Below are 102,470 nucleotides of genomic sequence, written 5' to 3' on the forward strand. Positions count from 1 at the left end.
CGAGCAGCCGGGCGGCTGCGCCGACCAGCGCGTTCTCCATCGCCAGCAGCGACGGGAAGGCCGTCGGGTCGAGCCCGTTGACGTGCGCGCTGCCGGCGTACGCGGCGGCGGCCAGCTCGTCGAGCCCCGGCACCGCCGGGTCGTAGACGTACGCGAACAGCCGCCCCCCGTGCGTGGGCCGGTCGGCGTCCCGCAACGCCCGCACCTCCGCCAGCACCCGCTCGGCGGGCAACCCGTTCCCGGGCAGCGCCCGGCGGTCAGCTTCCTCGTCGATCATGGAGTCGTGGTGCCTTTCTCGTGGGGTTCAGCGGCCTTCGTCCCCCACCACGACCTCGTGACCGGCGGGGCGGGAAACAGGCTCGGCCCGGACGGCGGCCAGGCGGGCGGGGGTCAGGTCGTAGGGGCGGAGGAAGACGACCGCCAGGCCGACCAGCAGGGCGGGGAGGACGGTGAAGCCGAGCAGGATGCCGAGCCGCACGGTGTCGGACTGGGCCGCCGCCGTGCCGGTGTCGGAGGACACGTAGCCGCTGAGCTGGAGCACCAGGCCGAAGATGCCCGGCCCGAGGGCCAGCCCGAAGGTCTCGCCGGCCGTCCAGAGCCCGGTGAAGACGCCGGCCTGCCGTCGGCCGGTGCGCGCCGTGTCGTACGCGATGCAGTCCGGGAGCATGGCGAGGGCGAACACCTGCTGGCCGGCGTACCCGACGCCGATCAGCGCGACCAGGAGGTAGACCGCGAGCGGGGGCAGCACCGGGGCGGCGACCAGGGCCAGCGCGCCCACCGCGAAGATCAGCGACGCGGCCACCAGGGCGGCGAGCTTGCCGACCCGCGCCCCGACCCGGGTCCAGAGCGGCATCACCAGCAGCGCCGGCCCCACGAAGCAGACGAACAGGACGGTCGGCCCGCCCTGGGGGTCGCGCAGGATCTGGTCGGCGAAGTAGTTGACCCCGGCGAGGACGGTGGCCACCCCGGCGGACTGCACCACGAAGCAGACGAGCAGCGCCCGGAACGGCCGGTTGCGGGCGGCGACGGCGAGCTGGGCGCGCAGCGTCGGCTCGCTCTCCCCCACCGTGACGCCGGGCGCGGACCGGGTGCCGAGGAACGCGCCGAGCGCGCCGAGCACGATCAGCCCGGCGACGAAGAGGCCCATCCAGCGGTGCCCCCCGACGCCTCCACCACCGGCGTCGCGCACCAGCGGGGCCACCGCGCCGGAAACCAGGATGGCCAGCGCCAGCACCGCGATCCGCCAGCTCATCAGCCGGGTACGTTCGGCGTAGTCGCCGGTGAGTTCGGCCGGCATCGCCACGTACGGCACCTGGAAGAAGGCGAACGCGGTGGCGGTGGCGAGGAAGGCGACCGCCACGTACGCGGCGGCGGCCGGTCCGGCGCCGAACGGCGCGGCGAAGATGGCGGCGAAGAGCACGCCGAGGGCGAGCCCGGCGCCCAGCAGGTACGGGCGGCGGGCGCCCCAGCGCGACCGGGTGCGGTCGGAGATCCGGCCGGCGACCGGGTTGACCAGCACGTCCCACGCCTTCGGCAGGAGCACCAGCAGGGCCGCCACGCCCGCCGCGACGCCGAGGGTGTCGGTCAGGTAGGGCAGCAGGAGCAGGCCGGGCACGGTGCCGAACGCACCGGTGGCCAGCGATCCGAGCGCGTAACCGGCGTGCACCCGGCGCGGCAGCACCCCAGGGACCGGCTCAGCTCCACCCGACGGCGCGTCCATGCCGCCGAATGTTACTCACGTTATGGCGAGGGTCACATCCCCTCCTCAGGGGACCAGCTCGCCCGCATGTCCACCCCGTCGCCGCGCAGCGGCGTCCCCTCGGCGCGCAGCCGGGCCCGCGCCTCCCGCTCGTGACCGGGTGGCAGGCGTCCGGCCGCGTTCACCACCCGGTGCCAGGGCACTCCCCCGCCGTTGCGGGCCATGATCGCGCCGACGAGCCGGGCCGACGCCCGCCCCGAGCGTTCGGCCAGCGCGTCGGCGACCGCCCCGTACGACATCACCCGGCCGGGCGGGATCCGCTCGACGAGTTCCAGCACCGCCTCGACGTACTCGTCAGGTCTCACGACCGGCCACGATATGGGAAGGCGCCGAGGCGGGCCGGGACCGACCACGCAGAATAGGCGGGTGCGCGACGTAGTCACGGCGGCCCGGCGGGTCGTCGTCAAGATCGGATCCTCCTCGTTGACCACCGCCGCCGGCGGGTTGGACGACGAGCGGGTCGACGCGCTCGTCGACGCCCTGGGCGCCCTCGCCGCCGAGGGCCGGGAGGTCGTGCTGGTCAGCTCCGGCGCGATCGCCGCCGGCCTCGCGCCGCTGGGGTTGTCCCGGCGTCCGCGCGACCTGGCCACCCAGCAGGCCGCCGCCAGCGTCGGGCAGGGCCTGCTGATCGGCCGGTACGCGACCGCCTTCGCCCGGCACGGGCTGACCGTCGGGCAGGTCCTGCTCACCGTCGACGACGTGACCCGGCGGGCGCACTACCGCAACGCGTACCGCACCCTGCGTAAGCTGCTCGACCTGCGGGCGGTGCCGATCGTCAACGAGAACGACACGGTCGCCACCGAGGAGATCCGGTTCGGCGACAACGACCGGCTGGCCGCCCTCGTGGCCGCCCTGGTCCACGCCGACCTGCTGGTGCTCCTCTCGGACGTGGACGCCCTCTGGACCGGCGACCCCTCCCGCCCGGGCTCCAGCCGGATCAGCGAGGTGCACGACGAGCGGGACCTGAGCGGCGTCGACATCGGCGGTGCCGGCCGGGCCGGGGTGGGCACCGGTGGCATGGTCACCAAGGTGGAGGCGGCCCGGATCGCCACCGGCTTCGGCATCCCGGTGGTGCTGACCGCCGCGCCGCTGGCCGCCCCGGCGCTGGCCGGCGAGCCCGTCGGCACCCTGTTCCACCCGAGCCGCCGACGCCCGACGGCCCGGCTGTTCTGGCTGGCCCACGCCACCTCGCCCCGGGGCCGGCTGCACCTCGACCCGGGGGCGGTCGCGGCGGTGGTGGGCCGGCGCAAATCGCTGCTGCCCGCCGGGATCACGGCCGTGGACGGCACGTTCACCGCCGGTGACCCGGTCGACCTGGTGGACGCCGGGGGCGCACCCGTCGCCCGGGGGCTGGTCAACTACGACGCGGTGGAGCTGCCCGGGCTGCTCGGCCGGTCCACCACCGAACTCGCCGCGGCGCTCGGCCCGGCGTACGAACGGGAGGTCGTCCACCGCGACGACCTGGTACTGCTGTAAGGAAGGGCACCTTGTTGACGGATTCCGTATAGCAAGGGGCCCTTCCCAACTACTGAGGAGTGAGTGCGGCGATGAGCGTGAGCGAGCAGGCCCGGCGGGCGCGTACGGCGGCGGAGGCGCTGGCCGTCGCCACGCGTACGGCCAAGGACGCCGCGCTGGCGGCGATGGCCGACGCGCTGGTGGCCCGTACGCCGGAGATCCTGGCCGCGAACGAGGCGGACCTGGCGGCGGGGCGGGACGCCGGGCTGAGCGCGGCCGTGCTGGACCGGCTCGCCCTCGACGCGGGGCGGGTGGCCGGCATCGCCGACGCGCTGCGGGAGATGGCCGCGCTGCCGGACCCGGTGGGCGAGGTGGTCCGTGGCTCGACCCTGCCCAACGGGCTGGAGCTGCGGCAGATCCGGGTGCCGTTCGGTGTGGTGGGCATCATCTACGAGGCCCGGCCGAACGTGACGGTCGACGCCGCCGGCATCTGCCTGAAGTCCGGCAACGCGGCGCTGCTGCGCGGCTCGTCGTCGGCCGCGCACTCCAACGCCGCCCTGGTCGCCGTGCTGCGTGACGCGGTGGCCGACGCCGGTCTGCCGGCGGACGCGGTGCAGCTGCTCGACGCCAGCAGCCGCGACTCGGTCAAGGAGCTGATGCGCGCCCGGGGCCTGGTCGACGTGCTGATCCCGCGCGGCGGCGCGTCCCTGATCCGCACCGTGGTGGAGGAGTCCACCGTGCCGGTGATCGAGACGGGCGTGGGCAACTGCCACGTCTACGTCGATGCCGCCGCCGACCTGGCCAAGGCCGTCGCGATCGCGCTGAACGCGAAGACCCAGCGGCTGTCCACCTGCAACACCGCCGAGTCGCTGCTCGTGCACGCGGCGGTCGCCGACGCCTTCCTGCCGCCGGTGCTGGCCGCGTTCGCCGAGGCCGGCGTCACCGTGCACGGCGACGACCGGGTCGCCGCCCACTCCGCCGCGGTGCGGCCCGCCACCGCCGAGGACTTCGCCACCGAATACCTCTCCGCCGACATCTCGGTCGCCGTCGTCGACTCGCTGGACGCGGCGGTCGCGCACATCCGGCGGTACGGCACCGGGCACACCGAGGCGATCGTCACCGACTCGACGACTGCGGCCCGGGAGTTCGTGGCCCGGGTGGACGCGGCAGCCGTGATGGTCAACGCGTCGACCCGGTTCACCGACGGCGGCGAGTTCGGCTTCGGCGCCGAGATCGGCATCTCCACCCAGAAGCTGCACGCCCGAGGCCCGATGGGCCTGCCCGAGCTGACCTCCACCAAGTACGTGGTCACCGGGGACGGCCACCTGCGCGGCTGAGCCTCCGTAGTGGAGAGTTGCGCCGGATCGCTAGGCTGGTTCCGGTTGGCACGGCCGCCACGGGGAGGCGAGGCATGCTGGATGACAGTGCGCTGGAGCAGCAACTGACGCAGGCGCGGGCCGCGTTGCGGGAAGCCTCCCGCGACGTTGTCCCCCGGGAGCGGGCGGAGTCGGTGGGAGAGGCCGCCGACGGGCGGATCACTGTCACCCTCGGCACCGACGGGCGGGTCAGCACGATCGAGATCGACCCCCGGGTGCTCCGCGAAGGCTCGGAACACCTCGCCGAGGAGCTGCGCCGGGCGGTGAACGCCGCCCTCGACGGGCAGGAGCCGACGGTCGACGCCGAGCCGATGCCCGACCTGGCCGCGATGACTGCCACCCTGGAGCGCATCCAGGACCAGGGCCTGCGGCAGATGCGCGAGATGAGCCTCGCGATCAGCGAGAACATGCGCAAGCTCCAGCAGCGGAGCTGAGCCGTGGAACCCCTCGACGTCGACATCGACGCGCTGCGCCGGGGCGCCGAGCAGCTCGGCACGGCCAAGGAGAGCGTGCGCCAGACCTTCGAGTCGTTCCAGGCCGCGGTGGCCGGTTACGAGCAGGCCTTCGGCGGCGACGACATCGGCATGCTGCTCGGCGTCGCGCACCAGGCGTGCGTGGAGGCGGTGGCCGAGTGCCTGGGCACCAACATCACCGAACTGGAGTCGTACGCCGAGAGCCTGCACGGCATGGCGGACGGCTACCAGACCGTGGAGGACGGCGTCTCCGAGGCGTTCCGCTCGATCCTCGGCAAGCTGGGCTGAGCCCGGAAGAGAGGAGTCACCGTGGGTCTGACGCTCCCGGGTGAGCTGACGTCCCTGCTGTCGATGCTCGGATACGACTGGCCGGAGTCCGACGAGACGGCCATCTTCCAGCTCGCCGGCGAGTGGACCGGCATGGCGGACCGGGTCAACGGCTCGGTCGCCCAGTTGGAGTCGGCGGCGCGGACGGTGCTGGACACCAACCGTGGCGAGAGCTTCACCGCCTTCGCCAGCGAGTGGACCGACAAGGAGTCGGCGGCCCGTAACATCGCCGACGCCGCGAACCCGGCCACCGTCATCGGGATCGGACTGATGGCCGCCGCGGGCGTGGTGCTCGCCCTGAAGATCAACGTGATCATCCAGCTGATCGTGCTGGCGATCCAGATCGCCCAGGCGATCGCCACGGCGGCGGTCACCTTCGGCGCGTCGCTGCTCCAGATCCCGATCTTCAAGATGATCACCGGGCTGATCGTCGACCAGTTGATCGGCATGGCCGTGGACATGGTCCTCAATGGCTAAGAAACGGGACGCGCCGACCCGGCAGACGCAGCCGAAGGGCGCCAAGATCGTCTCGGCGTACCTGGAGAACGCCGACGTGTTCCGCACCGCCAAGGCGGCCGGCACCACGCCCCGCGGCCCGGCCGTGCTGGTGCTGCGCAACCGCCCGGACTTCGACAAGCGGGACTTCGACCGCAAGGCCAAGGACCTGGTCCGGCTCGGCCAGGAGGGCCGGCTGAGCAAGGCCAAGTCGGACCGTACCTCCAACAGCGTCTACCACCGCGGAGGCCGGGGGACCAAGCCCGGAAACCGGAGCCGCACCAAGGTCTTCCGGGACCGGGTGACCCGCCGGCTGACCAGGAACGAGCGGCTTACCCAGCAGCACGGCACCCCGGAGACCAACCAGTACCTGGCCAACAAGGACCTCGTCGACCGCCTCTACGGCGGCCGGGGGCCGGTCGGAGCCCGGGGCGAGGGACTCGACCCTGACCACGTCCAAGAGCTGCAACTCGACGGAAAGGACGAATACGCTAACCTCAGGCTGATGGACGCCTGGACCAACCGCGAGATCGGCCGTGAGATCTCCGTGGCGTTGCGCGACGTGCCCCCAGGCACCCCGGTCATCGTGAAGGTCGTGCCATGACCCAGCCGGATCCCGCCGTCCTCACCCGGATCGCCGAGAAGTTGGCGCTGCTCACCCGGGTGGAGGCCGAGCACGGCTTCGGCGTACGCATCGAGGGGCCGGCTCCGCTGGAGCCGATCGCCGACCTGCCCGGCGTCGCCGAGGTCTACAGCCTGTTCCGGCACATCGAGGGCGACGACTTCCGGTTCCACGCGCCGAAGGAGATCCTCACCCCGCAGGCGTGGGAGGAGGCCGAGGTAAACCCGAACGACCCGATGGGCAGCCCGCTGACCGTCGGCTACGAGATGGACAGCGTCCCCGCCGGCATCCGCGCCGAGATCCGCGGCGGCGACCCGATCTACCTCGACCGGGAAGACCTGGACGTGTATTACATGGAGTCCAGCGCCTACGTCCACCAGTACGAGCACCCCGACGAGGACGTCGAGTTCACCGTCATCGCCCCCGATGTCGCCACGTTCTTCGACGAGTACGTGCTCGGCCCCCGCTACCCGGAGCTGACGGCCACCGTCTTCGGTCCCGCCGCTGTCGAGCTGCGGCTGCGCAAGGGCCGGCACGCCGGCGAGTACGCCGACAACTGGCGGCGGCTGCTCATCGCCGCCGGCCTGTCCTCCTGACCCACCCGTCGACCCTGCGAAGGACCGTCATGGCAGCTGATCCGCGGTTCACCGCGTTGTGGAGCGAGGACGAACTCATCCCCTACCCGCGCGAGGCGTGGCTGGAGGGGGGTTTCACCCCCGAGATGCTCCCCGAGGGCGACGAGATCCCGCTCGACGTGGCGGTGGTCTTCACCGCCTTCCTCGAAGGCGACATCGAGCTGTACGACACCATTCAGCTGACCACCGAGGACGGCTCGCTGGACATCCGACTGATCGTGGTCGGCGCGGTGGCCGACAACCCCGACCTGCTCTACGTGCTCGACCCGCGCACCGGGGAGATCCTCCAGTGCGACCTGGAGCAGCCGGACGTGCAGCCGGTGAACAGCAACTTCCGCACCTTCGTCGAGTTCCTCTACCAGTTCGCGATCTTCGTCGAGGCGGACGAGGGCAAGCCGGGCCGCGCCGAACGGGCGGAGCAGCTGCGCATGGTGCTGGAGAGCATCGACCCGTCCGCCTTCACCCCCGACGGCTGGTGGCCGTTGGTGATCAGCCAGCTGAAGTGACCGCCGGGCGGCAGGCCCGGATCGCGGTCAGCGTGGTGTGCACGTCGAACTGGTGTCCGTCGTCGCTTTCCCAGCCGCCGTCGCTGCGCTGGGTCTCGGCGAGCCGCCTGCGGGCGGCGACGAGCAGCCACTGATCCTCGCCCGCCTCGACCCGGCGCAGCGTGGCGGCCAGCCACGCCACGTCGGCCGGGGACATCTTCGGCACCCGCTCGGCCAGCACCGCCTGGATACGCGCCGACTCGTCGTACATCTGCTGCCGGTGCAGCACCGCCGCGCTCAGCCACCCGGCCGGCAGGAAGGACGGCCAACTGCCGTCGGGGGCGAGCGCCGTGGCCAGCGCGTGCGCCGCCGCCTGCACCACCCCGGCGTACGCCCCACCGACCCGGTGGTCCAGCGGGCCGGCGGCCCGGGCGTCGAGCCCGGCGACGGTCAGCCAGTAGCCGGCGTTGGCGGTCAGGTAGAGCCGGGCCTCCGGATCGCCGGGGCGGGCCCACTCCGGAGCCAGGCTGGCCAGCCGCGGATCCTCCTCCCAGCCACCGTCGGGCAGTTGCCGGGCGGCGAGCCAGTCCAGCGCGTGCCGGGCGGCGGGACGGCCGAGCGCGCCGAGGTCGTCCAGCTCGGCGAGGCGGAAGCAGGTCGCGTCGACCGAGGCGACCTCGCCGCCGAGCACCGCCGGCCAGCCACCGCCGGGCGCCTGCCCGGCCTCGGCCTCGTCGAGCAGTTCCACCGGCACCGGCGCGCCGGTGCGCAACCGGGCGAGACGGGCGCGGTCCACCGCGTCCCCGTGCGCCACGACGAAGCCGATCGCGGCGTCCATGTCGACCACGGCAGAGACGCTACCTGCGAAAAGTCGGTCCCGCCTCCGGGAAACGGCTCGGCCGGGCCGACCGGGCAGCCACCGCCGACCGGCGCGACGTGCGACCCGGGGTCGGCTGCCGAGCGACGAAGAGGCCCTCCCGCGCGGGCGGAAGGGCCTCTGTGTGACCGGTCAGTACGCGGGCAGTGACGGGTCGATCTGCTTGATCCAGGAGAGCACGCCACCCTGCACGTGCACCGCGTCGCGGAAGCCGGCCGCCTTGAGCGCGGCGAGCGCCTCCGCCGAGCGGACCCCGGACTTGCAGTGCAGCACGACCTGCCGGTCCTGCGGCAGCTTGGCCAGCGCCTCACCCGAGATGATCTCGCCCTTGGGGATCAGCGTCGCGCCGGGGATCCGGACGATCTCGTACTCGGCCGGCTCGCGGACGTCGACGAGGAAGATGTCCTTGCCCGCGTCCTGCCACTCCTTGAGCTCCAGCGCGGTGATGGTGGCGTCGACCACCGCGTCCTGGGCCTCCACCGACACCGCGCCGCAGAAGTCCTCGTAGTCTTCCAGCAGGTCGGTGACCGTGGGGTTCTCGCCGCACAGCACGCAGTTCGGGTCCTTGCGCACCTTGATCTTGCGGTAGCTCATCTCCAGGGCGTCGTAGACCATCAGCCGGCCGACCAGCGGCTCCCCGATGCCGGCGAGCAGTTTGATCGCCTCGTTGACCTGGATGGAGCCGATCGACGCGCAGAGCACGCCGAGCACGCCACCCTCGGCGCAGGAGGGGACCATGCCGGGCGGCGGCGGCTCCGGGTAGAGGCAGCGGTAGCAGGGGCCGTGCTCGGCCCAGAACACCGACGCCTGGCCGTCGAAACGGTAGATCGACCCCCAGACGTACGGCTTGCCGAGCAGCACCGCCGCGTCGTTGACCATGTAGCGGGTGGCGAAGTTGTCGGTGCCGTCGACGATCAGGTCGTACCGGGCGAAGATCTCGCGGACGTTCTCGCGGTCCAGCGCGGTGTTGTGGATCTCCACGTCGACCAGCGGGTTGATCTCGCGGATCGAGGCCGCGGCCGACTCGGCCTTGGAGCGGCCCACGTCGGAGACCCCGTGGATGATCTGGCGCTGGAGGTTGGACTCGTCGACGGTGTCGAAGTCGATGATGCCCAGGGTGCCGACCCCGGCGGCGGCGAGGTACATCAGGGCCGGCGAGCCGAGGCCGCCGGCGCCGACACAGAGCACCCGGGCGTTCTTCAGCCGCTTCTGCCCCTCGACCCCGACGTCCGGGATGATCAGGTGGCGCGAGTAGCGGCGGATCTCGTCAACGGTCAGCTCGGCGGCGGGCTCGACGAGCGGGGGCAACGACACGGTGGACTCCCCGGAATCGGCTGAAGGCGAACCGGGCCATTGTCGCTCGCACCGGGGTCGATCGGCCATGAGGAGGGACACGTAGCCCGAACTGCGGGAACGGGAATAACTCAGATGCCGGGAACGGCCTCGCCGTCGTAGCGCGAGCCGTCGACGTACGGCCAGGCGTTGGCGGCGCAGCCGTCCAGGCCGTACGTCTGCTGCTGCATCACCGGCGCCGGTTCGCCGGGGCCCGGGCAGGCCTGGTGTCCCTCGCCGAACTCGTGGCCCACCTCGTGGTTGAGCACGTAGGCGCGGTAGATCTCCAGCGGCGCCCCGTAGTCGGGGACCGCCTCCAGCCAGCGCGCCAGGTTGATGATCACCTGGCCGGGGAGCTGGCAGGAGGTGTAGCCCTCGGTGCTCAGCCCGCCCTCGGCGCACATCCGCTGCGAGGTGTCCGGGGTGGCGAGGTAGACGGTGAAGTCGGCGTCGGCCGTCTCCGCCACCCGCTGCACCCGGAACTCCTCCGAGGCGATCCAACTGCGGGGATCCCCCAGCACCTCGTCGACGGTGGCGGCGAAGGCGGCGGCGTCCTGGCCGACGCCCTGTTCCACGGCCACCCGGTAGTGCCGGACCGGCCCCCAGCTGCCCCGCACCGGGGAGTCGCCGGGCGCGGCGGTGAAGTAGCCCGTACCCGTCCGGGGGTAGGAGGGGCGCCGTTCCCGCTCGGCTGCCTCCGCCCCGCGCGAGACGGAACCCCGGTCGTGCGGTGCCCGGCCGGTCGCCTGATCGGTCGCCGGGTCGATCGCCGGGTCGATCGCCGGGTCGGCGGCCCGGGCCAGTGTCACGGCGGTGGTCGCCGCGAGCAGCAGGAGGACGCCGAGCGACACGACGCGGCGGTCCCGTAGCCGGGCCGGCAGCCGCCACGACCGTGCCGAGTTGGGCGGCTGCCCCGGGGGTGGCGGGTCCGGCGGAGGCGGGGAGCGGTGCGACGACGGGCCAGGCGGGTCGCAAGGGGACGACGACGTCATGAATCGAGCGTACCCACGCCAATCGGGCATATGGGGCGCTTAACGTGATTCAGGCTCTCATCGGAGGGAGTGGCCTCGTCGAACGCCCGGCGGTCAGAGCCGAGGGCCCGCGTACCGGCGGCCGTCGCGGTACGGCCAGGGGTTGGCCACGCAGCCGTTGAGGAAGAGCGTCTGCTGCATCATCACCGGCGCCACCCGACCCTTGCCGGGGCAGCGCTCGTGCCGGTGCCCCAACTGGTGTCCGACCTCGTGGTTCACCACGTACGTCCGGTAGACCGAGAGCGGCACCTTCGCGCTGACGAAGTGCGGCACCGAGAGCCGCCAGCGTTCCAGGTTGATGATCACCTTGCCCGGCGCCCGGCACGACGTGTACGGCCGCCCGCCCACCCGGATGTTCACCCCTCCGGCGGCGCACATCCGGCCCGCCGTCTCTGCCGTGGCCAGGTAGACCGTGAAGTCGTGCCGGGAGGCGGGGCCTACCTGCTGCAACCGCAGCCCGCCGTCGACCCAGCTCCCCGGCCCGGTGAGCGCCAGCTCGACGGCGGCCGCGAACTCGCCCGTGTCCTCCCCGGCGCCCGACTCCACGGCGACCCGGTAGCGGCGCAGTGTGCCCGCGTCACCCAGCACCGGGCCCACCCGGTCGTCGTAGCCGAAGCTGCCCCGGCCCGCCGACGGCACCGGCCCGGGCAGCCGCAGCACGGCCGGCGGGGACGCCGTGGTGGACGGGGCCGTCGTGGCGGGCGACGACGGCAGCGGGGAGGCCACCGCCGGCGCGAGCACCGGCGCGGGGCCCAACTCCTTGGCGGTGAGCGCCTCCGCCTCGACCTCGGCGCCCCGCCGGTCGGCGACCACCGCCACCGCCGCACCGACCGCGAGGACGAGCACGAGCAGGTGCACGAGACGCCGCCGGCGCGCCGGACGGCGGTGCCGCGGGCGGGTCAGGTCCGGGCCGCCACCCGCTGCCGGTGAGCTGACCGGGGCACGACGACCGCCCTCGGCGGGGGCCGGAACGTGACGGGCGGAAACGGGGTGACGGGCGCGGGACATCCCGCTCAGCCTGCCATGTCGGACCGCTCGGCGGTGTCCCCCGTTTCGGCGAGCAGGCCCAGCACCGCCCGGGCCACCAGGCGCGGCACCTCCAGTTGCGCCACGTGGCCGACGCCGTCGAGCATCAGCAGCCGGCTGTCCGGGACGACGCGGGCCGTCTGCGGCGCCACCCGCACGTCCACCAGCCGGTCGGCCCGTCCGCCGACGACCAGGGTGGGCGCCCCGACCGTCCCGGCCAGCCGCCACAACGACCCCGACCCCGGCAGGTACGACCGCAGGAAGCTGGAGACCAGACCCCGGAACGTCCGGACGTACGCGGCGGCGTGGTGCGCGGCCTCGTGACGCACCCGGATCTCCTCCAGCGCCTCCTCCCGACGCTGGTCACAGATCCGGCTGAGGTCGGCGACACTCGCTTCCATCACCTGCTGGGCCATCACCTCCGGCGCGACCCGGGCCAGTTGCCAGGCGGCCAGCCGTTCGCCCCGGGGGATGGCCAGCAGCGGCAGCATCCGACCCTGCAACGAGCGCCGGAAATCCAGGAACGGCAGCGCCGGCGAGATCAGGGTCAGGCTCCGGACCAGGTCCGGCCGCACCCCCGCCACGTGCACCGAGATCGCCCCGCCCAGCGAGTTGCCGAACAGGTGCACCGGACCCCGGTCGGAGTGCTCGATCCAGCGGATCACCCGGTCGGCGAAGGCCGGCACCGTGTACCGGCGGCCCGGCTCGCTGCGGCCGAACCCGGGCAGGTCGATGGCCTGCCCGTCGAGGTGGTCGGTGAGCAGGTACGCCAGGTCGGTCCAGTTCTGCGACGAGCCGCCGAGCCCGTGCACGTAGAGCGCCGGCTCCGCGCCGGAGGCGGTGGCCGGCGTGTCCCGGACGTACGTCACCGTGCCGTCGAGGCGTACCTCCCGCCCCGGCCAGGGCGGTGGCACCGAGTGCACGGGCAGAAGGTCGTCCGGCCGGAGGGTGGCGCGCTTCATGACTCCAGTCTGCCCGGCCCGCGCCGGACGGACCGGCGCTCAGGCCAGCAGTGCCTCCAGCCGACGGTTGACCGCGGCCAGGGTGGCCCGGACGACCGCCTGCCGGGGGTCACCGGCGACCAGGGCGGAGCCGACGAGCTGCTCCACCCAGCCGTCGCAGACCAGCAGCACCACGACCGTCGCGACGTCGCAGTTGCCGAAGGGCACCACGGCGGCGTGTTCGACGAAGCAGCGCCCACGGTCGGGGCCGGCCTCCGCGCCGCGTAGCAGCTCGTCCACCGCCGCCGCGGCGGCCACCGCGCAGAGCCGCAGCACGTACCCGTCGACGGCGGGCCCGGTCGAGTAGCCGGCGGCGCTCTCCCCGCCGGCGAGCAGGCGTACCTCCACGGTGGCGTCGAGCCCGAAGGTGCTCACCTGGACGTGGTCGATCACCACCCGCGGACCCGTCGCCCCGCCGGTGTCCAGCGGCCGGGACGGCGCGGTCTCCGTCGTCGTCACCTGCCCACCGGAGTACGACGTGCCGACGGTCGTCGGCGGGGCACCGGCCGGAGCCCAGGCTGGTGCGGCCGAGAGCGAGCCCGGCTCCTCCACGGTGGCCCGGCCCCGGTGCGGGGCGGCGGGCTGCCGACGTCGGCGCGGGGCCTCGGGCGCCGCCTCGGGACGCTGTTCGGCACGGGTCGGCGCGCCCTCCGACGGGCTGCCGGCCGCCCTGCCCCCGGGCACCCGGGGCTCGGCGGAGGGCTGCTCGGCGGGGCGGGCCGCGGCGCCCCTGCTGTCGGTGCCGCGCGGCTCCGCCGACCGGCGGCGCACCGGCGGGGCGGGCGCGGCCGGCATGCCGGGCACGTTCTGCGGCGCTGCGGCCAGCCCCATCCGGTCCTGGAGCAGGCGGGCGACCTGCCGGCTCACCTCGGCCGGGTCGGCCCCGTCGGCGAGGTCGAGCCGCAGGCTGTGTGCGCCGGCCGGGGTCCGGCGCAGCGCCGCGTCGCGGACGCCGGCCACGCCGCGGACGGCGTCGAGGATGGCGTTGACGTCGAAACCCTCCGGGCGCTCCCGCAGCGGGGCGGGCTCGTCGTCGCGGCGCAGATGGGTGGCGATGCGGGCGAGTTCGGGGGTTTCCGCAGGTGGCTCCACGGCTGGCGGCTCCGGCACGACGGGCACGTCCGGCTCCGCGGGGACGCGCTGCGGCAACACCGCCGACGCGGGATCCGGTGCCCGGTCGGTGGCCGCCGGCGGGGGCGTCCGCCCGGGCTCGGGGGCGGATCGGCGGGCCGCATAGGGCGGTGCGCTCGTCGGGGCGGGCCCGGACGCGGCGCGGTCACGCCGCCCGAATCCGCTGGTGGCAGCCTCGGCGACGGGATCGGCGGCGGCCTGCGGGCCACCCGGAGCCCTCGGGGCCGGCTCCCCGCTCTCCGGCCGGAGCCGGAACGGCCGGGTGACCCGTTCCGGGGTGTCCTCGGCGCGGGGCGCCGCAGCGGCGGCCTCCGGGGCGTACGCGAGCGGGGGCGCACTCGCCGGCGCGGTCACCGGCCCGCCCGCCGCCCAGGCCGGCCGCTCGGTCGACGGTTCGACCCCGGGCCCCGTCGACGGGTCGACGGGGGCGGACGGCCGCTCGTACGCCGGTCGGGGCACCGACGCGGTCTGTGCGACGTCGTAGGGAGCGCCGGAGTCGCGGGGCGGATCGTAGGGCCGGGGAGATTCGGCGCGCAGCGGCTCGTACGGCCGGTGCGGCTCACCGGCCCAGGCCGGCGGCTGTTCCTCGCGGGCACGGCGGCCGACCGGCTCGGATTCCTCGCGGGCGCGACGGCCGACCGGCTCGGGCTCCTCCCGGGAACGGCGGCCGGCCGACTCGGGCTCCTCGCGGGACCAGGGCGGCGCCCACGCGGCACCCCAGCTCGGGCGGTTCCAGTTCGGGCCGGTCCAGTCCGGTTCGGCGGTCGGCGACCGCTCGGCGGCCGACTGCCGTGGTCCGCCCGGTGCCGGGTCGGACGACGGTTCCCGGTCGACGCCCGGGAAACGCTCCGCGCCGTCGGGGCCGGCGGTGACCGGATCGGGGCCGTGGTCGGCGCGGAAGGCGCGATCCGCGCCCAGCGCGTGGTCGGCGCCGGAGACCCGATCGCCGCTGCCCGCGCGGTCACCGGCGGCGGAGGCCGCGTCGGCCGGGCGCTCGGTGGCCGACGGGAACGGGTGCGGGTCGGTGGCCGGCGGCTCCGGCGGGAAGTGTTCGCCCCAGCCGTGCGCCGTGCCGGCGGTCGACGGGTCTTCCTCGGCGGCGGCGCGGTCGGCCGTCGGCGCGTGGAAGCCGGGCGGCACCTCGAAGCCGCTGGCGGCCGTGCCCACGGGCGGGACCTGGACGGCCGGGGGCGCCGATGTCGGCAGGCCGGGGTCGGACCAGCGACCCTGGCGGCCGGTCGACGGGTCGTCGGGGGAACGCCGGAGCGGACCGGTCTCGGGGTCGGCGAACCCGTGCTGCGGCCCGGGCGGCTGCTCGACCGGCGGCGCCGGGCGCTGCGCGGGCACCACCAGCCGGTCGTTGCCCGGGTCGCGGCGCTGCTCGCCGAGGATGCCGGGCGGGGCACTCACCGGGACCTGGCGGTTGACCGGCGCGTCGTCGGCGGCGTGGTCCACCCCGTTGGCGTGATAGCCGTTGACTCGGGCCGGTGGCTCGGTTGGCGGCCCGGGCAGCGGCGGCGGCAGGTCGCCGTGTCGCGGCGACGAGGCGGCCCAGCCGGGAGTCTGGTCGGGCGAACCCCACGGCGAGGCCGGCTCACGGGGGCCGGAGATGTCCCCGCCCCGGGCCCAACCAGCCGACGGGGGCGCCCACCCGCCGCCGGAACGGGCCAGGTCGTCCTGCGGACCCGTCCCGTCGCCGTGCTCTCCCGGGGTGGCGGCACCGGGTTGCCCTGTTTCACTCACCGCGCGCTCCTTGGTCGCCCCCGCTGAGGCTACCGTGTGGTGACAGTGGCGATAAGTTACAGCGGCGGGCCAATTCCGCGACGGGCCCTCGGGGCCCGGCCGGTTCGGGTGATATGCCGGCTCGTACGAAGAACTCGGAGGTTCCCATGACCACTGCGGGGAACGGTGCCCAGACCGCCGGCCGGCCCACCCGCCTGCCCCGTTCCGCGCGCCGCAAGCAGCTGCTCGCCGCTGCCCAGGAGGTGTTCGTCGCCCAGGGCTACCACGCAGCCGCGATGGACGACATCGCCGAACGGGCGGGAGTCTCCAAGCCGGTGCTGTACCAGCACTTCCCCGGCAAGATGGAGCTCTACCTCGCCCTGCTGGACACGCACTGTGACGCGATCCTCGCGAAGGTGGACGACGCCATGCGCGGCACCAACGACAACAAGGAGCGGGTCAGCGCGTCGGTGCGGGCGTACTTCGACTTCGTCGACCACGAGAGCGAGGCGTTCCGCCTCGTCTTCGAGTCCGACCTGCGCAACGACCCGGCGGTGCGGCAGCGCGTCGCGCGGGTGGAGCAGGGCTGCATAGCGGCGATCACCGACACCATCATCTCCGACACCGGGATCAGCCGGGCGCACGCCGAGTTGCTCGCCTCCGGCCTGGTCGGCGCGGCCGAGACCGCCGCGCAGTTCTGGCTGGCCCGTGGCCGGCAGCTGCCCAAGGCCGAGGCGGAGGCACTGGTCGCCGCCCTCTCCTGGCGGGGCATCGCCAGCTTCCCGCTGCAAGGTGAGTCAGCCTGAACATCCGGCCCCGAGATCGGATAGCCTTCCCATCGGCGGCTCTTTCGCCCGAATGAGGAGGCACAGTGGAGGTCAAGATCGGCGTGCAGTACGCGCCCCGTGAGCTGGTCCTGGAGAGCGCGCAGTCGCCGGCCGAGATCGAGCAGATCGTGACCGACGCCTTCGGCAAGGACGAGGGCACCCTCTCCCTGACCGACGAGAAGGGCCGGCGGGTGATCGTGCCGGTCAGCAAGGTCGCCTACGTCGAGATCGCCGAGGCGTCGCCGCGCGCGGTCGGGTTCACCGTCCGCTGAGTGGTCCGGTCGACCGCGACGGGTGACCGACGATCGCCCGTCGCGGACCGCCGGCCGCGGTCAGTTGTTCAGCCCGGCGGCGGCCATCCGCACGGAGTGCGCCTCGGTCATCCGCCGGAACAGCCCCTGCACGTCCATCTGTCCGCCCTGTGCGATGAGCGCGGTGAACGCCCCCCGCTCGGCGGCGGCCACCCGGCCGGCCTGTGACAGCGCCTCGCCGACCAGTCGCCGCGCCCACATCGAGAGCCGGCCGGCCACCCTCGGATCGGCCTCGACGGCCGCCCGGATCTCGGCGACGGCGAAGTCGGCGTACGACGAGTCGTGCAGCACGTCGAGGACGAGCTGACGGTCCGGCTCGGCCAGGGCGATGGCGACCTCCCGGAGGAAGTCGTCGGTGATGGCGTCGCCCACGTACGCCTTCGTCACCGCCTCCGCCCAGTCCCTCGGCTCGGTCGAGTCGTGGTATACCTGGAGTGCCCCGACGTACGGCACCATGGCGTCGTCGGGGAGTACGCCGAGCGCGGCGAGCCGGTCGGCCAGCCGGCGGTAGTTCCCGATCTCGGCGGCGGCCATCTCGCCGAGTGCCGCCCGCCTGCGCAGGTCGGGGGCGAGCCGGGCGTCGACGGCCATCCGTTCGAAGGCGAGCAGCTCGCCGAGGGCCACCAGGCCGAGCAGGTCGATGACGGCGTGGGCGGGCAGATCGGGCGCGGACACGAGCGCAGGCTACCGCCCGCAGGCAATCCGGCCAGAGGTGGCACAGATCACACGGGTTGCCCCCGGCGTGGCGCGTGCGCGCGGAATCAGGACGCCCTCGGACCGGTTCAGGTAGCATGGAACAGTTGCCGTGGGCGCCGACCTGGCCAGGGTGGTCCAACCGATCAGCCGGTCCGGTCGAAGTGTGAGGCCCGCGGCGCGCGTGCGGCCCGGTCCGGCAAGGCAGTCTGCCGCCGACCGTGTGGCCCGCGCCACACCGAACGCGCCCTGAGGACATGACGGGGCGCACCCACGAGAGGGCACCCCCAAATCCATATGAGCGAGCTGACTCAAGATCTGCTGGACGGCCAGGAACTGGCCGCCACCGCTCCGGTGCGCCCGGAGGCACCCACCTTCGCCGAGCTGGGCGCGCGTCAGGAGACCGTCGACGCGCTGGCCGACGCCGGCATCACCCGCGCCTTCGCCATCCAGGAGTACGCGCTCCCGATCGCGATGCGCGGCACCGACCTGATCGGCCAGGCGCCCACCGGCACCGGCAAGACCCTCGGCTTCGGCGTACCGCTGCTGGAGCGGGTCTTCGCGCCGGGCGAGGGCGGCAACGGCGTGCCGCAGGCGCTGGTCGTCGTACCCACCCGCGAGCTGGGCATCCAGGTGGCCAAGGACCTCGCCGCCGCGGGCCGCACCCGGGGCGTCCGGGTGCTGCCGATCTACGGCGGCGTGGCGTACGAGCCGCAGGTCGACGCGCTGCGCAAGGGCGTGGAGATCCTGGTCGGCACGCCCGGCCGGCTGCTGGACCTGGCGAAGCAGAAGCACCTGCGCCTGGACCGGGTGCACGCGCTGGTCCTCGACGAGGCCGACCGGATGCTCGACCTGGGCTTCCTCGACGACGTCGAGCGGATCCTCGCGATGCTGCCGGAGGACCGGCAGACCATGCTCTTCTCGGCGACGATGCCGGACCCGATCGTCACCCTCTCCCGGCGGTTCCTGCGCCACCCGGTGACGATCCACGCCGGGCACACCGCCGAGACCGGGCCGTCGCCGCAGACCGAGCAGCTGGTCTACCGCACCCACTCGATGAACAAGGTCGAGATCGTGGCCCGCATCCTCCAGGCCGAGGGGCGCGGGCTGACCATGATCTTCACCCGCACCAAGCGGGCCGCCGACCGGGTCGCCGAGGACCTCGACTTCCGGGGCTTCGCGGTCGCCGCCGTGCACGGCGACCTCGGGCAGGGCGCGCGGGAGCGGGCGCTGCGGGCGTTCCGGGCCGGCAAGATCGACATCCTGGTCGCCACCGACGTGGCGGCGCGCGGGCTCGACGTCAGCGGCGTCACGCACGTCATCAACTACGACTGCCCCGAGGACCAGGACACCTACACCCACCGGATCGGCCGTACCGGCCGGGCCGGGGCGACCGGCGTCGCGGTGACCTTCGTCGACTGGGACGACATGCCCCGCTGGCGGATCATCGACAAGACGCTGGGCCTGGAGATGCCGGAGCCCCCGGAGACGTACCACACCTCCCCGCACCTCTACACCGACCTGCGCATCTCCACCGAGGTCAGCGGCACCCTGCCGACCGCGGAGCGCACCCGCGCCGGGCTGTCGGCCGAGGTCGAGGAGGACCTCGGCGGCGGCCGGTCCCGCCGGGGCGAGGGCAGGGGCTCCCGGAGCGGCGAGGGCCGCGGTCGGGGCGAGGGCGGCGGTCGCGGCGAGCGCCGTCCACGCCGCGCCAGTAGTGCCGCCGACGTGCCGGAGGCGGAGGCGCCGGCCGACACCGCCGAGGAGGGCACCCGCATCCCGCGTCGCCGCCGGCGTCGCCGCGCCGGCGAGACCGTCTCGGGCGAGCCGACCACGGTGATCACCGCCGAGGCCACCGATGCTCCGGCCGCCGCCGAGGGCGAGGCCCCGAAGCCCCGCCGCCGCCGGCGCCGTCGTGGTGGCGGTGGCTCCGCCGCCGGTACGCCGGCCGAGGCGACCGCCGACTGACCCGTGCACGTCCGACGTCCCCGTACCGGTCTCCGGTGCGGGGACGTCCTTCTGGACCTGGTACGCCAGGCACCTGACCGACGCGTCCCGCGATCGGGGCGGGTCGGTCCTGGGCCTGGTGCGCCAGGCACCTGACCGACGCGTCCCGCGATCGGGGCGGGTCCGACCGAGCAGGAAGATGGAGCAATGCCCGAACCCCTGGACGCCGCCCTGACCGAGGTCCGGGCACTGCTGCTCGACCCTGCGCTCACCCGTGCGGTGGCCGCCGGACGCCGACGTGGACACCGGCCCTCGGTGCTCCGCGCCGAACTGCGGCCGGTCGGCCTCAAGGCCGGCCCCCGGTTGCAGATCTCCACCTCCGACGGTTCCCGCCCGTACACCCGCAACGTGGCCCCCGGCCCGGAAGCGGACGCGGCGGTGGACGCGCTGCTCGCCGAGCCGTTCGGCAACTGGCACGTGGAGACGGCCGACACGACGCTCCAACTGCGGGTCACCAAGTCCGGCGAGGCGCAGGTGCACCGGGCCGCCGCGGCCCGACCGGCCGCCGAGCCGGGCGGGCACGACCGGGCGAAGGAGTACCTGCTCGACCCCGGGGACCCGATCTTCGCCGAGATCGGCGGCTCGGCGGCGAAACGGCGCCAGGTCGACGCCTTCCTGCGGGCCCTGGCGGCGACCCTCCCGGACGACCTGACGGGGCCGCTGCGGGTGGTCGACCTGGGCTGCGGCAACGCGTACCTGACCTTCGCCGCGTACCGGTGGCTGGCGCGGCGGGGGGTCGACGTCGAACTGGTCGGCGTGGACGTCCGGGAGGACCAGCGGCGGCGCAACACCGAACTGGCCGAGCGACTGGGCTGGGCCGACCGGGTCAGCTTCGTGGCCGGCACGATCGCCGACGCCGTCGTGGAACCCGCCCCCGACCTGGTGCTGGCCCTGCACGCCTGCGACACCGCCACCGACGAGGCGCTGGCCCGGGCGGTGCGCTGGCAGGCCCGCTGGGTGCTCGCCGCCCCGTGCTGCCACCACGACGTAGCGGCCCAGCTGCGTACGCGGCCGACTCCGGCACCGTACGAGCTGCTGACCCGGCAGGGCATCCTCCGCGAGCGCTTCGCGGACGTCCTCACCGACGCGCTGCGGGCCGGGCTGCTCCGCCTGCACGGCTACCGGGCCGAGGTGGTGGAGTTCGTCGACTCCCGGCACACTCCGCGCAACCTGCTCATCCGGGCACGACGCACCGGCACCGCGCCGACCGCCGCCCAGCGGGCGGAGTACCGGGAACTCGTCGACCAGTGGGCGGTGAGCCCGGCACTGGAGGCGCTACTGCCGCCGTCCACGCCGGACGTCACCCCGACCGCCGACACCCCGGTGCCGGACGACGTCGCAGCGGCCCACTAATCGGAACGTCACCCGGACAACCTCCCGGCCAAGGCCGCCGCGCGGCGGAGACGCCCGGCTCGAAGTTGCTGCCCACCGGACGAGCACACCACCCACCAGCGCCCGCCCCGGTGATCAGGACGCCATGGACCCTAAAACAGCCGGGTAAGGTCCATGGTGTCCTGATCACCGGGGTGCTCGCGCGTTACCGGCCGCCATCAGTGGCGCCCGCCGATGGTGGTGGCACGCTCGGGCCTGACGGGGCTGGCGGTCCCGCCGACGTGCATCGGCGACCAGGTTCCACAGCTGCTGCGGGTCGTCACGCCACGCGGGTCGGGCACTGCTCGTCGTCGCCCGGAGCTTCGCTGGAGCCCCGGTCACCTGAGCGACGTCGGCCGTCGCCCATCCCGTCCGGATGTGATCCGCGCCATTCCGGACGGTGTGAGGTCCCGTACACGGGACGGTCTGGTCGATCAGTCAATTGTTTCCCAGCCTTTCCGTACTACCCTCGGAGGCGCACCGCCGGTGCCGGTCGGGAGGGAAGACCCGCAGGTATGGGTTCCGTAGAGGTTTCGCCGCAGATGGCCTTCGCACGTTTCGTGCGGCGCGCTATCGACGACGCTCGTGAGGAACGCGGCTGGACCGTCACCGACCTGGCGTCCCACACCAGCGTCGGCCGGTCGACCGTGTTCCGTTGGCTCGCCGGGGACTGGCAGGACTACCCCGAACTGGCCAAGGTGCGCGGCTTCTGCGCCGCGCTGGACCTGCCGGTCGCGGCCGCGTTCCGTGCGCTCGGCCTGCCTGATGCCGGCCCCGCACCCCGGCGGCGCGTCGACGACGGGCCCGTCGAGGCGGACGTGCGGGTGATCCTGCAACGACTCGCCGATCCGACCGTGCCGGCCGAGGAGAAGCACCACATCCGCGACCTGCTGCGTTACCTGGCCCGCCGCCCGATCCGTCGCGCCGGCTGAGCCCTCACCGCAGCCCCACCGGCCACCGATGCTTCGTGTAAGGAAGGGCCCCTTCCCTACACCTCGTCAGGGCACGGTGAGCGTGAACTCGGCGGTCCGCACCACGCCGGCGACCTGGAAGTCCAGGTAGAGCCGGTACCGGCCCGGGTCGGGCGTGGTCACCCAGAACGTCACCGCCCCGTCAACCGGCTGCGGCTCGGGGTGGACGTGCAGGTAGCCGAGATCCCCCTCGCGCAGGGCGACCAGGTGCCCGTACGCGCCGAGGTAGCGCTCCAGCGTGGCAGTCCCGTCGGGCGAGTCGACGCGGAAGACCAGTGGCACGGTCACGCCGGCCTGCGGGGTGCCCTGGTAGCCGACGGTGAACCCGTCGACCGTGGCCGAGGACGCCGGTGCCGGCAGCGGCCTCGGCTGGTAGCCGCCCGGCGCGGACAGGTCGACCCCGAGCGTCACCGCCGTCTGCCGGCCGTCGTCGGCGAGCGCGGTGAAGTCGGCGTACGCCCGCCAGACGCCCGGCTGCGGCAGCGCCAGCGGCACCGACCAGGTGCCGTCGGCCGCCATCGTCGGGTGCAGGTGCTGGTAGCCGGTCAGGTCGCGGCGCACCACGATCAGGTGCATCGGCTTGTCGTGCACGACCGCGAACCGGGTCACCGGGCGGCGTTGCGCGTCCCGTACCTGGAAGCGCAGTTCGCCCGGACGGCCGGCGGTGAACGTGGCCGACAGCGGGGTGAGCGTGTAGCCCGCCGAACTGACCGAGAGGCCGCCGGCCTGCGCCGCCTCGGCCTGGTCCGCACCGTGCTCGTGGGCACCGGTGCCGGGCTCGTGGGCGTGGCTGGTGAGGGCACTGTCCGGCTCCGCCGTCACGGACGGGCCGCCGTTGAGCCGACCGAGGCCGAAACCGAGCAGGACGGCGAGCACCAACCCGCCGACCACCAGCGCCAGCCGGACGGTGCTCTGCTCCGGCACGGCCGACACCTGCTCCGGCGCGGCCGACACCTGCTCCGGCGCGTCCGGCCTCTGCTCCGGGGCAGGCGAAACCTGATCCGGGATGTCCGGCGCCTGCTCCGGGGCGGGCGGTACCTGGTCGGGCTGGTCCGTCGACGCCTGGTCGGACATGGCCGACGCCTGGTCAGGCACCGCCGCCGTCCCGCTCGCGGCCGGGCTGGTCATCGGTCATGCCGCCCACGCTACCGCCCCTCGGCACCGCACCGGCCCGCCGGTGGTGCGGCGTGGCGGCGGTCGCAGTCCCGCCCCACCGGAACTTTCCCGACCGAACCGGCAACGCCGTCGGCGTAGCTCAGGCACCCTGCCGGGCGCGGCGAACGGCCGACGACGGCCGACGGGCGACGGCGGGCAGCCGACGGCGGGCAGCCGACGGCGAACGGCGAACAGCCGACGGCGGGCAGCGGGCAGCCTCGGAGGTGACCTGGCGGGCGACAGGCGGCGGGCAGCGGGCAGCCTCGGAGGTGACCTGGCGGGCGACAGGCGGCGGGCAGCGGGCGGCGGGCAGCGGGCGGCGGGCAGCGGGCGGCGGGCAGCGGGCGGCTCAGCCGGCCACGGCCAGCGCAAGGGGAAGCACGTCGGGGGCGCCGGCCCGACGCAGCTCGCGGGCGGCCATCGTCATCGTCCAGCCCGAGTCGACCAGGTCGTCGACGAGGAGCACCGGCCCGTCGAGCCCGGCGAGGACGCCGGCCAGTTCGTCCGGCACGGTGAAGGCGCCGTGCAGGGCGCGTACCCGCTGGGCGCTGTTGCCGCGCGGGCCGCCGACGGGCGCGCCGGTCGGTGTCACCTGGCCGAGCAACGGCAGCCGGCCGACGGCGGCGATCCGCTCGGCGAGCGAGCCGACCAGCCGGGGCCGACGTCGCGAGCCGACCGCGACCACACCGACCGGGCGGCGCGGCCACCGCTCGTCGCCGTGCGCCCACGCCTTCAGCACCTCGACCACGGCGGCGGCCACGTCGTCGGGAACGGCGACGTCCGCCGCCTCCGGCCCGACCAGGTCGCGCAGCCGGCCACCCCACCCCAGGTCGGACAGCCGCCCCACCGCGCGCCCCGCCAGCGCCTGTTCCGCCGGGGCGATCCGCCCCTTGAGTGGTACGCCCACCGCCTCCAGCCCGGTCGGCCAGAGCTTCTTCGGGGCGATCTCCACGCCGGGCCGGCCGAGGAAGGTCTGCGCGGCGGTCAGCGCCACGTCGGACACGTCGGGCGTGAACAGCGGGCCGGCGCAACGGTCGCACCGGCCGCAGTCGGCGGCCCCGGCGTCGTCCAGGCGCTCGCGCAGGTAGCGCAGCCGGCAGTCGGCGGTGGTCGCGTACTCCCGCATGGCCTGCTGCTCGGCGGTGCGCGCCTGGGCGACGCGGCGCAGCCGGGCCTCGTCGTAGACCCAGGGCTCGCCGGTGGCGAGCCAGCCGCCGCGCACCCGGCGGACCGCGCCGTCGACGTCGAGCACCTTGAGCATCAGTTCCAGCCGGGCCCGGCGCAGGTCGACGATCGGTTCGAGGGCCTGGGTGGAGAGCGGGCGGTCGGTGTGCAGGGCGGCCAGCACGGCGCGTACCTGCTCCTCCGGCGGGAAGGCGAGCGAGGCGAAGTAGCGCCAGATCGCGGCGTCCTCGACGCCGGGCAGCAGCAGCACCTCGGCGTGCGCGACGGCGCGGCCGGCGCGGCCGACCTGCTGGTAGTACGCGATCGGGGACGGTGGCGCGCCGAGGTGCACCACGAAGCCGAGGTCGGGCTTGTCGAAACCCATGCCCAGTGCGCTGGTGGCGACCAGCGCCTTGATCTTGTTGTCCAGCAGGTCCTGTTCGGCGGCCCGCCGGTCGGCGTCCTCGGCCTGGCCGGTGTAGGAGGCGACGGCGTAGCCCCGGGAGCGGAGGAACTCTGCGGTCTCCCCCGCCGCGGCGACGGTGAGCGTGTAGACGATGCCCGAGCCGGGGAGCCGGTCTAGGTGGTCGGCGAGCCAGGCCAGCCGGTGCGCCGGGTTGGGCAGCTCGACCACACCCAGCCGCAGTGACTCCCGGTCCAGGCTGCCCCGCAGCACGAGGGCGTCGCCCAACTGCTCGGCCACGTCGGCCGTGACCCGGGCGTTGGCGGTGGCCGTGGTGGCCAGCACCGGGGTGTGTTCGGGCAGGTTGCCCAGGAAGGTACGCAGCCGGCGGTAGTCCGGCCGGAAGTCGTGCCCCCAGTCGGAGACGCAGTGCGCCTCGTCGACCACCAGCAGGCCGGTGGTGGCCGCCAGCTTCGGCAGCACGGTGTCCCGGAAGTCCGGGTTGTTGAGCCGCTCGGGGCTGATCAGCAGCACGTCCACGGCGCCGGCCTGGATCTCGGTGGTGATCTCGTCCCACTCGTCGAGGTTGGCGGAGTTGATGGTGCGGGCCCGGATGCCGGCCCGGGCCGCCGACTCGACCTGGTTACGCATCAGCGCCAGCAGCGGCGAGACGATGACGGTCGGCCCGGCTGTCCCGCCCCGCTCGCCCGGGTCGCGCAGCAGGGCGGTCGCCACGAAGTAGACCGCCGACTTGCCCCACCCGGTGCGCTGCACGCAGAGCACCCGGCGGCGGTCGACCACCAACGCCTCGATCGCCCGCCACTGGTCCTCGCGGAGCCGGGCGTGCTCGCCGGCCAGCCGCCGCAGCACCGCCTCGGCCCGCTCCCGTACCGCCGTCCGATCCACACCCATCCGGCATTTCTACCAGCTACGACGGACACCCCCGCCCACCCGAACCCCCACCCTCGTCGATCATGAAGTTTTCGCCTCCGGCAGCGGCGTGTCGCGGCAACAACCTCTTGATCAACAGGGGGGTGGGGGTCGGGGCGTCAGGGGCGGCGGGTGGGGGTGCGGAGGGTGTGGCGTAGGAGTGTCAGGCGCGGGGCCAGGCTGGCCAGGCCGCCGGGGAAGAAGTAGACGGCCAGGATGAAGACGGTGCCCAGCACGAAGAGCGGCTGGGACAGCGGGTTGCTCAGGAACGCCGGCAGGGCCTCCACCGCGTCGGACGTGCCGAACGCGACCAGGCGGTGGTCCAGGTACATGTAGAGGATGCCGCCGATCACCGGACCCCACCGGGTGCCCGGCCCGCCGAGCACCACCATGACCAGCAGCCCCAGGGTCCACTCGGAGGAGGTGATGTGCGGCGAGGCGCCGCCGACGATCAGGACGTAGACCACGCCCCCGGCCGCCGCCAGCCCGCCGGCCAGGGTGAACGCCACCAGCTTGAACCGGTACGGGTCGAGCCCGAGCACCCCGATCCGCCGCTCGTCGTCGCGCAGCCCGGCGAGCACCCGCCCGGTCGGCGAGCCGGAGACCCGGTGCACCACGAAGACCACCACGACCAGGTACGCCAACGCCAGCCAGTAGAGGTTGACGGTGTTGGTAACCCCGACCAGCCCCTCCGGCAGCCCGGAGACGTCCAGCGGCAGCCCCTCCTCGCCGCCGGTGAGCCCGCCGAAGTCGCGGGCCACCAGGATCGCCCCGACCTGGGCGAAGGCGAGCGTCACCATGGCGAACGCGATGCCGACGGTACGCAGCGCCACCGCCCCGAGCAGCGCGGCGAGGATCGTCCCACCGGTGATCGCGAGCAACCCCGCCTGCCACAGCGGCAGTCCCGCCTTGGTGATCAGGATGTCGGTGCCGTAGACGCCGGCGGCGAAGTAGAGGGCATGCCCGAAGGAGAGCATCCCGGTCCGCCCGAACAGCAGGTCGTACCCGGCGGCCAGACCGCCGAAGACCAGGCAGACGGCGAGCAGTTGCAGGGTGCCCGGGGAGTTCAGCGCCCCTTCGAAGACGCCCGGCAGGTGCAGCGTGGAGTACGGCAGGATCAGCGCGACCACCAGCGGGACCAGCGGCAGGTAGGGGCGCAGCCCGTGCCACCGTCCCCGCTGCGGGGTCAACTCGTCGGGCACCGCCGCGGGCGGAGCCGGAACCTCGGGGCTCTTGACCTCGGTCATGCCGTTGCCACCTTTCCGGCGATGCCCTGCGGGCGCAGCAGCAGCACCACGGCCAGCAGCGCGACCACGCAGATGTCGCCCAGCCCGGAGGTGCCGTAGTAGTTGACGAACTGTTGGGTCAGGCCGACGGCGACCGCCGCGTACGCGGACCCGGTCACCGAGCCCATGCCGCCGATGACCACCACGATGAACGCAAAGATCAGCAGCGAGCCGCCCTGGCCGGGCGAGACGGTGCCGAAGTAGACGCCACCGAGCGCGCCGGCCAGCGCCGCCGCCGCCCCGCCGATGGCGAAGACCAGGGTGAACGCCTTGCGCACGTCGATGCCGAGCGCGGTGACCATCTCCCGGTTCTCGACCCCGGCCCGGATCACCAGGCCGTAGCGGGTCCAGCGGAGGAAGGCCAGGATCGCGCCGAGCACCAGCACCGCGGCGATGATCAGCAGCAGGCCGCCGTTGGGCACGTTCGCGCCGAGGATCGTGGTGACCTGCCGGGTCCACTCGGGGCGCGGGAACGGCCGGGCGTCCGCGCCCCAGGTGGCCTGGAGCAGCGCCACGCCGGCCAGCGAGAGACCGACGGTGACCAGCACCTGCTCGATGGTGCGGGAGTAGAGCGGCCGGATCAGCACCAGCTCGACCAGCACCGCCACCAGCGTGCCGGCGGCCACCCCGAAGGCGACCGAGACGACGAAGCCGAAGCCGTCCGACCCGGCGCCGGGCAGGTTGTGCGCCGCCCACCAGGTCCCGTACGCGCCGACGCCGAGGAACACGCCGTGCGCGAAGTTGAGCACGTCGGCAAGGCCGAAGACCAGGGACAGGCCGCTGGCGACCAGGAAGTAGAGCGCCGCCAGGCCGAGCCCGGTCAGCGTGAGCAGGATGACGGTGTCCATCAGTGCCGGTCCTTCCGCACTGCGGCCGGCGTACCGGCGGCGTGGTGTCCCTCCGCCGAGCCCACGCCCAGCAGCGACTTGGTCAGGGCGGTCTCCAGCAGCAGTTCCTGCGCGTCGCCGGTCCAGGCCACCTGGCCGGCGGCCAGCACGACCGCGTCCCGGGCGAGCCGCCGGACCACGGCCAGGTTCTGCTCGACCAGCAGCACCGGCACGGATTCGGCGACCCGTTCCAGCACCTCGGCCACCTCGGTCACCACCTTCGGCGCCAGCCCCTTGGTGGGCTCGTCGACCAGCAGCAGCCGGTTGTCGTTGAGCAGCACCCGGCCGATCGCCAGCATCTGCTGCTGCCCGCCGGAGAGCGAGCCGGCCCGTTGCCGTCCGCGCCGGTCCAGCTCCGGGAAGAGCGCGAAGACCTTGTCGTACGCCGGGATGCTGCCCCGCCGCTCGGCGAGCCGGAGGTTCTCCGCGACGGTGAGCCCGGCGAAGACGCACCGGTCCTCCGGCACGTAGCCCAGCCCGCCGCGGACCAGCCGGTGGGTCGGCCGGGCCAGCAGGCTCTGGGCGCCCATCCGGACGGCGCCGCGCACCTCGCCGGCGGGCGGGGTGAGGCCGACGATCGCGCGCAGCGTGGTCGTCTTGCCCACGCCGTTGCGCCCGAGCAGGACGGTGACGCCGGTCGGGGCGACCGTGAAGGACACCCCCTGGAGGATGTGCAGCCCGGCGATGCGGACCGACAGGTCCTCCACGCTGAGAATGGGTTCCACTAGAGCGACTCCCCCAGGTAGGCCTCTTGCACGGTGGGGTTGGCCATCACCGTCTCCGGGGTGTCGCAGGCCAGCAGCGCGCCGTGGTGCATCACGGCGATCCGGTCGGCCAGCTCCAGGATGACGTCCATGTGGTGCTCGACCATCAGCACCGACCGGCCGCTGTCGCCGGTGAGCGAGCGGATCACCGAGACCAGCTCGGGCACGTCCTCGGCGCTGACCCCGGCCATCGGCTCGTCGAGCAGCATGACCCGGGGCTCCCCGGCGAGCAGCAGGGCGATCTCCAGCTTCCGCTTCTCGCCGTGGGCGAGGGTGCCGGCCAGCGCCGTACCCCGGTGGGCGAGGCCGACCCGGTCGAGCGCCGCGTCGGCGACGGCGGCGACCTCCCGGTCGGCCGCCGCCCGCCGCCACAGCTTCATCGAGCCCCCGCGGTGCGCCTGCACGGCGAGCCGGACGTTCTCCCGCACGCTGAGCGAGCCGAAGACCGAGGATGCCTGGAAGGTACGGCCGAGCCCGAGGCGGGCCCGCCGGTGCGGCGGGAGGGAGCCGATGTCCTCCCCGTCGAGGGTGATCCGTCCTTCCGTGGCCCGGCGGATGCCGGTGATCAGGTTGAACAGTGAGGTCTTGCCGGCGCCGTTGGGCCCGATGACGCCGAGGAACTCCCCGGGCGCCAGGTCGAGGTAGACGCTGTCGACGATGGCGACCTCACCGATCCGCCAGGTCAGACCGCGGGTGGCGAGCATCTGGTGTCAGCCCTTCATCGCCACGGCCGGCGGCGCGGACTCGTCCCCGGTCAGCGCCTTCTGGGCCGTGGCCGTGAACGTGGTGCCGCTGCCGGTCAGCTTGGCCTGGAACATCGGCTGGAGCAGCGCGTGGTCCTCGGCGCGGATGGTCATCCTGCCCTTGACCCCGTCGAAGCTCCAGCCCTCCAGCCCCGTGATCATCTTTTCGACGTCGTCGCCGCCTTCGGAGATGGCGCGGACGACCATCTGCGCGGCGGCGAAGCCGTCGGGGTGGAACAGGTCGACGGTGCCGACCTTGGCCTTCAGCGCCTTCGCGGCCTCGTTGTCGGAGGCCCCGTCGAAGTAGTGCGACAGGAAGGAGATCTTGCTGCCGGCGGCGCCGAAGGTCGGCCACGAGGCGCGGATGTCCAGGCCGGTGACGACCGTGGTGGAGGAGAGCACACCCTGCTGGTCGAGCGTCTGCCACATCGCGGGGGCGGTGGTGCCGGCCCAGGCGACGAAGAGCAGGTCCGGCTTGGCGGACTTGATCTGGCTGGCGAACGGGGTGAACTCGGTGGCGCTGGCCGGCGCCCGGACGCTGCTGACGGTCGCGCCCGCACCGCCGATGACGGCCTTGACGGCGGCCTCGTTGGCATCGCCGAAGGCGCCGTCCTGGGCGAAGACCACGACCTTCTTGCCGGCCGGGTCGCCGATGAACGACTTGGCGGTGACCACGTCCTGGTACGACTGCCGCCCGGACCGGAACGTGTACTTGTTCGCGCCGGTCACCGCATCGGTGGCGGCCGGCCCGGAGATGAAGAGGACCTTGTTCTGCGCGGCGATCGGGGCGACCTGGAGGGCCACGCCCGAGGCCGTCGAGCCCGCGATGATCCTGCTGCCCTTGCCGATCAGGTCCTTGGCCGCGGAGACCGCCTTCGCCGGGTCACCCGCGTCGTCGACCTCGGTGACCTCGACGGCCCGGTCGCCCACCTTGTTGGTGCCCTTGGTGGCGAAGTCGAGACCGGCCTTGAAACCCTCGATGTACTGCTTGCCGTAGCTGGCGAGGGCTCCCGACTGGGAGTAGACCAGGCCAACCTTCACCGGGGCGGCACTGTCACCGCCACCGGAGGCGGTGTCCTGCGGGCTGCCACAGGCCGTGGCGGCGAGCGCCGCGGCCATCATCGTGGCGGCGGAGAGGAACACCCGCCGCGTCGTCCGGACCGTCATTGCGACTCCACGTGAGGACTCGGAGGTAGGGAACTCATATGACGGCTCACGCTAGGAGTGACGTCACCCACGGGCTATGTGGCCGAAACACACAAGTAACAGGGGTGGAATGGCCGGGCCTTACAGCGCCGGCCCCACGACTGTGACGCCGTACGTCCGCGATGGGCGCGGCGGCCATCGACGGAAGCGCCCCTGTGTCGCCGCGCGCCATCGCCCGGCCGGCCCCCGTCCGGGCCGCCCGCTTCACGGCGTGCGGGTCGGCGGCGAGCACGGGCAGGTGCGCCACGAACCGCGTGGACGGCAACCTTGCGCTGGTCGAGCCCTCCGTCATCGCCGCATCACGACTGGTTGCAGTTGCTCGAGCAAGTAGGGCAGGATCGTCGCCGACCCCACCACTGACGCCCCACCGCCTCCTGTCGAGCTGCCCTCATGTGTGGGGCATCCCCGAGAACCGACTGTCGAACGGGCCGACGGCGTGAGCTACGACGAGCTGCGAAGCAGGTACGGGCACTTGACGATCGATCGCACGACGGCCCTCCCCACCGACGAGCAGATCCGGGCACTGCACGAACGGTTCGCGCCGACCGAGGAAGCCTTCGATCTCGTCTACACCCACTGCCAGATCGTCTGCGCCGTGGCGGAGCAACTGCTCGACAGGCACCCCGCGGCCCTCGACGTCGCTCTCGTACGTGCGGGGAGTCTCCTGCACGACATCGGCGTCTACCGCCTGTACGGCGCGGCGGGGCAGCTCGATCGGGAGAACTACATCCGCCACGGGGTGCTGGGGCACGCGCTGGTACGTGATCTTGGCCTTTCTGAGCTGCTCGGCAGGTTCTGCTCCCACCACACCGGTGTCGGGCTCACCCGCGAGGACGTGCTGCGGCAGCGCCTGCCGCTGCCGGTGGACGACTACACGGCCGACACCGCGGAGGAGCAACTGGTGATGTACGCGGACAAGTTTCACAGCAAGACGACGCCGCCCACCTTCGTGACCCCGGCGTCCTATGCTGCCGGCGTACGACGGTTCGGCGAGGACAAGGTGGCCCGGTTCGCGGCCCTGGTGGAGAAGTTCGGTGAGCCGGACCTTCCGCTCCTGTCCCGCCGCTATCAGCAACCGCTGATCTGAGGCATCCGGCAACGGCCGCTGGCGCCCGCGTCGGCAGCAGGGTGCCCTCGGGATGCCGGTTTCCACACCCGACGCGGGGCGTAAAAGGAAGATTGTCTGGTGCGCCGGCTTCTTCGTCACCCCGTACGGCTCGTGCCGTTCGGTTTCCTGGTGACGATCCTGGTCGGCACCGGGCTGCTGATGCTGCCCTGGGCCACCAGCGAGTACCGGCACACCCCGTTCCTGACCGCCCTGTTCACCGCCACCTCGGCGGTCTCGGTGACCGGGATGACGGTGGTGGACACCCCGAACTACTGGAACGAGTTCGGGCTCGTGATGATCACCGTACTCACCCAGGTCGGTGGCCTCGGTATCGTGACCGGGGCGACCCTGGTGATCCTGGTGGTGGCCCGGCGGCTGGGGCTGCGCAGCCGGCTGCTGGTGCAGGCCGAGACCGCCGAGTTCGGCATCGGCGACGTACGCCGGCTGCTGCTGCGCATCGCCGGCCTCGCGCTGGCCTGCGAGGCGGTCATCACCGCGATCCTGACCGCCCGGCTCTGGATCGCGTACGACTACCCGTTCGACCGGGCCCTCGGGAACAGCGTCTTCCACGCCGTCCAGGCCTTCAACAACGGCGGATTCGCCCTCTACACCGACAACCTGGTCGCCTTCTCCACGGACGCCTGGGTCACCCTGCCGCTGGCGGCCGGCACCATCGTCGGCGGGCTCGGCTTTCCGGCACTGTTCGAGGCGGTCCGGGAGTGGCGGCAGCCGACCCGGTGGTCGATCGCCACCAAACTGACCGTCTGGGGCAGCCTGGTGCTGCTGGTGGTGGGCTTCCTCGGCCTGCTGAGCATCGAGTGGACCAACGCCCGCACCCTGGGCATCTACAGCTGGCCGGACAAGCTCCTCGTAGCGTTCGCCCAGAACGCGTTCATCCGCACCGGCGGCTTCAACGTCGTCGACGTCACCCGGCTGGAGGACGAGAGCTATCCCCTGGTCATCGCGCTGATGTTCATCGGCGGCGGCAGCGCCAGCACGGCCGGCGGGATCAAGGTGACCACGTTCTTCCTGCTCGCCTTCGTCATGTGGGCGGAGCTGCGGGGCGAGCCGGACGTGACAGTCGGGCAGCGCCGGGTGGCCACCGCCAGCCAGCGCCAGGCGATCACCGTCGCGTTGCTCAGCGTCGCGCTGGTGGTCTGCGGCACGGTGTTGTTGGTCTTCCTCACCGAGGGGGTCCGCTACTACGCGGCGCTGTTCGAGGTGACCTCGGCATTCACCACCACCGGCCTCAGCGTCGGCGTGGCCGCGTCCCTGCCGGAGAACGGCCAGCTCGCCCTGATCGTCCTCATGTTCGTCGGCCGGATCGGGCCGTTGACCCTCGGGTCGGCGATCGCCCTGAACACCCGTCGGCGGCTGTACCGCTACCCGGAGGAGCAACCCATTGTCGGCTAGGAAGACGGACGGCGGCAGCGTCGTGGTGATCGGGCTGGGCCGGTTCGGGTGCCACCTGTCCACCGCGCTGACCGCCCTGAAGCATGAGGTGCTGGCCATCGACCGCAACCCGGAACAGGTGCAGCGGTGGTCGGCGCAGCTGGAGCGCGTCGTGCAGGCCGACTCCACCGAGGAGGGCGCACTGCGTCAACTCGGCGTGGCGGACCTCGGCCGGGCGGTGGTCGCCATCGGCGCCTCGGTGGAGGCGAGCGTGCTGACGGTGCTGGCACTGGCCGAGCTGGGCGTACCGCAGATCTGGGCCCGGGCCACCTCGACGAAGCACGCCAAGATCCTGGACTCGGTCGGCGCACATCACGTGATCTTTCCCGAGGCGGAGACCGGCGAGCGGGTGGCCCACCTGATCGTCAGCAGGATGCTCGACTTCATCGAGTTCGGCGACGACTTCGCCATCGCCAAGGTGTGCACCCCGGAGGCGATGGTCGGCCGGCCGCTCGCGGAACTGACGCCCACGGACCGCTACGGGATACGGGTGGTGGGCGTGAAGCTTCCCGGCGAGCGCTTCCGGTACGCCACGGACGCCACGCTGATCGCCCCGGGCAGCATGTTGATCGTCGAGGGGGACATCGAGCAGGTGCAACGGTTCGCGGAACTCAGCTGACCCCGGCGGGCTCAGTCGTCGTCATCGTCCTCGTCCGCGTCCCTTTCCGGGCTTACTTTTTTTCCACCACCCGCCCCCTTGCCCTTGCCGGACTTCTCGGACTTGGCCTTCGCCCCGCCGCCCGAACTGCCGGCGGACGTCCCGGCCTTCTTCGTCGGGGGCTTGGCGGCCGGCGCCTTCGTGGCGGGCGCCTTGGCGGCGGGTGCCTTGGTGGGTACGACGCCGGGCGCCGAGCCGGCCACCCCGGAAACCTGCGCCCCGCACGTCTCCTCACCGACGCGGAACTCCAGCGGCAGCGGATTGACGCCGCTGTGCCGGCCGGTCAGGGTGAGCTTCTCCGACGCGCCGGGGGCCAGCACGGCACGTTCCGGGGCGGGCTCCACGAGCACCGTCTGCCCCTGCTGGCGCACCGGAACGGGCACCGCCTTCGTCACCGTCTGCTGGCCGGGAAAGGTGAAGCTCAGCCGCCAGTCGCGCAGCTCCCGCCCGCCGGTGTTGGTCAGGGTCAGCTCGGCGGCGAAATCCTTGCCGGAGTCCGTGCGCAGCGTGTACGCGACCCGGCAGGGCGTCGGCGCGTCCGCGCCCATCCGCGCCTGGGTCGGCTGGTCCATGCCGCCGCTGGCGGGGCTGTGCGAGGTCACCCCCCAGATCGCCGCGGTCACCGCCACCAACCCGGCGGCGGCCACCCCCGCCTCGATCCGTCGGCGCCGGGTCGCCGCGCGCCGGTTGCGCGTACGGGAGAACGGCAGCGCGTCGGTCGCGGCGGACCAGGGCAGGATCGTGGTGCCGGCGGCGGCCAGCGCGGCCTCGTCCACGGGCCCCGCCGCCGGGGAGACCGGCACCGCGGCGATCATGCCGGCGGCGTCGGCGAGCGTCCGCGCGACGTCGGTGGTGGCGGGCCGGTCCCCGGGGCGCTTGGCCAGGCAGCGGCCCACCAGGTCGCGCACCTCGTCGGGCAGACCCGGCACCGGCGGCATCGGCTCCGGCTCGTTGTACATGTGCGCGCGCAGCATCTGGGTGGTGGTGCTCGCCTGCCAGGGCAGCCGGCCGGTGAGCATCCGGTAGAGCAGCAGGCCCACCGCGTACACGTCGGTGGCCGGGGAGACCTGGCCGTTGTCGAGCCGTTCCGGGGCGAGGTAGGCAGGCGTGCCGAGCAGGGTGCCGTCCGGCCCCTTCTCCTTCTCCCCCACCAGCGCGGAGATACCGAAGTCGACCACCTTCACACCGGTGGCGGTCAGCATGACGTTGCCCGGGGTGACGTCGCGGTGCACCACGCCGCGGGCGTGCGCGGTGGCCAGCGCCGAGGTCACCTCCGCGCCGATCATCACCGCCTCCCGCCAGGGCAGGCTGCCCCGGCGCAGCCGACCGGTCAGCGACTCGCCGTCGACCAGCTCCATGACGACGTACGGCACCGTCAGGCCCACCTGGTCGGACTCGCCGTAGTCGTAGACGTTGGTGATGTTGGGGTGGCACAGTCGGGCGGCGGCCTGCGCCTCGATCCGGATGCGGTGCCGGAACGCGCGGTCGGCGGCCAGCCGGGACGCGAGCACCTTGACCGCCACCTGGCGGCCGAGCACCTCGTCGTAGCCACGCCAGACCACGGACATGCCGCCCGCACCGAGCTGCTCGATCAGCCGGTACCGCTCACCCAGCAGTTGTGCGCCGTCCCGGATCGCTCCACCCATGAGGGTCGTTGTTGCCCCGGCCCGCCCCGGCTACACCTCCAGGGTCGGAATCGGTCAGCGATTCACCCGTTCAGGCGGTGGCGAGGAGCTGGTCCACGGGCGCGTAGTCGTCGGTCAGCACCAGCGCCTCGCCGACGAACGCGGTGAGGTCGGCGCCGGCCAGCAGGTTGACGTCCTCGCGCAGCTCGGTCAGCCGGGCGCGGACCGCCTCCAGCGGCAGCGGGGCGTCGGAGGCGACGACGAGGAAGTTCGAGCCCTCCCGCCCGGCGAGCGCCGCCGCCGGGGCGATCACCGCGACGTGCCGGAACTCGGCGGCGACGGTGGCCAGTTCGCTGCGGATGAAGCGCAGCGGCGGGTAGTCGATGACGTTCTGCACGTAGACGCCGCCCGGCCGGGTCACCCGGCGGACCTCGGCGGCCATCTCCCGGGTGGCGAGGTGCCAGGGCACCACCAGGTGCCCGAACGCGTCGCCGACCACGAGGTCGCGGCTGTCGGTGGCCTCGCCCGCGACCAGCATCCGGGCGTCACCCACCACCGCCCGCAGGTCCGGACCCTGGCGTACGCCGAGCTGACGCTCGCCCAACTCCACCAGCCCGCCGTCGATCTCGAACACGACGTTGTCCGTGCCGGCGCGGGTGGCGGTCAGGTAGCGGGGCACGGTGAACCCGCCGCCGCCCAGGTGCAGCGCGTCGAGCCGCTGCCCCGGCGGGGCGACCACGTCGGCCACCGCCCCGATCCACCGGGTGTACGCGTACTCCAGGTGGGTGGGGTCGGCGAGGTCCACGTACGAGTGCTGGGCCGAGTTGAGCAGCAGGGTGCGGCCGGACTCCCGGTCGGGATCACCCTGGACGCTGGCGCAGTGGTAGGCGGTCTCGATGTCGCACGGGTTCGGCGCCACCGTGGTCAGCCCGGCGCCGACGAGGCCGAGCACCGCCAGGGCGGCCTTGGCCCGGGCGGGGCCGGGCAGCTCCGCGGAGTCCTGGCGGCGCAGCCACACCCCGAGGCCGAGCCCGGTGAGCCCGAGCGAGGCCGCCAGGGCGAACAGGATGACCGTGCTGGGCAGCGCGGCGACCAGCACGAACCCGGTGCCCAGGGTGGCCGTGATCCCGCCCAGCGTGCCGATGCCGGAGAGCCGGCCGACCACCTGGCCGGTGCGCCGCAGGTCGGCGAGCTGGAGTTTCACCACCAGCGGGGTGACCGCGGCGAGCAGGGCCGCCGGCACGAAGACGGCGAGCGCGACGAGCAGCAGGATGGCCGAGGCCGCCCCGCCGCGCAGCACCTCACCGGCGTACCGGACGACGGGCAGGGTGACCGCGGTGGCGATGCCGGCCAGCACCAGCGCCGGGGCCAGCAGGGCCCGGGGGTTGCGCCGGTCGGCCAGCCAGCCGCCCGTCCACGCGCCGTAGGCGATGGCGGCCAGGGCGATGCCGATGACCGAGCTGGTCACCTGGAGGGTCACCCCGACGTACGGTCCGACCAGCCGCAGGGCGACGGTCTCCAGCACCAGGACGGCGCCGCTGGAGAAGAAGACCAGGAACGCGGCGAGGCCGTTGGGCAGGGCCAGGGCGGTCGTCGCCGGTCGGGCCGGCGGGACCGTGACGTCGGAGGATGGGGAGCTCACCCGCGCGATGGTACGCAGCGAAACTGGACCGGCGGGTCAGTACATCGAGAGATGAACATGGTTCGTGTGGTCGGCGGCCGGGCTGCCGCTGCCGCCGTACGCCCGCCACCCGGTGCCGGGGTGCCAGATCTGCCGGTACCAGATCACGTAGAGCACGCCGAGCCGGCTGGCGTTGCGCACGTGCCAGGCGGCGAGGCTGTCCCCGTACGACTTGTCCCCGCCGGTGGCGGTCTCGTCCTTGAACCCGCTCGTGGCGGCCGAGAAGTCGCAGGCCCGGCCCTTGGGATGCTCGCCGGAGCCGCCGCTGCGGTAGCAGGAGACGTGCCGCTTGTAGTTGGCCGCCTGGGTCTGCTTCAGGGCGTTGAGGGTGCGCGGGGTGATGCAGCCCGAGGTGGTCGGGTCGTTCACCGAGCAGGACTCCGACGGCCAGGAGCCGTCCGAGTTGCGGGGGGCCGGCTTCGCCGAGGTGGAGTTGCCGCCGCTGAAGCCGCCGCTGCTGCCCGAACTGACCGCCGCGAGCGCCGCCTCGGCCTCCTTCTTCTTCTTCGCCATCACCGCGACCTGCTTCTGCTGCTCCCGGATCTCGGCGTCGACGGCGATCTTGGCCTGCCGCGCCTGCTCGCGCGTCTCGGTCAGGTCCCGCAGCCGCCTGCCGTCGCGCTGTGCCATCAGGTCGAGGCTGGCCGCCCGCTCCAGGAACGCCTCCGGCGAGGCGCTGTTGAGCAGCATCGACGTGGGCGTCAGCCGGCCCAGCCGGTAGGACTGGGCGGCCACCTCGCCGACCTGTGCGGTCAGCCCGACCAGCCGGACCTCCAGGGCGGCCACCTGCCCGTCCAGTTGCTTCTGCCGGGCCTTGGAGTTGTTGAGCTTCCCTGTCGCCTCGATGTGCGCCCTGGCGGTGGCCTCCAGGGCGTCCCGGAGCTTCTTGGTACCACCCTCGTTGGGCTCCGCGTACGCCGGCACGGCACCGCCGCCGAAGAGCAGCGTCACGGCGACGAGCACGGCGGTCAGTGGACGGCCGACACGCCGCCCGGCCGACCGGGCGACCAGCGGTAGGCGGGCAATCCGCCCGACCGCCCCGGCGATCAGCGGGCGGCGGCCGTGACGCCCGACGGGCATGGTCCTGCGCACGAAAGCATCCTTCCGTCGGCCACCGGCCCCGGATGACAACACGGCGCGGCGGCAGCCCCACCGGGCGCCGGTCGGCGGCCTGCTGGCGGAGACCGGCGGTCAGGATACCGGACGGAGCGCATCCGGCCGCGCCCACGAACACCCGAGCCATCGAACGTCGACACAGGGTCGCATCGACGTCACGCAGCGCCGAGCAGCGCCTCGCGTACGTCCGCCCAGATCTGCTCGCTCGCGGCGACCAGGAGGCCGTGTCCCTCGTCCGCCGGGTGGTAGTCGGCGCCGTCGAGGCGTCGGGCGACTCCGCCGGCCGCCCTGACCAGCAGGGCGCCCGGGGCGTGGTCCCAGGGCAGGGTGCGCCAGAAGAGCACGAAGTCCTGGTCGCCGGTGAGCACGTCCAGGTATTCCCGGCCGGCGCAGTGCTGGCCGGGGAGCAGTTCGCCGAGCCGCGCGCCGCCCGCCTCGACCAGCGCCCGCGACGTCGGCGGCAGGGCGTGTGACATCGCGGCGCCGCGCAGCGCGTCGAGCGCGGGCGCGCGGTCGCCGGTCCGCAGCGGCCGGCCGTTCAGCCAGGTCCCCTCGCCCGCTCGCGCGACGGCCAGCGTCCCGGCGAGCGGGTCGAGCACCCAGGCGGCGGCCGGCTCCCCGTCGGTCAGCAGCGCCACCATCAGCGCGAACGGCTGCCGGCCGGCGGCGAAGTTCGACGTGCCGTCGACCGGGTCGACCAGCCAGACGTCGCCGGCGCTGTGCAGGTGGTCCAGCACGGCCGGGTCGTCGGCGACCGCCTCCTCGCCGACCACCACCGAGCCGGGGCGCAGCCGGCGCAGCGCCGCCGAGATCATCTCCTCGGCGCGGCGGTCGGCGACCGTGACGAGTTCGCCCTCCGCCTTCTCGCTGATGTCGGCGTCGTCGAGCTTGCGGAACAGGGGAAGCACGACCTGGTCGGCGGTCTCGCGTAGCAGACCACCGACGTCGTCGAGCAGGGTGTCAGCCACGCGGCGGCAGCTTGACCACGCTGACGAAGAACTCGTCGATCTGCCGGACCACCGAGATGAAGCGCTCGAAGTCCACCGGCTTGGTCACGTACGCGTTGGCGTGCAGCTGGTAGCTGCGCAGGATGTCCTCGTCGGCCTGGGAGGTCGTCAGCACCACCACCGGGATCCGGCAGAGCTGCTCGTCGGACTTGATCTCCTCCAGTACCTCCCGTCCGTCGCGGCGGGGCAGGTTCAGGTCGAGCAGGATCAGGTCCGGCTGCACCACGTCGGCGTACTGGCCCTCGCGCCGCAGGTAGGCCAGCGCCTCGGCCCCGTCGGAGACGACGGTCAGCCGGTTGCGGAGCTTGTGCTCCTCGAACGCCTCCTGGGTCATCAACACGTCACCCGGATCGTCCTCGACCAGCAGGACCTCGATCGGGCTCTTGCCGTCCGCCGGCGCGGTCATCCCACCGTCTCCCTCATGTCACCCGTTCTACCGCCTTCCGGTGCCCGGTCGGGCCCATCCGTGGCGTCCGTCTCGTCGGCGGGTCCGCCGGCCTGCGCCGGGGTGCCCGTTCCGGCCTGCCCGGCGGGCTCACCGACGTCCCCGGTCCCGGCCTCGCCGTCGGTCGGCTCGTCGGCCGGCTCGTCCGGCGCCGCGGCTGCCGGCTCGACGTCCTCGGGGAGCGCCGGCAGGGTGAAGCGGATCGCCGTACCCTCCTCGGTGTCGGTGTCCACCCAGACCCGGCCGCCGTGGTATTCCACGATCTTCTTGACGATCGCCAGCCCGATCCCGGTGCCCGGGTACGCGTCCTTGGCGTGCAGCCGCTGGAAGATGACGAAGATCTTGTCGGCGAACTCCGGCTCGATCCCGATGCCGTTGTCCTGGCAGCTGATCTCCCACTCGTCGCCCACGAGGCGGGCCGAAATGTGCACCTTCGGAGGCACGTCGGGGCGGCGGAACTTGATCGAGTTGCTGACCAGGTTGGCCAGCAGGTTGGTCAGCAACGGCTCCTCGCCACGGATGACCGGCAGCTCGCCCCAGGTCAGCTCCGCGTCGGCGTACTGCCGGGCCGCCTCGGTCTGGCCGGCCACGTCGCCCATGACCTTGTTCATGTCGACCTCGGTGAAGCCGGTGGTGAGCCGGCCGATCCGGGAGAAGGCGAGCAGGTCGTTGATCAGGCGCTGCATCCGCTGCGCGCCGTCGACCGCGAACGCGATGTACTGGTCGGCCCGCTCGTCCAACTGCCCGGCGTACCGGCGCTGGAGGAGCTGGCAGAAGCTGGCCACCTTGCGCAGCGGCTCCTGGAGGTCGTGCGAGGCGACGTACGCGAACTGCTCCAGGTCACGGTTGGAGCGGGTGAGTTCCTCGGCCTGCTTCTGGAGCTGGCTGTTGACCCACTCGATCCGCTCCCGGGCCTCCCGCACCTCGGCCAGGTCCTTGGCGATCTTGCGCCGCATCGCGTCCACGTCTTCGGCGAGCCGGACGAACTCGGGCGGGCCGGAGCCGGCGATGCCGTGCTGGTAGTCGCCCTCGGCCACCTCCCGGACCTGGTCGGCGAGCCCGGTCAGCGGGCGGATCACCATCTTGTCCAGCGAGACCAGCATCAGGCTGCCGGCGACGATCACCACCCCGACGGCGACGATCAGCAGGACGACCAGCAGGCCGCTGGTCCGCTGGACGTCCTCGGCGCTGCGCTGCCGAGCCTCGAATATCACCTGCTGGAGGTGGTCGACGGCGCCCCGAACCTCGTCGAACTGCTCCCGGGCCTCGTCGGTGATGAGCGCCTGCCCGGCCGTGGTGCCGCTCTGCTCCGTCGTGGTGACCACCGGCACCGCCACCGTCCGGCGCCACGCCTCGGCCCGCTGCTCGACGATCCGGATCTCCTCCCGAAGCTCCGGGTAGTCGTCGACCAGCTGCCGCATCGAGGCGACCAGGCCCTGCTCGCGCTTGCGGCCGGCGTCGTACGGCGCCAGGTCGGCCGGGTTGCCGCTGACCGCGTAGCCCCGGACCGCCGTCTCCTGGTCCAGCAGCGCGTTCAGCAACTCCTGCGCCTGCACCCGCAGCGGGCCGGTCTTGTTCAGGATCGCGTCGATGTGCGTCCGGTTCTTCGCCGCCAGGGCCACCTCACCGGCGGCCAGGCCGACCAGCAGGACGGCGACGACGGTGAGCAGCGTGACGACCCGCCGGCGCAGGGTCCAGTCGCGGAGGCCCCTCACCGGCCACCGCCCCGGCTGACCAGCAGCATGGCGACGTCGTCGGCGAACGGGCCGCCGTTGAGCTGCTCGGCACGCCCGACCAGCCACGCCGGCAGTTCGGCCAGCGGCACCGCGAGGGTCGCCGGGTCGGCGAGCAGTCCGCTGAGACCGGGCACGTCGAGGCGCTCGTCGCCCTCGCCGATCCGACCCTCGATCAGGCCGTCGGTGTACATCAACAGAGACCAGTCATCGGTGTCGAACTCCAGGTCGTAGGCCACGGGCCGGCGGGGTCGTACGCCGAGCAGCAGGCCGCCGGGTGCCGGAACCGGCACCACCCTGCCTCCGGCGAGCAGCAGCGGCGGCGGGTGCCCGGCCAGCCGGACGGTGGCCCGGTTGGCGTCGAGGTCCAGCCGTACGGTGGCGACGGTCGCGAAGATCTCCTGGAGCCGGCGCTCGCTCATCAGCACCTGCTCCAGCGCCGGCAGCACCTCGTCGTCGGGCACGCCGGCGAGGATCAGCGCCCGCCAGGCGACCCGGAGCTCCACCCCGAGGGCCGCCTCGTCCACGCCGTGCCCGCAGACGTCGCCGACGATCAGGTCGAGCCGGTCGGGCCGGGTCTGCACCACGTCGTAGAAGTCACCGCCGATCAGGGCGGCGTGCCGGCCGGGCCGGTAGAAGGTGTGCACCGCGACCTGGTCCGTGGTCATCAGCGGTTGGGGCAGCAGGCCCCGTTCGAGGCGGGCCGACTCGGCCTGGCGCAGCTCCACCTCACGCAGCCGCCGGGCGTTCTCGTCGGCCCGCTTGCGCTCCACCGCGTAGCGCAGCGCCCGCGTCAGCAGCACCCCGTCGACCTGGCCTTTGACCAGGTAGTCCTGGGCGCCCTCGGCGACCGCGACGATGCCGAGGTGCTCGTCGGAGCGGCCGGTCAGCACGCAGACGGCGGCGCCGCTGGCCATCTCCAGCACCTGACGCAGCCCGTCGAGGCCCTGCGCGTCGGGCAGGCCCAGGTCGAGCAGGACGCAGTCGACGCCCGTCACGCGCTGCCGCGCCTCGCTGAGGCTGGTCGCCACCAGCAGGTCGATCATCGAGTTGGTCTCGGCGAGCAGCTCACCGACCAGGAAGGCGTCGCCCTCGTCGTCCTCGACCAGCAGCACCTGTAGCCGCTCACCGGGAGGCAGGTTCGGATGACGTCCCATGCCGCCGTGCGGATACGGCACGGCGGAGGAACCGGCCAGGCCGGCCCCCCGGTGCGGCCGGGTCACCGCCGCGAGACGCGGGAGATCGCTGGTGATGTCGGGCTCCTTCCGAGTGCCCTGCTGATCCTGTATTACACAACGTTCGTACACAACACGACGGGCGCCGTGCGCGCTGGCATGGGCCGGATCACTACCCGGCGACAGGCAAAGCGGACGGGTGTTCGCCCCGGGACACCGTCGGGAGTCCCGCTGACGGCCGCCGGGGTGCAGGATGGTGCCCACCCCGACCCGTTCCGAGGAGACCCCCGTGGGCGCACCCCCCAACCGCCCCGCCGACCGCGCGCTGACCCGGCCCCGTCGCCGGTCGGCCGCCGCCGCGGCGGCGCTCGCCGCGCTCGTCGCCGTCGGCGCCGGCACCCTGCTCGACCTGCGTACCCCCGCGCCGCGCCCGGCCGACGCACCGGCGGACGAGTTCAGCGCCGCCCGGGCGTACGAGCACGTCCAGGTCGTCGCCGCGCGGACGCACGTGGCGGGCAGCCCCGCCAACGAGCAGGTCCGCGCGCACGTCGAGGGGGTGCTGCGCGGCCTCGGCCTGGAGACCGAGGTGCAGGACACCGTCGCGCCCGAGGCCGGCCAGCTCAGCGGGGCGGCCGGCGGGGCCACTCTGGCGCGGGTCCGCAACGTGGTGGCCAGGCTGCCCGGCACCGACCCCACCGGCAAGGTCTTCCTCGTCGCGCACTACGACTCGGTGCAGTCCGGGCCGGGCGGCAACGACGACGCCGCCGGCACCTCGGCCGTCCTGGAGGTGGCCCGCGCGCTGGCCGCCGGCCCCCGCCCGCGCAACGACATCGTCTTCGTGCTCACCGATGCCGAGGAGGCGTGCCTGTGCGGGGCGGCGGCGTTCGCGTCCAGCCACCCACTGGCCGCCGACGGCGGCGTGGTGCTCAACCTCGAGGCGCGCGGCTCCACCGGCCCCGTGATCATGTTCGAGACCTCGCGGAACAACGCCGCCCTGGTGGACGCCTTCGGCCGGGCCGCGCCGCATCCCGTGGGTACCTCGTTCGCGGTGGAGATCTACCGGGCGTTGCCCAACGACACCGACTTCACCGCGTTCCTCGACGCCGACTTCGTCGGGCTCAACTCGGCGTACATCGACGGCGGGGCGATCTACCACACCCCGCTGGACACCCCGGCCTCCATGGACCGGGCCAGCCTCCAGCACCACGGCGACAACGCCCTCGGCCTCGCCCGCGAGTTCGGCCGGGTCGACCTGGGCGCGCTGGCCTCCGGGCACGACGCCACCTACTTCCCGGTCCCGGGCGGACTGGTCCGCTACCCCGGCTGGCTGGTCCTGCCGCTGGCGCTGCTCACGATCGCCGCCGTGGTGGCCCTCGGCTGGCTCGCCCGGCGGCGGGGCCGCGCCACCGGGGGCCAGCTCGCCGCCGGCTTCGGGCTGGCGCTGCTGCCGCTCGTGCTCGCCCCGCTCGCCGCGCAACTGCTCTGGGCGGCGGTCACCGCGCTCCGGCCCGGCTACGCCGAGCTGCTCGATCCGTACCGGCCGACCTGGTACCGGCTGGCAGTCGTGGCGCTCGCCGCCGCCGTCCTGTTCACCTGGTACGCGCTGACCCGCCGCAGGGTCGGCCCGGCCGCGCTCGCGATCGGGGGGCTGGGCTGGCTGGCCGTGCTCGGGGTGCTGCTCGCCGTGCTGGTGCCCGGCGGGGCGTACCTCGTCACCATCCCGGCCCTGGCCGGCGCGCTGGCCGGACTGGCCGCACTGGGCACGCGGATCGACGGGCCGTGGCCGGTGGTCGCGTCGACCCTGGCCGCCGCCGTGGCCGTGGTGATCCTGCTGCCCACCGTCGTCCTGCTCTTCCCGGCGCTCGGCATGGCGATGGGCGGGGTCGCCGCCCTGGTCGCGGTGCTGCTCGGCCTGGCCGCGCTGCCGGTGGTCGACCTGCTGCACCCGCGGGCCGGCGGCCAACGGGGCATGATCGCCGTGCGCGCCCGTCGGCTCGGCGCGCTGCCGGCCGTCGCCGCCGCCCTGGCGGCCGTGGTGCTCGCCGGGGTCGGGCTCGCCGTCGACCGCTTCGACGCCGCGCACCCCGCGCCCAGCCACCTGATGTACGCCCTCGACGCCAGCACCGGCCAGGCCCGCTGGCTCAGCCGCGAAGAGGATCCCCAGCCCTGGACCGACGGCTACGTCGACGGGGTGACCGAGGTCGTCGACTTCCCCGGCCTGGGCGACGCCGAACTGCGCGCCGGCCCGGCGCAGGCGGCGAACCTGCCCGCCCCGAAGCTGGAGGTGCTCGCCGACACCACCGCCGGCACCGAGCGCACCCTGCGCCTGCGGCTCGCCCCCCAGCGTCAGGTCCGCCTGACCACCCTGCACGTGGACGCGGCGACGGCGACGGTGCTGCGGGCCGAGGTGGCCGGCCGCGCGGTGCCGGTGGAGGCCCGGGACGGCCGCTGGGGCTTCGGCGTGGTCTTCCACGCCCCGCCGCCGGAGGGCGTCGAGGTGACGTTGACCGTCGCGCCGAAGGCGGGGCAGGTGGTGCTGCGCGCGATGGACGCCAGCGACGGGCTCGACGACCTGCCCGGCTTCCGGCCCCGCCCGCCCGACGTCGGGATCGTCGGCTCGCACAGCTCGGAGATGCTGGCCGTGGCCCGCACCTATCCGCTCTAGCCGGTCCCCGTCGCGGGCATGCTCTCCATCCAGCCACCGCGCGTAACGTCAGCCATATCGATGACGCTGGATAAGTGGAGGCGGTTGATCTCCAGCCGGGCCCTCGCCGTCACGGCAGGGCCGCCACTGCGACGTGAGGAAGTCATGCGACCTCGTTCCCTGTCCCAGTCGATCCGACGTACCTTCTCCACCTCTCTCGCCACCCTCGCCCTCGTCGGCGGCGCGGCGGCACTCGCTCCGGCCGACGCGGTGGCGGCCGGGCAACCCCGGCCCGACCTGGTTGTCGACCTGATGATGACCGGCGTGCTGAACCCGGCGGAAGGCGAAACCTTCAGCGCGTGGATCGACATCCGGAACTACGGCGACGGCGCGTCGAACCCGGTGACCGTGACCGTCTCGGCGCCTTCAGGACTACGGACCACGACCCCGCCCGTCCCCGACACCGGTTGGGCCTGCGCGGCGGCGAACACGACCAGCTACACGTGCTCGTATCCGGAACTGGCGGCTGGCGGTCGCGCCAGCCGACTGCACGTGCCGTTCCTCGTGGCCGGCGCGGCACCGGGCAGCACAGTCCCCATCACCGCGAGCATCACCCCTCAGCACCGTGAGGCGAACACCGACAACAACACCGACTCCGTCAGGGTGGCGATCTCGGGCACGTGCGTCATCCGCGGCACCGTCTGGCACGACCTCGACCGCGACGGGCAACGCGAGGAAGGTGAGCCGGCCATCGCCGGCGGCCCGGACGGCGTCGTGAACGTGAGGCTGTGGGTTCGGCAGGGGCAGGCCGTCGGTGGCGGTTCGGCCACCGTCAACCCGGACGGAACCTGGTCGATCACCGCCCGCACCGAACTGCTGTACCAGGTCCGGCTGGAGGCATCGAGCACGTACGGTCGGACCGTGGCCGACACGGGTGACGACGCCACCGACTCGGACATGGTGACCTCGTACCAGTTCGAGCCGACCCTGCTCCTCGGGAGCGCCGAGTTCTACGCCGCGCACGGCGGCGAGTACGTGGTGGACGCCGGCCTGATAACTCAGAGCTGAGCCGCTCGCCGCCCGCCCAAGGCGACTCGGGCGGGCGGCGCAACCAATCTGACCGGTGGCTGCTGTCCGGTTCCCAACCCCTGAAGCAGGCGTCGCCCTTGGCGGGGTGAGCAAACGGGGCCGGGCAGCTGGGCGCTACTTCCAGCGGAAGTGCACGAAGAGGCGGCCGAAGTTCTTCGAGTCCTTCTCGACCCGATGGTAGAGCTGCTTCACGTCCTTCTGGTCGAGGAACCGCAGCACCCGCTTCTTGAGCTGGCCGGAGCCCTTGCCGGGGATGATCTCGACGAGGGTGGCCTTCTTCGCCACCGCCTCGTCCATGATCCCGCGCAGGGCCCGGTCGATGTCCTGGCCCTTGTTGAAGATGTCGTGCAGGTCCAGCTTCAGCTTCACGCCACACCCACCGGCAGGTCACGTCCCATGACACCGATGTTAGGCCGCCCGGCGCCGTCCCCTGCGATGGCCGGTGATCAGGACGGCATGGACGTTACCCGGCAGTTTTAGGGTCCATGGCGCCCTGATCACCCCGGCGCCCGGCGTTGGGCGGGTGCCGGGGCAGCTCGACAGAGCTGCCCCGGCCGGCGTGGTCCGTCCGGCGTCAGCGGCTGCCCTCGACGCGGGTCTGTACCCGGTCCAGGGCGGCGCGGTAGTCGTCGTTGCCGCTGTGCATCGCCGCCGCGATCCGCAGGTGGCGCAGCGCGTCGGTGTGCCGGTTGAGCCGCTCCAGCGTGCGGCCCAGTACGTGGTGGGCGTAGTGGTCGCTGGGATCCCGGTCGACCAGTTCCCGCAGCTGCGCCTCGGCCCGGTTGAGCTGGGCCGAGTGGAAGTACGCCCGGGCCAGCAACTGCCGCACCGAGGCGTTGCCGGGCTCGGCCTCCACGATCGGTTCGAGCAACCGGGCCGCTCCGGTCGGGTCACCGGCCTCGAAGAACATGTTCGCTCGCCGGTACTCGGCCAGAAGGTCCATCCGACCCACCTCCTCGTCTCGCGCCACTGTCCCGACGCTGGCACAACACCCGCCGTACCGCGACTGTTCCCGATCACCCCACACCCTCGCGATCTTGCACTTGACGCCCAGGCAATCCGGACGAAAGCCGTGGGCTCGGGGCCAAAAGTGCAAGATCGCGAGGGGGGGTGTGGCGGCGCGGGGTCAGGTGGAGGCGCCGTGTCGGCCGGCGGCCAACTCCCAGGCGCGGACGCCGCCGACGATGCCGGCGGTGTTGGGCACCACCACCACGTCGTCGCCCATCCGGGCGAGTTGCTCGGGGCGGATCAGCCGGGAGTTGCCCCCGCCCAGGTAGAGCCGATCCCAGCGGAACACCGGGCGCAGCCCGTCCACGACCTGCCGGATCCGGCGGGACCAGAACGCATCCCCGAGCCGGCGCCGCTCCGGCTCCCCGACGTACGTGTCGTAGGTGGTGTTCCAGCGCACCGGGGCGTGGGACAGTTCCAGGTGCGGGGCGAGCACCCCGCCGTCGAAGAGCGCGCTGCCCAGCCCCGTGCCGAGGGTCAGCACCAGCTCGCAGCCGGTCCCGGCGACCACCCCGGCCCCGTGCACCTCGGCGTCGTTGAGCACCAGCGCCGGCACCCCGAACGCCTCGGCGAGCGCGGTCCGCGCGTCGTACCCGGACCACTGGGTGACCAGGCCGGGGTCGACCTTCGAGCGGGGGCCGGAGCGGGTCACGTAGTGCGGGGTCGCCACCACCACCCCGTGCCGGATCATCCCGGGCAGGCCGACGGTCAGCCGGTCCGCCGCGGGCAGCCGACCGCCCAGTTCCAGCAGCGTCTTGACGAAGAGTGCCGGCGGCAGGGGGTACGGCGTGGGCACCCGCAGCGGCCGGGCGCGCATCGTGCCCGCCCCGTCCAGCACGGACGCCTTGATCCCGCCGCCGCCACAGTCGATCGCCAGAGTGGTCACCACCCGAGCAGTGTGCCGCGTACCGCCCGAACACGTTTCGCGATCTTGCACTTTCGGCCTCGCATTCGCGGCTTTCATCACGCATGTCCGGGCACAAACTGCAAGATCGCGGGGGCGGGGGGCGCGGGGGCGCGGGAGGCGCGGGGACGGGGGCGGGGCGGGGCAGGGGGCGGGAGGCGGGGGGGTGAGGGGCAGGGAGGGCGGGGATAGGGTTGGGGGTTAATGAGTGCGACGGTGATCGTCAAAGGGTTGGCTGCGGGGCACGGGGAGCGGGCGTTGTTCGCCGGGCTGGACCTGGTGGTCGCGCCGGGGGACGTGGTGGGGCTGGTCGGGCCGAACGGGGCCGGCAAGTCGACGCTGCTGCGTACCCTCGCCGGGTTGCTGCCGGTGGAGGCCGGCGGCGTCACGCTCAGCCCGCCCACCGCGAGCATCGGGCACCTGCCGCAGGAGCCGGAGCGGCGGCCCGGCGAGACCGTCCGCGACTTCCTGGCCCGGCGCACCGGGGTCACCGCCGCGCAGGTCGCGCTGGACGAGGCGACGGTGGCGCTCACCGACGGTGTGCCCGGCGCCGACGACGCCTACGCCGAGGCGCTGGAGCGTTGGCTCGCCCTCGGCGGGGCGGACCTGGAGGAACGGGCCGAGCAGGTGGCCGCCGAGCTGGGCCTCACGGTCGACCTGGACCACCCGATGACCGGTCTCTCCGGTGGTCAGGCGGCCCGGGCCGGGCTGGCCTCGCTGCTGCTCAGCCGCTACGACGTCTTCCTGCTCGACGAGCCGACCAACGACCTGGACCTGGCCGGCCTGGAGCGGCTGGAGGAGTTCGTCACCGGGCTGCGCGCGGGCACGGTGCTGGTCAGCCACGACCGGGAGTTTCTCGCCCGCACGGTGACCCGCGTGCTGGAGCTGGACCTGCACCAACGGCAGGTGCGGCACTACGGCGGCGGCTACGCGGGCTACCTGGAGGAGCGCGAGGTGGCCCGCCGGCATGCCCGCGAGGAGTACGAGGAGTATGCCGACACCCGGGCCGGGCTGGAGGCGCGCGCCCGGACCCAGCGGGCCTGGATGGAGAAGGGTGTGAAGAACGCCCGCCGCAAGGCCACGGACAACGACAAGATCGGCCGTAAGTTCCGCGCCGAGGCGACCGAGAAGCAGGCGGCCAAGGCCAAGCAGACCGAGCGGCTGATCGAGCGGCTGGAGGTGGTCGAGGAGCCGCGCAAGGAGTGGGAGCTGCGGATGGAGATCGCCGCCGCGCCCCGCGCCGGCGCCGTCGTGGCCTCGCTGCGTGAAGCTGTCGTACGCCGGGGCGACTTCACCCTCGGCCCGGTGACGCTCCAGATCGACTGGGCCGACCGGGTGGCGGTGACCGGGGCGAACGGCTCCGGCAAGTCCACCCTGCTGGCCGCCCTGCTGGGCCGGCTTCCCCTCGACTCCGGGCACGCCGCGCTGGGTCCCGGCGTGGTGGTCGGCGAGGTGGACCAGGCTCGGGGGCTGTTCCTCGGGGACGCGCCGCTGATCGACGCGTTCGGTGCGGCCGTACCGCAGCTGTCGCCGGCGGACGCGCGGACGCTGCTGGCCAAGTTCGGCCTGCGCGCGGGGCACGTGCTGCGGCCGGCGGCGACCCTGTCGCCGGGCGAGCGGACCAGGGCGGCGCTGGCGCTGCTCCAGGGGCGCGGGGTGAACCTGCTGGTGCTGGACGAGCCGACGAACCACCTGGACCTGCCTGCCATCGAGCAGCTGGAATCCGCGCTGGCCAGCTACCCGGGCACGCTGCTGCTGGTCACCCACGACCGGCGGATGCTCGACGCGGTGACCACGAACCGGCGGCTGCGGGTGACCGCCGGACGGATCGCCGAGGACTGATCCGTGCCGACCCGCCCGCGGCGGGTGAGAATGGCTCCATGCTCAAGTGGGAGTACGCGCTGCTGGTCCGCCGCCGCCAGGCGGCCACCACCGACATCGGCTGGGAGATCGTCTTCGTCTGGTACGGCCCGGACGGTTCCATGGTCGACGTGACGCCCTACGGCGACACCGCGCTGGCCCACCTCAACCGGGCCGGCGACCAGGGCTGGGAGCTGGTCGCGATGAGCGAGGACCCGTCCATGCCCGGCAACAGCGAGTTGCACCGCTACCACCTCAAACGGCCAAAGGCGGCGGCCCCGCCGCCCCGGCAGCGGATGCGCGGCGGCGGCCGTCCCCGGCGGACGATCACCGGCTGACCCGTCCGGGCCGCGAGGCGAGCGGGGGCGATCCGGAATCGCGGCACGGCGCGGGCATAACGGGCGGGGATCCGGGTATCGGCCGGCGGGAGGTGGCCCGGATGGTCGCGATGGCACAGGCCCCGCCCTCGGCCGAGCGGCTGCGGGCGATTGACGGATTTCTCGCCGAGTCGTGGGCCGACCAGGCCCGGCACGACGACCGGCTGCGCGACCTCGCGGTCGAGGTGCGCTTCGACCGGGGGGTGGCCCACCTCAGCGGCGAGGTCGCCGAGCAGGACGAGTTGCGCCTGGTCCGGGACCGGGTCGGCCGGCTCGCCGGGGTGCTGGGCGTGTGGTGCCGGGTACGCGTCGGCGGGCGCGACCCGATGGTGGTCGATCTGGGCTGCGGCGCCACCAAGCAGTGGCCGGGCAACCTGGGGCTGGACATCTTCCCGGCCCCGGGGGTGGATGCGGTGGCGGATCTCTCCGGCTCGCTGCCGCTGGCCGACGACTCGGTGGACGTCTTCTTCGCGGTGCACATCCTGGAGCACCTGATCGACTTCCTGTCGCTGGTCGACGAGTGTCACCGGGTGCTGCGGCCGGGCGGCGTGCTGCACGTGATGAGCCCGTGGTGGCGGCACGTGAACGCGGTGGCCGACCCGACCCACGTGCGGCTGCTCGACGTGCAGACGGTCAAGGGGATCTGCCTCCAGCGCCCACCGGGCACCCCGCGCTGGTATCCGCTGCACGTCGGCTGCGACGGCGCGTCGATCTTCGCCGACCTCACCCCGCTGCCCCCGGGCGCGGAGGGGCCCACCCCGTCCCACCTGGCCCGTTTCTTCGACTGAACGCCACGCCGCCCGCCCGCCCGCCACGGTCCGGCCCCCCGGCCGGTAACCGCGGACAGGGGCGTCGGGGCGGTCGCCCGGGTCAGGCGGAGGCCGGCTCCTTGGCCTGCGGGTCGGCGGGCTCCGGGCGGCGGGCCAGGCGGTTCCTGCGGTAGCCGTAGCCGAAGTAGATCAGCACGCCGAGCAGCATCCACGCGGCGAACCGCAGCCAGGTCTCCACCGACAGGTTCAGCATCAGGTAGAAGCAGGCCAGCGCCGACACGATCGGCAGGACCGGGGAGAACGGCACCCGGAACGGGCGGTCCAGGTCCGGGCGCCGGCGGCGCAGGATCGGCACCGCGACCGAGACCAGCACGAACGCCGCGAGCGCGCCGATGCTGACCAGGTCGGCCAGGGCCGACAGCGGCAGGAGGCCCGCGAGCAGCGCGACCACCACCGTCATGACGGCCGAGATCCGGTACGGCGTGCCCCAGCGCGGGTGCACCTTCGCGACCGACGGCGGGATCAGCCCGTCGCGGCTGATGGCGAAGCCGATCCGGCCCATGGCCACCAGGTCGACCAGGATCACGCTGGTAAGGCCGGCGACGGCGGCGATGGAGACGAGCACGCCGGCCCAGTGCGCGCCGACGGCGTTGAAGGCCGCCGCGATCGGGGCGCCCCGGTCGATCTCGGTGTACGGCACCATGCCCACCAGGACCAGCGAGACGCCGATGTACAGCGTGGTGGAGATCAGCAGCGTGCCGATCAGGCCGAGGGTGAGGTCCCGGCGGGGCCGCTTCGTCTCCTCGCCGAGGTTGGCCACCGCCTCGAAGCCGGTGTACGCGAAGAACACCACCGCGGCGGCACTGAGTACGCCGACGAAGCCGAACACCGAGGGCTCCAGGCCGAAGAGCGCCTGGGTGACGGGCTGCTTGATGCCGTCCTCGCTCCCGTCGGCGGGCTCCGCCGCCGGGATGAACGGGGTGAGGTTGGCGGCCTTCACGAAGAACAGGCCAGCGACCACGATGAAGACGCAGATGGCGACCTTGACGAGCACCAGCAGGTTGGTCACCCGGGCGGACTCCCGGACGCCGACGATCGCCACGACGCCGAGCAGCAGCACGATGCCGATCGCGCCGACGTTGACGACGCTGCCCTCCTCGCCGAACCAGGCGGTGGGCAGCCCGACGAGTTCCGCCAGGTAGCCGGACCAGCCGCGCGCCACGACCGCCGCGCCGAGGGCGAACTCCAGCAGCAGGTCCCAGCCGATGATCCAGGCGACGATCTCGCCCATGGTCGCGTACGCGTAGGTGTAGGCGCTGCCGGCGGTCGGCACGCTCGACGCCAACTCGGCGTAGCAGAGGGCGGCGAGCAGGGCGACCAGGCCGGCGATGGCGAACGAGATCACCACGCCGGGCCCGGCGCTGTCCCGGGCCTCGATCCCGGTGAGCGTGAAGATGCCGGTGCCGATCACGATGCCGATGCCGAAGCCGGTGAGGTCGCGGGCGCCGAGCCGGCGTTTCAGGCCGGGCCCGCCGTCGCTGCCGTCGGCCTCGCTCTGCGCGATCACGTCCCTGATCGGTTTGGTACGCAGCATGGACACCGCGGTCACCCCTCCCACCGTCCGGACCACCCCGTGGCGACCGGTGACCGGCGTTGCTACCCGTGGCGGACTCTCCTCAACCGCCATCTCCCGGCCATGCGGGTCACCACGCATGGTGCGCCCGCCGTCACCATGGGTCCCTGGAGTCCGGCCACAGGGGGGAGTCGGAGGCGACGGACGGATCGATCCCGTCCAGACCCTTGCGCGAACCCGTGCGGTGTGAAAATTTCCTACCAGCGGTAAATATCCCACGGCGAATCTTGCCGTCTGCGCCGCGATGAACCCCTGACACGGGAGCCCCAACGAAGGGACACACCGCATGAAGGCAACTCGGCTCGGAGCCGCCGGGCTGGCCGCCGCACTGCTCGGCGCGCTCGTCGCCGCCACCCCCGCGAGCGCGGCGCCGGACACGGCGACCACCGCCGCCCCCACCACCTGCACCATCGACCCGGCCACCCCGAAGCGGCAGTTCCGGGCCATGTGGATCTCGTCGGTCGTCAACATCGACTGGCCGACCAAGGCGTCCCAGACCTCGCCGGACCGGATCGCCACCCAGCAGGCCGACTACCGCCGCCTGCTCGACCTCGCCGAGCGGCTCAACCACAACGCCGTGGTCGTCCAGATCCGGCCGACCGCCGACGCGTTCTGGCCGTCGCCCCACGAGCCCTGGTCGGAGTACCTGACCGGGGTCCGTGGGCAGGACCCGGGCTGGGACCCGCTGAAGTTCGTGGTCGAGGAGGCGCACAAGCGGAACCTGGAGTTCCACGCCTGGTTCAACCCGTACCGCGTCTCCATGCCCGCCCCGGGCGGCGCCGGCGGGGACATCAACCTGCTCGCGCCGAACCACCCGGCCCGGGAGAACCCCGACTGGGTCTTCGCCTACCCGCCGGCCGGCGTCGCCGGCAGCCGGCTCTACTACAACCCCGGCATCCCGGAGGTCCGCGAGTTCGTGCAGACCGCGATGATGGACGCGGTCAAGCGGTACGACATCGACGGCGTACACTTCGACGACTACTTCTACCCCTACCCGAGCGGCACCCACCAGGTGCCCGACGACGCCACCTTCGCGGCACACAACCGCGGCATCACCAACAAGGCCGACTGGCGGCGGGACAACACCAACCTGCTGATCCAGGAGATGGGCGTCAAGGTCAAGGCCGCGAAGCCGTGGGTGAAGTTCGGCGTCAGCCCGTTCGGCATCTGGCGCAACCAGTCGGTCGACCCGCTGGGCTCGGACACCACCGGCAGCCAGGCGTACGACACCGTCTCCGCCGACACCCGCAAGTGGGTCAAGGAGGAGTGGATCGACTACATCGTGCCGCAGCTCTACTGGTACATCGGCCAGTACCCGGCCGCCGACTACGCCCGGCTGGTGCCGTGGTGGGCGGACGTGGTGAAGGGCACCAAGGTTCAGCTCTACATCGGCCAGGCCGACTACAAGAGCGGTGACCCGGCCTACGGCTCGTTCTGGCAGAACCCGCGCGAGCTGTCCGACCACCTGACGCTCAACCGGGCGTACCCGGAGGTCCAGGGCAACATCCACTTCTCGGCCGTGCAGGTCCAGGCCAACCGGCTCGGTGCGACCGACATCTACGCCGCCGAGCACTACTCCCGCCCGGCACTGATCCCGACCATGTCGCACCTGCCGAAGAAGCCGCTGCTCATGCCGGTGGTCACCAAGGCCGCGCGGCAGGACGACGGGGTCCGCCTGAGCTGGCTCCAGCCGGCTGACGGCGTGGGCCCGCTCGGCACCGCCACGTCGTACGCGGTCTACCGCTTCGACGGGCTCGGCCTGGCCGGCCGGTGCGACTTCGCCGACGGGGCGCACCTCGTCGACACGGTCCGCGCCGACACCGGCACCAGGACCCAGTCCTGGGTGGACACCACCGCCGAGGCCGGCAAGCGGTACACCTACTACGTGACCGCGCTCGACCGGCTGGCGAACGAGAGCCCGGCGAGCCCGCCGGCATTCGTCCGCTGACGTCCGACCGAATGCCCCGGGTGCCCCCAGGCACCCGGGGCATTCGTCTGTTTGGGCACCTGTCACCAATTGACGGCGGCCCCCGCATCCCTCGGAACGGCCATCGATCAACACTGATCGACACTCCGGTGACCCACCGGTAACCCGTCCCGCCGCCCACCCCCGCGGAGGTAACCGTGCCCAGACGCCTCACCACCCTCCTCGCCTCGGCCGCGCTCGCGCTGCTCACCGTCTTCGGGATCTCCTCCCCCGCCGCCGCCGTCACGCCCTCGCAGAAGCTGTCCGTCCTGTCCAGCTGGACCCAGACCAGCGCCACCAGCTACAACGCATGGAACGCCGGCCGGCTTAACAAGGGCGCCTGGGCGGAGTACGGCTTCGACTGGTCGACCGACTACTGCTCGTCGAGCCCCGACAACCCGCTCGGCTTCAACTTCAGCCTCTCCTGCCACCGGCACGACTTCGGCTACCGCAACTACAAGAAGGTCAGCCAGTTCCCGGCGAACAAGCCCCGCCTGGACAGCGCCTTCTACGAGGACCTGAAGCGGGTCTGCACCACGTACAGCACCGTCGTGCGACCCGCCTGCTACAGCCTCGCCTGGACGTACTACCAGGCCGTCAGCGCCTTCGGCTCGGTCGCCGCCGTGCAGCAGGCAGACATCGACCGTGCCGCCCGGATGAAGGCCGACGCCGAACGCCGCGCCGCCCTGCGCCACTGACCGACCCGCACCACTCTTGTCGCTCGGCTTCGCCTCTCGGCGACACCGAGCGGTAGCGGCGCCAGCGCTGTGTGGCCCGGGGGTCCGCGTCCCGCCGGCGGTCGTGGACGCGGACCCGACCGGTGCGGACACCCGGCGGACCGCCGTCAGGCGTGACCGGTGTGGTGCCGGCGGCGGTCGGGAGTGACGGGCTGGCGGGGAACCGCGCGGGCCTGACCGGCCCGGAACCTCGCCGAGCCCGCCGCCAGATCCGGATGCTCGACGCCGAGGGCCAGCGCCGCCGCCTCCTCCAGTCCCAACTCGGCCCCCTCGCCGTACGCGCTGTCGAAGGCCGCGTCGCCCAACTCCCGGCGCAGCTCCCCCTGCCGCTGCGCCCAGTACCCGCCATAGATGCCCGGGGTGCAACGCATGCTCGCCCGGGTCGCCCCCGCCGCGCCGAACAGGCGGGCCGCCGTCGGCCCGTCACCGCCCGCCGCGCAGCGCACCGCCATCGCGTTCAACGTGTCGCAGGCCCGCCCGTGGAAGCCGTGGCTCATCCGCGACCGGAGCGCCACCTGGAGGTGCTCGTGCGCGGCGACCAGGTCACCCCGCGCCAGGGCGACCATCCCGAGCAGCATGTCGACCGAACGCCGCCCCCGCTCGACCGGACGGGCCGCCTCCACCGGGCGGGCCGCGCCCAGCAGCTCGGCCGCCTCGTCCAGGGCACCCCGCCGCCAGAGCAGCTCGGCCAGCCTGAAGACCCCGAAGAGCGCGTCGCCGACCACCTCCTGGCCGGACGCCCAGTCGATCACCTCACGGCAGACCCGTTCAGCCTCCGCGAACTGTCCCATGTCGACCAGCGGAGCCGCCCGCCCGGCGAGCACCCGGGCGAGCAGGCCGGCGTCGCCCGCCTGCCGGGCCGCCGCCTCCGCCCGCTGGGAGTAGCGCAGCTCCTCGGCGAACTCGCCGTCCGCGCCGGCGTGCAGCGAGTGCATGTGGTACGCCGCCGCCAGCTCGGCGTCCGGAATCCGCTCCCCCTTCTCGGCGATCCGCCCGTACAGCCGGAACATCCAGAGCCGCCCCTCCCGGGCCAGGCCCCGCTCCCGCCACCACTGGTCGAGGCCACCGGCCAGCCGCAGCCCGGCCCGGGCACCGCCGCCGGTGGCGCACCAACGCAACGCGGCGCGCAGCTCGCCGGCGAGCGGGTCGAGGGCGTAGAGGGAGAGAGTCACCGGCTGCCCGTCCGGGCCGAGGTGGGCCCGCTCCAGCGCGTGCGTCGACCACGCCACGTGCCGGTCCCGGGCCGAGCGCTCCTCCCCCGCCTCCACCAGCCGCCGCGCCGCGTACGCCCGGATCGGGTCGAGCATCCGGTAGGTGCAGCCCGAGGCGTGCGGCTCCGCCAGCACCATCGACTTGTCGACGAGCACCGAGAGCGGATCGAGTGGATCGTCGCCGAGCAGCCACTCCACCGTCGCCAGGTCGACCGGGCCGGCGAAGACCGCCAGCCAGCGCAGCAGCCGGGCGGCCCGCGGCCCCAACGTGCGGTACGACCAGGTGACCGTGGCCTGCATGGTCAGGTGCCGTTCGGTGGCGGGGCGCCGCCCATCCCCGACGGCCAAGCCGGGCGGCGCCATCTCCCCCACCGCCCCGGCCGGGTCCACCACGTCCGGCCGGTCGCCCGACCAATCCGGCTCGTCCGGGGACCGCTCCGGATCCCGGCCCGCGTCCAGGGTGCCCAGCACGTCGTCGAGGCGCTCGGCGAGCTGACCGACGGAGAGCACCCGCAGCCGGGCCGCGGCCAGCTCGATGGCGAGCGGCAGCCCGTCCAACCGGCGTACGACCCGACGCAGGTCCGCCGACTCGGCCGGATCCGGCGGCCGGCCACCCCGGGCCGCCGCCGTCCGGTCCAGCAGCAGCGCGACCGCGTCGCTCTCCGCCCCGTCCGGCGGCGGGTCGACCGACAGCGGCGGGATCCGCCAGACCACCTCGCCCGGCACGCCGAACGACTCCCGACTGGTGGCGAGCACCCGGACGCCCACCCCGCCGGCGAGCAGCCGGGAGATCAGGGCGGCCGACGCTGCCGGCTGGGCGTCGCAGGTGTCCAGCAGGACGAGCATGCGGCGCGCCGCCGCGTACTCCACCAGGGTGTCGACCATCGGGCGGCCCGGCTCGGGACGCAGGCCGAGCACGGCGGCGACCGCGAACGCCACCAGGCCCGGGTCGGTGACCGCGGCGACGTCGACGAACCAGACGCCGTCCGGGTGGGACTCCACCAGGTCGACGGCGAGCTCCACGGCCAGCCGGGTCTTGCCCGCGCCGCCCGCGCCGACGACGGTGACCAGTCGGTGCGCCTCCACCAGCCGCCTCAGCTCGGCACGCTCGGCGTGCCGGCCGATGAACGACGTGACCGGGGTGGGCAGGTTGTGCGCGGTCGCGTCGGCGGTGCGGGGCCGCGGGAACTGCCGTTCCAGGCCGGGCGCGACCAGCTGGAAGAGCCGCTCCCGGTCGTCGAAGCCACGCAGCCGGTGCAGGCCGAGGTCGAGCAGGGACGCGCCGGGCGGCAGCGGCTCCGCGTGTCGCGCCGCCGACGCCGAGCAGAGCACCTGGCCGCCGTGGGCCGCGGCGGCGACCCGGGCCGCGCGGTGCACCTCCGGGGTGGCGTACTCGCCGTCGCGCGGCTCCGCCCAGCCGGTGTGCAGCCCCATCCGGACCCGGGGCACGGCGTCGGCGGTGGGCCACTCGTGGCTGGCCAGCGCCCGTTGCGCCGTCAGGCAGGCGGTCAGCGCGGCGGTCGCGTCGCCGAAGGCGAGGAAGAACGAGTCCCCCTCGGTCAGCAGCTCCGCGCCCTCGGTCGCGGCGATCGTCCGGCGCAGCAGACGGCGGTGCTCCCACAACACCGGCCGGTAGTCCGGGCCGAGCAGCTGGGCCAGCCGGGTGGAGCCCTCGATGTCGGTGAAGACGAAGGTCACCAACCCGCTCGGGAGGTGGATCCGTGGCGACATGGTGGAACCTCCGCCCGTGACGTCGGACTCATGCTGCCTGATACCGGACCATCACGCATCGTGAGAACGGTCGGCCGCGCCCGGCCCCTGTGGGCCGTCCGCCCTCGACGGCTGCGAGGCGTGGGCCGACAGATGCCGCAACGGGCGAAGGATCAGCGACGGGACCTGCCCAGTTCGTGCGGGCTGAACTGGACGTCCCGGCGCGGACGGGCGGGACCGACGGCGGACGCGCCGGTCAGCAGCCGCAGCCACCGCCGCAACAGCCCCCACCGGCCGGAGCCGGCGCGCCACCGGCCGCACCGCCGCCTCGGCCGGTGACCGCGACAGTGGAGAGAAGCTTGACGGTGTCGGCGTGCCCCTGCGGGCAGGACGCCGGCTCGGCGGCATGCGCCATCGGGCGGTTGACCTCGAAGGTGTCGCCGCAGGCGCGGCAACGAAACTCGTACCGGGGCATGGCACCAGGGTACGGCCGGTCCTGACGTACGGGGGGACATGGGTGATACTCAACTTGTGGTTGACGGCGAGGACAGGACGACCCTTCGGCCCCTGCGGCCGGCAGCGCCCATCGACGGGCCGCTTGCCGGTTCCGACGCCGCGCCCGAACCCGCGACGCGGCTGCCGCGCCCCCGCCGCCCCTGGCTGAGATTCGGCGCCTCCGCCGGTGCCGGTGCCCCGGCGGCGGCCGGTCCCACACCCGCCGGTCCGGCGAAGACGCCGACCGACTCCTCCACACCGGAGCCGCCGGCAACCGGGTCGACGCCCACTGCCGCCCCGAAGCCCGACGACACCGACAAGCCCGGCGACGCCCCAACCACTGCCGCGAAGCCCGGCGACGCCCCGGCCGCCGAGGCGGAGCCGGCCCACGAGCCCACGGCCGGGGCCAAGCCGGGCGACAAGCCCACCACAGACGACAAGCCGGCCACCGGCACGACGCCGGGCGACACGACCGGCACGGACGCGAAACCGGGTGACAAGACCGCCCTCGGCACGAAGACCGGCAGCGGCGCCACCGCGGCCGGGGCTACCGCAGCCGGGGCTGCCGAGGCCGGGGCGAAGACCGGTGACGACAGCGGCGCGTCGGCAGCCGCGGGTAAGGGCGACCTCACGGAGACGAAGGTCGACACGCCCGCGGCGAAGCCGGCCACCGGGCCCCGGCGCCGCCGGGTGCAGTTCGCGCATGCCGTACGCCGGCCGCCGCACCGCACCGCGATGGCCGCGGCCCGCGCCACCCGGGACTGGTCGCGGCGGCCGAGCGGGCGGCTCACCCTGCCCGGGGTGTTCCTGCTGGCCCTGGTCGCGGCGACGGCTGCGGTGGGCGCGGTGCTGGTGCCCGCGACGGCCCGGGCACCCCGCCCGGTCGCCGATGACGCCACCGCCGCGCCGACCATCCCTCCGCAGGCGCCGCTGCCCGGCGGGCTGCCGCTGCCCACCCAGACGATGCCGCCGCTCGGCTCGGAGCCGACCGGCGGCACCGTCGGCGGGATCACCGGCCGGCCGTCGGACGCGCTCGCCGGCTGGGCCGCCCAGATCGGGCCGAAGGTCGGCATCTCGCCGGTGGCCATGCAGGCGTACGGCTATGCCGAGGTCGTGCTCTCCCAGACCAACCGCAGCTGCGGGCTCAGCTGGACCACCCTGGCGGCCATCGGGTTCGTCGAGTCGGGGCACGGCCAGGCCAACAACGCCCAACTCGGCCAGGACGGCAAGGCGCTGCCCGAGATCATCGGCCTGCCGCTGGACGGGCAGGGCGGCCGCATGCGGATCGCCGACACCGACCGGGGCCTGCTGGACAGGGACACCGTCCTCGACCGGGCGGTGGGGCCGATGCAGTTCATCCCGACCACCTGGCAGGAGATCGGGGCCGACGCCGACAACGACGGCGTCAAGGACCCGCACGACCTGGACGACGCAGCCCTCGCCGCCGGCAACTACCTCTGCAAGGGCGGCCGGAACCTCACCATTCCGGCCGACTGGTGGAACGCGATCCTGTCGTACAACAACGTCCGTCGCTACGCCCAGGACGTCTACGACACCGCCAACCGCTACGGGCAGGCCAGCCGCACGTGAAGTGATCGTCCGCATACATTGGAGAACTGGACACTTCCCCCGGGCAGCCGTTAGCGGCAAGCTAGACGGGTGATGGTGCGCGAGTGGGACCCCAGGACCGCGTCGTCCGCCGAGATCGCGTCGCTCCTGGACACGCTGAACGCGGGCCTGGCGGTCGATCTTCCGCAGGATCCGCCGTGGCGGGAGATTTCCATGCGGGAATATCTCGCCGAGGTGATGCCCGGCGAGCGGCGGATCTCCTGGGTCGCCCAGGCGGGGCCGGCGGCCGACGGCAGCCCGGGGGCGATCCTGGGCCACGTGCACGTGCTGCTGCTCGGCGACATCGGGGTGCTGGAGGTGCTGGTGCACCCGTCGGCGCGGCGCACTGGCCTCGGCCGGGAACTCGTCCTGACCGCCGCCCGTCGGGTCTACCAGGAGGGCTTCCAGTCGATCGGGGTGGAGGTGGTCGGCGACACGCCGGCCGTCGCCTTCTACGAGTCGCTCGGCTTCTCGAAGGAGTACGTCGAGACCCGCAGCGTGCTGGACCTGTCCGGGGTGGACTGGGCCGAGCTGTCCGAGATGGCCACCGGCATCGGCGCGGGCTACCACCTGGAGTTCTACCCGGGTGGCCCGCCGGACGAGCTGATCGAGACGTACGCCCGGGCCAAGGCGGAGGTGCGCGACGTCGAGGACGGCGAACTGCGCCCCAGCTCCTGCGATCCGCAGCGGCTGCGGGACAGCCTGGACTGCCTGCACCGGCGGGGCATGAAGCCCTACATCGTGCTCGCCCTGCACGAGAAGACCGGGGAGGTGGCCGGGCTGACCGAGGTCGTCGTGCCGGTCCAGCATCCCACCCGCGCCGACCAGTACGACACCATCGTCGTGCAGGACCACCGGGGCTACGGCATCGACCGGGCGATCAAGGCAAGGATGCTGATGGAGCTGCGCTCGGTGGAGGCGGAGCTGACCGAGGTGCAGACCTGGAACGCGCAGGCCAACGAGGCCATGCTCAAGGTCAACGCCGAGTTGGGCTACCGTCCGGACCGCGAATGGTGCGAATACAGCATCGACGTGGCCGAGCTGGTGCACCGCATCGACGCCGGACGTTGACCGGAGAGTTCACGAAACTGTCCTCCGGGGGATGGACGGCAGTCAGCAGCGACCCTTAACGTGCGTTAGTTCCCCGTCCACCCATCGTGGAGGCCTCATGCGCCCGCGCCGCACTCTTGCCGCGCTCGCGACCGCCACCGCCGCCGTGACCGTCACGGCCGTCGGCGTCGCACCCACCGCGGCCAGCGCCGCGCCCACCGACCTCTTCATCTCCGAGTACGTCGAAGGCTCGTCGAACAACAAGGCGATCGAGCTGTTCAACGGCACCGGCGCCGCCATCGACCTGGGCGCTGGCGGCTACCAGCTCCAGTTGCACTTCAACGGATCCACCACTCCGACGAGCCTGGCTCTCACCGGCACCGTCGCGGCCGGTGACGCCTTCGTGTTCGCCTCCGCCTCGGCCGTGCCGGCCATCCTCGACCAGGCCGACCAGACCACGACCGCCAGCCTGTTCAACGGCGACGACGCGATCGTGCTGCGTCGGGGCGGCACCGTGCTCGACTCGATCGGCCAGGTCGGCGTCGATCCCGGCACCGAGTGGGGCACGGGCGTCACCAGCACCGCCGACAACACGCTGCGTCGGTCGGCCGCAGTGACCTCCGGCGACACCGACCCCGCTGACGCGTTCGATCCGGCCGCCCAGTGGGCCGGCTTCCCCGTCGACACGTTCGACGGGCTCGGCACGCACACGGTCGACGGCGGTGGGCCGGTCGACGCACCCGCCACGCTCACCTGCGGCCCGACGCTGGTCACCTCGGCCGGCACGGCGGCCACCCGGGAGGTCACCGCCACCGACGCGGACGACCGGATCGTGGACCTGGCGGTCACCTCGGTCAGCCCGGCCCCGGCCACCGGCTCCGTCAGCCGCACGGCGGTCACCCCGGCCGACGCGGTCGGCGGCACCGCCCGGGCCACGGTCGGCACGAGCGCCGGCCTGGCCGCCGGGGCGTACACCGTGGTGCTGACCTCGACCGACGCGGACGGCGGCACCGCGACCTGCACCCTGGCCGTGCAGGTCACCCGGGAGCTGACCGTCGGCGAGGTGCAGGGCCCCACCACCGACGCCGAGTCCGGCCCCGCCGACCGGTCGCCGCTCGCGCCGGCCTCCGGCAACGGCACCAGCAGCACGCTGTACGACGTACGCGGCGTGATCACCCAGCTCACCCTGGCCCGCGACTCGTCGGGCCGTGACCAGCGCGGCTTCTTCCTACAGAGCCGGTCGGACGCCACCGACGGCGACCCGACGAGCTCGGACGGCATATTCGTCTTCATGGGCTCGTTCACCTCACTGATCGGCGGCTACGTGCCGACGGTCGGCGACGAGGTGGTGCTGCGTGCCCGGGTCTCCGAGTACTTCAACTTCACCCAGCTCTCCGGCGCGTCACTGGTCCGCCGGATCGCCTCCGGGGTGGACGTGAACGCCGAGGTCGAGGTGACCGACGCGGTGCCGCCGGTCGAGTTGGCGGCGGCGCAGCGCTTCTTCGAGCGGCACGAGGGCGCCCGGCTACGGGTGCGTGCCGGCAGCGGCGCGGTGAGCGGGCGGAACGTCTTCCCCTCCACCGCCGACGCGGAGATCTTCGTGATCGACCGGGACGACCCGCTGCTCGACCGCGCCGACCCGCACGCCCGTCGGGTGTTCCGGGACGCGCACCCGCTGGACAACGACCCGGGTCGCCGCTTCGACGACGGCAACGGGCAGCGCGTCCTGCTCGGCAGCATGGGCGTCAAGGGCACCACGGGCGACAGCGGCATGCTGCTCCCGCCGGCGCGTACCTTCGACACGCTGACCGCCGACGCGGTCGGTGGGCTCTACTACTCGTTCGAGAAGTACGGCGTGCAGGTCGAGCGGGCCGTGTTCACCGGCGGGACCGATCCGTCGACGAACAACCCGCCGAAGCCCGCCAACCGGTCGGAGGAGTTCGCGGTCGCGGCCTACAACGTCGAGAACCTGTACGACTACCGCGACGACCCCTTCGACGGCTGCGACTTCGCCGGTAACGCCGGCTGCACCGGCGTGCGCCCGCCGTTCGACTACGTCCCGGGCAGCGAGCAGGAGTACCGCGAGCAACTCGTCGCGCTGGCCGACCAGATCACCACCGACCTGCACTCGCCGGACCTGATCCTGGTGCAGGAGGCCGAGGACCAGGACATCTGCTCGGTCTCGGGCGGCGAGCTGGTCTGTGGCACCACGAACAACGCGGACGGCGCGCCGGACAGCCTCCAGGACCTGGCGCTGACCATCGCAGCCGCCGGTGGTCCGGCCTATCAGGCCGCGTACGACCGGACGGGCGCGGATGCCCGGGGCATCACCGCGGCGTTCCTGTTCCGCACCGACCGGGTGTCGCTGGCCGAGGCCACCGCCGGCGACCCGCTGCTGGGCTCGACGCCGACGGTGCAGTACCGGAGCGCGGGCCTGCCGGCGAACGCGGACGTGCAGAACCCGAAGGCGCTCAACGCGGTCCTCCCCGCCGACGTGGACACGTCCACCGGCAAGGACGGCGACAACGTCTTCACCCGCGCCCCGCAGCTCGGCAAGTTCACTGTCGCTGCGGCGCCCGGCTCCACCGAGCGGTACACGGTGTGGGCCGCGAGCAACCACTACTCGTCGGGGCCGGACAGCCGGGTCGGGCAGCGCCGGGAGCAGGCCGCGTACGGTGCCGCGATCGTCACCGCGATCGAGGCGTCGGACCCGCACGCGCGGGTGGTCTACGGCGGGGACCTCAACGTCTTCCCCCGCCCCGACGACCCGATCGCCACGGCGGCGGAGCCCACCCCGTCGGACCAGCTCGGGCCGCTGTACGAGGCCGGCATGCGTAACCTGTGGGACGACCTGCTCGCAGACGCGCCGTCGTCCGCCTACTCGTACAGCTTCGAGGGGCAGGTGCAGACGCTGGACCACCTGTTCGTCAACGGCGCGCTGCACCGTGACCTGGTGCAGATGCGGGCCGCGCACATCAACGCCGACTGGCCGGCCGACCACGCGGGCGACGGCAGCCGGGGCTCCAGCGACCACGACCCGCAGGTGGCCCGTTTCCGTTCCCGGGCGTCGCTGAGCGTCAGCGACACGTCGGTGGTCGAGGGCGACCGGGGCACCCGCCCGCTGACCTTCACGGTCACCGTGTCGCGGCCGTTGTCCCAGTCGGTGCTGCTCTGCGCCGCCACGTACGGCACCACGGCCCAGGCCGGCGCCGACTACGACCCGTACGTCGGCTGCAAGGTCCTGGCCGCCGGGCAGACCTCGCTGGCCTTCCCGGTGACCGTGCGCGGCGACCGGAAACGGGAGGCGGACGAGAAGGTGCACCTGCTGGTGGCCGGGGTGCCGGGCCTGCGCCTGGCCGACCCGCTCGCCGTGGGCACCATCACCGACGACGACTGAGTAACACCCGAGCGCGTCCCGACGGCCCGTCGGCCAGGAGTCTCCTGGCCGACGGGCCGTCCCGTTCACCACGGAAAGCGCGGGTCGGGTACGCGCGGCGGCGGGGGCACGCTGCGGTACTTCGCCACCCGCACCTCCCACTGGCTGCGCCGCCGCATCGCGTCGCGGACCCGGCGGTTGCGGTAGAACGTCTCCGGCGGGCGGGCCAACCCGTATACGTCCGCCCACCACTCGCCCGGCTCGGGGTCGAGAATGGTGTCCAGGTGCGAGGGATAGCGGCGCCCCGCCCCGTCACGCGTGTCCTGCCAGTCCCGCATCGGTTTCAGCACCCGCCCGAACTCGTCGACGACAGCGAGCCGGAACCCGGCGACCCCGAGGATGCGTCGCAGGAGCAGGATGCTCGGCACCAGCCGGCCCGCCTCTATCCGCCCGACGGTGGAATGGTTGACCCCGGCCCACCGGGCCAACTCCCGCTGGCTGAGGCTGGCATGCCGCCGCACCGCCCGGACGATGCCCGCAGCCGGCCAAGGAGTGTCGAACGGCTCGGTCAGCAGCACAGGCGGCTCACGCGAGCCCACCGGCCCTTCGAAACCCCCACCGGCCCGTTCGGGTCCCACCGGCCGGTCGAAGCCCACCGGCCCTTCGGAGTCCGACGGCAGACCTGGGTCCGACGGCCGACCTGAACCCGACGGCTGACCTGAACCCGGCAGCTGGCCTGGGTCCGACAGCTGGTCTGGGTCCAACCGTCGTCCTGAGTCCGACAGCTGGTCGAAATCCGGACGACGGTCGCTCTCCGGCTCGGCGAAAGGGTCGGTCATCCCGTCACGATCCCGGCTGCTGCGGCTTCCCCGCAATCCCGTCCGCCTCGCCTGTGGACAACGCATGGCCCCCTGTGGAAAACCGCAGAAAGAGGTTGCGGTTTCACCTCCAACCCAGCGCCCTCAAGGTAACGATGCGTAGCGGCATGCGCTCCCACGCCACCAACTACGTTGAGTAACGAACCCTCGGCCTTGAAAAGGGGCTTTTCCGTCACCAGCGGCAACGGCAACGCCACCACCAGGGATTTCATCGAACGCCCCTCTCCGGGGCAAGGATCCCAGTTGGACGCTTTGCTCTGCATCCCCATACGCAGCAGGCACCCTGCGCTACTGGCGCGTATGGGGATGCAGAGCAAAGCGTCTGGGGGTAGTTGGGGTCGGACGGCAGGACCGTTACTCATGGTCACGGCGGATGCGAACGTTCGGTTGGCAGGGCACGGCACAGCGTCACCGCAACAGACATCGACACAGCCGCTGGCGCCTTCAGTGATGGCTCCCGGCACGGCCTAGGCAGGTCAGCCTCGGTCAGCCGGCGACAGCGGCATCGGCACCGGCACCGGCACCGGGACTTCGTGAATCGACCTGAAGGAAGAGCCCCTCGGCCTGGTCGTGGGTGACGAACACGGCCAGGACTCAGGCGGATATCTCTGCCTCGGGCGGCGAAGGATCTGGCCGGCCCACGCTGCACGGCTCGGACGGACCATGCCCGCACTTGCCGGCCGCACCTCCCGGTCGCACCCCGCCCAACCACACGGCCCGTCGGATCGGCTCGGTAGCCCACGTTCGGGCACGTTCGGTCCGGTTGCCGCGAGGACAGCCGGCGTCGAGAACATTCGGTGTGGGAGACAGTCGGTGCGGAGGACGCAGCGACGGGCGTGGGCCCGCCCAGGGGCGTGGAGCCGAGGTGCCGTGCCCGGGTGTCAGTAGCGCTGGCGGAGGAGTTGGGCGGCCTCGACCGCCCAGTAGGTGAGGATGATCTGTGCGCCGGCGCGACGGATCGAGGTGAGCGTCTCCATCATCACCCGTTCCCGGTCGATCCAGCCGTTCGCGGCGGCTGCCTCGACCATGGCGTACTCGCCGGAGACCTGGTAGGCGGCGACCGGGACGTCCACCGCCGCGCTGACCGCCGACACCACGTCGAGGTACGGCAGGGCGGGCTTGACCATCACCATGTCGGCGCCCTCGGCGACGTCCAGCTCGACCTCGCGCAGCGACTCCCGCAGGTTGGCCGGGTCCTGCTGGTAGGTGCGCCGGTCGCCCTCCAGCGCCGACTCCACCGCGTCCCGGAACGGGCCGTAGAAGGCCGAGGCGTACTTGGCGGCGTACGCCAGCACGGCCACGTCCTGGTGGCCCGCGGCGTCGAGCGCCCGGCGTACCACGCCGACCTGGCCATCCATCATCCCGGACGGCCCGACCACCCCGACCCCGGCGGCGGCCTGGGCGACTGCCATCTCGGCGTACGCCTCCAGCGTGGCGTCGTTGTCGACGCCGCCGTCGGGGGTGAGCACGCCGCAGTGCCCGTGCGAGGTGAACTCGTCCAGGCAGAGGTCACTCATCACCACCGTGGCGTCGCCCACCTCGGCGACGACGTCGCGGATCGCGACGTTGAGGATGCCGTCCGGGTCGATCCCGCCGGAGCCGGTGGCGTCCCGCCGCTCCGGCACGCCGAAGAGCATGATGCCGCCGACGCCCGCCTGTACCGCCTCGGCGGCGGCCTTGCGGAGCGAGTCCCGGGAGTGCTGGAGCACTCCCGGGAGCGACGCGATCGCCCGCGGCCCCGCCAACCCCTCCTTGACGAACATCGGCACGACCAGCTCGGCCGGGTCGACGCGGGTCTCGGAGACCAGCCGCCGGATGGCCGCGTTGCGGCGCAGCCGGCGTGGCCGAATCTCGGGGTACGGCATCACGAGCCTCCTGCTACGACTACCGGAACCTCAGGGCGGTCGGCCCCTGCACCTTCGAGCCACGACGCTGCTTCGCCGGCATGGCGGCGAGCTTCTCGCGCAGTTCGACGGCGTAGGCGGCGAGCGACTCCACCAGATCGGGAACCGAGGCGTGCGGCGGCTGGACGTCGACCCGCAGGCCGAACTCCGTCGCGGTCTCCGCCGTCTTGGGCCCGATCACTGCAACAACGGTACGGGCGTGCGGCTTCCCCGCGATACCCACCAGATTGCGCACCGTGGAGCTGGACGTGAAGAGCACCGCGTCGAAGCCACCCGACTTGATCGCGTCCCGGATCTCGGCCGGCGGCGGGGCGGCCCGGACCGTCCGGTACGCGGTCACGTCGTCGACCTCCCAGCCGCGCTCGGTGAGCCCGGCGGCGAGGGTCTCGGTGGCGATGTCGGCACGCGGCAGCAGCACCCGACCGACCGGGTCGAGGATCTCGTCGTGCGGCGAGAACTCGGCCAGCAGCCCGTCGGAGGACTGCTCCCCCGACGGGATCAGCTCGGGCTGGATGCCGAACGCGCGGACGGCGTCGGCCGTCGCCTCTCCTATACAGGCGATCTTGACGCCGCCGAAGTGCCGGGCGTCCAGGCCGTGCTCGGCGAACTTCTCCCAGACCGCGCGGACCGCGTTGACGGAGGTGAAGATCACCCAGGCGTACCGGCCGTCGACCAGGCCCTTCACCGCCCGCTCCATCTGGGCCGGGGTCCGGGGCGGCTCGACCGCGATGGTCGGCACCTCGCACGGAATGGCCCCGTACGCGCGCAGCCGCGCGCTCATCACGCCGGCCTGCTCCTTGGTGCGGGGTACGAGGACCTTCCAGCCGTACAGCGGCCGGTTCTCCCACCAGCTCAGCTTGTCCCGCTGGCCGACGCCCTCGCCGAGGGTGAGCACCACCCGGCCGGTGAAGCCGAGCGCCGCTGCGACGAACGAGTCCACGGTCGACGTGGTGGTGTACTGCGTCTCGCCGGTGCCGTCCCCGGTCACCCCGACGCCGGTGGTGCCCTCCACCCCGGCGGCGAGCAGACCGTCGCGGATCGCGGCGAGGTCACCGGCGTCCACGGCCAGGGCCAGCGAGCCCCGGCCGACGGCTGCGGCCAGCGCGTCGAAGTCCAGCGCGGTGACGTCCTCGACGTCGGCCGCCGTCCGTACGCCCGGCAGCGGCACGCCCGCGTAGGTCGCCACCCCCTCGGCCTGGCCGACACCGGGGACCACCTCGAAGTGCGCGGCGGTCCGCGCGACCGCCTGCACCTCCTTGACCACCGAGTCGTGGCCGAACGGGTCGCCGGCGACCAGGTGCACCGCGTTCAGCCCGGACCGGGCCGCCGAGATCAGCACCTTCGCCACGTCGCCCGGCGCGCCCTCCGCCGGGGTGAACTGGGCGTCCTCCCTGGCCTGGGCACGGACGGCGTCGAGCAACGACTCGGGGACTCCCCTGTCGTACACCACCTGGTCGGCGTCGACCAGGGCGTCGTGCGCCCGGCGGGTCAGCAGGCCCGGGTCGCCGGGACCGGCTCCGACGAAGGCGATGCGGCCTACGGGCTTACGGGTGCGGGTCATTCTGTGCTCCCAAATTGCTGGGTCCCCGGGCCGGCGTGTCCATCTTGGCCGAGGATCGAGTCGGCGCCGAGGTCGAGGAGTTCGGCGGCGAGTGCCTTGCCGATCTCCGCCGCGTCGGCGAGCGTTCCGGTGCGGGACAGCCGGAGGTCTCTCGTGCCGTCCGGACTGATCACCGCCCCGCGCAGATAGATCTCCTGGACAACATCGCCCTCGGCACCCGAGCCGGTTGGCTCGCCTTCGGCGACGACGGCGTAGGCGGCGACCGGAGCGGAGCATCCGGCCTCCAGGGTGGCCAGCAACGCCCGTTCCGCGATGACCGCGGCGTGGGACGGTGCGTGGTCGAGCACGGCGAGCAGCTCGACCAGGTCGGTGTCGACGGCCCGGCACTCCACCGCCAGCGCGCCCTGGGCGGGCGCGGGCAGCATCAGCATCGGGTCGAGCGTCTCGGTGATCACGTCGGTCCGCCCGAGCCGGGCCAGCCCGGCCCGGGCCAGGACGACCGCGTCGAGGTCGGCCTCCGGCCCGAGCACCCGCGCGAGGCGGCTGTCGACGTTGCCGCGGATCGGGGTGACCTCCAGCTGCCTCCCGAGGGCGTGCAACTGGGCGATTCGGCGCAGCGCGCCCGTGCCCACGGTCGCGCCGGTGGGCAGCTCGGTGAGCATGCGGCCGTCCCTGGCGACCAGCGCGTCCCGCGGGTCCTGCCGGGTCGGCACCGCCGCGACGTGCAGCCCGGCCGGCGGCGCGGTGGGCAGGTCCTTGTAGGAGTGCACCGCGAAGTCGATGGCGCCGGCGGTCAACGCGTCACGCAGGGCGGAGACGAAGACGCCGACGCCGAGGCGGTGCACCGGCGCGGAGGAGCGGTCTCCCGCGGTGACCACCTCGACCAGCTCGACGGGGCGGCCGGTTGCGGCGGTCAGGGCCTCGGCGACGTGGCCGGACTGGGCCATCGCCAGTTTGCTGCCCCGGGTACCGAGGCGCAGGGGCGTGCTCATCGCTCACCTCCGGTGGGCGGGATCTCGACGGGACCCGTCGACGGTGGAATGTCGGCAAGGCCGAAGGGCGGCGGAACGTCGACGAGACCGAACTGCGGTGCGGCGGCGCGGTCGGCGATGTCGGGGACGTCGTCGACCGGGGACGTCTGCGGCACCTGGAGGTCGAACAGCTCGCGCAGCACGGCCGCGTACTGGTCGCCACCGGGTTCGGCCGCCAACTGGCGGACCCGCACGGTGGGCTGGTGCAGCAACCGCTGCACCACCCGGTGCACCGTCCGGGCCACCTCGGCGCGCTGGTCGTCGCTGAGGTCCGGGCGGCGCTGGGCGAGCCGGCGCAGTTCCGCGCCGACCACGTCGTCGGCGCGGCCCCGCAGGGCGGCCACCGTGGGGGCCACGTCGGCGCCGCGCAGCCAGGTGAGGAAGGCGTCGACCTCGCCGGCCACGATCCGCTCGACGGCGGCGGCGTCGGTGGCGGCGGGCCCGTCGGCGAGCAGGGCCGCCATCCGGTCGATGTCGATCACCTCGACGCCGGGCAGCTCGGCGACGCCGGCCTCCACGTCGCGCGGCACGGCCAGGTCGAGCAGGACGAGCGGCCCCCGGCCGGCGTCGCGACCGGCGAGCGCCCGGGTCACCACCTCACGGGTGAGGACCGCTTCGGCGGCCGCGGTGGCGGCCACTACGATGTCCACTGTGGAGAGCACGTTGGTCAGCTCCGCCATCGGCGTCGCGCCGGCGCCGTACGCCTCGGCCAGCCGGACGGCCCGGTCGGCGCCCCGGTTGGTGACGGTGAGCGGCCCGGCGCCCAGCCGGGACAGCGTGGCGACGCCCAGCGAGCCCATCGCGCCCGCACCGACCACCAGTGCGGGACGGCCGGCGAGGTCGCCGTCGAGGTGCCCGGCGGCCAGCTCCAGTGCGGCGGTCACCACGCTCTGGCCGGCCCGGTCGATGCCGGTCTCCGCGTGCGCCCGCTTGCCGACCCGCAGCGCCTGCTGCATCAGCTCGTGCAGCAGCCGACCGGCCGTGTCGGCCCCGGTCGCGGAATGGTAGGCGTCCCGGAGCTGGCCGAGGATCTGCGCCTCGCCGACCACCATCGAGTCGAGCCCGGCGGCGACCCGGAAGACGTGGTCCACGGCGGCGGCGTCGAAGTGCACGTAGAGGTGGTTGGCGAGCGCGGCGGGCTGGCAGCCGGCCTGCGCGGCCAGCACCGCGCAGATGTCGCCGAGGCCGCCGTGGAAACCGGACACGGCGGCGTAGACCTCCACCCGGTTGCAGGTGGAGACGAGCACGGCCTCGGTCACGTACGGCTGGGCGAGCAGGCGGTCCAGGGTGCGGGTGAGGTCCGCGGGGCCGACCGCGAGCTGCTCCAGCGTGGCGACGGGAGCGGTGCGGTAGGACGCGCCGACGACGAGCAGTTTCACGTGCCGATCGCCTCCTGCGGGTCGGTGACGGCGAGCCCCCCGGGCAGGGCGGTGAGGGCGGACCCACCGGTGGCCGGGAGCGCGGTCAGTGATGCCTTGCGGTGCTCGTGGAAGGACAGGATCTGCAGCTCTATGGCGAGGTCGACCTTGCGAACGTCGACCCCCTCCGGCACCGAGAGTACGCACGGGGCGAAGTTCAGGATGCTCGTCACGCCCACGGCCACGAGTTGGTCGGCCACCGCCTGGGCGGCCGGGGCCGGGGTGGCGATCACGCCGATGGCGATGGCCTCCTCGACGGCGACCCGGGCCAGCTCGTCGATGTGCCGGACGACCAGCCCGCTGATCTCCTCGCCGACCCGCTCGGGGTCGGCGTCGAAGAGGGCGGCGATCCGGAAGCCGCGGCTGGCGAAGCCGTCGTAGCCGGCGAGGGCGTGACCGAGATTACCCACACCGACCAGGGCGACGGCCCGCCGCTGGGTGAGCCCGAGCACGTACTCGATCTGGTCTATCAACAGCGCCACGTCGTAGCCGACGCCTCGGGTTCCGTACGAGCCGAGGTGTGACAGGTCCTTGCGGAGCTTCGCGGAGTTCACGCCGGCGGCGCCGGCCAGCCCCTCGCTGGACACCGTCTCGTGACCGGTTTCGGCGAGGTTGTGCAGGGCACGGAGGTATTCCGGGAGCCGGGCGACGGTCGCCTCCGGCAGGTCCGGGAGCGCCGGTACGGCACCGGCGCGGCCGGGCGCGCCAGGGTGACGGTGCTGACTCATGAGACTCCGTGCGGTGCGATCCTCAGCCAACTCGTGCGGCCGGCCGTTTCGGGACTCCCGCTGGCGACCGAGATTGCCGGCTGTGCTAGCAGGGCGCGTCGGAATTACAGAGTAGGCGCTTGTGAACGCGTGCACAAATCGCGATCTTGACAGCTCGCGACGCGGCCTCACCAGCCCCTCCATTCCGCAAGATCGATCCAGCGGGCCCCCGCCGGCCGCCGCCCGACCTCCGGGCGGCACCGATGGCGCTGGCCGCGCTGATTATTGCTCAATTACGACTTCTCTGACCAATCGCTCGGCCACGGCTCGCCCACGAACCAGTCACGGTAGGGCCAGCCCTACGCCGGAGAGGCGGGCCGACGGGATGGGTCGGGCCGCCCGCGCTGCCTAGCCTCGTTGACATGACCGCCGTACCCGTCGCCGCCGACCAGCCCGTGCCGGCGCCGACCATCTCCCGACAGCTCCTGCTGGACTCCGGCTACGTGCTGCTGGGCCTCCCGCTGGCCCTGGCCAGCTTCGTCGTCCTGCTGGTCGGCCTGGCCGCCGGGCTCGGACTGGTGGTGACGGTGATCGGTCTGCCGATCCTCAGCGGCACCCTCTACGCCGCCCGGGGCCTCGCCGACATCGAGAGGCTTCGCCTCCCCGCCGTGCTCCACCAGTCCCGGATCCGCCCCCAATACCGGCTCCCCGAGCCCGGGGCGAGCGCCTGGCGGCGGATCTTCGTGCCGATGGGGGACGCGCAGTCCTGGCTCGACCTGGCGCACGGCATCCTCAAGCTGATCGTGGCCATCGTCACCTTCGTGGTCACGCTCATCTGGTGGGCCGGCGCCGTCGCCGGCAGCCTCTACTGGGCGTACGACTGGGCGCTGCCGCACGGCGACCCGGAGGACGTCGACCTCCCCCAACTCCTCGGCCTGGGCGGGACGACCATCGCCCGGATCGGGCTGCACACCGCGATCGGGCTGTTCTTCCTGATCACCCTGCCGATCGTGGCCCGCGGCTGCGCGCTGCTCCAGGCCAGCTTCGGCCGGGCCCTGCTCACCGGCGTGGCCGAGATGCGCAACCGGATCACCGTGCTGGAGGAGCAGAAGCGGGCCGCCGTCTCCGCCGAGGCCAGCGCGCTGCGCCGGCTGGAGCGGGACATCCACGACGGTCCGCAGCAACGCCTGGTCCGGCTCGCGATGGATCTCAGCCGGGCCCGCCAGCAGCTCGCCACGGACCCGGAGGCCGCCGCGCGCACCCTGGACGAGGCGGTCACCCAGACCCGGGAGACGCTCGCCGAGCTGCGCGCCCTGTCCCGGGGCATCGCGCCACCGATCCTGGTCGACCGGGGCCTGCCCAGCGCCCTGGCGGCGCTGGCGGGGCGCGGCCTGATCCCGATCGAGCTGTGGGTGGACCCGGAACTGGCCAGCCCGGCCGGCCGGCTCGACCCGGCGGTGGAGAGCACCGCCTACTTCGTGGTGGCCGAGGCGCTGACCAACGTCGCCAAGCACAGCCGGGCGACCGAGTGTCAGGTCACCGTGGCCCGGCACGACGGACGGCTGGAGGTCAACGTCGACGACGACGGCCAGGGCGGCGCCCACCTGGCCAAGGGACACGGGCTGGTCGGTATCGCCGACCGGGTCCGCGCCGCCGGGGGCCGGCTCTCCGTGGTCAGCCCGGCCGGCGGGCCCACCGCGATCCGCGCGGAACTCCCGGTGTGAGCCCTACGCGCGATCAGCGCGGAAGTCCCGGTGTGAGCCGTACGTGGTAGACAACAGCACATGCGGATCGTGATCGCCGACGACGCGGTGCTGCTCCGGGAGGGGCTGGTACGGCTGCTCACCGAGTGTGGGCACGAGGTGGTGGCCGCCGTGGCCGACGGGGAGTCGCTGGTGGCGGCGGTGGTGGCCCACCGGCCGGACGTGTCGATCGTCGACGTCCGGATGCCCCCGTCGCACACCGACGAGGGGCTGCGGGCGGCGGTGGAGGCCCGCCGGCTGGTGCCCCGCACCCCGATCCTGGTCCTCTCCCAGTACGTCGAGGTGTCGTACGCCGACGACCTGCTCGCCACCACCGGCGGCGGCGGGGGCGGGATCGGCTACCTGCTCAAGGACCGGGTGGCCGCGATCGACGAGTTCCTCGACGCGCTGGACCGGGTGGCCGCCGGCGGTACGGTGCTCGACCCCGAGGTGGTCGGCCAGCTCTTCGCCCGGCGCCGGCGCGACGACCCGCTGCGCGAGCTCACCCCGCGCGAACGCGAGGTGCTCGCGCTGATGGCCGAGGGCCGCTCCAACACGGCGATCGCGAGGACCCTGGTGGTCACCGACGGGGCCGTCGAGAAGCACGTGCGGAACATCTTCACCAAGCTCCAGCTGCCGCCCGACACGGAGCAGCACCGGAGGGTCCTGGCCGTCCTGGCGTACCTGCGCAACTGACCGGCCCGTGGCGCGTGCCGCGCCGGCTCACGGTCAGGGCAGCGTGGCCGCCAGGGTCACCGCCTCGGTGAGGGTGTCGGCGACCGGGTGGCCGGCGGCGCGCAGCCGGTCCGGGTCGGTGATCCCACCGGTGTAGAGGACGGCGCGACCCCCGACCGACACGGCGGCGTCCGCGTCGTCCACGGAGTCACCGATCAGCACCACGTCCCGGCCGTCCACGCCCAGCTCGGCCAGGTGCCGGTGGAGGGACTCGGCCTTGCGGTCGCCGCCGACGCTCGCCCGCAGCCCGTCCACCCGGACGAAGTGCCCGGTGAGCCCGAACGTGTGCACGGTCGGCACCAGCTCCTCGTGGAACCACATGGACAGCAGCGACTGGCTGCCCCGCCAGGCCGCCATCGCGACCGTTGCGTCGTGCGCCAGTTCGCAGGTCGTCAGCCCCGCGCGGTACGCGTCGTGGAAGATCCGGTCCAGCCGGCCGTACGCGTCGTCGTCGACCGCCTGTTCGAGCACCTCGGCGTAGTAGTCGGCGATCGGCCGACGGAACCGCACCCGGTGCTCGTCGGCCGTGACGGCGCGCCCCCCGACGCTGGCGAAGGCCGCGTTGGTGGAGGCGACCACCAGGTTCAGGTCGTTGAGCAGGGTGCCGTTCCAGTCCCACACCAGGTGGTTGCGCGCCGGGGTCATCGCAGCACCATAGCGCCGGCGTCACAGCTGCGGCGTGGTCAGGTCCCGCAGCAGCCGCTCCTCCTCCACCCGCCAGTAGCCGTGCTCCTTGCCGTCCAGCAGCACCACGGGCAGCCGGTCGCCGTACTCGCGTTCCAGCTCGATGTCGTCGGTGACGTCCTTCTCGGTCCACCGGTCCCCGGTGACCGCCACCACCCGGTCCAGCGCCACCTTCGCGTCGTCGCAGAGGTGGCAGCCGGGGCGGGTGATCAGGGTGAGTCGGGGCTCACGCATCGGTCTCCTCCGTCGTGCTGGTGCCGGCCGGGGCCGGCGGGCGGGTCTCCGGCGACGCCGCCGGGGACGGCACCGGGGCCGCCGCGGGCGACGCCGGCCGGAGCAGGGTCTTGCGTACCTTGCCGATCACCGAGTGCGGCAACTCGTCGACGAACTCGACGGCGGTCGGGCACTTGAACCGGGCCAGGTTACGGGCGCAGTGGTCGAGCAGTTCCGCACCGGTCACCGGACGACCCGGCGCCGGCACCACGTACGCCCGGACAGTCTCGCCGGTCCGCGGGTGCGGCACACCCAGTACCGCCGACTCGGCCACCCCCGGGTGCGCCGAGAGCACCAGCTCGACCTCGTGCGGGTACACGTTGAACCCGTTGACCAGGATCAGCTCGCCGATCCGGTCCACGAGGAAGAGGTCGCCGTCGGAGTCGGCGTACGCCACGTCGCCGGTGGCCCACCAGCCGTCGGCGTCCGGGCCGCTCCGCCCGTCCGGCCAGTAGCCGGAGAAGAGGTTCGCCCCGCGCACCACGACCTGGCCCGGGTCGGTGCCCGGCGTGCCGTCGGAGAGGTCCAGCTCGTCGGTGTCGTCGTCCGGCTCGGCCACGCCGTCGCGCCACAGGTCGGTCCCGTCCGTGCCGACCAGACGCAGCTCGACGCCGGGCAGCGGCCGGCCGACCGAGCCGGCCTTCGGCTCCCCACCGACCAGCGTGGAGGTCAGCACCGGCGCGGTCTCGGTCAGGCCGTATCCCACGTGCACCGGACGACCGGCGACCTCGGCGAAACGCGCCGCGTCGGCCGGCTCCAGCGGTGCCGCGCCGCAGACCACGACCCGGACCGACGCCATCGCCGCGGTGAGGGCGGCGGCGTCCGCCGTGGACCAGGCGGCCACCATCGACGGTACGCCGACCAGCACGGTGACCCGCCGCCGGGCGATCTCGGCCAGTCCCGCGTCGGGGCCCAGCTCGTCAACGAGCACCCCGGTCGCGCCATGGTGGACGACCGCGCCCAGCCCCGCGTTCAGCCCGTACGCGTGGAACAGCGGCAGCGCCAGCAGCACGGTGTCGTCCGGGCCGACGACGGGCGGGTCGACGCGACCGACCTGCTCGTGGTTGGCCGCCAACGCCCGGTGTGTCAGGATCGCGCCCTTCGGCCGCCCCTCGGTGCCGGAGGTGTAGAGCAGCAGCGCCGGGTCGTCGCCGCCCCGGTCGGGGAACGGGTGGCCGGCGTCGGCCACCGGCGGCACGGTGTGCACGGCGACGAGCGCGGGCAGGTCCCCGGCGACGCCGGCGACCAGTTCGCGCACCCGCTCGCTGCCGATCAGCACCGAGGCGCCGGAGTCGGCCAGCACGTGCCGCAGCTCGGGCGCGGTGAGGCCGGGGTTGACCGGCACCGCGATCAGCCCGGCGCGCAGCGCGGCCAGGCAGCTGACCACGAAGTCCGGCGAGTTGCCGAGGGCGACGGCGATCCGGGGCGGGTGCCGGTCGGCGGCGGTGGCGCCCGGTGTCGGGCCGGCACCGGCCGACGGCGCTGCGGTCAGGGCCGCCAGGGCGTGGGCGGTCGCCGTGACGGAGGCGTCCAGTTCGGACCAGGTCAGGGTGCGCTCGCGCCAGTGCAGCGCGGTTCGGTCGCCGTGGGCGGTGGCCGCCCGGTGGAGCCGCTCGACGAGCGTCGCGGCGGAGCTGTCGGTTGCGTCCTGCACGGTGGCTGAGTCTGGCACAGCGCGGGGCCGGTGGGCCATGCCCGACGGGCCACCCGGTGGGGCGGGAACGTCGATGTGCAAGTCCCATCGACGGGACGAGCGGGACGCGCGGGCGGGACGAGGCCGGTCCCGTCGACGGGACAGGAACGGGCACCCGGGCGCGCCGGAGTCCTGAGTCGACGCCCACGCCGCCGCCCCGTGCCGCACCCGGTGGCGCGCGCGCTGACCTGGATTTCCTTCGCGATCACGACGTAATCCGAAAGTCAACCGCACACGACGGACAACCGGTCCGCCAATTGTGCGACGCGAGGGGAAATACTTCCGCCCTGTGTAACGGACTTGCCACGCGTGGGTGACGTTGGCCCTATCATCACTCGGGTCGGCTCACCCCATTTGCCGTGAGTCGACACCCCTCAGCCCGAGGAGGCCCCCGTGCCTGTGAGCGCATTGGACCAGCACCTCAAGGGGATCTGCCGCCCGTCGGCACACCCCGAGCCAGCCCTGCCCGGCCGTGACGGCCGGGCCACGACGGCGACACGGCGACCGGCGTCGTCAGCCGGCGGGACGGAGGCGGCACGGTGACCACCTTCGGATACGCGGATCGGCCGGTCGGTCTGACCAGCCCGGCGAGCCGCGGCTCGGTCAACGAACGACCCACCGCCCGGGGCCCGGCGGACGACGCGGGCGGCCTCGCCGTCCGGGGGGAGGGTACGTCGAGCCGGACCCGCAACCGGCCGCACAACGAGCCGCCGTCACGCCCCGCGACACCGGGGGGCAACGCGAAGCCGGCCGGCGGCCGGGTCGCCGTCCCCGCCCGGCCCACGATGCCGGCGCAGGGCCGCCGCACCGCGGAGCCGGCCAAGGCAGTCGACGAGTCGAGCACGGAGACGGCGGTGCTCCCGGCGGTACCGGCGGCCGCCGCGCCGATCAACACCTCGACGGGCTTCCCCAGCCGTCCGGACCCGTCCGACCCCGCCACCGAGGTCTGGGGGCTGGTCGAGCGCGCGCAGGCCGGCGAGTCCGAGGCGTTCGGGCTGATCTACGACCGTTACGTCGACACCGTGTTCCGGTTCGTCTACTTCCGGGTGGGCAACCGCCAACTCGCCGAAGACCTCACCTCCGACACCTTCCTGCGCGCCCTCAAGCGGATCGGCAGCTTCACCTGGCAGGGGCGCGACCTGGGGGCCTGGCTGGTCACCATCGCCCGGAACCTGGTGGCGGACCACTTCAAGTCCGGCCGCTACCGGTTGGAGGTCACCACCGGGGACGTGCTGGACGCCGACCGCGAGGACCGGGGCCCGGAGGGCAGCCCGGAGGCGGCGGTCGTCGAGCACATCACCAACGTGGCCCTGCTCGGCGCCGTGAAGCAGCTCAACCCGGAGCAGCAGGAGTGCATCGTGCTGCGCTTCCTACAGGGCTTCTCCGTGGCCGAGACGGCCCGCGCGATGGGCAAGAACGAGGGCGCGATCAAGGCGCTCCAGTACCGCGCGGTGCGAGCGCTGGCCCGGCTGTTGCCGGATGGCTTCCAGCCGTAGCCTCCTGCAGAAGACTGCCGTGCATCGATTCGATGTACGCGCAGCTCAGTGCCGTTGCTGCCTCGTGACGCCGATCACTTTCCGTGATTTCGCCTCCGCCGGCCCCGTAACCCATGTCCGGTGCGGACCGTTTCTCCGGGTGCGACCGGTGGTAGCCCCGGCATCCCCCCGGGCCCCAGGTCCGGCAGTGCGGCCGGCCACGATCTTCGTCCGTGGTGTCATGCCGTCACCGGTCGCTGGCGACGACAGCGGCCGACCGGCCGCGACCAGCGAGAGGAGGTGCCCGCGGTGGACAGCGACCTCTTCTCCCGTCGGCGCGCGGAGCGCTTCGCGCAGCTTCTCGACGAGGCCAACGGGGGCCGGCGACACCACGTCCGTTCCCGGGCCGACGACCAGTTGGCCGTGCTCGTCGCGGTCGGGCAGCGGCTCCACGCGGCCCCGCCCGCCGTGGAGGTGGACCCGGAGTTCCGCACCGGGCTGCGGGCCATGCTGCTGGCCACGGCCGAGCGCGAGGGCATCGCCGCCCCGACCGCCGCCACGCCCGAGCCGGCATCCCGGCGCTCCGCCGCCGAACCCGGCCGCAACCGGCTGCTGCCGGCGGTGACCGCACGCCGGGCCCGGGCCCGCGGCGCCATCCTGGTCGGCGTGGCGGCCGGCGCCGTCGCCCTCTCGGGCATCTCGGCCGCCAGCGAGAACGCCGTCCCCGGTGACGCGCTGTACGGCATGAAGCGCTCCACCGAACGTGCCCAGCTCGCGCTGACCGGCTCGGACGTCAGCCGGGGCCAACTGTTCCTGGACTTCGCCCGCACCCGGCTCGCCGAGGCCGCCGCGCTGCGCGGTGACGAGGACGGCTTCAGCGCGGTGCTGGACGACATGGACGCCGACACCCGCCAGGGCGTACGCCTGCTGACCAGCGCCGCGATGCAGCGCTCGGACCCGGCGGCCCTCGACGCGGTCAACGCCTTCCTCACCGGCCAGCGCCGGGCCGTCGGCGGGCTCATCGACGACGCCACCCGGGCCGACCGCGACCGCACCCGCCGCTCGCTCGCCCTGCTCGACGCCGTCCGCAAGCGCTCCGACGCGCTGCGCGCGGCGATCGCCTGCGGCCTGCCCGCCCCCGTCGGCAGCGACGCCCTCGGCCCGGCTCCGGCCACCTGCCCCGGCGACCGCTGACCCGACGGTCGGCCGGGAGACGTCCGCGCCACAGTTCACCCGTTGAGCGGTAGTCCCTCACCGTCGCCCGGCTACCCTCGCGGGAGGCACACGTCGCGCCGGTCGAGCCGAGGGAGGTCGCGTGGCCCGCAGCCGCAAGGTGACGGTCAGCACCGACGTCCACGGGCACACCGCCGGCTGGGCGGAGACCGACCTGGTGCCCCTGGCTCCCCCGGAACCCGATCCGACCGCGGCGGCCTTCTTCGACGTCGACAACACGATGATGCGGGGCGCGTCGATCTACTGGTTCGCCCGGGGTCTCGCCGCGCGCAACTACTTCACCACCACCGACCTGGCCCGGTTCGCCTGGCAGCAGTTGCGGTTCCGGCTGCTCGCCACCGAACACGCCGGTGACATGTCGCAGGCCAAGGAGGCCGCCCTCGCCTTCGTCGAGGGATGGCGGGTCGACGACGTGGAGCGCCTCGCGGAGGAGATCTTCGACGAGCTGATGGCGCCCCGGATCTGGGCCGGCACCCGCCAGCTGGCCCAGCGCCACCTGGACACCGGCGAGCGGGTCTGGCTGGTCAGCGCCGCACCGGTGGAGATCGGCCGGGTGATCGCCGCGCGGCTGGGCCTGACCGGCGCGGTCGGCACGGTCGCCGAGATCGTCGACGGCGCGTACACCGGCCGGTTGGTCGGCGACCTGATGCACGGCCCGGCCAAGGCGGAGGCGGTCAGCCAACTCGCCGCGGTCGAAGGGCTGGACCTGGGCCGGTGCACCGCCTACAGCGACTCGTGCAACGACCTGCCGATGCTCTCCATGGTGGGGCGGGGCGTGGCGGTCAACCCGGACGCGGCCCTGCTCAGGGAGGCTCGGCAGCGCGGCTGGGACGTCCGCGACTTCCGTACCGGCCGGCGCGCGGTCAAGATCGCCGTACCGTCCACCGCGGCGGCCGGCCTGGTCGCCGGGGCGGTCAGCGTCGGGCTGGCGCTGCACCGGCGCCGCCGCGACGGCTGACGGCACCGGCCGCCCCGCGTACTCGGCCAGCGCGGCGGCGAAGACCGGGAACGCCTAGGGGCCGAACGGATCCGGGCGCCGCTCCAGCAGCTCGTGCAGGGTCTGCTGGATGGTCTCCCGCACCTGGTCAGCAAGGTTGAACACGACCAGCGGGTCGTCGGCGGAGTCCGTCAGGTGCGCGGTGGGGATCGGCGGGCAGAACTCGATCAGCCACTTGCTCGGCAGCGGCACCATGCCGAGGGGCCCCAGCAGGGGGAAGGTCGGCGTGACCGGGAAGTAGGGCAGCTTGAGCAGCCGCGCCAGGGGCTTGATGTCGGCGAGCATCGGATAGGTCTCCTCGCCCCCGACGATGGCGACCGGCACGATCGGGGTGCCGGTGCGCAGCGCCGCCGAGACGAACCCACCCCGGCCGAAGCGTTGCAGCTTGTAGCGTTCGGAGTAGAGCTTGCCGATGCCCTTGAAGCCCTCGGGGAAGACGCCGACCAGATCGCCGTTGCCGAGCAACCGCTCGGCGTCCGGGTTGCAGGCGACCGTCCCGCCGGTCTTGCGGGCGAGCTCGGAGACCACCGGCATCCGGAAGACCAGGTCGGCGCCGAGCAGCCGCAGGTAGCGGTGGGCCGGGTGCTGGTCGTGCAGGGCGGCCGAGAGGATCAGCGCGTCCAGCGCCACGGTGCCGGAGTGGTTGCCGACCACCAGGCCGGCCCCCTCGGCGGGCACGTGCTCCAGGCCGGTCACCTCGGTGCGGAACCAGTCCCGGTAGAGCATCCGCAGCAGCGGGTGGAAGACCGCCTCGGTGATCTCGGGATCGAAGCCGAACTCGTCGACCTCGTAGTCGCCGGAGAGCCGACGGCGCAGGAACGCCAGGCCCTTGGCGACCCTACGGTCCCAGTGGTCGCCGGGTCGGTCCGGCACCGCCGGCCCGGCCGGGGTGTGGCGCCCGTTCGCCCGCGCGGGCTCCGCGTCCGGCGGGGTCACGGTCAGCGGTACGTCGTAGCGGCTGTCGCGCCGCTCCTCCGGCCCACTCACGAGTTCTCCCGCACGGCCGCCCGGACCTGCCGGATCCCGTCCAGCACGAGCTGCTCCGCGACGGCCAACTGGTCCCGGCCCACCACGATTCCGCCGTGGTGGGCGCGGATGAAGTCGTCGAAGGCGGCGGCGGTGGAGCGGGGCGTGAAGGCGTACTCCCGCTCCAGCCGGCTGGTGTCGACGACCCGGCCGTGCACGAAGAGGTCGACCTGGTCCAGGCCGTAGCGGCCGAAGCCGAGGTTGCGGGCGATCGCGGCGGCGCTGGAGAGGCCGGGCTCCAGCACCGGCACGGCGACCCGGCCGGCCCGGCGGATCGCCTGCGACAACGAGAGCACACCGGGGCCGGCCACGTTGTACGTCCCCGGATGGTCCTCGACGATCGACCGGTGCAGCACCTCCAGCGCGTCGTCGAAGTGCAGGAACTGCAACCGGGGGTCCCGCCCGAACACGGTGGGCACCACCGGTCGCGAGAAGTAGCGGGTGAGCGTGGTGTCGGCGGTCGAGCCGATGAACGGCGCGAAGCGCAGCACGGTCGCCGTGACGTCGGGCCGGCGGCGGCGGAAGCCTCGGACGTACCCCTCGATGTCGAGGATGTCGCGGCCGAATCCCCCGCGCGGCACCTCGCGCGGCTCGGTCTCCTCGGTGAAGACGGCCGGGTCCCGGAACGACGCCCCGTACGCGGCCGTCGAGGAACGGACCACGAGCTTGCGCAGGCGGGGGGCGCGCTGACAGGCGGCGAGGAGCTGCATCGTGCCGATGACGTTCTGGTCCTTCATCGCCGAGCGGCCGCCGTGCTGCGGATCGGGCGCGGTGACCAGGGCCAGGTGGACCACCGCGTCGACGTCGAGGTCGGCGAGGAGGCCGCCGAGCGAGCCGGCGTCGACACGGACGCGCTCGACCCGGTCGAGCAGGTCGGTGAGCTCGGCGCCGGACTCCGGCTGGTCCACACCGATGACCCGCTCGATGCGCGGGTCGGCGGCGAGCCGGGCGGCGACGTGCGCGCCGAGGTAGCGGCTGACCCCGGTGACGACGACGACCCCCGGGGCACCTGGGGTGCCACCGGGGGTCATGACGCGCACCTCCCCCGGCAGGCGGGATCGAGCCGGGACATCCGCGGCGTGATCACCAGGTCCTCCGAGGGTCGACAGTTGGCAAGTGACGACGGGAGCCGGGTCGGAACCCGGCCCCGGTCACTTGCCGAGACGGCGACGCTGGACGCGGGTCTTGCGCAGCAGCTTGCGGTGCTTCTTCTTAGCCATGCGCTTGCGGCGCTTCTTGACCACCGAGCCCATACGAAAGCCTTTCGATGCAACGTGCGGGGCGACCGGATGACGCCACGATCCTGTGGCGCCGGCGACCGCTTGCGGACAGTGGACCGGGCCAGCGGGGTATGCGGCGGGGCGCATCTGCGGTCACGGTCGGGGTCCAGGGTAGCCGGAGAGCGTCAGCAGGACCAACGCGACCCCGTCGGTGCCCGTTACGTCGCACTCGACGGGCGGCCCGTAGGCGGGTCAGGCGGTCTCCTGAAAGGCGCCGCGCAGGTATTCGTGCACCGCGTGTTCGGGTACTCGGAACGACCGGCCGACCCGGACCGCGGTGAGCTCACCGCTGTGCACCAGGCGATAGACCGTCATCTTCGACACCCGCATGACCGTCGCCACCTCGGCGACGGTCAGGAACTTGACCTCCGACAGCCGACCGTCGGACTGCGACCCGGCCATGGCTCACCGACCAATCCCATGCCCGGCGCGTGCCACCGGACGGGTTCGTCCCGCCCGGGCCGGCGACGCGCGTGTTACCAGTACGGTAGCGGGGCGGCTGTGACCGGCGCGATCCCTTCGTACAACCGATCATAATTCGCGCCGGTGTCCACTCGACCGGTTACGTCGGTGCCGAACCTGTTGCGCCCGGCGTCCGGTCGGTCCCCGCCCGGTCCACGCTGTTCCGCGACGCGCTGAACGCAGCCCGCGGGCCCCGCGATGATCGGGCCGGACGCCTGCCGCGCGGAAGGCGCCCGGTGGCTCCGGTGGCGCCACCGGAGCCACCGGGCGGGTGCCCCGGACCGCTTCCGGACGCGGACCGGGGCTCCGCGCTGGGAGCGGGCACCAGTGTCTCAGGTCGCCCGGCACCGCCCGACAGCGGTCGATCATGACCACCCCAACCGCCCGCGATCTTGCACTTTGCGCCCACAAGATACGAGGAGTGACCGTTTTGCCGGGGCAGAAAGTGCAAGATCGCGGGGTGGGGGCGAGTGGGGAGGGTGGCTTACTTCTTCGAGACCACGGCTCGGCCGAAGAACATCAGGTTGGCCGGGCGCTCGGCGAGCCGCCGCATGAGGTAGCCGTACCAGTCCTCGCCGTACGGCAGGTAGGTCCGCACGGTGTAGCCCTCGCCGACCAGCCGGGCCTGCTCCTCCGGGCGGATGCCGTACAGCATCTGGAACTCGAACCGCTCGGGGCCGCGGTCGAACCAGCGGGCCCGGTCCTCGCCGATGGCGATCAGGCGGGGGTCGTGGGTGGCCAGCATCGGGTAGCCGTCGCCGGACATCAGGATGTTCAGGCAGCGCACGTAGGACTTGTCCACCTCACGCGCGGACTGGTAGGCCACCGACTCCGGCTCCTTGTACGCGCCCTTGCACAGCCGCACCCGGGAACCCGCCGTGGCCAGCTCGCGGCAGTCCGACTCCGTCCGCCGCAGGTACGCCTGGAGCACCGCGCCGGTCGACGGGTGGTCCTTGCGCAGCTTGGCGAGGATGTCCAGCGTCGAGTCGGTGGTGGTGTGGTCCTCCATGTCCAGGGTGACCGTGGTGCCCGCCTGCTCGGCGGCGGCGCAGATCGCCCGCGCGTTGTCGTAGGCGAGCTGCTCGTCGAACAGCTGGCCGAGCGCCGACAGCTTGACGCTCACCTCGGCGGCCGGCGTGAGCCCCGCGCCGGAGAGCAGCCTCAGCAGCCGCACGTACTCGTCGCGGGTGGCGGTCGCCTGATCGGGGGTGACGGTGTCCTCGCCGAGGTTGTCGAGGGTGACCGCGAGACCGTCGTCGACGAGTTCGCGGGTCGCGCGCAACGCGTCGTCGGCCTTGGCGCCGGCGACGAACCGGCGGACGAGGTCCCGGGTGAACGGGGCCGTCGCGACGAGCCGCTCGACCTGGGGGGACCGGGAGGCGGCGAGGATGACGGTACGGAGCATGGACTGAGCGTAACGCCCGCCGGTGGCCCCGTGCGGGGCAGCGGGCGAGCCTCGGCCACCAGGTCCCAACCGCATCACAGGCACCGGCCGAGGGCGGACGGCGGTGGCCCCGATCGGCTACAACGATGACGTGGAACAACGCCCCCGCCGCCGGCTCCGGTCGGCCTCCGTGCAGCTCGGCGCGCTCACCGTCCTCGCGCTCACCATCTCCGGCTGCAACACGACCTCGGACGACGACGATGACTGCGCCCTCGGCCCGGTGGGCGGCGGCGGCACGGTGGCCGTGGCGCTACAGGCGCCCGCGGCGGCCATCGGGCGCACCGCGCCGGAGCCGACCACCGCGGCCGTGCCCGACCGGGGCGGCTTCGGCACCCACCTCGCGGCCTGCGGCGGCTGAGGTGCGCCGGGAGTCGGTCACCCCCCGCCCCGACTGGGACGCCACCATCCGCTCGCAGGGCCTGGTGTACGTCGACACCGAACTGCCCGACGGCGGCATCATGTCGTACTGGGACGAGACCGCCGCATACGCGTTCGAGCTGGACGAGGTGCTGCGGCTGGAGGAGGCGACCGAGGAGCTGCACCGGATGTCGGTCGCCGCCGCCGAACACGTCGTCGCGCGACGCCGCCACGCCGAGTTCGGCATCCCGGACTGGGCGGCCGAGGCCGTGGCCCGGTCGCTGCGCGAGGAGCCGCCCACCCTCTACGGGCGCTTCGACCTCGCCTACGACGGCAGTTGGCCGCCGAAGCTGCTGGAGTACAACGCCGACACCCCCACCGCGCTGGTCGAGGCGAGCATCATCCAGTGGTACTGGCTGGAGCAGACCCGGCCGGAGCTGGACCAGTGGAACAGCCTGCACGAACGCCTCGTCGGCGCCTGGGCGAAGATCGGGGCGGGGCTGCACGACCGCCGGGTGCACGTGCTCTGGTCGAACGAGGAGGAGTCCGGCGAGGACCACATGACCGCCGGCTACCTCGCCGAGACCGCCCGCCAGGCCGGGCTGGAGGTCACGCTCCAGCCGATCCAGCAGCTCGGCTGGGACGGCCGGCGCTTCGTCGACGCGGCCGACCAGCCGGTGACCACCTGCTTCAAGCTCTATCCCTGGGAGTGGATGCTCGCCGAGCCGTACGGGCCGCTGGCGCTGGAGCCGGGCACCCCGACGACCTGGATCGAGCCGGCCTGGAAGCTGCTGCTGTCGAACAAGGCGCTGCTCGCCGTGCTCTGGGAGCTGTATCCCGGCCACGAGCTGCTGCTGCCGGCGTACCTCGACTCCCCGCGCGGGATGACGGAGTACGTGGCCAAGCCGCTGCTCGGCCGGGAGGGCGGTTCGGTGCGGATCGTCACCGGCGACACCGAGATCACCAACCCGGGGATCTACGGCGACGAGGGCTGGTGCTACCAGGAGTTCCGGGCGCTGCCGGAATTCGCCGGCAACCGGATGGTGCTGGGCAGCTGGATCGTCGACGGCGAATCGGCTGGTGTGGGGGTGCGGGAGAGCGCGAGCCTCATCACCGACGGCTACGCGCGGTTCCTGCCGCACTACATCGACGCACCACGGGTCCCCTGAGTCGTCTACGGTTGTGAGCGTGAACTTCGACGCGTACGCCCGGACCGGCGTTGACCTCGTCAACGCCCGCCTGGACGACCTCGACGACCTGCGGGCCCTCTTCCCCGAAGAAAACGCGTGGATGCGCGACGAGGTGGCGGAGCGGGACCTGGCGACCTTCCGGCGGGCGCAGAAGCGACTGCGCGACGTCTTCGAGTACGGCACCTCCGGGCGGGACGCCCAGGCGGTGACCGAGCTCAACTCGATGCTGGAGGTGTTCCCGGTGCAGCCCCGCATCTCCGGGCACGACTCCAGCGACTGGCACATGCACGTGACCAGCCGGGGCGCCTCGGTGAGCGCCGAATACCTGGCCGGCGCGGTCTGGGGGCTGTCGGTCTGGCTCTGCGAGTACGGCAGTGCCCGGTTCGGGGTGTGTGCCGACGAGCGCTGCGGCAACGTCTACCTGGACACCTCGTCCAACTGCTGCCGGCGGTTCTGCTCGGAACGCTGCGCCACCCGCTCGCACGTGGCCGCCCACCGGGCACGCAAGCGCGCGGCCATCGGCGAGCAGGCCGGCGTGCCCACCAAGGAGTCGCTGAGCACGGTCGTCTGACGCCCGGCCCGGTCGGCGCTCAGGCGTCGACCGGGGACGGGGTGCCGAGGTGCTGGCGGGCGAACGCCAGCGCCTCCCGCAGGTCGTCCTCCCGCACGGCACGGCTCTTCGCGCCCCGGGTGGTGACCTCCACGGCGACCGAGCCGGTGAAACCGCGCCCGGCCAGCGAGGAGAGCAGCTGGCCGCAGGGCTGGTTGCCGCGCCCCGGCACCAGGTGCTCGTCGCGGCCCTCGCCGGTGCCGTCACCGAGGTGCACGTGGGACAGGTTGGCGCCCATCCGGTCGGCCATCGCCATCGCGTCGGTGTGCGAGGCGGCGCAGTGCGACAGGTCGAGCGTGTAGGAGGCGTACCCCGTCTCGGTCGGGTCCCAGCCCGGGACGTAGGGCACGAACTGCCGCCCCGCCATCCGGACCGGGTACATGTTCTCCACCGGGAAGCTCAGGTCCGGGTACTCGGCGGCGATCGTGGCGAGCCCGTCGGCGAAGTTGCGCGCGTAGTCGCGTTGCCAGGTGAACGGCGGGTGCACCACCACGGTGGGCGCCCCGAGCGTCGCCGCCAGCTCCGCCGACCGGCGCAGCCGCTCCCACGGGTCGGGGCTCCACACCCGCTGCGTGACGAGCAGGCAGGGCGCGTGGACGGAGAGCACCGGCACGCCGTAGTGCTCGGCGAGCCCGCGCAGCGCACCGGCGTCCTGGCTGACGGCGTCCGTCCAGACCATGACCTCGACGCCGTCGTAGCCGAGCGAGGCGGCCAGCTGGAACGCCGCCGCCGTCCGCTCAGGGAAGACCGAGGACGTGGACAGGAGCACCGGGACGCGGGAAGTCACACCATCGAGGGTAGCCGGGATCGATCGACACCCCGTGACGAGATGCCGCAAACCGCCCAGATCACGCTGGACCGCCATTCGTTCGCGACTGCGGGGCTCGCAAGCTCACTCCTCGCACTCACACCGGACCGCCATTCGTTCGCGACTGCGGGGCTCGCAAGCTCACTCCTCGCACTCACACCGGACCGAGCTGGTCCAGCCGACGCAGGATCACGCCCTCGCGCAGTGCCCAGGGACAGATGTCCAGGGCGTCCACGTCCAGCTGGCGCAGCACCGCCTCGGCGACGACCGCCCCGGCCAGCAGCTGGTGGGACCGGCCGGCGCTGACCCCCTCCAACTCCACGAGCTGAGCCGGCGGGATGTGCCGGATGAAGCCGAGCACCTGCCGCAACCCGGCGCGGGTGAGCCGGCGGGGCGTCCACAGGCCCGCGCCGGAGGGTGCCGCCCCGGCCAGCCGGGCCAGGGTCCGGAACGTCTTCGAGGTGGCCACCGGTCGGTCCCAGCCCACCGCGGTCACCTGCGCGACCATCGGTTCCAGCAGCCCGTCGACGTACGCCCGCAGCTCGTCGACCGCCCCGACCGGCGGCGGCGCCGCGCTGTCGGGGTCCACCCCTAGCCGGTCCCGGGTGAGCCGGCCGGCGCCGAGCGGCAGGGACACCGCGACGGTCGGGTCCTCGTCGATGCCGGCCGCGATCTCCAGCGAACCGCCGCCGATGTCCAGCACCAGCAGCCGGCCCGCCGACCAGCCGAACCAGCGCCGCACGGCGAGGAAGGTCAGCCGCGCCTCCTCCGCACCCGGCAGCACCGCCAGGCGTACGCCGGTCTCGTCGTGGACCCGGGCCAGCACCTCGGCGGCGTTGGTGGCGTCGCGGACGGCGGAGGTGGCGAACGCGATCAGGTCGTCGACGCCCAGCCCCACGGCCGCCGCCTGGGCCATGCCGACCGCCTTGACCAGGCCGCCCGCGCCGGCCTCGGTCAGCGCGCCGTCCGGACCGAGCTGCTCGGCCAGCCGCAGCACGACCTTCTCCGAGTGCGCCGGCCAGGGGTGCGCCCCGTGGTGAGCGTCGACCACCAGCAGGTGCACGGTGTTGGAACCGACGTCGAGGACACCCAGTCGCATGCTGAAGACACTAGGGCCACCCGGTTTGCGCGGCTCGGCGGACCGGCGGGGGCACCGCGCGTACGCTGGGCCGGGTGACAGGCCAGATCGAACTCCGCGTGCTGGTGGACGACCCGGACGACCCGCGCAGCCGTGAGGTGCCCCTGGACTTCCCCCGGGAGTGGATCGAGTTCACCGACCCGGCGGACGACAACCACCTCGTCCGGGCCGACCTGACGTGGCTGCTGTCCCGGTGGACGTGCATCTTCGGCCGGGGCTGCCACGGCATCGTCGCCGGCCGGGCCGCCGACGGCTGCTGCTCGCACGGCGCGTTCTTCACCGACTCGGAGGACGAGCAGCGGGTCCGGGCCGCGGTCAAGCGGCTGAGCCCCGAGACGTGGCAGCACTTCCGGCGCGGGTTCAAGAACTGGACCGACGACGACACCATCGACGGCAAGAACTCCGCCCGCCGCACCGCCACCCAGGAGGCGGACGGGCCGTGCGTCTTCCTCAACGACGCCGACTTCCCGGCCGGCGCCGGCTGCGCCCTGCACGCCCAGGCGCTGCGCGACGGGGTGCACCCGCTGGAATACAAGCCGGACGTCTGCTGGCAGCTGCCGATCCGCCGCGACCAGGAGTGGGTCAAGCGGCCGGACAACACGAAGGTGCTGGTCTCCACGCTGGCCGAGTTCGACCGGCGGGGCTGGGGCGCCGGCGGGCACGACCTGGACTGGTGGTGCACCTCCTCCACCGACGCGCACGTCGGCGCCGAACCGATGTACGTCTCCTACGGTCCGGAGCTGACCGCGCTCATCGGCGCCCCCGCGTACGCGAAGCTGGCCGAGGTCTGCACGGCACGCGGCCGGCAGGGCATGGTCGCCCCGCACCCCGCCGACGGCGCCTGAGAGAAACCGACGACGAAGGGGCCCGCGCGCGGCGCGGGCCCCTTCGTGCGTACGCCGATCAGGGTTCGAACTTGTAGCCCAGACCCCGGACGGTGACGATGAAGCGCGGCGACGACGGTTCCGGCTCGACCTTGGAGCGCAGTCGCTTGACGTGCACGTCGAGGGTCTTGGTGTCGCCGACGTAGTCGGCCCCCCAGACCCGGTCGATGAGCTGCCCCCGGGTGAGCACCCGGCCGGCGTTGCGCAGCAGCAGCTCCAGCAGCTCGAACTCCTTGAGCGGAAGCTGGACGGGGGCGCCGGCGACGGTCACCACGTGCCGCTCGATGTCCATCCGGACCGGCCCGGCGCTCAGCGTCGGCCCACCGGACTCGGCGGCCTCGGCGCTCTGCCGCCGCAGCACCGCCCGGATCCGGGCGACGAGTTCCCGGGGCGAGTACGGCTTGGTCACGTAGTCGTCGGCGCCGATCTCCAGGCCGACCACCTTGTCGATCTCACTGTCCCTGGCGGTGACCATGATGATCGGCACGTGCGAGCGCTGCCGGAGCTGCCGGCACACCTCGGTACCGGACATCTCGGGCAGCATCAGGTCGAGCAGCACGATGTCGGCACCGGCCCGGTCGAACTCGGTGAGGGCGGCGGGTCCGGTCGAGGCGACGGACACCTCGAAACCCTCCTTGCGGAGCATGTACGACAGGGCGTCGGAGAACGACTCCTCGTCTTCGACCACCAGAACGCGGCTCAACGGGGACTTCCTTTCCATGTGCTGTCAGACCTGCCGGAGCTCGGCCGGACCGGCCTCGATCCCGGCGGAGGGCGGTGTCGCCGGGACCTCGTCCGGGGGACGGGTGGGGAGCCGGAGCGTGAACGTCGACCCCCCACCAAGAGTGCTCGACACCTCGACCCGTCCGCCATGGTTACCGGCGATGTGTTTCACGATGGCCAACCCCAGGCCGGTGCCGCCGGTCGACCGGGACCGGGCCTGGTCGGCCCGGTAGAACCGCTCGAAGATCCGGTCGACGTCGGTCGGGGCGATCCCGATGCCCTGGTCGGCGACGGAGATCTCCACGTGTTCGTCCGTGGCGCGGGCGGTGATCCGGACGGTGGTGTCCTCGCCCGAGTAGTTGACGGCGTTCTCCACCAGGTTGGCCACGGCGGTGGCGAGCTGGGTGTCGCTGCCGTGGACGGTCAGGCCCCGTTCGGCGTCGACGGCCACCTCGATCCGGCGGGCGGCGGCGGAGGTGCGCGTCCGGTCGATGACCTCGGCGATCACCCAGTCGAGCGCGACCGGTTCCGGGGGCGGCTGCGGCTCGGCGCCCTGGAGGCGGGTCAGCTCCAGCAGCTCCTGCACCAGGCGGCCCAGCCGGGTCGACTCGTGCTGGATGCGCTCGGCGAACCGCCGGGCGGCGACGAGGTCCTCGGAGAGGTCGGGCGCGCTCGCCCCGGCCGGCTCGGTGGCGTCCAGCAGCGCCTCGGCGAGGAGTTGGAGGGCCCCGATCGGGGTCTTGAGCTCGTGGCTGACGTTGGCCACGAAGTCGCGGCGGACGCGGGCCAGCCGGTGCGACTCGGTCACGTCGGACGCCTCGACGGCGATGAAGCCCGCCCCGATCCCCATCGCCCTCAGGTGCACCCCGAGCGGGTTGACCCCGGCGTTGTCGCGGCCCCGTGGCAGGTCCAGCTCGATTTCGCGCCGTCCGCCGGTGCGCCGGACCTGCCCGGCGAGCGTACGGAGCAGCGGGTGGGGGTCGATCGACCCCGGGGTGGCGCCGGTGCGGAGCAGCCCCATCGCGCGGGCGGCGGGGTTGACCAGGACGGGCAGGTCGTCGGGGTCGAGCACGACCACGCCGGCCCGGAGCGAGTCGATGGCCCGGCGGCCGATCCCGGACTGCGGATCCTCGGCTATCGGGAGCCTCCCCCAGGTGTTGGGGAAGCCGGATCGGCCTCCCGTCCGCGTGGCGCGCCCGCCGAGCGCCGGGACGAGCCGGGGCAGCAGCACCCCGGCGATCAGCCCGACCGCCAGCCCCACGGCCACCGAGACCGTCACCGCCCATTCCACCCGGCGATCGTAGGGTCATTGTTAACGCGGCAATCCATATAAATGGGATGAATCACCTTCACTTCGGGGAAAGTTCACTCCCGGGTCCGGCGTCGTTCACCGAGGTTCACCTCCGGTCCTCCCGCCCGACCTACCGTGGGCGGCACACCTGCTTCCCGCCGACCCCCGGGCCGGCGACCACCGACCACAGGACGTGACAATGCGCGACGAGTTCCGGGCTGACCTGCAGATCGTCAGCCAACTGCTGGTGGACATGGCGGAAGGGGTCCGGGCCGCGATGCGGCAGGCCACCCACGCCCTGCTCACCGCGGACCGCCGGGCGGCCGAGACGGTGATCGAGCGGGACGCCGAGATCGACGACCTCTACCGGCACGTCGAGGAGCGGGTCTGCGACCTGCTCGCCCGGCAGGCCCCGGTCGCCTCAGACCTGCGCGCGATGATCACCGCGCTGCACGTCGCGGCCGACCTGGAGCGGATGGGCGACCTGGCCGAGCACGTCGCCAAGACGGCCCTGCGCCGGCATCCGTCGCCCGCCGTGCCTGCGGAACTGCGGCCGACCTTCACCGAAATGGCCGCCGCCGCCGACCGGATGGCCGTCAAGATCGGCTCGGTGCTCGCCAGGCCCGACGCCGACGTCGCCGCCGAACTCGACGGTGACGACGACGCCATGGACGACCTGCACCGGAGCCTGTTCGGGTTGCTGCTCGGCGACGACTGGCCGTACGGGGTGGAGACCGCCATCGACGCCACCCTGCTCGGCCGCTTCTACGAGCGCTTCGCCGACCACGCCGTCAACGCCGGCGAGCACGTGGTCTACCTGATCACCGGCGAAACCACTCCCACCGCCAGCTGAGGTGTAAGGAAGGGTCCCTTCCCAAGCGCTATGCGTTGGGAAGGGACCCTTCCTTACACCTGATGTCAGCGGCCCTGGTTGGCCACCGCTGCGGCGGCGGCCTTGGCGGCGGCCGGGTCCAGGTACGTGCCGCCCAGGGTCAGCGGACGCAACTGCGGGTCCAGGTCGTAGCGCAGCGGGATGCCGGTGGGGATGTTGAGCTTGGCGATCGCCTCGTCGGAGATCTGGTCCAGGTGCTTGACCAGGGCGCGCAACGAGTTGCCGTGCGCGGCCACCAGCACCGTACGGCCAGCCAGGACGTCCGGCACGATCGAGTCGTACCAGTACGGCAGCATCCGCTCGACGACGTCCTTGAGGCACTCGGTGCGCGGCATCAGCTCGCTCGGCAGCAGCGCGTAACGCGGGTCGCCGACCTGCGAGAACTCGTCGTCGTCGGCGATCGGCGGCGGCGGGGTGTCGTACGAGCGGCGCCAGAGCATGAACTGCTCCTCGCCGTACTCCTCCAGGGTCTGCTTCTTGTTCTTGCCCTGCAGGGCGCCGTAGTGCCGCTCGTTGAGGCGCCACGACCGGCGCGTGGCGATCCAGTGCCGGTCGGCGGCGTTGAGCGCCAGCTCGGCGGTGCGGATCGCGCGGCGCATCACGCTCGTGTGCACCACGTCCGGCAGCAGGCCGTGCTCGCGCATCAGCTCGCCGCCGCGGCGCGCCTCGTTCTCGCCCTTCTCGGTCAGGTCGACGTCGACCCAGCCGGTGAAGAGGTTCTTGGCGTTCCAGTCACTCTCGCCGTGCCGCAGCAGGACCAGCGTCCCGACGGTGGGCCCCTCGCTAGCAGTCATGCCGATCATCCTGCCGCACGCCGTCGACCGACGCGCGGGCAGTGGTCGTGACGACCACCACGTGGAAAATGCGCTGCCCCGACATTGGGCCGGACACTAGGTTGTAAGGCGCAATAACCATGGCGGTCATTACGGGGCGGGGGCGCCGACGTGCGGACGATGCAGGGCTGGTTCCGGGACACCACCGGCGGCCTGCCGGTCACCTTCTGGTACCTGTGGGCCGGCACGCTGATCAACCGGCTCGGCTCGTTCGTCCTGGTCTTCCTGGCCATCTACCTGACCCAGGAGCGCGGCTTCTCCCCGTCCCAGGCGGGGCTGGTGCTCGGCATGTGGGGCGTCGGCGGCGCGGTCGGCACCACCGTCGGCGGTACGCTCTGCGACCGCTGGGGCCGCCGGCCCACGCTGCTCACCGCGCACCTCGGCGCGGCCGCCATGATGCTCGCCCTCGGCTTCGCCCGGGAGCTGTGGGCCGTGGCGCTCGGCGCCCTGCTGCTCGGCATGTTCGCCGAGGCGGCCCGGCCCGCGTTCGGGGCGATGGTGATCGACGTGGTGCCGGAGAAGGACCGGCTGCGCGCCTTCTCGCTGAACTACTGGGCGATCAACCTCGGCTTCGCCAGCGCGGCGCTCCTCGCCGGGCTCGCGGCCGAGGCCGGCTACCTGCTGCTCTTCGTGGTCGACGCGACCACCACCGTGATCACCGCGCTGATCATCTTCGCCAAGGTCGGCGAGACCCGGCGGGCCCCCGCCGGCGTCGGCGTGGGCGTCGTCGTCCAGAAGGGCGCCGGCGCTCCGGTCGGGGCACTGCGCACGATCCTGCGCGACCGGGTCTACCTCGGCTTCGTGACGATCAACCTGTTCGCCGCGCTGATCTTCCTCCAGCACATCTCGATGCTGCCGATCGCGATGGGAGACTCCGGCCTCAGCCCCGCCACCTACGGCTCGGTGATCGCGCTCAACGGGGTGCTGATCGTGGTCGGCCAGCTCTTCGTACCGCGGCTGATCAGGGGCCGGAGCCGGTCGCACGTGCTCGCCCTGGCCTCGGTGGTGATGGGCGTCGGGTTCGGGCTCACCGCCTTCGCCGACGCGGCCTGGTTCTACGGCCTGACCGTGCTGATCTGGACGGTCGGCGAGATGCTCAACTCGCCGTCCAACGCCACCCTGATCGCAGAACTCTCCCCCGCCGAACTGCGCGGCCGTTACCAGGGTGTCTTCTCGCTCTCCTGGCAGGGTGCCGCCGCAGTGGCGCCGGTCCTCGGCGGCCTGGTCCGGGAGCAGGCCGGCAACGCCCAGCTCTGGCTCGGCTGCGCCGTCATCGGCGGGTTGATGGCGCTCGCCCACCTGATCTCCGGCCCGACCCGGGAGCGGCGGGCGGCCACCCTGCGGGCGGCCACCGGTCCCGTCGTGCCCGTGGTGGCTATCCAGCCGCCCGCCCCGCAGGCGGCCGAGGCGGCGGCGACGGCTCCCGCCGAACCGTCGGCGCCCGCCCGAGGCGTCGACCTGCCGGCCGGGGGCCAGGAGCGGGCGGCGGAGCCCACCGGAGCGCGGTGACCAGCGACACCCTGGCGCGGCAGCCCTCGGCTTCCTACGGTCTAGGGCGGTTCGATTAGGAAACAAAACTGTCGGGAGGACGGGTGCGGGCCCTGCGCCGCTGGCTGGACGACACCGCGGGCGGGCTCCCCGCCACCTTCTGGTACCTCTGGGCCGGCCTGTTGATCAATCGCGCCGGCGCCTTCGCGATGCTCTTCCTGTCGCTCTACCTGACCGACGCACGGGGCGCGAGCGAGGCGCTCACCGGGGCGGTCGTCGGGGCGTACGGGCTGGGCGGGGCAGCCGGCGTACTGCTCGGCGGGGTGCTGGCCGACCGGTGGGGACGGCGGTCCACCCTGCTCGCCGCCCACCTGGCCACCGCCGGGTTGATGGTCGGGCTGGCCTTCAGCCGGCACCTGGTGATGATCGCGGCGCTCGCCGCCCTGGTCGGGGTGGCCCACTCGATGCCCAGCCCCGCCTTCGTGGCGGCGATCGTCGACGTGGTGCCCGAACGGCGTCGCTCCCGGGCCTTCAATCTCCAGTTCTGGGCGTTCAACCTGGGCATGGCCATGGCCTCGCTGCTGGCCGGCGTGCTCGCCGAGGCGAGCTTCGTCGCGCTCTTCCTGGTCGACGCCGCCGCCACCCTGCTCGCGGCGGCCGTCATCGCGTGGAAGGTCCCGGAGACGCTTCCCCGCCGCCACGCCTCCCGCGCGCCGATCTTGGACACTTCCCGTTCGGGCCGGACGGAAAATATCCAAGATCTTCGGCCGGGTCCGGTCGACGGCGGAGCGGTGACGCTGCGACGGGCGGGGCGGCAGCGGCAGCCGGGGCTGCACACCGCGCTGACCGACCGCACCTTCCTCACCTTCGTGGGCCTGACCTTCGTGCTGGCCGTCCTGACCATGCAGACGTCGACGATCATGCCTCTGGCGATGCGGTCGGACGGCCTGCGGCCGTCGGCGTACGGCGCGGTGGTGGCGCTCGGCGGGGTGCTGATCGTGCTCGGGCAGCTCTTCGTGCCGCGGCTGATCGAGCGGCACCGTAAGGACCGCGTCCTGGCCGTCTCGACCGCGCTGCTGGCGCTCGGCTTCGCCACCCTCGCGTTCGCCGACGACGTGGCGGTCTACCTGGCTGCGGCGGTCGTCTGGACCGTCGGGCAGATGCTCGCCGCGCCGCCCAACGCGCAGATCAACGCCGACCTCGCCCCACTCGAACTGAGGGCCCGCTACCAGTCGGTGTTCTACCTGGCGTTCCCGGCGGCGTCGTTCGTGGCGCCCACCCTCGGTGGAGTGAGCCTCCAGTACCTCGGAGACTGGCACTGGCTGATCGTCGGAGGGCTGGGGCTGCTGGCCGCCGGCTGCCACCTGCTGGCCGGCCCGCCCCGCGAACGCCGCGTCGCCGCCCTCCGCCAGCTCTCCACCCCCCTCCCACCCCCGACCCCCACCCCCGTGCGTTGACCGCGAGGTTGGCGGCGCGGGGCGCGGTGTCGGGGTGCGGGAACAGCAGAACGCCCATCGCGACTCGTGATCGCGATGGGCGTTCGCACCGTATGACCGGCGGCGGCGGGCAAGGCCCACCCCCGTAGGCGTCGTCCGCTCACGCCGCCGGTCCAAACAGGTGGCCACCGTCCCCCAACGGTGTTGTTCCACCCGTCCCCTGCGCCTCGCCCGGTGCACGGATCTGATCGATCCACCGCTCCCCCGAACGGTTCCGAGCGTGGCGCGGTGCAATAAAGTTAGTTCGCCCGGGATTACGAAGACAACCTGGATCGGCTGTCTCGCCGGTCACAGCCCCGGTGTCCCACCGGCTGCCGCCCGTCTCGGGCCTCGGTCATCGCCAACAGGGCATACCCGTCGACCATTCCCCCAAACACGTCAGGCATCCTCACGATCGGGCGATTCCGTACGAAAGAAGTTGCTCTGCCGGCCGTTGCGAAGCTGCTCCTGGTAGATCAGGTTCAGCTTCCGCCCGTCGAAGGTGCGGAACCACTCGTCCCACGTGATCTCGCGCACCCGGCTGCTCTCCCGGTAACCCGGCATGTTGAAGGTGAGCACGCCGGCCCGGCCCGCCCGCTCGGTGCCCGCGATCGTCGCCGGCTTGGCGCCGCGCTCCCGTGCCCAGCGCTGGATCACGTCGTGGTTCGTGGTCACCAGGCTGCGGCCGGGGCGCTCCGGCCGGTCGGCCGTGGACGAGATGAGCTGCGAGGAACGCACCGACCGGGTGGTGCTCCGCCCGGTCCGGATCCCGGTCGCCGTACCGCCGCCGGTCGTGCCCGCCCGCGCCGACGCGGACGTACGGGCCGCACTGGGCTTCCGGGCCGCCGCTGTCGGCGCGGACGTACCGGCCGCGGTGGACTTTCGCGCCGCAGACGTCGCCTTCTTCGCCGGGGCCGCCTTCGCGGCGGCCTTCTTCGCCGGGGCCTTCTTCGCCGCCGGGGCCCTCTTCGCCGCCGTCTTCTTCGCGGGGGCGGACTTGTTCGCCGCCTTTGCCCGGCCCGGAGCGGCCCGGCCCGCCGCCTTCTTCGTCGCGGCGGCCCGCCCGGCCGACGCCCGCGTTCCCGCCGCCCGGCCGGCGGGCCCGGTGCTGCGGCGCGCGGCGCCACCCGAGGGACGCTCCGCACGCAGGGTCTTCGCCAGCGTCTTCACCAGTTCGGGCTTGCGCAGGGCGGAGATGCCCGCGACCCCGCGCCGGCGGAGCTGCCCCCGGATGTCGTCCGCCCTCATCCGGGAGATCTCGGACTCGGAGATGGTCGGGGTGTTCGGGGTCTGGTTCCCCGCCTGCCGCTTCGTCCTGGTCGCAGTCCCGCCGCGACCTGAGCTGTTCCGCTGAGCCATGGGACGCTCACGCTCCTCGACAGTTGGTCCTCGGCGCGCGGCGGATCCCAGTGCCGCACCGCGCGGTGCGGCATACCCGTCAGGACCGGTCCGAACCTCCGAGCGGGGCACCCGTGCCCGAGACGTCTGCGCCGGCACCCGGCTCCCCGGCCGGCCCGGCGGCACCCGAAGAGGGCTCGAAGAGGTGCGCGAACGCCGCGAGGTTGGCGGTGGACTCGCCCCGCTTGACCCGCCACTCCCACTCCCGGCGGATCGAGCTGCCGAAGCCGATCTCCAGCATCGTGTCGAAGGACTCGTCGGCGTACGTCAGCACCGCGCCAAGCAGCCGGTCCAGCTCGTCGGCGTCGATCCCGGCAGGGTTGACGCGACCGGTCAGGTAGACGTCGCCGACGGTGTCGACGGAGAACGACACCCCGTACATGCGGGCGTTGCGCTGCAACAGCCAGGCCCACAGTTCCTCGCGCCGCTCGTCGGGCTGGCGCATCACGAACGCCTCGATCCGCAGCGCGTGTTCCCCGACGATCAGGTTGCAGATCGTCTTCAGCTTGTGGGTGCCCGGCAGCGTGACCGCGTACGAGCCCGGGCCGGTCGACTCCCAGGCCAGCTCCCGCTCGGCGCAGACCGACTCGATCAGGGCCGCAAGATCGCTCTTCCCGCTCATCGGATCCACTCTACGGCCGCCACCACCCCGGCACCGGGCGACGGCGGCCGGCGCGGAACGGTCACCAGGAGCAGGACATCGCCGGGCCGCAGGCCAGCTCGGAGGCGAGCCGGGCCCGGTGCGCGTTCATCGCCTCGCCGTACACGGTGAGCAGCCCGGAGGCGGTCCGGTGCCAGGAGAAGTTGCGGGCGTGCCGGGCGGCGCCTCGGCCAAGCTCGGCGCGGCGGAGCCGGTCGGGCAGCAGGCGTCCGAGCGTACGGGCCCAGTCGACCGGGTCGTGGCCGTCGACCAGCACGCCGCTGGCCTGGTCCCGCACCGCGGTCACCAGGCCGCCGACGGCGGCGGCCACCACCGGCGTACCGCATGCCTGTGCCTCCAGCGCGACCAGGCCGAAGGACTCGTTGTACGACGGCACCGCGACCAGGTCCGCGGCCCGGTACAGGGCAGGCAGGTCGTCACCGGTCTGCGGGGGCAGGAAACGCACCCGGTCGGCGACGCCGAGCGTGGCGGCCAGCTCCATCAGGGCGGTCGGCCGGTCGAGCCCGCTGCCGCTGGGGCCCCCGCAGATCACCACGGTCACCTCGTCGGCGAGCAGCGGGTCGCGCTCGCGGAGCGCGGCCACCGCGCGGATGAGCACGTCCGGGGCCTTCAGCGGCTGGATGCGGCCGACGAAGGCCACCACGTGACCGGTGGCGGGCAGCCCCAGCCGGCGGCGGGCGTCGGCCACGACCCGATCGCGGTCCCCGGTGGCCGGGCGGAACCGGTCCAGGTCCACGCCGGGCTCGACCACCGCGACCCGGGCCGGATCGGCGTCGTACCGGTCGATCAGGTCGCGCGCCTCGACCGCCGTGTTCGCGACCAGCCGGTCGGCCTCGGCGACCACCTGTTCCTCGCCGATGACGCGGGCCTTCGGCTCGGGCCGGTCCCCGGCGGCGAGCTGGGCGTTCTTGACCTTCGCCAGGGTGTGCGCGGTGTGCACCAGCGGCACCCCCCAGCGCTCCTTGGCCAGCCAGCCGACCTGCCCCGACAGCCAGTAGTGGGAGTGGATCAGGTCGTAGTGACCCGGTGGCCGGGACGCCTCGGCGCGCAGCACGCCAGCGGTGAAGGCGCAGAGCTGCCCCGGCAGCTCCTCCTTGGTGAGCCCCTCCAGAGGGCCGGAGGTGACGTGCCGGACGTGCACACCGGGGGCCGTCTCGACCACCGGGGGCAGGTCGCCGGACGTGGCCCGGGTGAAGATCTCCACCTCGACGTCCGCCTCGGCCAGCCGCCGGGCGACCTCCAGGATGTAGACGTTCATGCCGCCGGCGTCGCCGGTGCCCGGCTGGTGCAGGGGTGAGGTGTGCACCGAGAGCGTCGCGATCCGCCGGGGGCGGGGCCACGGGCGCGCACCGCGCTGACGACCCACACCGGTGTGCAACTCCGCCACGTCCGCTCCCTTTGTCACGGTTGATGCCGTCCGCACGCCCGGCGCTTTTCGGACAACGTCCTCGGCGGGTGTCATCTTCCCCATCGGGCACCGGTAATGCTCCGAAACGACCCCCGGGCGTGACGGACCTCATCACCGCGCCCGCCGGCACCCGCCCCCGCCGCCCGGGAGAGAATGGCCGGATGACCTCTGTCGCTGTCGTCACCGGAGCGTCGAGCGGAATCGGGGCGGCCACCGCCCGCCGGCTCGCCGCCGAGGGATTCCACGTGCTCGCCGCCGCGCGGCGTACCGACCGGTTGGCCGCCCTGGTGGCCGAGATCGAGGCGGCGGGGGGCGCGGCCACCGCCGTGGCCTGCGACGTCACCTCCGACGAGTCGGTGGCCGGCCTGGCCCAGGCGGCGACGGCCCTAGGGCCGGTCACCCTCCTGGTCAACAACGCCGGCGGCGCGCGCGGCCTGGACCCGGTCGAGTCCGGATCGGTCGACGACTGGCAGTGGATGTACGACGTCAACGTACTCGGCACGCTGCGCGTCACCCAGGCGCTGCTGCCCGCCCTGGAGGCGTCCGGAGCCGCCACCATCGTGGTCGTCTCCTCGACCGCCGGCTTCACCGTTTACGAGGGCGGAGGCGGCTACGTGGCCGCGAAGCACGCGCAGACGGCGATCGCCGGCACGCTGCGGCTGGAACTCTGCGGCCGGCCGATACGCGTCATCGAGATCGACCCCGGCATGGTCAGGACCGACGAGTTCGGGCTGGTCCGCTTCGGCGGGGACGCCGAGAAGGCGGCGGCCGTCTACGCCGGGGTCGCCGAGCCGCTGGTCGCCGAGGACGTCGCCGACTGCGTCGCCTGGTGCGCGACCCGCCCGCAGCACGTCAACGTGGACCGCCTCGTCGTACGCCCACGGGCCCAGGCCGCCCAGCACAAGGTGCACCGGGTCGGCTGAGCCGGCCGGACGGTCGCGGACGATGGCGGGCACGGGGCGGCACCGGCCGCTCGGCGTGGTGACCCGGGGCACGACGAACCCCAACCGGCTCCGCCGGGTCGACAACTGGATCGTCGAGACCTGCGGGGAGGCGCTGCGCGCGGCGGCCGACCCGCTGGTGGTGGACCTCGGCTACGGCGCCAGCCCCGTGACCGCCGTCGAGCTGCGCGCCCGGCTGGCCACCGCCGTCCGCGCCGACGTGCGGGTCGTCGGGCTGGAGATCGATCCGGTACGCGTCGCCGCCGCCCAGCCGTCCGCCGACCCGCCCCGGCTCACCTTCGCCCGGGGCGGGTTCGAGCTGGCCGGGCTACGCCCCGCCCTCGTCCGCGCCTTCAACGTCCTGCGCCAGTACGACGAGCGCGACGTCGCCGACGCCTGGCGCACGATGACCGCCGGGCTGGCGCCGGGCGGGCTGCTCGTCGAGGGCACCTGCGACGAGTTGGGGCGGCTCGGCGGCTGGCTGCTGATCGACGCCGACGGCCCCCGTACGCTCACCCTGGCCGCGAAGCTCACCACCCTGGGCACCCCGGCGGAACTGGCCGAACGGCTACCCAAGGCGTTGATCCACCGCAACGTTCCCGGCGAGCGGATCCACGACCTGATCCGCGCACTCGACGACGCCTGGCACGTTGCCGCCAGCTACGCCCCGTACGGTCCCCGCCAACGCTGGCTACGCGCGGTGGCGGCCGTCCGCGAGGCGGGCTGGCCGATCATCGACGGCCCCCGCCGCTGGCGCCACGGCGAACTGACCCTCCCCTGGCCCCACATCTCCCCCACCCCCTGACCACCCCGCCCACCACCACCCGGCAATCCCCGCGGCCCGCGCCACGCAGCCCGCCGCTCGTCGCTCGTCGCCCGTCGCCCGTCGCCCGTCGCCCGTCGCCCGTCGCCCGCGATCTTGCACTT

The 102,470-nt window shown here is 73.4% G+C and carries 92 protein-coding genes and 2 pseudogenes (1 of these 94 only partly in view); 41 read left to right on the forward strand and 53 right to left on the reverse strand.

The window, feature by feature from the left end; translation table 11 throughout:
- The 3 genes in view from AB0D32_RS15150 to AB0D32_RS15160 are tightly spaced (at most 32 nt apart) and all read right to left on the reverse strand, a layout consistent with a single transcriptional unit that may run on beyond the window.
- Positions 1 to 277 carry the 5' end (the start) of an aminotransferase class V-fold PLP-dependent enzyme gene (locus AB0D32_RS15150; protein ID WP_357089784.1) on the reverse strand. The gene continues 1,214 nt to the left of window position 1, outside the view, so only the first 277 of its 1,491 coding nucleotides appear in the window; it begins with the start codon at positions 275 to 277; the stop codon falls past the left edge of the window.
- A 27-nt stretch (positions 278 to 304) separates the two neighbouring features.
- Positions 305 to 1,720 carry an MFS transporter gene (locus tag AB0D32_RS15155; RefSeq protein ID WP_357089787.1) on the reverse strand — a complete coding sequence of 472 codons (1,416 nt, stop codon included), beginning with the start codon at positions 1,718 to 1,720 and terminating at the stop codon, positions 305 to 307.
- Between the two features lie 32 nt (positions 1,721 to 1,752).
- Complete coding sequence (locus AB0D32_RS15160) at positions 1,753 to 2,064, reverse strand: MGMT family protein (protein WP_357089790.1); 312 nt, start codon at positions 2,062 to 2,064, stop codon at positions 1,753 to 1,755.
- Positions 2,065 to 2,125: 61 nt separating this feature from the next.
- On the opposite strand from AB0D32_RS15160, the gene proB reads away from it, so the two are divergent.
- The 8 genes from proB (at position 2,126) to AB0D32_RS15200 (ending at position 7,648) form a co-directional block, all read left to right on the forward strand.
- Entirely contained in the window at positions 2,126 to 3,235 is a 1,110-nt protein-coding gene (gene proB / locus AB0D32_RS15165) for a glutamate 5-kinase (protein ID WP_357089793.1), read from the forward strand.
- Between the two features lie 71 nt (positions 3,236 to 3,306).
- A complete protein-coding gene (locus AB0D32_RS15170) occupies positions 3,307 to 4,551 on the forward strand; it encodes a glutamate-5-semialdehyde dehydrogenase (protein ID WP_357089795.1) in 1,245 nt (414 codons plus the stop codon).
- A gap of 74 nt (positions 4,552 to 4,625) precedes the next feature.
- The gene (locus AB0D32_RS15175; protein WP_357089798.1) at positions 4,626 to 5,024 is read left to right on the forward strand and encodes a YbaB/EbfC family nucleoid-associated protein; all 399 of its coding nucleotides are present in this window, start codon (positions 4,626 to 4,628) and stop codon (positions 5,022 to 5,024) included.
- A gap of 3 nt (positions 5,025 to 5,027) precedes the next feature.
- Complete coding sequence (locus AB0D32_RS15180; RefSeq protein ID WP_357089800.1) at positions 5,028 to 5,351, forward strand: hypothetical protein; 324 nt, start codon at positions 5,028 to 5,030, stop codon at positions 5,349 to 5,351.
- Between the two features lie 21 nt (positions 5,352 to 5,372).
- A complete protein-coding gene (locus AB0D32_RS15185; RefSeq protein ID WP_357089803.1) occupies positions 5,373 to 5,867 on the forward strand; it encodes a hypothetical protein in 495 nt (164 codons plus the stop codon).
- Positions 5,860 to 6,489 carry a hypothetical protein gene (locus AB0D32_RS15190; RefSeq protein ID WP_357089806.1) on the forward strand — a complete coding sequence of 210 codons (630 nt, stop codon included), beginning with the start codon at positions 5,860 to 5,862 and terminating at the stop codon, positions 6,487 to 6,489. Before AB0D32_RS15185 ends, AB0D32_RS15190 begins: the two co-directional genes overlap by 8 nt.
- Positions 6,486 to 7,103, forward strand: a complete 618-nt coding sequence (locus AB0D32_RS15195; protein ID WP_357089809.1) for a hypothetical protein — start codon at positions 6,486 to 6,488, stop codon at positions 7,101 to 7,103. The genes AB0D32_RS15190 and AB0D32_RS15195 overlap by 4 nt, the downstream gene beginning before the upstream one ends.
- 29 nt (positions 7,104 to 7,132) lie before the next feature.
- A complete protein-coding gene (locus tag AB0D32_RS15200) occupies positions 7,133 to 7,648 on the forward strand; it encodes an SUKH-4 family immunity protein (protein WP_357089811.1) in 516 nt (171 codons plus the stop codon).
- Here AB0D32_RS15200 and AB0D32_RS15205 read toward each other — a convergent pair.
- The 6 genes from AB0D32_RS15205 to AB0D32_RS15230 form a co-directional block, all read right to left on the reverse strand.
- Positions 7,632 to 8,474, reverse strand: a complete 843-nt coding sequence (locus AB0D32_RS15205; protein ID WP_357089814.1) for a prenyltransferase/squalene oxidase repeat-containing protein — start codon at positions 8,472 to 8,474, stop codon at positions 7,632 to 7,634. The genes AB0D32_RS15200 and AB0D32_RS15205 overlap by 17 nt on opposite strands.
- A 162-nt stretch (positions 8,475 to 8,636) precedes the next feature.
- A complete protein-coding gene (gene moeZ, locus AB0D32_RS15210) occupies positions 8,637 to 9,887 on the reverse strand; it encodes an adenylyltransferase/sulfurtransferase MoeZ (RefSeq protein WP_357089817.1) in 1,251 nt (416 codons plus the stop codon).
- A 41-nt stretch (positions 9,888 to 9,928) separates the two neighbouring features.
- A complete protein-coding gene (locus AB0D32_RS15215; RefSeq protein ID WP_357089820.1) occupies positions 9,929 to 10,828 on the reverse strand; it encodes a DUF3152 domain-containing protein in 900 nt (299 codons plus the stop codon).
- 93 nt (positions 10,829 to 10,921) lie between these two features.
- A complete protein-coding gene (locus tag AB0D32_RS15220) occupies positions 10,922 to 11,875 on the reverse strand; it encodes a DUF3152 domain-containing protein (RefSeq protein WP_357089823.1) in 954 nt (317 codons plus the stop codon).
- Positions 11,876 to 11,880: 5 nt separating this feature from the next.
- Complete coding sequence (locus tag AB0D32_RS15225; RefSeq protein ID WP_357089825.1) at positions 11,881 to 12,855, reverse strand: alpha/beta hydrolase; 975 nt, start codon at positions 12,853 to 12,855, stop codon at positions 11,881 to 11,883.
- A gap of 39 nt (positions 12,856 to 12,894) precedes the next feature.
- Positions 12,895 to 14,943 (reverse strand): hypothetical protein, encoded by a 2,049-nt coding sequence (locus AB0D32_RS15230; RefSeq protein WP_357090017.1) that lies wholly within the window; start codon positions 14,941 to 14,943, stop codon positions 12,895 to 12,897.
- A gap of 971 nt (positions 14,944 to 15,914) precedes the next feature.
- Between AB0D32_RS15230 and AB0D32_RS15235 the strand changes: the two genes are divergently transcribed.
- Positions 15,915 to 16,553, forward strand: coding sequence for a TetR/AcrR family transcriptional regulator (locus AB0D32_RS15235; RefSeq protein WP_357089828.1), 639 nt, complete (start codon positions 15,915 to 15,917; stop codon positions 16,551 to 16,553).
- A 65-nt stretch (positions 16,554 to 16,618) separates the two neighbouring features.
- On the forward strand, positions 16,619 to 16,846 hold the full coding sequence (locus tag AB0D32_RS15240; protein WP_334449574.1) for a DUF3107 domain-containing protein: 228 nt from the start codon (positions 16,619 to 16,621) through the stop codon (positions 16,844 to 16,846).
- Positions 16,847 to 16,906: 60 nt separating this feature from the next.
- Here the strand turns inward: AB0D32_RS15240 and AB0D32_RS15245 are convergent, their stop codons facing one another.
- Entirely contained in the window at positions 16,907 to 17,560 is a 654-nt protein-coding gene (locus tag AB0D32_RS15245; protein ID WP_357089832.1) for a ferritin-like fold-containing protein, read from the reverse strand.
- A 315-nt stretch (positions 17,561 to 17,875) separates the two neighbouring features.
- On the opposite strand from AB0D32_RS15245, the gene AB0D32_RS15250 reads away from it, so the two are divergent.
- From AB0D32_RS15250 to AB0D32_RS15260, 3 genes are all read left to right on the forward strand, one after another.
- Positions 17,876 to 19,546: a DEAD/DEAH box helicase gene (locus AB0D32_RS15250; protein WP_357089835.1), complete on the forward strand. Its 1,671-nt coding sequence runs from the start codon at positions 17,876 to 17,878 to the stop codon at positions 19,544 to 19,546.
- Between the two features lie 186 nt (positions 19,547 to 19,732).
- A complete protein-coding gene (locus AB0D32_RS15255; RefSeq protein ID WP_357089838.1) occupies positions 19,733 to 20,938 on the forward strand; it encodes an SAM-dependent methyltransferase in 1,206 nt (401 codons plus the stop codon).
- A 533-nt stretch (positions 20,939 to 21,471) separates the two neighbouring features.
- A complete protein-coding gene (locus AB0D32_RS15260; protein ID WP_357089841.1) occupies positions 21,472 to 21,888 on the forward strand; it encodes a helix-turn-helix domain-containing protein in 417 nt (138 codons plus the stop codon).
- A gap of 66 nt (positions 21,889 to 21,954) precedes the next feature.
- Here the strand turns inward: AB0D32_RS15260 and AB0D32_RS15265 are convergent, their stop codons facing one another.
- From AB0D32_RS15265 to AB0D32_RS15295, 7 genes are all read right to left on the reverse strand, one after another.
- Positions 21,955 to 23,055: a hypothetical protein gene (locus AB0D32_RS15265; RefSeq protein ID WP_357089843.1), complete on the reverse strand. Its 1,101-nt coding sequence runs from the start codon at positions 23,053 to 23,055 to the stop codon at positions 21,955 to 21,957.
- 376 nt (positions 23,056 to 23,431) lie between these two features.
- Positions 23,432 to 25,561, reverse strand: a complete 2,130-nt coding sequence (locus tag AB0D32_RS15270; RefSeq protein ID WP_357089846.1) for a DEAD/DEAH box helicase — start codon at positions 25,559 to 25,561, stop codon at positions 23,432 to 23,434.
- A gap of 137 nt (positions 25,562 to 25,698) precedes the next feature.
- Entirely contained in the window at positions 25,699 to 26,826 is a 1,128-nt protein-coding gene (locus tag AB0D32_RS15275) for a branched-chain amino acid ABC transporter permease (protein WP_357089849.1), read from the reverse strand.
- A complete protein-coding gene (locus tag AB0D32_RS15280) occupies positions 26,823 to 27,713 on the reverse strand; it encodes a branched-chain amino acid ABC transporter permease (RefSeq protein ID WP_357089852.1) in 891 nt (296 codons plus the stop codon). Before AB0D32_RS15280 ends, AB0D32_RS15275 begins: the two co-directional genes overlap by 4 nt.
- On the reverse strand, positions 27,713 to 28,477 hold the full coding sequence (locus AB0D32_RS15285) for an ABC transporter ATP-binding protein (protein ID WP_357089854.1): 765 nt from the start codon (positions 28,475 to 28,477) through the stop codon (positions 27,713 to 27,715). The genes AB0D32_RS15280 and AB0D32_RS15285 overlap by 1 nt, the downstream gene beginning before the upstream one ends.
- Positions 28,477 to 29,220, reverse strand: a complete 744-nt coding sequence (locus AB0D32_RS15290) for an ABC transporter ATP-binding protein (protein ID WP_357089857.1) — start codon at positions 29,218 to 29,220, stop codon at positions 28,477 to 28,479. Before AB0D32_RS15290 ends, AB0D32_RS15285 begins: the two co-directional genes overlap by 1 nt.
- A gap of 6 nt (positions 29,221 to 29,226) precedes the next feature.
- Positions 29,227 to 30,426 carry a substrate-binding domain-containing protein gene (locus AB0D32_RS15295; protein ID WP_357089860.1) on the reverse strand — a complete coding sequence of 400 codons (1,200 nt, stop codon included), beginning with the start codon at positions 30,424 to 30,426 and terminating at the stop codon, positions 29,227 to 29,229.
- 511 nt (positions 30,427 to 30,937) lie between these two features.
- Between AB0D32_RS15295 and AB0D32_RS15300 the strand changes: the two genes are divergently transcribed.
- From AB0D32_RS15300 to AB0D32_RS15310, 3 genes are all read left to right on the forward strand, one after another.
- Positions 30,938 to 31,552, forward strand: a complete 615-nt coding sequence (locus tag AB0D32_RS15300) for an HD domain-containing protein (protein WP_357089863.1) — start codon at positions 30,938 to 30,940, stop codon at positions 31,550 to 31,552.
- A 99-nt stretch (positions 31,553 to 31,651) separates the two neighbouring features.
- Positions 31,652 to 32,986: a potassium transporter TrkG gene (locus AB0D32_RS15305; RefSeq protein ID WP_357089866.1), complete on the forward strand. Its 1,335-nt coding sequence runs from the start codon at positions 31,652 to 31,654 to the stop codon at positions 32,984 to 32,986.
- Entirely contained in the window at positions 32,976 to 33,644 is a 669-nt protein-coding gene (locus AB0D32_RS15310; RefSeq protein WP_357089869.1) for a TrkA family potassium uptake protein, read from the forward strand. The genes AB0D32_RS15305 and AB0D32_RS15310 overlap by 11 nt, the downstream gene beginning before the upstream one ends.
- 11 nt (positions 33,645 to 33,655) lie before the next feature.
- Here the strand turns inward: AB0D32_RS15310 and AB0D32_RS15315 are convergent, their stop codons facing one another.
- The 7 genes from AB0D32_RS15315 to AB0D32_RS15345 all read right to left on the reverse strand — a co-directional run bounded on the left by AB0D32_RS15315 (position 33,656) and on the right by AB0D32_RS15345 (position 42,447).
- The gene (locus AB0D32_RS15315) at positions 33,656 to 35,329 is read right to left on the reverse strand and encodes a serine/threonine-protein kinase (RefSeq protein WP_357089872.1); all 1,674 of its coding nucleotides are present in this window, start codon (positions 35,327 to 35,329) and stop codon (positions 33,656 to 33,658) included.
- A 70-nt stretch (positions 35,330 to 35,399) separates the two neighbouring features.
- Positions 35,400 to 36,950, reverse strand: a complete 1,551-nt coding sequence (locus AB0D32_RS15320) for a fused MFS/spermidine synthase (protein ID WP_357089875.1) — start codon at positions 36,948 to 36,950, stop codon at positions 35,400 to 35,402.
- 36 nt (positions 36,951 to 36,986) lie between these two features.
- Positions 36,987 to 38,081 (reverse strand): hypothetical protein, encoded by a 1,095-nt coding sequence (locus tag AB0D32_RS15325; protein WP_357089877.1) that lies wholly within the window; start codon positions 38,079 to 38,081, stop codon positions 36,987 to 36,989.
- Between the two features lie 179 nt (positions 38,082 to 38,260).
- The gene (locus tag AB0D32_RS15330) at positions 38,261 to 39,073 is read right to left on the reverse strand and encodes an inositol monophosphatase family protein (RefSeq protein ID WP_357089879.1); all 813 of its coding nucleotides are present in this window, start codon (positions 39,071 to 39,073) and stop codon (positions 38,261 to 38,263) included.
- On the reverse strand, positions 39,066 to 39,518 hold the full coding sequence (locus tag AB0D32_RS15335) for a response regulator (protein WP_151456480.1): 453 nt from the start codon (positions 39,516 to 39,518) through the stop codon (positions 39,066 to 39,068). Before AB0D32_RS15335 ends, AB0D32_RS15330 begins: the two co-directional genes overlap by 8 nt.
- Positions 39,515 to 41,272, reverse strand: a complete 1,758-nt coding sequence (locus tag AB0D32_RS15340; protein WP_357089882.1) for an ATP-binding protein — start codon at positions 41,270 to 41,272, stop codon at positions 39,515 to 39,517. Before AB0D32_RS15340 ends, AB0D32_RS15335 begins: the two co-directional genes overlap by 4 nt.
- A complete protein-coding gene (locus tag AB0D32_RS15345; RefSeq protein ID WP_357089884.1) occupies positions 41,269 to 42,447 on the reverse strand; it encodes a fused response regulator/phosphatase in 1,179 nt (392 codons plus the stop codon). Before AB0D32_RS15345 ends, AB0D32_RS15340 begins: the two co-directional genes overlap by 4 nt.
- 307 nt (positions 42,448 to 42,754) lie before the next feature.
- Here AB0D32_RS15345 and AB0D32_RS15350 point away from each other — a divergent pair, with 307 nt between their 5' ends.
- Positions 42,755 to 45,130, forward strand: coding sequence for a M28 family peptidase (locus tag AB0D32_RS15350; protein ID WP_357089886.1), 2,376 nt, complete (start codon positions 42,755 to 42,757; stop codon positions 45,128 to 45,130).
- A gap of 144 nt (positions 45,131 to 45,274) precedes the next feature.
- Positions 45,275 to 46,177: an SdrD B-like domain-containing protein gene (locus AB0D32_RS15355; protein ID WP_357089888.1), complete on the forward strand. Its 903-nt coding sequence runs from the start codon at positions 45,275 to 45,277 to the stop codon at positions 46,175 to 46,177.
- 135 nt (positions 46,178 to 46,312) lie between these two features.
- Here the strand turns inward: AB0D32_RS15355 and AB0D32_RS15360 are convergent, their stop codons facing one another.
- The 3 genes from AB0D32_RS15360 to AB0D32_RS15370 all read right to left on the reverse strand — a co-directional run bounded on the left by AB0D32_RS15360 (position 46,313) and on the right by AB0D32_RS15370 (position 48,095).
- Positions 46,313 to 46,567 (reverse strand): Smr/MutS family protein, encoded by a 255-nt coding sequence (locus AB0D32_RS15360; RefSeq protein WP_088987488.1) that lies wholly within the window; start codon positions 46,565 to 46,567, stop codon positions 46,313 to 46,315.
- Positions 46,568 to 46,772: 205 nt separating this feature from the next.
- A complete protein-coding gene (locus tag AB0D32_RS15365; RefSeq protein ID WP_357089892.1) occupies positions 46,773 to 47,141 on the reverse strand; it encodes a tetratricopeptide repeat protein in 369 nt (122 codons plus the stop codon).
- Positions 47,142 to 47,324: 183 nt separating this feature from the next.
- Positions 47,325 to 48,095 carry an ROK family protein gene (locus tag AB0D32_RS15370; RefSeq protein WP_357089894.1) on the reverse strand — a complete coding sequence of 257 codons (771 nt, stop codon included), beginning with the start codon at positions 48,093 to 48,095 and terminating at the stop codon, positions 47,325 to 47,327.
- A 219-nt stretch (positions 48,096 to 48,314) separates the two neighbouring features.
- On the opposite strand from AB0D32_RS15370, the gene AB0D32_RS15375 reads away from it, so the two are divergent.
- The 3 genes and pseudogenes from AB0D32_RS15375 (at position 48,315) to AB0D32_RS15385 (ending at position 51,135) form a co-directional block, all read left to right on the forward strand.
- Positions 48,315 to 49,952 carry an ABC-F family ATP-binding cassette domain-containing protein gene (locus tag AB0D32_RS15375; protein WP_357089897.1) on the forward strand — a complete coding sequence of 546 codons (1,638 nt, stop codon included), beginning with the start codon at positions 48,315 to 48,317 and terminating at the stop codon, positions 49,950 to 49,952.
- Positions 49,953 to 49,990: 38 nt separating this feature from the next.
- Positions 49,991 to 50,242: pseudogene (locus AB0D32_RS15380) on the forward strand (hypothetical protein); the annotation flags it as partial.
- Between the two features lie 167 nt (positions 50,243 to 50,409).
- Positions 50,410 to 51,135, forward strand: a complete 726-nt coding sequence (locus AB0D32_RS15385) for a methyltransferase domain-containing protein (protein ID WP_357089899.1) — start codon at positions 50,410 to 50,412, stop codon at positions 51,133 to 51,135.
- Between the two features lie 82 nt (positions 51,136 to 51,217).
- On the opposite strand, the gene AB0D32_RS15390 is transcribed toward AB0D32_RS15385, so the two are convergent.
- The gene (locus AB0D32_RS15390; RefSeq protein ID WP_357090020.1) at positions 51,218 to 52,717 is read right to left on the reverse strand and encodes an amino acid permease; all 1,500 of its coding nucleotides are present in this window, start codon (positions 52,715 to 52,717) and stop codon (positions 51,218 to 51,220) included.
- Between the two features lie 319 nt (positions 52,718 to 53,036).
- On the opposite strand from AB0D32_RS15390, the gene AB0D32_RS15395 reads away from it, so the two are divergent.
- Both AB0D32_RS15395 and AB0D32_RS15400 read left to right on the forward strand, forming a co-directional pair.
- On the forward strand, positions 53,037 to 54,698 hold the full coding sequence (locus AB0D32_RS15395) for a family 10 glycosylhydrolase (protein ID WP_357089902.1): 1,662 nt from the start codon (positions 53,037 to 53,039) through the stop codon (positions 54,696 to 54,698).
- 176 nt (positions 54,699 to 54,874) lie between these two features.
- Positions 54,875 to 55,414, forward strand: a complete 540-nt coding sequence (locus AB0D32_RS15400) for a phospholipase (RefSeq protein WP_357089904.1) — start codon at positions 54,875 to 54,877, stop codon at positions 55,412 to 55,414.
- A gap of 146 nt (positions 55,415 to 55,560) precedes the next feature.
- Here the strand turns inward: AB0D32_RS15400 and AB0D32_RS15405 are convergent, their stop codons facing one another.
- Positions 55,561 to 58,395: an adenylate/guanylate cyclase domain-containing protein gene (locus tag AB0D32_RS15405; RefSeq protein WP_357089906.1), complete on the reverse strand. Its 2,835-nt coding sequence runs from the start codon at positions 58,393 to 58,395 to the stop codon at positions 55,561 to 55,563.
- Between the two features lie 235 nt (positions 58,396 to 58,630).
- On the reverse strand, positions 58,631 to 58,849 hold the full coding sequence (locus AB0D32_RS15410; protein ID WP_350920751.1) for a zinc ribbon domain-containing protein: 219 nt from the start codon (positions 58,847 to 58,849) through the stop codon (positions 58,631 to 58,633).
- Between the two features lie 56 nt (positions 58,850 to 58,905).
- Here AB0D32_RS15410 and AB0D32_RS15415 point away from each other — a divergent pair, with 56 nt between their 5' ends.
- From AB0D32_RS15415 to AB0D32_RS15425, 3 genes are all read left to right on the forward strand, one after another.
- Entirely contained in the window at positions 58,906 to 60,459 is a 1,554-nt protein-coding gene (locus AB0D32_RS15415) for a lytic murein transglycosylase (protein WP_357089908.1), read from the forward strand.
- 72 nt (positions 60,460 to 60,531) lie between these two features.
- The gene (locus AB0D32_RS15420; protein WP_357090023.1) at positions 60,532 to 61,548 is read left to right on the forward strand and encodes a GNAT family N-acetyltransferase; all 1,017 of its coding nucleotides are present in this window, start codon (positions 60,532 to 60,534) and stop codon (positions 61,546 to 61,548) included.
- Positions 61,549 to 61,645: 97 nt separating this feature from the next.
- Positions 61,646 to 64,924 carry a lamin tail domain-containing protein gene (locus AB0D32_RS15425; RefSeq protein WP_357089910.1) on the forward strand — a complete coding sequence of 1,093 codons (3,279 nt, stop codon included), beginning with the start codon at positions 61,646 to 61,648 and terminating at the stop codon, positions 64,922 to 64,924.
- Between the two features lie 65 nt (positions 64,925 to 64,989).
- Here AB0D32_RS15425 and AB0D32_RS15430 read toward each other — a convergent pair whose 3' ends face one another.
- From AB0D32_RS15430 to AB0D32_RS15455, 6 genes are all read right to left on the reverse strand, one after another.
- Positions 64,990 to 65,481, reverse strand: coding sequence for a helix-turn-helix transcriptional regulator (locus AB0D32_RS15430; protein WP_357089912.1), 492 nt, complete (start codon positions 65,479 to 65,481; stop codon positions 64,990 to 64,992).
- A 1,181-nt stretch (positions 65,482 to 66,662) separates the two neighbouring features.
- Positions 66,663 to 67,646 (reverse strand): porphobilinogen synthase, encoded by a 984-nt coding sequence (gene hemB, locus AB0D32_RS15435; protein WP_357089915.1) that lies wholly within the window; start codon positions 67,644 to 67,646, stop codon positions 66,663 to 66,665.
- 19 nt (positions 67,647 to 67,665) lie between these two features.
- Positions 67,666 to 69,246, reverse strand: a complete 1,581-nt coding sequence (locus tag AB0D32_RS15440; RefSeq protein WP_357089918.1) for a uroporphyrinogen-III synthase — start codon at positions 69,244 to 69,246, stop codon at positions 67,666 to 67,668.
- Positions 69,243 to 70,238, reverse strand: a complete 996-nt coding sequence (gene hemC / locus AB0D32_RS15445; RefSeq protein WP_357089921.1) for a hydroxymethylbilane synthase — start codon at positions 70,236 to 70,238, stop codon at positions 69,243 to 69,245. The genes AB0D32_RS15440 and hemC overlap by 4 nt, the downstream gene beginning before the upstream one ends.
- Positions 70,235 to 71,656 (reverse strand): glutamyl-tRNA reductase, encoded by a 1,422-nt coding sequence (locus AB0D32_RS15450; RefSeq protein WP_357089924.1) that lies wholly within the window; start codon positions 71,654 to 71,656, stop codon positions 70,235 to 70,237. The genes hemC and AB0D32_RS15450 overlap by 4 nt, the downstream gene beginning before the upstream one ends.
- Positions 71,653 to 72,423 (reverse strand): redox-sensing transcriptional repressor Rex, encoded by a 771-nt coding sequence (locus AB0D32_RS15455; RefSeq protein ID WP_357089926.1) that lies wholly within the window; start codon positions 72,421 to 72,423, stop codon positions 71,653 to 71,655. The genes AB0D32_RS15450 and AB0D32_RS15455 overlap by 4 nt, the downstream gene beginning before the upstream one ends.
- Before the next feature lie 401 nt (positions 72,424 to 72,824).
- On the opposite strand from AB0D32_RS15455, the gene AB0D32_RS15460 reads away from it, so the two are divergent.
- Together AB0D32_RS15460 and AB0D32_RS15465 are read left to right on the forward strand one after the other, a co-directional pair.
- Positions 72,825 to 74,126, forward strand: coding sequence for a sensor histidine kinase (locus tag AB0D32_RS15460; protein ID WP_357089929.1), 1,302 nt, complete (start codon positions 72,825 to 72,827; stop codon positions 74,124 to 74,126).
- Between the two features lie 60 nt (positions 74,127 to 74,186).
- Positions 74,187 to 74,840 (forward strand): response regulator transcription factor, encoded by a 654-nt coding sequence (locus AB0D32_RS15465; protein WP_357089932.1) that lies wholly within the window; start codon positions 74,187 to 74,189, stop codon positions 74,838 to 74,840.
- Positions 74,841 to 74,873: 33 nt separating this feature from the next.
- Here the strand turns inward: AB0D32_RS15465 and AB0D32_RS15470 are convergent, their stop codons facing one another.
- Genes AB0D32_RS15470 through AB0D32_RS15480 form a run of 3 tightly spaced genes read right to left on the reverse strand, consistent with a single transcriptional unit; the run spans position 74,874 to position 77,529 of the window.
- Positions 74,874 to 75,524, reverse strand: coding sequence for an HAD hydrolase-like protein (locus AB0D32_RS15470; protein ID WP_357089935.1), 651 nt, complete (start codon positions 75,522 to 75,524; stop codon positions 74,874 to 74,876).
- A 21-nt stretch (positions 75,525 to 75,545) separates the two neighbouring features.
- Positions 75,546 to 75,797 (reverse strand): glutaredoxin family protein, encoded by a 252-nt coding sequence (locus AB0D32_RS15475; RefSeq protein WP_357089938.1) that lies wholly within the window; start codon positions 75,795 to 75,797, stop codon positions 75,546 to 75,548.
- On the reverse strand, positions 75,790 to 77,529 hold the full coding sequence (locus AB0D32_RS15480; RefSeq protein WP_357089940.1) for an AMP-binding protein: 1,740 nt from the start codon (positions 77,527 to 77,529) through the stop codon (positions 75,790 to 75,792). Before AB0D32_RS15480 ends, AB0D32_RS15475 begins: the two co-directional genes overlap by 8 nt.
- Before the next feature lie 539 nt (positions 77,530 to 78,068).
- Here AB0D32_RS15480 and AB0D32_RS15485 point away from each other — a divergent pair.
- From AB0D32_RS15485 to AB0D32_RS15495, 3 genes are all read left to right on the forward strand, one after another.
- The gene (locus AB0D32_RS15485; RefSeq protein ID WP_357089943.1) at positions 78,069 to 79,025 is read left to right on the forward strand and encodes an ECF subfamily RNA polymerase sigma factor, BldN family; all 957 of its coding nucleotides are present in this window, start codon (positions 78,069 to 78,071) and stop codon (positions 79,023 to 79,025) included.
- Between the two features lie 288 nt (positions 79,026 to 79,313).
- Entirely contained in the window at positions 79,314 to 80,198 is an 885-nt protein-coding gene (locus AB0D32_RS15490; RefSeq protein ID WP_357089946.1) for a DUF5667 domain-containing protein, read from the forward strand.
- A gap of 121 nt (positions 80,199 to 80,319) precedes the next feature.
- Positions 80,320 to 81,195 (forward strand): HAD-IB family hydrolase, encoded by an 876-nt coding sequence (locus AB0D32_RS15495; protein WP_357089949.1) that lies wholly within the window; start codon positions 80,320 to 80,322, stop codon positions 81,193 to 81,195.
- Positions 81,196 to 81,249: 54 nt separating this feature from the next.
- Here the strand turns inward: AB0D32_RS15495 and AB0D32_RS15500 are convergent, their stop codons facing one another.
- The 6 genes and pseudogenes from AB0D32_RS15500 to AB0D32_RS15525 all read right to left on the reverse strand — a co-directional run bounded on the left by AB0D32_RS15500 (position 81,250) and on the right by AB0D32_RS15525 (position 85,407).
- Positions 81,250 to 82,107: a lysophospholipid acyltransferase family protein gene (locus AB0D32_RS15500; protein WP_357090026.1), complete on the reverse strand. Its 858-nt coding sequence runs from the start codon at positions 82,105 to 82,107 to the stop codon at positions 81,250 to 81,252.
- A gap of 110 nt (positions 82,108 to 82,217) precedes the next feature.
- Entirely contained in the window at positions 82,218 to 83,291 is a 1,074-nt protein-coding gene (locus tag AB0D32_RS15505) for an NAD-dependent epimerase/dehydratase family protein (RefSeq protein WP_357089952.1), read from the reverse strand.
- Between the two features lie 120 nt (positions 83,292 to 83,411).
- On the reverse strand, positions 83,412 to 83,513 hold the full coding sequence (locus AB0D32_RS15510) for an AURKAIP1/COX24 domain-containing protein (protein WP_007465623.1): 102 nt from the start codon (positions 83,511 to 83,513) through the stop codon (positions 83,412 to 83,414).
- Between the two features lie 219 nt (positions 83,514 to 83,732).
- Positions 83,733 to 83,942 (reverse strand): helix-turn-helix domain-containing protein, encoded by a 210-nt coding sequence (locus AB0D32_RS15515; RefSeq protein ID WP_007465625.1) that lies wholly within the window; start codon positions 83,940 to 83,942, stop codon positions 83,733 to 83,735.
- Positions 83,943 to 84,231: 289 nt separating this feature from the next.
- Positions 84,232 to 84,378 (reverse strand): annotated as a pseudogene (locus AB0D32_RS15520) (ABC transporter ATP-binding protein); the annotation flags it as partial.
- 108 nt (positions 84,379 to 84,486) lie between these two features.
- A complete protein-coding gene (locus tag AB0D32_RS15525) occupies positions 84,487 to 85,407 on the reverse strand; it encodes a proline dehydrogenase family protein (protein WP_357089955.1) in 921 nt (306 codons plus the stop codon).
- Between the two features lie 130 nt (positions 85,408 to 85,537).
- Here AB0D32_RS15525 and AB0D32_RS15530 point away from each other — a divergent pair, with 130 nt between their 5' ends.
- Genes AB0D32_RS15530 through AB0D32_RS15540 form a run of 3 tightly spaced genes read left to right on the forward strand, consistent with a single transcriptional unit; the run spans position 85,538 to position 87,564 of the window.
- Positions 85,538 to 85,804 carry a hypothetical protein gene (locus AB0D32_RS15530; protein ID WP_357089958.1) on the forward strand — a complete coding sequence of 89 codons (267 nt, stop codon included), beginning with the start codon at positions 85,538 to 85,540 and terminating at the stop codon, positions 85,802 to 85,804.
- A gap of 1 nt (position 85,805) precedes the next feature.
- Positions 85,806 to 86,972 (forward strand): glutathionylspermidine synthase family protein, encoded by a 1,167-nt coding sequence (locus tag AB0D32_RS15535; protein WP_357089960.1) that lies wholly within the window; start codon positions 85,806 to 85,808, stop codon positions 86,970 to 86,972.
- 19 nt (positions 86,973 to 86,991) lie between these two features.
- Positions 86,992 to 87,564, forward strand: a complete 573-nt coding sequence (locus AB0D32_RS15540; protein ID WP_357089963.1) for a CGNR zinc finger domain-containing protein — start codon at positions 86,992 to 86,994, stop codon at positions 87,562 to 87,564.
- 19 nt (positions 87,565 to 87,583) lie between these two features.
- Here AB0D32_RS15540 and AB0D32_RS15545 read toward each other — a convergent pair whose 3' ends face one another.
- Both AB0D32_RS15545 and AB0D32_RS15550 read right to left on the reverse strand, forming a co-directional pair.
- Positions 87,584 to 88,390 (reverse strand): sugar phosphate isomerase/epimerase, encoded by an 807-nt coding sequence (locus tag AB0D32_RS15545; protein ID WP_357089966.1) that lies wholly within the window; start codon positions 88,388 to 88,390, stop codon positions 87,584 to 87,586.
- A gap of 175 nt (positions 88,391 to 88,565) precedes the next feature.
- On the reverse strand, positions 88,566 to 89,510 hold the full coding sequence (locus AB0D32_RS15550; protein ID WP_357089969.1) for a Ppx/GppA phosphatase family protein: 945 nt from the start codon (positions 89,508 to 89,510) through the stop codon (positions 88,566 to 88,568).
- Positions 89,511 to 89,584: 74 nt separating this feature from the next.
- Here AB0D32_RS15550 and AB0D32_RS15555 point away from each other — a divergent pair, with 74 nt between their 5' ends.
- Positions 89,585 to 90,394, forward strand: coding sequence for a hypothetical protein (locus tag AB0D32_RS15555; RefSeq protein WP_357089972.1), 810 nt, complete (start codon positions 89,585 to 89,587; stop codon positions 90,392 to 90,394).
- Between the two features lie 58 nt (positions 90,395 to 90,452).
- Here AB0D32_RS15555 and AB0D32_RS15560 read toward each other — a convergent pair whose 3' ends face one another.
- Together AB0D32_RS15560 and AB0D32_RS15565 are read right to left on the reverse strand one after the other, a co-directional pair.
- Positions 90,453 to 91,136, reverse strand: a complete 684-nt coding sequence (locus AB0D32_RS15560) for a response regulator transcription factor (protein WP_357089974.1) — start codon at positions 91,134 to 91,136, stop codon at positions 90,453 to 90,455.
- A gap of 24 nt (positions 91,137 to 91,160) precedes the next feature.
- A complete protein-coding gene (locus AB0D32_RS15565) occupies positions 91,161 to 92,447 on the reverse strand; it encodes an ATP-binding protein (protein ID WP_357089977.1) in 1,287 nt (428 codons plus the stop codon).
- Between the two features lie 199 nt (positions 92,448 to 92,646).
- Between AB0D32_RS15565 and phoU the strand changes: the two genes are divergently transcribed.
- Positions 92,647 to 93,300 carry a phosphate signaling complex protein PhoU gene (phoU, locus tag AB0D32_RS15570; protein WP_357089978.1) on the forward strand — a complete coding sequence of 218 codons (654 nt, stop codon included), beginning with the start codon at positions 92,647 to 92,649 and terminating at the stop codon, positions 93,298 to 93,300.
- 65 nt (positions 93,301 to 93,365) lie between these two features.
- Here phoU and AB0D32_RS15575 read toward each other — a convergent pair whose 3' ends face one another.
- Entirely contained in the window at positions 93,366 to 94,133 is a 768-nt protein-coding gene (locus AB0D32_RS15575; RefSeq protein ID WP_357089980.1) for a phosphoglyceromutase, read from the reverse strand.
- Positions 94,134 to 94,283: 150 nt separating this feature from the next.
- Between AB0D32_RS15575 and AB0D32_RS15580 the strand changes: the two genes are divergently transcribed.
- Positions 94,284 to 95,681 carry an MFS transporter gene (locus AB0D32_RS15580; RefSeq protein ID WP_357089982.1) on the forward strand — a complete coding sequence of 466 codons (1,398 nt, stop codon included), beginning with the start codon at positions 94,284 to 94,286 and terminating at the stop codon, positions 95,679 to 95,681.
- An 83-nt stretch (positions 95,682 to 95,764) separates the two neighbouring features.
- The gene (locus AB0D32_RS15585; protein ID WP_357089985.1) at positions 95,765 to 97,117 is read left to right on the forward strand and encodes an MFS transporter; all 1,353 of its coding nucleotides are present in this window, start codon (positions 95,765 to 95,767) and stop codon (positions 97,115 to 97,117) included.
- Between the two features lie 417 nt (positions 97,118 to 97,534).
- Here the strand turns inward: AB0D32_RS15585 and AB0D32_RS15590 are convergent, their stop codons facing one another.
- Positions 97,535 to 98,383 (reverse strand): hypothetical protein, encoded by an 849-nt coding sequence (locus AB0D32_RS15590; RefSeq protein WP_357089988.1) that lies wholly within the window; start codon positions 98,381 to 98,383, stop codon positions 97,535 to 97,537.
- Here AB0D32_RS15590 and AB0D32_RS15595 point away from each other — a divergent pair.
- Positions 98,367 to 98,489: a hypothetical protein gene (locus tag AB0D32_RS15595; RefSeq protein WP_357089991.1), complete on the forward strand. Its 123-nt coding sequence runs from the start codon at positions 98,367 to 98,369 to the stop codon at positions 98,487 to 98,489. The genes AB0D32_RS15590 and AB0D32_RS15595 overlap by 17 nt on opposite strands.
- 84 nt (positions 98,490 to 98,573) lie before the next feature.
- On the opposite strand, the gene AB0D32_RS15600 is transcribed toward AB0D32_RS15595, so the two are convergent.
- Positions 98,574 to 99,155 carry a YbjN domain-containing protein gene (locus AB0D32_RS15600; RefSeq protein WP_357089994.1) on the reverse strand — a complete coding sequence of 194 codons (582 nt, stop codon included), beginning with the start codon at positions 99,153 to 99,155 and terminating at the stop codon, positions 98,574 to 98,576.
- Between the two features lie 61 nt (positions 99,156 to 99,216).
- Positions 99,217 to 100,581 (reverse strand): D-inositol-3-phosphate glycosyltransferase, encoded by a 1,365-nt coding sequence (gene mshA / locus AB0D32_RS15605; protein ID WP_357089996.1) that lies wholly within the window; start codon positions 100,579 to 100,581, stop codon positions 99,217 to 99,219.
- Positions 100,582 to 100,763: 182 nt separating this feature from the next.
- Between mshA and AB0D32_RS15610 the strand changes: the two genes are divergently transcribed.
- Complete coding sequence (locus tag AB0D32_RS15610; protein ID WP_357089999.1) at positions 100,764 to 101,525, forward strand: SDR family NAD(P)-dependent oxidoreductase; 762 nt, start codon at positions 100,764 to 100,766, stop codon at positions 101,523 to 101,525.
- Between the two features lie 22 nt (positions 101,526 to 101,547).
- Positions 101,548 to 102,348: a class I SAM-dependent methyltransferase gene (locus AB0D32_RS15615; RefSeq protein WP_357090002.1), complete on the forward strand. Its 801-nt coding sequence runs from the start codon at positions 101,548 to 101,550 to the stop codon at positions 102,346 to 102,348.
- The last annotated feature ends 122 nt before the right edge of the window (positions 102,349 to 102,470 follow it).

Source organism: Micromonospora sp. NPDC048170 (assembly GCF_040652795.1).
Classification (GTDB): Bacteria; Actinomycetota; Actinomycetes; order Mycobacteriales; family Micromonosporaceae; genus Micromonospora.

Coding starts and splice junctions, on each gene's coding strand:
- AB0D32_RS15155 (WP_357089787.1), bottom strand. CDS start 1,720: ATGGACGCGCCGTCGGGTGGAGCTGAGCCGGTCCCTGGGGTGCTGCCG.
- AB0D32_RS15170 (WP_357089795.1), top strand. CDS start 3,307: ATGAGCGTGAGCGAGCAGGCCCGGCGGGCGCGTACGGCGGCGGAGGCG.
- AB0D32_RS15175 (WP_357089798.1), top strand. CDS start 4,626: ATGCTGGATGACAGTGCGCTGGAGCAGCAACTGACGCAGGCGCGGGCC.
- AB0D32_RS15190 (WP_357089806.1), top strand. CDS start 5,860: ATGGCTAAGAAACGGGACGCGCCGACCCGGCAGACGCAGCCGAAGGGC.
- AB0D32_RS15195 (WP_357089809.1), top strand. CDS start 6,486: ATGACCCAGCCGGATCCCGCCGTCCTCACCCGGATCGCCGAGAAGTTG.
- AB0D32_RS15200 (WP_357089811.1), top strand. CDS start 7,133: ATGGCAGCTGATCCGCGGTTCACCGCGTTGTGGAGCGAGGACGAACTC.
- moeZ (WP_357089817.1), bottom strand. CDS start 9,887: ATGGCCGATCGACCCCGGTGCGAGCGACAATGGCCCGGTTCGCCTTCA.
- AB0D32_RS15215 (WP_357089820.1), bottom strand. CDS start 10,828: ATGACGTCGTCGTCCCCTTGCGACCCGCCTGGCCCGTCGTCGCACCGC.
- AB0D32_RS15220 (WP_357089823.1), bottom strand. CDS start 11,875: ATGTCCCGCGCCCGTCACCCCGTTTCCGCCCGTCACGTTCCGGCCCCC.
- AB0D32_RS15225 (WP_357089825.1), bottom strand. CDS start 12,855: ATGAAGCGCGCCACCCTCCGGCCGGACGACCTTCTGCCCGTGCACTCG.
- AB0D32_RS15235 (WP_357089828.1), top strand. CDS start 15,915: ATGACCACTGCGGGGAACGGTGCCCAGACCGCCGGCCGGCCCACCCGC.
- AB0D32_RS15250 (WP_357089835.1), top strand. CDS start 17,876: ATGAGCGAGCTGACTCAAGATCTGCTGGACGGCCAGGAACTGGCCGCC.
- AB0D32_RS15255 (WP_357089838.1), top strand. CDS start 19,733: ATGCCCGAACCCCTGGACGCCGCCCTGACCGAGGTCCGGGCACTGCTG.
- AB0D32_RS15260 (WP_357089841.1), top strand. CDS start 21,472: ATGGGTTCCGTAGAGGTTTCGCCGCAGATGGCCTTCGCACGTTTCGTG.
- AB0D32_RS15265 (WP_357089843.1), bottom strand. CDS start 23,055: ATGACCAGCCCGGCCGCGAGCGGGACGGCGGCGGTGCCTGACCAGGCG.
- AB0D32_RS15270 (WP_357089846.1), bottom strand. CDS start 25,561: ATGGGTGTGGATCGGACGGCGGTACGGGAGCGGGCCGAGGCGGTGCTG.
- AB0D32_RS15275 (WP_357089849.1), bottom strand. CDS start 26,826: ATGACCGAGGTCAAGAGCCCCGAGGTTCCGGCTCCGCCCGCGGCGGTG.
- AB0D32_RS15280 (WP_357089852.1), bottom strand. CDS start 27,713: ATGGACACCGTCATCCTGCTCACGCTGACCGGGCTCGGCCTGGCGGCG.
- AB0D32_RS15290 (WP_357089857.1), bottom strand. CDS start 29,220: ATGCTCGCCACCCGCGGTCTGACCTGGCGGATCGGTGAGGTCGCCATC.
- AB0D32_RS15295 (WP_357089860.1), bottom strand. CDS start 30,426: ATGACGGTCCGGACGACGCGGCGGGTGTTCCTCTCCGCCGCCACGATG.
- AB0D32_RS15315 (WP_357089872.1), bottom strand. CDS start 35,329: ATGGGTGGAGCGATCCGGGACGGCGCACAACTGCTGGGTGAGCGGTAC.
- AB0D32_RS15335 (WP_151456480.1), bottom strand. CDS start 39,518: ATGACCGCGCCGGCGGACGGCAAGAGCCCGATCGAGGTCCTGCTGGTC.
- AB0D32_RS15345 (WP_357089884.1), bottom strand. CDS start 42,447: ATGGGACGTCATCCGAACCTGCCTCCCGGTGAGCGGCTACAGGTGCTG.
- AB0D32_RS15355 (WP_357089888.1), top strand. CDS start 45,275: ATGCGACCTCGTTCCCTGTCCCAGTCGATCCGACGTACCTTCTCCACC.
- AB0D32_RS15365 (WP_357089892.1), bottom strand. CDS start 47,141: ATGGACCTTCTGGCCGAGTACCGGCGAGCGAACATGTTCTTCGAGGCC.
- AB0D32_RS15375 (WP_357089897.1), top strand. CDS start 48,315: ATGAGTGCGACGGTGATCGTCAAAGGGTTGGCTGCGGGGCACGGGGAG.
- AB0D32_RS15385 (WP_357089899.1), top strand. CDS start 50,410: ATGGTCGCGATGGCACAGGCCCCGCCCTCGGCCGAGCGGCTGCGGGCG.
- AB0D32_RS15395 (WP_357089902.1), top strand. CDS start 53,037: ATGAAGGCAACTCGGCTCGGAGCCGCCGGGCTGGCCGCCGCACTGCTC.
- AB0D32_RS15405 (WP_357089906.1), bottom strand. CDS start 58,395: ATGTCGCCACGGATCCACCTCCCGAGCGGGTTGGTGACCTTCGTCTTC.
- AB0D32_RS15410 (WP_350920751.1), bottom strand. CDS start 58,849: ATGCCCCGGTACGAGTTTCGTTGCCGCGCCTGCGGCGACACCTTCGAG.
- AB0D32_RS15420 (WP_357090023.1), top strand. CDS start 60,532: ATGGTGCGCGAGTGGGACCCCAGGACCGCGTCGTCCGCCGAGATCGCG.
- AB0D32_RS15425 (WP_357089910.1), top strand. CDS start 61,646: ATGCGCCCGCGCCGCACTCTTGCCGCGCTCGCGACCGCCACCGCCGCC.
- hemB (WP_357089915.1), bottom strand. CDS start 67,646: ATGCCGTACCCCGAGATTCGGCCACGCCGGCTGCGCCGCAACGCGGCC.
- AB0D32_RS15440 (WP_357089918.1), bottom strand. CDS start 69,246: ATGACCCGCACCCGTAAGCCCGTAGGCCGCATCGCCTTCGTCGGAGCC.
- hemC (WP_357089921.1), bottom strand. CDS start 70,238: ATGAGCACGCCCCTGCGCCTCGGTACCCGGGGCAGCAAACTGGCGATG.
- AB0D32_RS15455 (WP_357089926.1), bottom strand. CDS start 72,423: ATGAGTCAGCACCGTCACCCTGGCGCGCCCGGCCGCGCCGGTGCCGTA.
- AB0D32_RS15460 (WP_357089929.1), top strand. CDS start 72,825: ATGACCGCCGTACCCGTCGCCGCCGACCAGCCCGTGCCGGCGCCGACC.
- AB0D32_RS15465 (WP_357089932.1), top strand. CDS start 74,187: ATGCGGATCGTGATCGCCGACGACGCGGTGCTGCTCCGGGAGGGGCTG.
- AB0D32_RS15470 (WP_357089935.1), bottom strand. CDS start 75,524: ATGACCCCGGCGCGCAACCACCTGGTGTGGGACTGGAACGGCACCCTG.
- AB0D32_RS15475 (WP_357089938.1), bottom strand. CDS start 75,797: ATGCGTGAGCCCCGACTCACCCTGATCACCCGCCCCGGCTGCCACCTC.
- AB0D32_RS15480 (WP_357089940.1), bottom strand. CDS start 77,529: ATGGCCCACCGGCCCCGCGCTGTGCCAGACTCAGCCACCGTGCAGGAC.
- AB0D32_RS15505 (WP_357089952.1), bottom strand. CDS start 83,291: ATGACCCCCGGTGGCACCCCAGGTGCCCCGGGGGTCGTCGTCGTCACC.
- AB0D32_RS15510 (WP_007465623.1), bottom strand. CDS start 83,513: ATGGGCTCGGTGGTCAAGAAGCGCCGCAAGCGCATGGCTAAGAAGAAG.
- AB0D32_RS15515 (WP_007465625.1), bottom strand. CDS start 83,942: ATGGCCGGGTCGCAGTCCGACGGTCGGCTGTCGGAGGTCAAGTTCCTG.
- AB0D32_RS15525 (WP_357089955.1), bottom strand. CDS start 85,407: ATGCTCCGTACCGTCATCCTCGCCGCCTCCCGGTCCCCCCAGGTCGAG.
- AB0D32_RS15550 (WP_357089969.1), bottom strand. CDS start 89,510: ATGCGACTGGGTGTCCTCGACGTCGGTTCCAACACCGTGCACCTGCTG.
- phoU (WP_357089978.1), top strand. CDS start 92,647: ATGCGCGACGAGTTCCGGGCTGACCTGCAGATCGTCAGCCAACTGCTG.
- AB0D32_RS15575 (WP_357089980.1), bottom strand. CDS start 94,133: ATGACTGCTAGCGAGGGGCCCACCGTCGGGACGCTGGTCCTGCTGCGG.
- AB0D32_RS15595 (WP_357089991.1), top strand. CDS start 98,367: ATGTCGTCCGCCCTCATCCGGGAGATCTCGGACTCGGAGATGGTCGGG.
- AB0D32_RS15590 (WP_357089988.1), bottom strand. CDS start 98,383: ATGAGGGCGGACGACATCCGGGGGCAGCTCCGCCGGCGCGGGGTCGCG.
- AB0D32_RS15600 (WP_357089994.1), bottom strand. CDS start 99,155: ATGAGCGGGAAGAGCGATCTTGCGGCCCTGATCGAGTCGGTCTGCGCC.
- AB0D32_RS15610 (WP_357089999.1), top strand. CDS start 100,764: ATGACCTCTGTCGCTGTCGTCACCGGAGCGTCGAGCGGAATCGGGGCG.
- AB0D32_RS15615 (WP_357090002.1), top strand. CDS start 101,548: ATGGCGGGCACGGGGCGGCACCGGCCGCTCGGCGTGGTGACCCGGGGC.